This window comes from Streptomyces sp. NPDC048288, assembly GCF_043201555.1.
Taxonomy (GTDB): domain Bacteria; phylum Actinomycetota; class Actinomycetes; order Streptomycetales; family Streptomycetaceae; genus Streptomyces.
Genome location: NZ_JBICZD010000001.1, coordinates 1 through 114,041 on the forward strand (window position 1 = coordinate 1; position 114,041 = coordinate 114,041).

The 114,041-nt window shown below is 72.9% G+C and carries 98 protein-coding genes and 1 tRNA gene (1 of these 99 running past the window's edge); 52 read left to right on the forward strand and 47 right to left on the reverse strand.

Annotated features, from left to right (window positions below):
• From mmsA to ACGFZS_RS00030, 6 genes are all read left to right on the forward strand, one after another.
• The coding region (gene mmsA / locus ACGFZS_RS00005) for a CoA-acylating methylmalonate-semialdehyde dehydrogenase (protein WP_393793197.1) at window positions 1-1,029 on the forward strand (1,029 nt) is incomplete at its 5' end.
• Between the two features lie 330 nt (window positions 1,030-1,359).
• Complete coding sequence (locus ACGFZS_RS00010) at window positions 1,360-2,757, forward strand: APC family permease (protein ID WP_393793198.1); 1,398 nt, start codon at window positions 1,360-1,362, stop codon at window positions 2,755-2,757.
• A gap of 360 nt (window positions 2,758-3,117) precedes the next feature.
• Window positions 3,118-5,763, forward strand: a complete 2,646-nt coding sequence (locus ACGFZS_RS00015) for a CocE/NonD family hydrolase (RefSeq protein ID WP_393793199.1) — start codon at window positions 3,118-3,120, stop codon at window positions 5,761-5,763.
• Complete coding sequence (locus ACGFZS_RS00020; RefSeq protein ID WP_393793200.1) at window positions 5,760-6,623, forward strand: ABC transporter permease; 864 nt, start codon at window positions 5,760-5,762, stop codon at window positions 6,621-6,623. The genes ACGFZS_RS00015 and ACGFZS_RS00020 overlap by 4 nt, the downstream gene beginning before the upstream one ends.
• A 157-nt stretch (window positions 6,624-6,780) precedes the next feature.
• On the forward strand, window positions 6,781-8,292 hold the full coding sequence (locus tag ACGFZS_RS00025; RefSeq protein ID WP_393793201.1) for a von Willebrand factor type A domain-containing protein: 1,512 nt from the start codon (window positions 6,781-6,783) through the stop codon (window positions 8,290-8,292).
• Between the two features lie 48 nt (window positions 8,293-8,340).
• Window positions 8,341-10,251: an AMP-dependent synthetase/ligase gene (locus ACGFZS_RS00030; RefSeq protein WP_393793202.1), complete on the forward strand. Its 1,911-nt coding sequence runs from the start codon at window positions 8,341-8,343 to the stop codon at window positions 10,249-10,251.
• A gap of 65 nt (window positions 10,252-10,316) precedes the next feature.
• Here the strand turns inward: ACGFZS_RS00030 and ACGFZS_RS00035 are convergent, their stop codons facing one another.
• Window positions 10,317-10,727, reverse strand: a complete 411-nt coding sequence (locus tag ACGFZS_RS00035) for a rodlin (protein ID WP_393793203.1) — start codon at window positions 10,725-10,727, stop codon at window positions 10,317-10,319.
• 232 nt (window positions 10,728-10,959) lie between these two features.
• A complete protein-coding gene (locus ACGFZS_RS00040) occupies window positions 10,960-11,373 on the reverse strand; it encodes a rodlin (protein WP_393793204.1) in 414 nt (137 codons plus the stop codon).
• Window positions 11,374-11,642: 269 nt separating this feature from the next.
• Here ACGFZS_RS00040 and ACGFZS_RS00045 point away from each other — a divergent pair, with 269 nt between their 5' ends.
• From ACGFZS_RS00045 to ACGFZS_RS00055, 3 genes are all read left to right on the forward strand, one after another.
• The gene (locus ACGFZS_RS00045) at window positions 11,643-12,059 is read left to right on the forward strand and encodes a rodlin (protein ID WP_393793205.1); all 417 of its coding nucleotides are present in this window, start codon (window positions 11,643-11,645) and stop codon (window positions 12,057-12,059) included.
• Window positions 12,060-12,348: 289 nt separating this feature from the next.
• Window positions 12,349-12,576: a chaplin gene (locus ACGFZS_RS00050; protein ID WP_359222432.1), complete on the forward strand. Its 228-nt coding sequence runs from the start codon at window positions 12,349-12,351 to the stop codon at window positions 12,574-12,576.
• Window positions 12,577-12,721: 145 nt separating this feature from the next.
• Complete coding sequence (locus tag ACGFZS_RS00055) at window positions 12,722-13,423, forward strand: chaplin family protein (RefSeq protein ID WP_393794088.1); 702 nt, start codon at window positions 12,722-12,724, stop codon at window positions 13,421-13,423.
• A 58-nt stretch (window positions 13,424-13,481) separates the two neighbouring features.
• Here ACGFZS_RS00055 and ACGFZS_RS00060 read toward each other — a convergent pair whose 3' ends face one another.
• Both ACGFZS_RS00060 and ACGFZS_RS00065 read right to left on the reverse strand, forming a co-directional pair.
• Window positions 13,482-14,738, reverse strand: coding sequence for an NAD(P)-binding domain-containing protein (locus ACGFZS_RS00060; protein WP_393793206.1), 1,257 nt, complete (start codon window positions 14,736-14,738; stop codon window positions 13,482-13,484).
• Entirely contained in the window at window positions 14,738-16,093 is a 1,356-nt protein-coding gene (locus ACGFZS_RS00065; RefSeq protein ID WP_393793207.1) for an ATP-grasp domain-containing protein, read from the reverse strand. Before ACGFZS_RS00065 ends, ACGFZS_RS00060 begins: the two co-directional genes overlap by 1 nt.
• 139 nt (window positions 16,094-16,232) lie before the next feature.
• Here ACGFZS_RS00065 and ACGFZS_RS00070 point away from each other — a divergent pair, with 139 nt between their 5' ends.
• Window positions 16,233-17,651 carry a glycoside hydrolase family 26 protein gene (locus ACGFZS_RS00070; protein WP_393793208.1) on the forward strand — a complete coding sequence of 473 codons (1,419 nt, stop codon included), beginning with the start codon at window positions 16,233-16,235 and terminating at the stop codon, window positions 17,649-17,651.
• On the opposite strand, the gene ACGFZS_RS00075 is transcribed toward ACGFZS_RS00070, so the two are convergent.
• The 9 genes from ACGFZS_RS00075 to ACGFZS_RS00115 are packed head-to-tail and all read right to left on the reverse strand — an operon-like array spanning window position 17,648 to window position 27,984.
• The gene (locus ACGFZS_RS00075; RefSeq protein ID WP_393793209.1) at window positions 17,648-18,769 is read right to left on the reverse strand and encodes a GNAT family N-acetyltransferase; all 1,122 of its coding nucleotides are present in this window, start codon (window positions 18,767-18,769) and stop codon (window positions 17,648-17,650) included. The genes ACGFZS_RS00070 and ACGFZS_RS00075 overlap by 4 nt on opposite strands.
• The gene (locus tag ACGFZS_RS00080) at window positions 18,766-19,407 is read right to left on the reverse strand and encodes a lipopolysaccharide biosynthesis protein (protein ID WP_393793210.1); all 642 of its coding nucleotides are present in this window, start codon (window positions 19,405-19,407) and stop codon (window positions 18,766-18,768) included. Before ACGFZS_RS00080 ends, ACGFZS_RS00075 begins: the two co-directional genes overlap by 4 nt.
• Entirely contained in the window at window positions 19,404-20,543 is a 1,140-nt protein-coding gene (locus tag ACGFZS_RS00085) for a glycosyltransferase (RefSeq protein ID WP_393793211.1), read from the reverse strand. Before ACGFZS_RS00085 ends, ACGFZS_RS00080 begins: the two co-directional genes overlap by 4 nt.
• Window positions 20,544-21,308, reverse strand: coding sequence for a polysaccharide deacetylase family protein (locus tag ACGFZS_RS00090; protein WP_393793212.1), 765 nt, complete (start codon window positions 21,306-21,308; stop codon window positions 20,544-20,546).
• Window positions 21,292-22,983, reverse strand: coding sequence for a murein biosynthesis integral membrane protein MurJ (murJ, locus tag ACGFZS_RS00095; protein ID WP_393793213.1), 1,692 nt, complete (start codon window positions 22,981-22,983; stop codon window positions 21,292-21,294). Before murJ ends, ACGFZS_RS00090 begins: the two co-directional genes overlap by 17 nt.
• Window positions 22,983-24,275 carry an O-antigen ligase family protein gene (locus tag ACGFZS_RS00100; protein WP_393793214.1) on the reverse strand — a complete coding sequence of 431 codons (1,293 nt, stop codon included), beginning with the start codon at window positions 24,273-24,275 and terminating at the stop codon, window positions 22,983-22,985. Before ACGFZS_RS00100 ends, murJ begins: the two co-directional genes overlap by 1 nt.
• A 2-nt stretch (window positions 24,276-24,277) precedes the next feature.
• A complete protein-coding gene (locus tag ACGFZS_RS00105) occupies window positions 24,278-25,699 on the reverse strand; it encodes an exopolysaccharide biosynthesis polyprenyl glycosylphosphotransferase (RefSeq protein ID WP_393793215.1) in 1,422 nt (473 codons plus the stop codon).
• Window positions 25,696-26,835 (reverse strand): glycosyltransferase, encoded by a 1,140-nt coding sequence (locus ACGFZS_RS00110; RefSeq protein WP_393793216.1) that lies wholly within the window; start codon window positions 26,833-26,835, stop codon window positions 25,696-25,698. The genes ACGFZS_RS00105 and ACGFZS_RS00110 overlap by 4 nt, the downstream gene beginning before the upstream one ends.
• A gap of 57 nt (window positions 26,836-26,892) precedes the next feature.
• Complete coding sequence (locus ACGFZS_RS00115; RefSeq protein WP_393793217.1) at window positions 26,893-27,984, reverse strand: DUF3344 domain-containing protein; 1,092 nt, start codon at window positions 27,982-27,984, stop codon at window positions 26,893-26,895.
• A gap of 267 nt (window positions 27,985-28,251) precedes the next feature.
• Here ACGFZS_RS00115 and ACGFZS_RS00120 point away from each other — a divergent pair, with 267 nt between their 5' ends.
• The 7 genes from ACGFZS_RS00120 (at window position 28,252) to ACGFZS_RS00150 (ending at window position 32,400) form a co-directional block, all read left to right on the forward strand.
• Window positions 28,252-28,491 carry a chaplin gene (locus tag ACGFZS_RS00120; RefSeq protein WP_393660341.1) on the forward strand — a complete coding sequence of 80 codons (240 nt, stop codon included), beginning with the start codon at window positions 28,252-28,254 and terminating at the stop codon, window positions 28,489-28,491.
• Window positions 28,492-28,710: 219 nt separating this feature from the next.
• A complete protein-coding gene (locus ACGFZS_RS00125) occupies window positions 28,711-29,001 on the forward strand; it encodes a hypothetical protein (protein ID WP_355711819.1) in 291 nt (96 codons plus the stop codon).
• Window positions 29,002-29,156: 155 nt separating this feature from the next.
• Window positions 29,157-29,657 carry a DUF5949 family protein gene (locus ACGFZS_RS00130; RefSeq protein ID WP_393793218.1) on the forward strand — a complete coding sequence of 167 codons (501 nt, stop codon included), beginning with the start codon at window positions 29,157-29,159 and terminating at the stop codon, window positions 29,655-29,657.
• The gene (locus ACGFZS_RS00135) at window positions 29,657-30,241 is read left to right on the forward strand and encodes a vitamin K epoxide reductase family protein (protein ID WP_393793219.1); all 585 of its coding nucleotides are present in this window, start codon (window positions 29,657-29,659) and stop codon (window positions 30,239-30,241) included. Before ACGFZS_RS00130 ends, ACGFZS_RS00135 begins: the two co-directional genes overlap by 1 nt.
• Window positions 30,242-30,387: 146 nt before the next feature.
• Window positions 30,388-30,912, forward strand: a complete 525-nt coding sequence (locus ACGFZS_RS00140) for a hypothetical protein (protein ID WP_393793220.1) — start codon at window positions 30,388-30,390, stop codon at window positions 30,910-30,912.
• Window positions 30,913-31,055: 143 nt separating this feature from the next.
• Window positions 31,056-31,550 (forward strand): tyrosinase family oxidase copper chaperone, encoded by a 495-nt coding sequence (locus ACGFZS_RS00145; protein ID WP_393793221.1) that lies wholly within the window; start codon window positions 31,056-31,058, stop codon window positions 31,548-31,550.
• Window positions 31,534-32,400, forward strand: coding sequence for a tyrosinase family protein (locus ACGFZS_RS00150; protein WP_393793222.1), 867 nt, complete (start codon window positions 31,534-31,536; stop codon window positions 32,398-32,400). The genes ACGFZS_RS00145 and ACGFZS_RS00150 overlap by 17 nt, the downstream gene beginning before the upstream one ends.
• Before the next feature lie 64 nt (window positions 32,401-32,464).
• On the opposite strand, the gene ACGFZS_RS00155 is transcribed toward ACGFZS_RS00150, so the two are convergent.
• Window positions 32,465-32,752, reverse strand: a complete 288-nt coding sequence (locus tag ACGFZS_RS00155; RefSeq protein ID WP_355711807.1) for a chaplin — start codon at window positions 32,750-32,752, stop codon at window positions 32,465-32,467.
• A gap of 122 nt (window positions 32,753-32,874) precedes the next feature.
• Window positions 32,875-33,834 (reverse strand): D-2-hydroxyacid dehydrogenase family protein, encoded by a 960-nt coding sequence (locus ACGFZS_RS00160; RefSeq protein ID WP_393660334.1) that lies wholly within the window; start codon window positions 33,832-33,834, stop codon window positions 32,875-32,877.
• Between the two features lie 93 nt (window positions 33,835-33,927).
• On the opposite strand from ACGFZS_RS00160, the gene ACGFZS_RS00165 reads away from it, so the two are divergent.
• Together ACGFZS_RS00165 and ACGFZS_RS00170 are read left to right on the forward strand one after the other, a co-directional pair.
• Window positions 33,928-34,593: a TetR/AcrR family transcriptional regulator gene (locus tag ACGFZS_RS00165; protein WP_393793223.1), complete on the forward strand. Its 666-nt coding sequence runs from the start codon at window positions 33,928-33,930 to the stop codon at window positions 34,591-34,593.
• A 146-nt stretch (window positions 34,594-34,739) separates the two neighbouring features.
• Entirely contained in the window at window positions 34,740-36,410 is a 1,671-nt protein-coding gene (locus ACGFZS_RS00170) for a PASTA domain-containing protein (protein ID WP_393793224.1), read from the forward strand.
• 532 nt (window positions 36,411-36,942) lie between these two features.
• On the opposite strand, the gene ACGFZS_RS00175 is transcribed toward ACGFZS_RS00170, so the two are convergent.
• Complete coding sequence (locus ACGFZS_RS00175; RefSeq protein WP_393793225.1) at window positions 36,943-38,556, reverse strand: MFS transporter; 1,614 nt, start codon at window positions 38,554-38,556, stop codon at window positions 36,943-36,945.
• 225 nt (window positions 38,557-38,781) lie between these two features.
• Between ACGFZS_RS00175 and ACGFZS_RS00180 the strand changes: the two genes are divergently transcribed.
• Both ACGFZS_RS00180 and ACGFZS_RS00185 read left to right on the forward strand, forming a co-directional pair.
• Window positions 38,782-39,402 carry a TetR/AcrR family transcriptional regulator gene (locus ACGFZS_RS00180; protein WP_393793226.1) on the forward strand — a complete coding sequence of 207 codons (621 nt, stop codon included), beginning with the start codon at window positions 38,782-38,784 and terminating at the stop codon, window positions 39,400-39,402.
• A 95-nt stretch (window positions 39,403-39,497) separates the two neighbouring features.
• On the forward strand, window positions 39,498-40,259 hold the full coding sequence (locus ACGFZS_RS00185) for a DUF2993 domain-containing protein (protein WP_393793227.1): 762 nt from the start codon (window positions 39,498-39,500) through the stop codon (window positions 40,257-40,259).
• An 8-nt stretch (window positions 40,260-40,267) separates the two neighbouring features.
• Here the strand turns inward: ACGFZS_RS00185 and ACGFZS_RS00190 are convergent, their stop codons facing one another.
• Window positions 40,268-40,903: a TetR/AcrR family transcriptional regulator gene (locus ACGFZS_RS00190; RefSeq protein WP_393793228.1), complete on the reverse strand. Its 636-nt coding sequence runs from the start codon at window positions 40,901-40,903 to the stop codon at window positions 40,268-40,270.
• A 17-nt stretch (window positions 40,904-40,920) separates the two neighbouring features.
• Here ACGFZS_RS00190 and ACGFZS_RS00195 point away from each other — a divergent pair, with 17 nt between their 5' ends.
• From ACGFZS_RS00195 to ACGFZS_RS00220, 6 genes are all read left to right on the forward strand, one after another.
• Window positions 40,921-41,046, forward strand: coding sequence for a hypothetical protein (locus ACGFZS_RS00195; protein WP_393793229.1), 126 nt, complete (start codon window positions 40,921-40,923; stop codon window positions 41,044-41,046).
• Entirely contained in the window at window positions 41,039-42,208 is a 1,170-nt protein-coding gene (locus ACGFZS_RS00200) for a VOC family protein (RefSeq protein ID WP_393793230.1), read from the forward strand. The genes ACGFZS_RS00195 and ACGFZS_RS00200 overlap by 8 nt, the downstream gene beginning before the upstream one ends.
• Window positions 42,209-42,240: 32 nt before the next feature.
• Window positions 42,241-43,179, forward strand: coding sequence for a fumarylacetoacetate hydrolase family protein (locus ACGFZS_RS00205; RefSeq protein ID WP_393793231.1), 939 nt, complete (start codon window positions 42,241-42,243; stop codon window positions 43,177-43,179).
• A gap of 17 nt (window positions 43,180-43,196) precedes the next feature.
• Window positions 43,197-44,867 (forward strand): bifunctional 3-(3-hydroxy-phenyl)propionate/3-hydroxycinnamic acid hydroxylase, encoded by a 1,671-nt coding sequence (locus ACGFZS_RS00210; RefSeq protein ID WP_393793232.1) that lies wholly within the window; start codon window positions 43,197-43,199, stop codon window positions 44,865-44,867.
• Window positions 44,864-46,831 carry an acetoacetate--CoA ligase gene (locus ACGFZS_RS00215; RefSeq protein WP_393793233.1) on the forward strand — a complete coding sequence of 656 codons (1,968 nt, stop codon included), beginning with the start codon at window positions 44,864-44,866 and terminating at the stop codon, window positions 46,829-46,831. The genes ACGFZS_RS00210 and ACGFZS_RS00215 overlap by 4 nt, the downstream gene beginning before the upstream one ends.
• A 235-nt stretch (window positions 46,832-47,066) precedes the next feature.
• Window positions 47,067-49,262 (forward strand): SpoIIE family protein phosphatase, encoded by a 2,196-nt coding sequence (locus tag ACGFZS_RS00220; protein WP_393793234.1) that lies wholly within the window; start codon window positions 47,067-47,069, stop codon window positions 49,260-49,262.
• Window positions 49,263-49,398: 136 nt separating this feature from the next.
• Here the strand turns inward: ACGFZS_RS00220 and ACGFZS_RS00225 are convergent.
• Window positions 49,399-49,471, reverse strand: a tRNA-Arg gene (locus ACGFZS_RS00225).
• 321 nt (window positions 49,472-49,792) lie between these two features.
• On the opposite strand from ACGFZS_RS00225, the gene ACGFZS_RS00230 reads away from it, so the two are divergent.
• From ACGFZS_RS00230 to ACGFZS_RS00250, 5 genes are all read left to right on the forward strand, one after another.
• Window positions 49,793-51,400 carry a dynamin family protein gene (locus ACGFZS_RS00230; protein WP_393793235.1) on the forward strand — a complete coding sequence of 536 codons (1,608 nt, stop codon included), beginning with the start codon at window positions 49,793-49,795 and terminating at the stop codon, window positions 51,398-51,400.
• Window positions 51,401-51,403: 3 nt separating this feature from the next.
• Complete coding sequence (locus tag ACGFZS_RS00235) at window positions 51,404-53,518, forward strand: YfjP family GTPase (protein WP_393793236.1); 2,115 nt, start codon at window positions 51,404-51,406, stop codon at window positions 53,516-53,518.
• Between the two features lie 287 nt (window positions 53,519-53,805).
• Window positions 53,806-54,285, forward strand: a complete 480-nt coding sequence (locus ACGFZS_RS00240; RefSeq protein ID WP_393793237.1) for a single-stranded DNA-binding protein — start codon at window positions 53,806-53,808, stop codon at window positions 54,283-54,285.
• A gap of 417 nt (window positions 54,286-54,702) precedes the next feature.
• Window positions 54,703-56,103 carry a Cys-Gln thioester bond-forming surface protein gene (locus tag ACGFZS_RS00245; RefSeq protein WP_393793238.1) on the forward strand — a complete coding sequence of 467 codons (1,401 nt, stop codon included), beginning with the start codon at window positions 54,703-54,705 and terminating at the stop codon, window positions 56,101-56,103.
• 44 nt (window positions 56,104-56,147) lie between these two features.
• Window positions 56,148-56,525, forward strand: a complete 378-nt coding sequence (locus ACGFZS_RS00250; protein ID WP_393793239.1) for a hypothetical protein — start codon at window positions 56,148-56,150, stop codon at window positions 56,523-56,525.
• Window positions 56,526-56,552: 27 nt separating this feature from the next.
• On the opposite strand, the gene dacB is transcribed toward ACGFZS_RS00250, so the two are convergent.
• The 3 genes from dacB to ACGFZS_RS00265 form a co-directional block, all read right to left on the reverse strand.
• The gene (dacB, locus tag ACGFZS_RS00255; RefSeq protein ID WP_393793240.1) at window positions 56,553-57,833 is read right to left on the reverse strand and encodes a D-alanyl-D-alanine carboxypeptidase/D-alanyl-D-alanine-endopeptidase; all 1,281 of its coding nucleotides are present in this window, start codon (window positions 57,831-57,833) and stop codon (window positions 56,553-56,555) included.
• A gap of 63 nt (window positions 57,834-57,896) precedes the next feature.
• Complete coding sequence (locus ACGFZS_RS00260) at window positions 57,897-58,778, reverse strand: DUF2236 domain-containing protein (RefSeq protein WP_393793241.1); 882 nt, start codon at window positions 58,776-58,778, stop codon at window positions 57,897-57,899.
• 156 nt (window positions 58,779-58,934) lie between these two features.
• Entirely contained in the window at window positions 58,935-61,007 is a 2,073-nt protein-coding gene (locus ACGFZS_RS00265) for an ATP-binding protein (protein WP_393793242.1), read from the reverse strand.
• 377 nt (window positions 61,008-61,384) lie between these two features.
• Between ACGFZS_RS00265 and ettA the strand changes: the two genes are divergently transcribed.
• The 3 genes from ettA to ACGFZS_RS00280 are packed head-to-tail and all read left to right on the forward strand — an operon-like array spanning window position 61,385 to window position 64,134.
• Window positions 61,385-63,049 carry an energy-dependent translational throttle protein EttA gene (gene ettA / locus ACGFZS_RS00270; protein WP_393793243.1) on the forward strand — a complete coding sequence of 555 codons (1,665 nt, stop codon included), beginning with the start codon at window positions 61,385-61,387 and terminating at the stop codon, window positions 63,047-63,049.
• Between the two features lie 6 nt (window positions 63,050-63,055).
• On the forward strand, window positions 63,056-63,469 hold the full coding sequence (locus ACGFZS_RS00275; protein WP_393793244.1) for an acyl-CoA thioesterase: 414 nt from the start codon (window positions 63,056-63,058) through the stop codon (window positions 63,467-63,469).
• Window positions 63,466-64,134, forward strand: a complete 669-nt coding sequence (locus ACGFZS_RS00280; RefSeq protein WP_393793245.1) for a hypothetical protein — start codon at window positions 63,466-63,468, stop codon at window positions 64,132-64,134. Before ACGFZS_RS00275 ends, ACGFZS_RS00280 begins: the two co-directional genes overlap by 4 nt.
• 19 nt (window positions 64,135-64,153) lie before the next feature.
• Here ACGFZS_RS00280 and ACGFZS_RS00285 read toward each other — a convergent pair whose 3' ends face one another.
• Window positions 64,154-64,558, reverse strand: a complete 405-nt coding sequence (locus ACGFZS_RS00285) for a globin (RefSeq protein WP_355711757.1) — start codon at window positions 64,556-64,558, stop codon at window positions 64,154-64,156.
• A 90-nt stretch (window positions 64,559-64,648) separates the two neighbouring features.
• Between ACGFZS_RS00285 and ACGFZS_RS00290 the strand changes: the two genes are divergently transcribed.
• A complete protein-coding gene (locus ACGFZS_RS00290) occupies window positions 64,649-65,644 on the forward strand; it encodes a methyltransferase domain-containing protein (RefSeq protein ID WP_393793246.1) in 996 nt (331 codons plus the stop codon).
• Between the two features lie 90 nt (window positions 65,645-65,734).
• Here the strand turns inward: ACGFZS_RS00290 and ACGFZS_RS00295 are convergent, their stop codons facing one another.
• The 14 genes from ACGFZS_RS00295 to ACGFZS_RS00360 all read right to left on the reverse strand — a co-directional run bounded on the left by ACGFZS_RS00295 (window position 65,735) and on the right by ACGFZS_RS00360 (window position 84,613).
• Window positions 65,735-67,303 carry an FHA domain-containing protein gene (locus ACGFZS_RS00295; RefSeq protein WP_393793247.1) on the reverse strand — a complete coding sequence of 523 codons (1,569 nt, stop codon included), beginning with the start codon at window positions 67,301-67,303 and terminating at the stop codon, window positions 65,735-65,737.
• Window positions 67,304-67,356: 53 nt separating this feature from the next.
• On the reverse strand, window positions 67,357-68,697 hold the full coding sequence (locus tag ACGFZS_RS00300; protein ID WP_393793248.1) for a VWA domain-containing protein: 1,341 nt from the start codon (window positions 68,695-68,697) through the stop codon (window positions 67,357-67,359).
• A gap of 108 nt (window positions 68,698-68,805) precedes the next feature.
• Entirely contained in the window at window positions 68,806-70,167 is a 1,362-nt protein-coding gene (locus ACGFZS_RS00305; RefSeq protein WP_393793249.1) for a protein phosphatase 2C domain-containing protein, read from the reverse strand.
• 3 nt (window positions 70,168-70,170) lie between these two features.
• Window positions 70,171-72,636 (reverse strand): tetratricopeptide repeat protein, encoded by a 2,466-nt coding sequence (locus ACGFZS_RS00310; RefSeq protein ID WP_393794089.1) that lies wholly within the window; start codon window positions 72,634-72,636, stop codon window positions 70,171-70,173.
• 80 nt (window positions 72,637-72,716) lie between these two features.
• Complete coding sequence (locus ACGFZS_RS00315) at window positions 72,717-74,048, reverse strand: hypothetical protein (protein ID WP_393533219.1); 1,332 nt, start codon at window positions 74,046-74,048, stop codon at window positions 72,717-72,719.
• A 46-nt stretch (window positions 74,049-74,094) separates the two neighbouring features.
• On the reverse strand, window positions 74,095-75,132 hold the full coding sequence (locus tag ACGFZS_RS00320) for a glutamate ABC transporter substrate-binding protein (RefSeq protein ID WP_393793250.1): 1,038 nt from the start codon (window positions 75,130-75,132) through the stop codon (window positions 74,095-74,097).
• 14 nt (window positions 75,133-75,146) lie between these two features.
• Complete coding sequence (locus tag ACGFZS_RS00325; protein WP_393793251.1) at window positions 75,147-76,532, reverse strand: hypothetical protein; 1,386 nt, start codon at window positions 76,530-76,532, stop codon at window positions 75,147-75,149.
• Between the two features lie 287 nt (window positions 76,533-76,819).
• Window positions 76,820-77,791, reverse strand: a complete 972-nt coding sequence (locus tag ACGFZS_RS00330; protein ID WP_393793252.1) for an N-acetylglucosamine kinase — start codon at window positions 77,789-77,791, stop codon at window positions 76,820-76,822.
• Window positions 77,782-79,050: a 6-phospho-beta-glucosidase gene (locus tag ACGFZS_RS00335; protein ID WP_359223714.1), complete on the reverse strand. Its 1,269-nt coding sequence runs from the start codon at window positions 79,048-79,050 to the stop codon at window positions 77,782-77,784. Before ACGFZS_RS00335 ends, ACGFZS_RS00330 begins: the two co-directional genes overlap by 10 nt.
• A 7-nt stretch (window positions 79,051-79,057) precedes the next feature.
• On the reverse strand, window positions 79,058-79,951 hold the full coding sequence (locus ACGFZS_RS00340) for a carbohydrate ABC transporter permease (RefSeq protein ID WP_316772780.1): 894 nt from the start codon (window positions 79,949-79,951) through the stop codon (window positions 79,058-79,060).
• 2 nt (window positions 79,952-79,953) lie between these two features.
• Window positions 79,954-80,895, reverse strand: coding sequence for a carbohydrate ABC transporter permease (locus tag ACGFZS_RS00345; RefSeq protein WP_393793253.1), 942 nt, complete (start codon window positions 80,893-80,895; stop codon window positions 79,954-79,956).
• Window positions 80,896-80,897: 2 nt separating this feature from the next.
• A complete protein-coding gene (locus tag ACGFZS_RS00350) occupies window positions 80,898-82,250 on the reverse strand; it encodes an ABC transporter substrate-binding protein (protein WP_393793254.1) in 1,353 nt (450 codons plus the stop codon).
• 52 nt (window positions 82,251-82,302) lie between these two features.
• Window positions 82,303-83,514 carry an ROK family transcriptional regulator gene (locus ACGFZS_RS00355; RefSeq protein WP_393793255.1) on the reverse strand — a complete coding sequence of 404 codons (1,212 nt, stop codon included), beginning with the start codon at window positions 83,512-83,514 and terminating at the stop codon, window positions 82,303-82,305.
• A 253-nt stretch (window positions 83,515-83,767) separates the two neighbouring features.
• Entirely contained in the window at window positions 83,768-84,613 is an 846-nt protein-coding gene (locus ACGFZS_RS00360; RefSeq protein ID WP_393793256.1) for a hypothetical protein, read from the reverse strand.
• A gap of 250 nt (window positions 84,614-84,863) precedes the next feature.
• Here ACGFZS_RS00360 and ACGFZS_RS00365 point away from each other — a divergent pair, with 250 nt between their 5' ends.
• Together ACGFZS_RS00365 and ACGFZS_RS00370 are read left to right on the forward strand one after the other, a co-directional pair.
• Window positions 84,864-85,403 (forward strand): hypothetical protein, encoded by a 540-nt coding sequence (locus tag ACGFZS_RS00365; protein ID WP_393793257.1) that lies wholly within the window; start codon window positions 84,864-84,866, stop codon window positions 85,401-85,403.
• The gene (locus ACGFZS_RS00370; protein WP_393793258.1) at window positions 85,400-86,026 is read left to right on the forward strand and encodes a hypothetical protein; all 627 of its coding nucleotides are present in this window, start codon (window positions 85,400-85,402) and stop codon (window positions 86,024-86,026) included. Before ACGFZS_RS00365 ends, ACGFZS_RS00370 begins: the two co-directional genes overlap by 4 nt.
• Here ACGFZS_RS00370 and ACGFZS_RS00375 read toward each other — a convergent pair.
• A complete protein-coding gene (locus ACGFZS_RS00375) occupies window positions 86,019-87,113 on the reverse strand; it encodes a mechanosensitive ion channel family protein (RefSeq protein WP_393656857.1) in 1,095 nt (364 codons plus the stop codon). The genes ACGFZS_RS00370 and ACGFZS_RS00375 overlap by 8 nt on opposite strands.
• A 326-nt stretch (window positions 87,114-87,439) precedes the next feature.
• Here ACGFZS_RS00375 and ACGFZS_RS00380 point away from each other — a divergent pair, with 326 nt between their 5' ends.
• Window positions 87,440-87,976 (forward strand): HNH endonuclease, encoded by a 537-nt coding sequence (locus tag ACGFZS_RS00380; protein WP_355711725.1) that lies wholly within the window; start codon window positions 87,440-87,442, stop codon window positions 87,974-87,976.
• Between the two features lie 74 nt (window positions 87,977-88,050).
• On the opposite strand, the gene ACGFZS_RS00385 is transcribed toward ACGFZS_RS00380, so the two are convergent.
• From ACGFZS_RS00385 to ACGFZS_RS00395, 3 genes are read right to left on the reverse strand one after another with little or no spacing between them, the layout of a single operon-like run.
• The gene (locus tag ACGFZS_RS00385; protein WP_393793259.1) at window positions 88,051-89,421 is read right to left on the reverse strand and encodes an FtsX-like permease family protein; all 1,371 of its coding nucleotides are present in this window, start codon (window positions 89,419-89,421) and stop codon (window positions 88,051-88,053) included.
• A complete protein-coding gene (locus ACGFZS_RS00390) occupies window positions 89,418-90,116 on the reverse strand; it encodes an ABC transporter ATP-binding protein (RefSeq protein WP_393793260.1) in 699 nt (232 codons plus the stop codon). The genes ACGFZS_RS00385 and ACGFZS_RS00390 overlap by 4 nt, the downstream gene beginning before the upstream one ends.
• Window positions 90,113-90,646: a PadR family transcriptional regulator gene (locus ACGFZS_RS00395; RefSeq protein ID WP_393793261.1), complete on the reverse strand. Its 534-nt coding sequence runs from the start codon at window positions 90,644-90,646 to the stop codon at window positions 90,113-90,115. The genes ACGFZS_RS00390 and ACGFZS_RS00395 overlap by 4 nt, the downstream gene beginning before the upstream one ends.
• A gap of 140 nt (window positions 90,647-90,786) precedes the next feature.
• On the opposite strand from ACGFZS_RS00395, the gene ACGFZS_RS00400 reads away from it, so the two are divergent.
• From ACGFZS_RS00400 to ACGFZS_RS00410, 3 genes are read left to right on the forward strand one after another with little or no spacing between them, the layout of a single operon-like run.
• Window positions 90,787-90,996 carry a hypothetical protein gene (locus ACGFZS_RS00400; protein WP_393533179.1) on the forward strand — a complete coding sequence of 70 codons (210 nt, stop codon included), beginning with the start codon at window positions 90,787-90,789 and terminating at the stop codon, window positions 90,994-90,996.
• Window positions 90,997-93,057, forward strand: a complete 2,061-nt coding sequence (gene malQ / locus ACGFZS_RS00405) for a 4-alpha-glucanotransferase (protein ID WP_393793262.1) — start codon at window positions 90,997-90,999, stop codon at window positions 93,055-93,057.
• 59 nt (window positions 93,058-93,116) lie between these two features.
• Window positions 93,117-93,368 carry a hypothetical protein gene (locus ACGFZS_RS00410; protein WP_355711715.1) on the forward strand — a complete coding sequence of 84 codons (252 nt, stop codon included), beginning with the start codon at window positions 93,117-93,119 and terminating at the stop codon, window positions 93,366-93,368.
• Between the two features lie 130 nt (window positions 93,369-93,498).
• On the opposite strand, the gene ACGFZS_RS00415 is transcribed toward ACGFZS_RS00410, so the two are convergent.
• A complete protein-coding gene (locus ACGFZS_RS00415; protein WP_365682502.1) occupies window positions 93,499-94,098 on the reverse strand; it encodes a TetR family transcriptional regulator in 600 nt (199 codons plus the stop codon).
• A 115-nt stretch (window positions 94,099-94,213) separates the two neighbouring features.
• Here ACGFZS_RS00415 and ACGFZS_RS00420 point away from each other — a divergent pair, with 115 nt between their 5' ends.
• Window positions 94,214-95,656 (forward strand): FAD-dependent monooxygenase, encoded by a 1,443-nt coding sequence (locus ACGFZS_RS00420; protein ID WP_393793263.1) that lies wholly within the window; start codon window positions 94,214-94,216, stop codon window positions 95,654-95,656.
• Window positions 95,657-95,661: 5 nt separating this feature from the next.
• Here the strand turns inward: ACGFZS_RS00420 and ACGFZS_RS00425 are convergent, their stop codons facing one another.
• The 3 genes from ACGFZS_RS00425 to ACGFZS_RS00435 form a co-directional block, all read right to left on the reverse strand.
• Window positions 95,662-96,120 carry a DUF5707 domain-containing protein gene (locus tag ACGFZS_RS00425; protein WP_393793264.1) on the reverse strand — a complete coding sequence of 153 codons (459 nt, stop codon included), beginning with the start codon at window positions 96,118-96,120 and terminating at the stop codon, window positions 95,662-95,664.
• A 210-nt stretch (window positions 96,121-96,330) separates the two neighbouring features.
• Window positions 96,331-98,913, reverse strand: coding sequence for an aminopeptidase N (pepN, locus tag ACGFZS_RS00430; protein ID WP_393793265.1), 2,583 nt, complete (start codon window positions 98,911-98,913; stop codon window positions 96,331-96,333).
• Window positions 98,914-99,090: 177 nt separating this feature from the next.
• Window positions 99,091-100,122, reverse strand: coding sequence for an aspartate-semialdehyde dehydrogenase (locus tag ACGFZS_RS00435; protein WP_393793266.1), 1,032 nt, complete (start codon window positions 100,120-100,122; stop codon window positions 99,091-99,093).
• Between the two features lie 298 nt (window positions 100,123-100,420).
• On the opposite strand from ACGFZS_RS00435, the gene ACGFZS_RS00440 reads away from it, so the two are divergent.
• Together ACGFZS_RS00440 and ACGFZS_RS00445 are read left to right on the forward strand one after the other, a co-directional pair.
• Window positions 100,421-100,954: a sigma-70 family RNA polymerase sigma factor gene (locus ACGFZS_RS00440; protein ID WP_393793267.1), complete on the forward strand. Its 534-nt coding sequence runs from the start codon at window positions 100,421-100,423 to the stop codon at window positions 100,952-100,954.
• 2 nt (window positions 100,955-100,956) lie between these two features.
• Window positions 100,957-101,727: a hypothetical protein gene (locus tag ACGFZS_RS00445; RefSeq protein ID WP_393793268.1), complete on the forward strand. Its 771-nt coding sequence runs from the start codon at window positions 100,957-100,959 to the stop codon at window positions 101,725-101,727.
• A gap of 69 nt (window positions 101,728-101,796) precedes the next feature.
• Here the strand turns inward: ACGFZS_RS00445 and ACGFZS_RS00450 are convergent, their stop codons facing one another.
• On the reverse strand, window positions 101,797-105,105 hold the full coding sequence (locus tag ACGFZS_RS00450; RefSeq protein ID WP_393793269.1) for a S8 family serine peptidase: 3,309 nt from the start codon (window positions 105,103-105,105) through the stop codon (window positions 101,797-101,799).
• Between the two features lie 198 nt (window positions 105,106-105,303).
• On the opposite strand from ACGFZS_RS00450, the gene ACGFZS_RS00455 reads away from it, so the two are divergent.
• From ACGFZS_RS00455 to ACGFZS_RS00480, 6 genes are all read left to right on the forward strand, one after another.
• Window positions 105,304-105,768 (forward strand): NUDIX hydrolase, encoded by a 465-nt coding sequence (locus ACGFZS_RS00455; protein ID WP_393793270.1) that lies wholly within the window; start codon window positions 105,304-105,306, stop codon window positions 105,766-105,768.
• Window positions 105,769-106,041: 273 nt separating this feature from the next.
• The gene (locus tag ACGFZS_RS00460) at window positions 106,042-107,820 is read left to right on the forward strand and encodes a TIGR03767 family metallophosphoesterase (protein ID WP_393793271.1); all 1,779 of its coding nucleotides are present in this window, start codon (window positions 106,042-106,044) and stop codon (window positions 107,818-107,820) included.
• Between the two features lie 105 nt (window positions 107,821-107,925).
• On the forward strand, window positions 107,926-109,074 hold the full coding sequence (locus ACGFZS_RS00465) for a serine hydrolase domain-containing protein (protein WP_393793272.1): 1,149 nt from the start codon (window positions 107,926-107,928) through the stop codon (window positions 109,072-109,074).
• A gap of 119 nt (window positions 109,075-109,193) precedes the next feature.
• Entirely contained in the window at window positions 109,194-109,616 is a 423-nt protein-coding gene (locus ACGFZS_RS00470) for a YciI family protein (protein ID WP_355711863.1), read from the forward strand.
• Complete coding sequence (locus ACGFZS_RS00475; protein ID WP_393793273.1) at window positions 109,609-110,754, forward strand: RNA polymerase sigma factor; 1,146 nt, start codon at window positions 109,609-109,611, stop codon at window positions 110,752-110,754. Before ACGFZS_RS00470 ends, ACGFZS_RS00475 begins: the two co-directional genes overlap by 8 nt.
• Window positions 110,755-111,065: 311 nt before the next feature.
• Window positions 111,066-112,268: a glycosyltransferase gene (locus ACGFZS_RS00480; RefSeq protein WP_393793274.1), complete on the forward strand. Its 1,203-nt coding sequence runs from the start codon at window positions 111,066-111,068 to the stop codon at window positions 112,266-112,268.
• A gap of 54 nt (window positions 112,269-112,322) precedes the next feature.
• Here the strand turns inward: ACGFZS_RS00480 and ACGFZS_RS00485 are convergent, their stop codons facing one another.
• Window positions 112,323-112,859 carry a GNAT family N-acetyltransferase gene (locus ACGFZS_RS00485; RefSeq protein WP_393793275.1) on the reverse strand — a complete coding sequence of 179 codons (537 nt, stop codon included), beginning with the start codon at window positions 112,857-112,859 and terminating at the stop codon, window positions 112,323-112,325.
• Window positions 112,860-112,938: 79 nt separating this feature from the next.
• On the opposite strand from ACGFZS_RS00485, the gene ACGFZS_RS00490 reads away from it, so the two are divergent.
• Window positions 112,939-113,448 carry a DinB family protein gene (locus ACGFZS_RS00490; RefSeq protein WP_393793276.1) on the forward strand — a complete coding sequence of 170 codons (510 nt, stop codon included), beginning with the start codon at window positions 112,939-112,941 and terminating at the stop codon, window positions 113,446-113,448.
• 72 nt (window positions 113,449-113,520) lie between these two features.
• Here the strand turns inward: ACGFZS_RS00490 and ACGFZS_RS00495 are convergent, their stop codons facing one another.
• Window positions 113,521-114,041, reverse strand: the 3' portion of a protein-coding gene (locus ACGFZS_RS00495) for a hypothetical protein (protein ID WP_393793277.1). The gene runs 517 nt beyond the window's last position; only the last 521 of its 1,038 coding nucleotides appear in the window; the start codon falls outside the window, past its right edge; the stop codon is at window positions 113,521-113,523.

Here is a 114,041-nt window from a genome sequence, read left to right on the forward strand (position 1 = left end):
TGGATGTTCCCGATGGCCATCGCGTGCGGCAACACGTTCGTGCTGAAGCCCTCGGAGAAGGACCCCTCCGCCGCCATCAAGATCGCCGAGCTGCTCGCCGAGGCCGGTCTCCCGGACGGCGTCTTCAACGTCGTGCACGGCGACAAGGTGGCCGTCGACCGCCTCCTGGAGCACCCGGACGTCAAGGCGGTCTCCTTCGTCGGCTCCACCCCGATCGCCCGCTACATCCACACCACCGCCGCCGCGAACCACAAGCGCGTCCAGGCGCTCGGCGGCGCCAAGAACCACATGCTGGTCCTCCCGGACGCCGACCTGGACGCGGCGGCCGACGCGGCCGTCTCCGCCGCCTACGGCTCCGCGGGCGAGCGCTGCATGGCCATCTCCGCGGTCGTCGCGGTCGGCGCGATCGGCGACGAGCTGGTGGAGAAGATCCGCGAGCGCGCCGAGAAGATCAAGATCGGGCCCGGCAACGACCCGACGTCCGAGATGGGCCCCCTCATCACGGCCGTGCACCGCGACAAGGTCGCCTCCTACGTCGAGGGCGCGGCGGCCGAGGGCTGCGAGGTCGTCCTGGACGGCACCGGCTACACGGTGGAGGGCTTCGAGGACGGCCACTGGATCGGCATCTCGCTCCTGGACAAGGTCCCCACGTCCGCCAAGGCCTACACGGACGAGATCTTCGGCCCGGTCCTGTGCGTGCTGCGCGTGGACACCTACGAGGAGGGTGTCGCCCTCATCAACCGCTCGCCGTTCGGCAACGGCACCGCGATCTTCACCCGGGACGGCGGCGCCGCCCGCCGCTTCCAGCTGGAGATCGAGGCGGGCATGGTCGGCGTGAACGTGCCGATCCCGGTCCCCGTCGGCTACCACAGCTTCGGCGGCTGGAAGGACTCGCTCTTCGGCGACCACCACATCTACGGCAACGACGGCACCCACTTCTACACCCGCGGCAAGGTCGTCACCACGCGCTGGCCCGACCCCTCCGAGGCCCCGGAGGGCGTCGACCTGGGCTTCCCGCGCAACCACTGAGCGTCACCGCCCGACCCTGTTGAGGCCGTCCGGATATCGGACGGCCTCAACTTTTTTTGTCAGCGGTGCTGCGGTTCTCGTTCTGGGGGGATGAAACGGGTGGCTTAGGCCCCGCCACCGCATGACCTTCGAATGCAAGATCATGCACGCAGGGGGCTTGATGATTGCCCATCTCGACTTCCGACCCCTAAGAAAGTGATGTGACGTCGGTCGCTTTACGAGTACGGAATCCGAAGGTAAACAGCCATTGACGCAGCGGTTTTCGTCGCGGTTCCATGCAGCACAGCCCAACCGCCGGAGGCATCCGCACAAGCCGATCGGAACCGCCGCATGACCGACACACTCCGCCCTGTCGAGACCGCCGTCGCAGAGGCGTCCGACAGCCCCAAGACGCTCAAGCGCTCCATCGGAGTGGTAGGCGGCACCCTACTGACCCTCTCCTGCGTCACCCCGGCCTCCACGCTCTTCGTGGTCGTCCCCGACCTGTTCGGTTCCCTCGGCACCGCCACCGCCCTGACGATCGCCATCGGCTCCCTCCTCTGTATCGCCGTGGCGTTCTGCTACTCCGAGCTCGGCACCCTCATCCCGAGCGCGGGCGGCGAGTACGCGATGGTGTCGACGCTGGCGGGACGCCTGGCCGGCTGGCTGGTCTTCGTCCTCTCGCTGCTGGTCGTCATGATCGTGCCCCCGGTGATCGCCATGGGCACGGCCGACTACCTCGCCCCGATCGTCCATCTCGACCCGGCCATGACCGGCGCCGGCGTGATGCTCCTCGCGACCCTCGCGGGCCTGCTGGACCTGCGTGCGAACGCCTGGATCACCGGCATCTTCCTGGTCCTGGAAGTCATCGCGGCGGGCGTGGTGGCGGTCCTCGGCTTCTCCCACAGCCAGCGCGGCCTCGGCAGCCTCACCTCCATGCAGGTCGCGGACACGGGCGGCCACACCACCACGGTCACCGCCATGCTGGTCGTCTCCGGCCTCGCCATCGCCCTCTTCGTCACCCAGGGCTTCTCGACGGCCGTCTACCTCTCCGAGGAACTGGAGCACCCGCGCCGCAACGTCGCCCGCACGGTCCTCGCCACCCTCGCGATCTCCACGGTGATCATCCTCGTCCCGGTCGCCGCGATCACCATGGGCGCGACCGACCTCAAGTCCCTCACCGGCGGCGACATCAGCTCCATGGTCACCGCCTGGTCCAACTCGGCTGTCGGCACCTTCGTCAGCCTCTGCGTGGCCCTCGCCATCATCAACGCGGGCATCGTCATGGTCATCCAGAACTCCCGCGTCCTGTTCGCCTCGGCCCGCGACAAGGCCTGGCCCGCACCGGTCAACAGCGCCCTCTCCCGCCTCGGCCGCTTCGGCTCCCCCTGGGTCGCCACCCTCGCCGTCGGCGTCCCCGGCGCCCTGCTCTGCTTCGTCAACCTCGACACCCTCTACGGCGTGACGGGCGTCTCCGTGACCGGCATGTACCTCCTCGTCGCCGTCGCCGCGCTCCTCTCCCGCCGCGGCCACCACAAGCACACCCCCGCCTGGCGGATGCCCCTCTGGCCCGCCATGCCCGTCCTCCTCATCGCCGTCCTCGCCTACATCCTCACCCAGCAGGAAACCACCTACCTCCTCTGGACCGGCGGCATCACCGCCGCCGCCACCCTCTACTGGGCCCTCTACCTCCGCCCCCGCAAGGAAACCCACTGGGTCGTCTCGATCCCGGAGGACGTCCAGCCTTAACGGGGGGGCGACTGCAGCGCCCCGTCAGGGGCGCGGGCTGAACACCGGGCAGAGCAGCCGGCCCAGGGGCGCGGGGCTGTATCGATTTGCGGCTGCCGCCGCGCGGGCGCGACCAGCCCCCACCGGCCCGCGGGTGCTCACTGCCCGGTTCGGCACCGCCGAATTGCGCCGTCGTGGCTGATCGCCGTCGCGGCGGGAAACGGGACGGGCCGGCGAGGTGGGGTGGGGCGGCGGACGTCGGGGGGCAGGCGTCGTACCGCGCTCGAAGTACGTGGCGACACCCTCGTACTCCCGAGGGATGGCTCGGGGTTCACCCCACCGTCGGCCTCGTATGTCGGTGCCGCCCCGTACCGTTGAAGCATGGATCTTCGACCCCCCGGCCTACGAGCCCTGCTCCGGCGGCCGCGACGGCTCCTCGCCGCCGCGGCCGCCGTCGTCGTGCTCGTCGGCGCCGGTACGTGGACGGCCGTCGCCTCCGACGACCCGCCCCCGGTGCACAGCACGGACCAGGTGATGGCAGTGGACGGGGTCCGTCTGGACACCTCGTTCTTCACCACGTCCGGCACCGGCCGGCGCCCCGCGGTCCTCCTCGCCCACGGCTTCGGCGGCAGCAAGGACGACATGCGCGCCGAGGCCGAGCACCTCGCCCGCGACGGCTACGCGGTCCTCACCTGGTCCGCGCGCGGCTTCGGCAGGTCCACCGGCAAGATCGGCCTCAACGACCCGAAGGGCGAGGTCGCCGACGTCTCCCGGCTCATCGACTGGCTCGCCAAGCAGCCGCAGGTGGAGCTGGACAAGGCCGGCGACCCGCGGGTCGGCATGGCGGGCGGGTCGTACGGGGGCGCGATCTCGCTGCTCACCGCCGCCTACGACAGCCGCGTCGACGCGATCGCCCCGTCGATCACGTACTGGAACCTCGCCGAGGCCCTGTTCCCGAACGGCGTCTTCAAGAAGCTGTGGGCCGGGATCTTCTTCAACACCGGCGGCGGCTGCGCCAACTTCCAGCCGGCGCTGTGCCAGATGTACGACCGGGTCGCCGAGTCGGGCAAGCCGGACGCCGCCGCCGTCAAGCTCCTCGAGGAGCGGTCACCGTCGGCCGTCGGCAGCCGCGTCAAGGTGCCGACCCTCCTCTTCCAGGGCCAGACCGACTCCCTCTTCACGCTCTCCCAGTCCGACGCGGCGGCGAAGGCGATCAAGGCCAACGGCGCCCCCGTGGACGTCGACTGGATCGCCGGCGGCCACGACGGCGGCGACCTGGAGACCAGCCGCGTCGAGGGCCGGGTGACCTCGTGGTTCGACCGGTACCTGAAGGGGGAGAAGGCCACCGACACCGGGCCCGCCTTCCGGATCACCCGCACCGGCGGCGTCGACTCCACCGACGGCGCCGCCCAGTTGCGGGGCGCGACCGCCGACAGCTACCCGGGCCTGGAGAGCGACCGGAAGAACATCGCCCTCAAGGGCGGCACCCAGCGCGTCGATAACCCGGCCGGCGCCAGCCCGCCCGGCGTCTCCGCGCTGCCCGGCCTCGGCGGCGGCGGCCTCTCCCAGCTCTCCTCCCTCGGCGTCGGCGTCTCCCTGGACTTCCCCGGCCAGTACGCCCGCTTCGACTCGGCACCGATGACCGACAACGTGCAGATCACCGGCACCCCCACCGCCACCGTCCACCTCACCTCCACCGGCGACGACGCCGTGCTCTTCGGCAAGGTGTACGACGTCGGCCCGGACGGCAGCCAACAGGTGCTGCCCTCCCAGCTGGTCGCCCCGATCCGCGTCGAGGACGCCAAGGCCGGCCAGGACGTCACGATCACCCTCCCGGCGATCGACCACGAGGTGCAGAAGGGCCACCGGCTGCGCCTGGTCCTCGCCTCCACCGACCTCGGCTACGCCTCCCCGACCGCCCCGGCGACCTACACGGTCTCCCTCAAGGGCGCCCTGAGCGTGCCGACCGCGCCCCAGGTGGACACGGCCGCCGCACCGCTGCCCGCCTGGGTGTGGTGGCTGCCGCCGGCCGGCGCGCTCGCCGCCCTGGCGCTGCTGGTCACCGGCCGCCGCCGGGCCGCCGGCCCGGCCCCCGCCCCGGAGCTGGCCGAAGTCCCGCTCCAGATAACGGACCTGAGCAAGCGCTACAAGGGCTCGACGGACCGGTACGCCGTCCGCGAGCTGTCCTTCCGCGTGGAGAAGGGCCAGGTCCTCGGCCTCCTCGGCCCCAACGGCGCGGGCAAGACCACCACCCTGCGCATGCTGATGGGCCTGATCAAGCCCGACGACGGCGAGATCCGGGTCTTCGGCCACGCCATCCGCCCGGGCGCCCCCGTCCTCTCCCGTGTCGGCGCCTTCGTCGAGGGCGCGGGCTTCCTGCCCCACCTGTCCGGCCGGGAGAACCTGGAGCTCTACTGGCAGGCCACAGGCCGGCCGGCCGAGGACGCCCACCTCGCCGAGGCCCTGGAGATCGCCGGCCTCGGCGACGCGCTGGCCCGCGCGGTCCGCACGTACTCGCAGGGCATGCGCCAGCGCCTCGCCATCGCCCAGGCCATGCTCGGCCTGCCGGACCTGCTCATCCTCGACGAACCGACCAACGGCCTCGACCCGCCGCAGATCCGCGAGATGCGCGAGGTGATGATCCGCTACGCGGCCGCCGGCCGCACGGTGATCGTCTCCAGCCATCTCCTCGCCGAGGTCGAGCAGTCCTGCACCCACCTCGTGGTGATGGACCGGGGCCGGCTGATCCAGGCCGGCCCGGTCGCCCAGATCGTCGGCTCCGGCGACACCCTCCTCGTCGGCACCTCCGTACCCGTGGAGGAGCCGGTCGTGGAGAAGGTCGCAGCGCTGCCCGGCATCGCCTCGGTGACCCGCACCGACGACGGCCTCCTGGTCCGCATGGAGCCCGGCGGCAGCGCACCGCGCCTGGTCGCCGAACTCGTCCGGCTCGACGTGCCCGTGGCGTCGGTGGGCCCCCACCGCCGCCTGGAAGACGCCTTCCTGACCCTGATCGGAGGATCCGCATGAGCACGCTCACCGAGGGAGCCGCGGTCGCCTCCGGCTACCGGGCGGGCCGCACCCTGCCGCTGCGCGTCGAACTCGTCCGCCAGTTCAAGCGCCGCCGCACCCTGGCGATGGGCGGGATCCTCGCCGTCCTCCCGTTCGTGCTGCTGATCGCGTTCGCCATCGGCGGCCAGCCGGGCGAGCAGAACGGCCAGGTCACCCTCCTGGACACGGCCACCGCCTCCGGCGCCAACTTCGCCGCGGTCAACCTGTTCGTGTCGGCGGGCTTCCTGCTGGTCATCCCGGTCGCCCTGTTCTGCGGGGACACGGTCGCCTCGGAGGCCAGCTGGTCCTCCCTGCGCTATCTGCTGGCCGCACCCGTGCCGAGGGCCCGGCTGCTCTGGTCCAAGCTGGTCGTCGCGCTCGGCCTCAGCCTGGCCGCGATGATCCTGCTGCCGCTGGTCGCGCTGGCCGTCGGCACGGCCGCCTACGGCTGGGGACCCCTCCAGATCCCCACCGGCGGCGCACTCGACACCGGCACCGCCGCCCAGCGCCTGGCGATCGTCGTCGTGTACATCTTCCTGTCCCAACTGGTCACCGCCGGGCTGGCGTTCTGGCTCTCCACCAAGACCGACGCCCCCCTCGGCGCGGTCGGCGGCGCCGTCGGCCTGACCATCGTCGGCAACGTCCTCGACGCGGTCACCGCCCTCGGCCACTGGCGCGACTTCCTGCCCGCCCACTGGCAGTTCGCCTGGGCGGACGCCGTACAACCCCACCTGGAGTGGTCGGGCATGATCCAGGGCACGGCGGTCTCGATAACGTACGCCCTGGTGCTGTTCGCCCTGGCCTTCCGGGGTTTCGCCCGCAAGGACATCGTCTCCTAGGTCACCGGACCATCTCCCTCCGGCCTCGAAACCCCTGGTCCGTGGCCGGTTCGAGATTCATCCGCAACGCATCGGGGCGCACGTTCCGGCCCCCTGCGCCGTCACAGTCGACGACACGTCAGGACGTCGACTCCGACCGGCACAGGGGGCACAGACGATGGACCGACACCCGACCCGACGACAGACATACGGCGCACTGCTCGCCCTCACCACGGCAGGGGCCCTGCTCCTGACGGGCTGCGGCGCCGGCGACGAGAGCCACTACAACGGCCCGAACCACACCGGCCTCCCGGCCCCCGCCCCGTCCCGGGCCCAGGGCGCCGAAGCCACCCCGTCCGCCGGCTCCGACCCTTCCGACCGCTCCTCCGACCACCTCTCCACCTTCGCCCTCGACGTCGACACCGCCTCCTACGGCTACGCCCGCCGCACCCTCGCCGACGGCGGCCGCCCGGACCCCTCGACGATCCGCCCCGAGGAGTTCGTCAACAGCTTCCGCCAGGACTACCGGACCCCCGACCACAACGGCTTCACGGTCACCGTCGACGGCGCCCGCACCAGCAGCCCGGACTGGTCCCTGGTCCGCGTCGGCCTCACCACCCGCCCCAGCGAGTCCGCCGACGACCGCCCGCCGGCCGCCCTCACCTTCGTCATCGACGTCTCCGGCTCCATGGACGAACCGGGCCGCCTGGACCTCGCCAAGAAGTCCCTGGACACGATGACCGACCGGCTGCGCGACGACGACTCGGTCGCCCTCGTCACCTTCAGCGAACACGCCGAGACGGTCCTGCCGATGACCCGCCTCGGCGGCCACCGCGCCGAGATCCACGACGCCGTCGACGGCCTCCGGGCCCTCTCCTCCACCAACCTCGGCGAAGGCGTCGAGACCGGCTACGCCACCGCCGTCGAGGGCCTGCGCAAGGACGCCACCAACCGCGTCGTCCTGATCTCCGACGCCCTCGCCAACGACGGCCGGACCGACCCCGACGCCATCCTCGAACGCATCGACGGCGACCGCCGGGCCTACGGCATCACCCTGTTCGGCATAGGAGTCGGCAGCGACTACGGCGACGCCCTGATGGAACGCCTCGCCGACAAGGGCGACGGCCACACCACCTACGTCTCCGACACCGCGACCGCCACCGAGGTCTTCTGCCGCCAACTCCCGCAGAACATCGACCTGGTGGCCCGCGACGCCAAGGCCCAGGTCGCCTTCGACCCGCACACCGTCGCCGAGTTCCGCCTGATCGGCTACCAGGACCGCAAGGTCGCCGACCAGGACTTCCGCGATGACCGCGTCGACGGCGGCGAGGTCGGCCCCGGCCACACGGTCACCGCCCTCTACGCCGTCCGCACCCGGCCCGACACCGACGGCCACCTCGCCACGGCCACGGTCCGCTGGCTCGACCCCACCACCCGCACCCCGCACGAGAACACCGGCTCGATGGAGACGGACGCCCTGCACGACTCGGTCTGGACGGCCTCCCCCCGCTTCCAAGTAACAGCGGTGGCGGCCTACTTCGCGGACGCGCTGGCGGACGGGGAGTACGCCATCCCGGGAGCACCGAGTCTCAGGAGCCTCCAGTCGAGGGCGGCGACTCTGGCGAAGGCGACCGAGGACAAGGACGTCGCCGACCTTTCAACGGCGATCAGCGAGGCAGCGCCCCTCTAGGCGCGAAAACCATTGACCAACCCTTACTTCTGAGTAAGTTGACGCCCCATGAGCGTACGCAGCGACCTCAAACGAGCACGTCAACGAACCGATCTGGCCGACCGGGGCAAGGTCGAGGTCATCAAGGACGAGGCCGGGGTCGTGCGGGAGGTGCGCCGGGAGCACCTGGCCCCACCCCTCACCACCGGCTCCCTCGCGGACCTCCCCTACGCCAACGCCACCGAGAAACCCGACGCCACGGCTCTGCGGCGCCCCGACGGCCCGGTCACCGCAGCGGACTTCGCCGCCCAAGTCACCGCCGTCGCCCAGGGATTGATCGGCGCAGGCCTCGCCGCGGGCGACCGCGTCGCGGTGATGTCCCGCACCCGCTACGAGTGGACGGTCCTCGACTTCGCCGTCTGGGCGGCGGGCGGGGTGACCGTCCCGGTCTACCCCACCTCCTCCGCGGACCAGGTGGAGTGGATCGTCCGGGACTCCGGCGCCCGGCACGTCGTCACCGAGACCCCGGAGAACACGGCCACCGTCACCACCGGCACGGCCGCCCACGAACAGCCCCCGCGCATCTGGGAGCTGGCGGCCGGCGCGGTCACCGACCTGACCACCCTCGGCCGGGACGTCCCGGCCGAGGAGGTGGCCAAGCGCCGCGCCACGCTCACCCCCGACACGGTCGCCACCGTCTGCTACACCTCCGGCACCACCGGCCGCCCCAAGGGCTGCGTCCTCACCCACGCCAACCTGCACGCCGAGGCCGCCAACACGGTCGAGCTGCTGCACCCCGTCTTCCAGGCGGTCACCGGCCAGACCGCCTCCACCCTGCTGTTCCTGCCGCTCGCCCACATCCTGGGCCGCACGCTCCAGATCGCGTGCCTGATGGGCCGGATCGAGATGGGCCACTTCCCGAGCGTCAAGCCGGACGAACTGCGGCCCGCGCTGCGGGAGTTCAGGCCGACGTTCCTGGTCGGGGTGCCGTACCTCTTCGAGAAGATCCATGACACCGGGCGGGCGACGGCCGAGAAGATCGGGCGCGCCGCGTCCTTCGACCGCGCCGAGCGGATCGGCGTGCGCTTCGCCGAGGCCTACCTGCGGAAGTTCCTCGGCACGGGGAAGGGCCCCGGGCCCGGCCTGTACGCGGCCTGGGCGCTGTACGACCTGCTGGTCTACCGGCGCGTCCGCAAGGAACTCGGCGGCCGGATGCGGTACGCCATCAGCGGCGGCTCCCCGCTCGACCGCGACCTCAACCTGTTCTTCCACGCCGCAGGGATCGTCGTCTACGAGGGCTACGGCCTGACCGAGACCAGCGCCGCCGCCACCATCGTGCCGCCGCTGGCACCCCGCCCCGGCACGGTCGGGCAGCCCATCCCCGGGACGGCCGTCCGGATCGCCGACGACGGAGAGGTGCTGATCAAGGGGCCGGTGGTCTTCGGGTCGTACTGGAACAACCCGGCCGCGACCGCCGAAGTCCTCCCGGCCGACGGCTGGTTCGCGACCGGCGACCTCGGCTCGCTCGACGCGGACGGCTATCTCACCATCACCGGCCGCAAGAAGGACCTCCTGGTCACCTCCGGCGGCAAGAACGTCTCCCCGGCCGTCCTGGAGGACCGGCTGCGCAGCCGCTCGCCCGTCGGCCAGTGCCTGGTGGTCGGCGACAACCGGCCCTTCGTGGCCGCGCTGATCACCCTCGACCCGGAGGCCGTCGCCCACTGGCTGTCCGTACGGAAGCTGCCCCCGGACACCCCGCTGTCCGAGCTGGTGCGGGACGACCGGATGCGGGCCGAGGTGCAGAAGGCGGTCGACCACACCAACGAGGCCGTCTCCCGCGCCGAGTCGATCCGCGCCTTCGCCCTGGTCGAGGGCGAGTTCACCGAGGACAACGGCCTGCTCACCCCGTCCCTGAAGGTGAAGCGGCACGCGGTGACCACCCGTTACGCCGACGCGATCGAGGCGCTCTACCGCAAGTAGCCGCACGACGAAGGCGGCGGGCCACCGGAGGAACCGGTGACCCGCCGCCCGCGGAACGTCTGGGACTACCTGTTGCCGGCGCCGTTGGCCGCGAGCACCGAGATGTCGTCCAGGATGTGCGACAGCGGCTCGTCGCCCTTGGCCTGGGTGGAGTTCTCGACGCACTGCTGGTTCTGCGGCGCGGAGAGGATCGGCACGTCCTGCAGGACGCCGACGGCCGCGACGCCGACCAGGCTCTGGATGTTCGCCTTCACCGGGAGGCCGATGCACGGCTTGTTCAGCGTGCCCTGAACCAGCGAGAGCTGCGGGCTCATGTCGCCGAACGTGGCCGAGTTGCCGAACTCCGACTTGGCGCCGTTGCCGCTCGCGGACGTGGTGCCGTTGTCGTTGCCGACAGCCAGAGCCTGGGGGGCGGCCGTGGCGGCGAAACCGGCGACGGTGGCGGCGACGGCCGCGGTTGCCCACAGCTTCTTCATGTTGTTCCCTTTCGAAAGGCGGACTCCGGGGAGGAGCTGCGTGATCATCAACGGCCGGATCCCCGCCGGGGTTGCGTGCTTTGCCCCGTTTGGCGGAGCGCAGTCCGATGAAGCGACGAACTCCCCGCCGGAGGCGGACGCACCAGGCAGAACACAGGCCGGCGGGCCGCCGTGAAGTCGGCGGCCCGCCGGCCTAGGGGCCCCTCGGAAGGGACCCGGGAGACGTGCGGACTTACTTGTTCTTGACGCCGTTGGCGGAGAGCGCCGAGATGTCGTCCAGGATGTGCGACAGCGGCTCGTCGCCCTTGGCCTGGGTGGAGTTCTCGACGCACTGCTGGTTCTGCGGCGCGGAGAGGATCGGCACGTCCTGCAGGACGCCGACGGCCGCGACGCCGACCAGGCTCTGGAGGTTCAGCTTCGCCGGCAGGCCGATGCACGGCTTGTTGAACGAGCCCTGGATCAGCGCCATCTGGGGGCTCATGTTGCCGTACGTGGCGGAGTTGCCGAACGACTGGTACGCGCCGTTCCCGCTGGCGGAGGTCGTGCCGTGGTCGTTGCCGGTGGCCAGGGCCGGCGCGGCGGCCGCGGCCGAGACGCCGACGACGGAGGCGGCGACAGCGGCGGAGGCCAGAACCTTCTTGATCACTTGTCAATTCCCTTCTGAGGACACCCCGTCCACCGGAGCGCCCTGGTCAACTGCCCGCGTTCCGGTTGGTTGCTCCCCTTCACTCCAATGGCCCATGGCCCGGCAATACCCGAATCCGTCGACGGCCCAGTGTTCGCGGGGAATTCCGGGCGGTCCGTCGATCCGATCGGGTGACGTGCCGGGTCCCTGCCGCAACCATTCCGGACGCGGGCGGTTGATGCCGGGCAGGAACGTCCGTCTTGGCGTAAAGCCGGGAAAGGAAACAGGAAATGCTGAAGAAGGCAATGGCCGCGGCGGCGGTCGCCGCGTCCGTCGTAGGTGTGTCGGCGGCGGCAGCCCCCCAGGCGCTTGCCACCGGCAACGACCACGGCACCACCTCCGCCAGCGGGAACGGCGCCCACGAGGCGTTCGGCAACGCGGTGACCAAGGGCAACATGAGCCCCCAGGGCACCCTGGTCGGGGGCTCGCTGAACAAGCTCTGCGTCGGTCTGCCCGCGAAGGCGAACGTCCAGAGCGTGGTCGGTGTCATCGCCGCCGTCGGCGTCCTGCAGGACGTGCCGATCCTCTCCGCGGCGCAGAACCAGCAGTGTGCCGAGAACTCCACCCAGGCCAAGGGCGACGAGCCGCTGTCGCACATCCTGGACGACATCTCGGCCCTGTCGGCGAACGGCGTCGGCAACCAGTGACCCCGTTGTCGTAAGGTCCGCTCGGGCGGCGTGTGTTCACGCGTCGCCCGAGCGGTTTTCGTCGCAATCCTCGGAATTCCTGCGCGGAACCTTTCTGAAGAACCGTTTCCCCTCTTCGCGTCAATTCCCTGAAGGCGTTCGAGTGAATTGAACGACGGCGCATGTTCCGCAGTTTCTTCCGCCGTCCGTCCCTCGTTCTACAGCCTGCCGGTCATGGTGCGAGCCCTCCATGATGTGCTCGCTCGGTTTCGGCCGTCACACGGTCATGACCGCAGAGAAGGGATAGTTCATGAAGAAGACCGCAGCTGTCGTCGTCGGCGCGATCCTGGCCCTGGGCGGTGCCGCCCCGGCCTTCGCGGACGCCGGTGCCCACGGTGCCGCCGTCGGCTCCCCGGGTGTCCTCTCCGGGAACGTGATCCAGGTCCCGATCCACGTGCCGATCAACGTGTGCGGCAACAGCATCAACATCATCGCGCTGCTGAACCCCACGCTGGGCAACACCTGCGTCAACGACTGACGACACCTACGCAGCACACCAGCACCCCGGCTGCGTCACGGCCGGCCTCGGACCGTCGATCCTTCGCATCCGCGCTCCGAGGCCGGCTTTCCCACTTCTTCAAGCAGGAAGATCAACGAGATTGCGACAGAGCCTCAGCAGGGGGATGTTCGCGGCCGCCGCCGCGACGAGCATTCTGTCCCTGTACGCCAGTCCCGCTCTCGCCGACACGGAAGCGAACGGCGCCGCGAACGGCTCGCCGGGCGTCCTGTCCGGCAACAACGTGCAGGCCCCGGTGAACGTGCCGGTCAACGTCTGCGGCAACTCGGTCGACGCGGCCGCCGCGTTGAACCCGGCCTTCGGCAACTCCTGTGCCAACGTGTCGCACGAGCACGCCACCGGCCGCACCCACGAGCCACCCCACGACAGCTCGGGTTACGGCTCGGAGGGCCCCCGGGAGACCCCGCCTCCGTACGGTCACGAGACCCCGCCCCCGTACGGGGATGAGTCCTCTCCCCCCTGCGACGAGACGCCGCCGCCGTCGACCCCGCCGACCCCGCCGGGCCACTCGACCCCGCCCACCCCGCCGGGCCACTCGACCCCGCCCACCCCGCCGAGGCACTCGACCCCGCCCACCCCGCCCGGTCACTCGACCCCGCCGAGCCCTCCGGGTCACTCGACCCCGCCCGGTCCGTCGACGCCACCGCACCGGACGGCCCCGCCCGGCGGGAACCACCAGGCACCGCCGCCCACCCTGGCGCACACCGGCACCGAGGCCCTCCTCGCGTCCTCGGCGGCCGGCGCAGCGCTGATCGCGGGCGGCACGATCCTGTACCGCAGGGGCCGGACCGCGTCCCGCAGGCCGTAGCCCCGCCGCAGGGAGAGCCGGGTGCCGGACGCCCAGAACGCCCGGCACCCGTCGCCCGTCAGCTTCGCACCGTGTCCGGTGCCGACTCGGTGCGGCCCGCCGGGATGGTCCAGCCGGCCGGCCCCGAGCGCAGCCGCCGCCGTACCCCGCGCACCAGCGTGCCCGCGGTGAAGCCGGCGCCGTGCACGAAACGCATCGCCGGGCCGAAGCCCGCCGCCGTGATGAGACCGGCCAGGAACAGCCCGGGGTACGAGGACTCGAAGTCCCGGCCGACCTCCGGCGCCCCGTCGGCCCCCGTCACCAGCGTGCCGCGCACCTCCTCGGCCAGCAGCCCGAGCCGCTCCCGGGTGGCGGTGAACCCCGTGGCCGTGATGACGTGTTCGGTCTCCAGGGTGCCCACCCCGCCGCCGCGGCCGGCCGTGTCCAGCCGTACCCCGCCCGCCGTCGCGCGGGCTTGTGTGACCTCGCGGTCGAGCAGTACCTCCACCCCGTTCTCCACCCGCTCCCGCACCCACCAGGCGCCGGCCGGACCCAGGGCGGTGGCCGCGATCCGTGCCCGGGTCGGCTCCGCGAGCCGCCGGTACAGGCCCGGCCGCTCGGAGTAGAACCAGTTGCGCCAGCCGGGGCCCAGACCGCTGTGCGGGGAGCGGAGCGACTGCCACCAGGGGCGTTCCCAGGGCGGCGGCACGTCGTTCCAGCACAGCCGGTCCGCGCGTACCAGCACCCGGACCCGGCTGCCCTGTTCGGCCAGCAGCGCGGCCGTCTCCAGGGCCGCCTGGCCGCCGCCGATCACCGTGACGTCCCGGCCCTTGAAGCGGTCCAGGTCGGCGTGGTGGCTGCTGTGCGAGACCAGGTCGGGGGAGAGGCCGCGCAGGGCGGCCGGGATCTCGACGAACGGCAGCACACCGATGGCGAGCGCGACCGTCCGTCCCCGCACGGTCTCACCGTCCTCCGTCGTCACCTCGAAGCCGCCGGTGCGGGGCGCGACCCGGGTGACCATGCGCTCGTCGACGGGCGGGGCGGCGTTGCGGGCGAACCACAGGCCGTAGTCGGCGAACATCTCCAGCGGGATCGGCCGCCCGTGCCGGGCCTCCGTCCCCCGGCCCGCGCAGTACACGTCCAGTCGCCAGCGCGCCTCGGGGTCCGACAGGTTGGAGGCCCAGGGCTCGGACTTGAGGAACATCCCGCGGGGCATGTGGTCGCGCCAGGACGCCATCGGGCGGCCGAAGACCCGCACGTTCAGGCCCGCCGCAGCTCCATGGGAGGCGATGGACAGGCCGTACGGGCCCGCGCCCACCACCAGCAGGTCGTACATCAGCAGCTGCTCGCTTTCTCGTCGTCGGACCGGTCGGGCTGACCGGCGATGGGCAGGCCGGAGAGCGGCAGACCCGAGAGGCTGGACACACCGGAGAGTTCCTCGCCCGGTGCGCCGGTCATGGGGGGCTCCCCGGCCTGGCGGACCACGGGGGAGTGCGCCCCGGGCTCCGCGGGCGCGGGACGGCACAGCCGGGCCAGGAGCCGGCCCGCCACATGCCGGCACCACAGCGCCCACATCGCCAGGCCGGGCCCCCGGTCGTCCGGCGCGCTCCAGGCCAGCTCCCGCCCGCGCGGGGCCGGGCGCAGCGCGCTCAGCGGCGCGTAGTTCTCCACCACGAACGCCCGCCCCGCCAGCGGCGCCCCGGCGGCCGGCGGCCGATGGGTGAGGTCCAGGTGCAGGGCGCGTACGACGTCCAGGCCCGCGCTGTCGGCGAAGAGCCGGAACTGGGCGCCCGGACGGGGGTTGAAGTCGAGCAGGTGATAGCGGCCGGTGGTGCCGCAGCGGCGGAAGTCCAGGTCGAAGATGCCCCGGAAGCCCAGCTCGTCGGTGAGCCGCTCGGCCAGCGCCTCCACCTGCGGGTTGGGCGTCCACAGGCCGACCGCGGTCAGGCCAGCCCCGCGCGGCCAGGCCCGCTGCTTGCGGCCGGGGCCGCCCGCGCGCACCGTCCCGGTGCGGTCGGCGTAGCCGTGGAAGAACCAGTCGCGGTCCGGGCCCGGCGGCAGGAACTCCTGCAGCAGCAGCCGGCTGCCCGCCTCCTCGGTCCGCAGATACAGCTCCCGAGCCTCCCGCGCCGAGCGGACGACCACCGTGCTGCGCAGCCCGGACCCGGCCGGCACCAGCCAGGGCCGGCTCCACTTGGCGACCACCGGAAGCCCCAGCCGCCAGGCGGCGGCGGCGGCCTGCTCGGCGCTGTCCGGGACCAGCGTCCTCGGGTACGGGATCCCGGCCGCCGCGCACACCTCGGCCAACTCCGCCTTGTCGGCGACGCGTTCGGGCAGGGTGGCGGGCTGCTGCGGAAGCAGGTAGGCGGGCGTGAGGTCCTCGCGGTGCCGGCCGACCGCGATCGCGCTCGCGTCGTCCATCGGGATCAGCACCGCCGGACGCGCGACCCGCGCCGCCACCCGGCGCAGCACGGCGACGATCTCCGCGGGGGACGCGCCCGGCGCCGGCGGCGGATGCAGCTGCCGGACGAACCGGGACTTGCGGACCGGACTTCCGGTGGAATCGGCGACCACATGGACGTCCACACCGGCTCTGCCGAGCGAGCGGACGGCCCCCAGAGTGCCGTGGTGAAAGGGATTCCGGTCGATCCGCAGCAGAACCGCGGGAACCCGGATGTCTAGCAGCGACACAGGCCATTTCCTTTGCGTCGGTTCACCCGTGCGGACGTTCGGCGCACCCGAAAGCCGCAACCGCACTGGCGGAATTCATATTGATATGACTGAGTGTCAGTAACTGGCACTTCCTCAGCGAATGGAGAAAGGAGCAGGCATGGCTCCGCAGCAGCGAAAGCGGCCGAGGTCCCGGTCGTCCCGCCTGGCCGTGGTCGCGGCGGCGGTCGTCGTCGCCTCGGCGACCCTGACCACCGGTCCGGGATTCGCCGCGGGTGCGGGGGCGGCGCGGGTCGCGGACCCGACACCGGCTCCGACCCCCACGACGTCCGTCCCGGCGTCGGCGGCACCCCTGCCGGTGCCGGTGAGCCCCAAGCCCGTACCGGCGAGCCCCACGCCCGTACCGGCAAGTCCCACGCCCGTACCGGCAAGTCCCACGCCCGTGCCGTCGAGTCCCGCACCCGCACCGGCGAGTAGTCCCGCCCCCGTGCCCGGGAAGGCGAAGCCGCCGGCCTTCGGGGCCTTTCTCGACTCCGGTCCGCTGGGCGTGGCCCGGATGGCCCAGCTGAGCAGCTGGCTCGGCGGCACCGAGCTGAAGGTGGCGCACACGTATCTGCCCGGCAACCGGTGGAGCGACATCGAGGGCGCCCCCGGCTTCCTGGACGTGTGGGCGCACTGGCGGCGGGAGAAGGCCGACCGGACGTTCGTCCTCAACGTGCCCATGCAGGAGCGCAACGAGGAGGGCATCGGGGACTTCCAGGTCCGCTCGCTGCTGCGGCAGGGCGCCGCCGGGCAGTTCGACCACCACTTCCGGGCCCTGGCCGAACGGCTGGTGGAGCTGCGGGTCCCGGACACCGTGATCGTGCTCGGCTGGGAGATGAACGGCACTACCTACACCCATCGTTGCGGGCCGGACCCGGAGGCCTGGAAGAAATACTGGAACAGGATCGTCAGCACCATGCGCGCGGTGCCGGGCCAGAAATTCCGGTTCGACTTCACACCGAGCCGGGGCCGGGACGCCGTCCCGTGGACCCAGTGCTATCCCGGGGACGACACGGTCGACATCGTCGGCATGGATTCGTACGACCAGCCGACCGGTCTCTCCTTCGACGAACAGGTGCGGGAGCCTTATGGACTTCAGCAGCACGTCGATTTCGCGAAGGCGCACGGGAAGCCCATTTCCTATCCGGAATGGGGTCTCTTCCGCAACGGCGACAACGCCGAGTACATGCGGCGGATGCTCGCCTGGATGGACGAGCACAAGCCGCTCTACAACACGGTGACCGACTACTGCCCGCACGGTGTCTGGCAGTGCTCGGCGAACCCGCGCTCGTCGAAGATCTACCGCGCGGCCCTCTCCGGCCGCATCGACACCGCCACCCCGACACCGACCCCGACGCCGACCGCGACCCCCAAGCCGGCCCCGAGCACCACGCCCGACATCACGGCCCCGACCCCCACGCCGGCCGTCACGCCCCCGGCCAACTGCGCGCCGATGGATTTGGGCGCCTGGGTCGAGTACTGGATCGGCGGGAAGCTCTGCGTCCGGCTCGACTGGTGGTCGCGCACCGGGTCCTAGTCCGGCCGGCGTTCCTTCCATCGGTGCCGCACCTCCTTGACCCGCTGCCGGGCGGCGGCGTCGCACAGCGCCGCCGTCAGCAGCGGGGCGGTGCGCCGCCGGGCCAGCAGCAGCCGCTGGTTGACGACCGGCCGGGGCCGCCAGTGGTGCTTGTACGGCTCGTTCCCGCGCAGCAGGCTCAGCGCGCCCCGCTCGCTCGCCCCCGTGTGCTGGGCGCAGGCGTCGAGCAGCATCACCGCCACGTCCGCCTTGCGCTCCCGCAGCCGCGGATGCGCCCCGTACAGATAGCCGCCGGCCAGGCTGGGCGACAGCAGCGTCAGATCGACGGCCACCACCTCGTCGTCCAGCCGGAACTCGGTGACCACCGCGTCCCCGGAGCGCACCATCGGCCCCACCGAGCGCACCAGGTGCTCCTGGAACCGCGTCTGGAGGTGCTCGGTCGTCACCTTCCGCCCCTGCCACTGCAGCCGGTGCAGCTCCAGGAGGCGGTGCAGCGCCGCGTCGACGCCGTCGGGTGCCACGGTGTCCCGGCGCACCCCGAGCGTGCCGAGCTTGCGCAGCTTGGCACGCACCCGCTGGGCCTTGTTCGACGCCAGCCGGCCGACCAGCTCCTCCATCGACACGGCGGGCAGTTCCAGGCAGAGCGAGTCGGGCACCTTCCGGCACGGCCCGTGCCAGCGGTCGTAGACCCGCTCCACCGCGCCGCCCGGCCGCACCTCGCGGAAGTCGATCAGTGCCGTCCGGGCCGCCTGGGCCAGCTCACCGGTGAGGGCGCCCGCCGCCCGGCCGTCGTCGTCGGCGTCGGCGAGCAGCACGTCCGCGTAGTCCGAGATCGCCCCGCCGAGCGGCACCAGCGTGGGCAGCGGCCGGCGCACCAGCATCAGCGGAGCCGCGCCGACCAGATCACTGCCGTGTCTGACCAGGACCAGGCGGAGCCGGCCGGGGACTCCGTACGAGCGCCACCAGGAGTGCAGCCAGGCGTGGCTCTGGAACGGGGTGGCCGTGGAGCACCGCCGGTACAGGCGGCCCCAGGCGGGACCGAGTTCGGCGAAGGCGCGCTCGTCGGTGACGAGTTCGGTGCTGTACGCGGCGAGCGTCGGGTAGGCCGTCGTCGTCACAGCTGCCCGTGTACGTCGGCGGCGACGGCGGGACCGGGCACGGAGGCCTGCACGGTGGTCTCCTCCGCGCGGCGCCGGGGCCGCACCAGGAGCACCAGGCCGCCCAGCAGCCCGCCCGCGCTCGCGCCCACCAGACCGGTCACCTTCGGGGACGCCGAGGTGGGCGCGGTCGGCTTCAGCGCCCGGGAGAACTGCAGGAGTTCGACGTGGGTGTCGGCCTTGGTCTCGTTGGCGTGCCGGGTGAGCGAGCGGGCCACCGCGTTCGCCATGTCGGCGGCCTGCAGGGGGTGCGGCGAGGTGGCCGAGACGGCGACCATCGGCGCGTCCGGCGAGGTCTCCGCCTGCACGCTGGTGCGCAGCGTGTTCACCGGCACCCCGGCCCACATCTGCGCGTCCCCGAGCACCGCGAGCTGGGTGGCGACCCGGCCGTAGGCCTGCGCGAAGCCCTGCGCGGACGCGGTGTCGGTCCGGTCGACGGGGACGGCGATGACATAGCTGGTCGCCGTGTAGGTGCGGGGCTTGAGCACGCCGTAGGCGCCGCCCAGCAGGCCGCCGGCGACGACCCCGGCCGCCAGCAGCGACCAGGGCCGGACCGCGCGGGCGAAGGGGCGGGATGCTCGGACGGGGTTCTCGGTCATGGCGTACTGACTCCCTGGGGTGAGGTGGCGAGTGCGGCCGCGTAGACGTCCATGAGCTGGGCGGCGCTGCGGGTGATGCAGTAGTGGCGGGCGGCCTCCGGCGCGGTGCGCGGGCCGGGTCCCGCGGCGCGGACGGCGGCCAGCGCCTCGGCGTAGGCCGCGGCCCCGCCCTCGACCCGGCGGGCACCCGGGGCGGCGGCGGGCGGCAGGTCCTCGACGGCCGGACACGAGCTGTAGAGCACCGGCAGCCCGGCCGCCAGCGCCTCGACGACCGCGAGCCCGAACGCCTCCTGGGCCGACGGCGAGGCCAGCACGTCCATGGCGGCGACCAGGGAGGGCAGGTCGGGGTCGTGCGCGCGGTCGGAGACGTACGGCCGCTCACCGGCGAACAGCACCCGGCCGGCGACCCCGGCCGTGCGGGCGGCGCGGCGCAGCGCGCCCTCCTCCGGGCCCCCGCCCACCAGCAGCAGCCGGCAGTCGGCCGGGAGCCGGGCCAGGGCCCCGATCAGCACGTCGAACCGCTTGCCGGGCGCGAGCCGCCCGATGCCGCCGATGACATGGGCGTCCTGGGGCAGGCCGAGCCGGGCCCGGGTGCGCTGCCGGACGGCCGGGTCGAAACGGAACCGCTCCAGGTCGATGCCGTTCGGCACGACCTCGATCCGCGGCCCCGGCACCCCCCACCGGCGCAGCCGCTCGGCGACGGTCGGCGAGACGGCGACCGTGGACCGCCCGAGCCGCTCGCCCGCCAGATACAACGCCCGTACCCCGGCGGTCAGTTCACGCCCCTCCAGCTGGGTGTCGCCCAGCGAGTGCTCGGTGGCGACCACGGCCCGTACCCCCGCGAGGCGCGCGGCGATCCGCCCGTACAGACAGGCCCGGTAGAGGTGGGTGTGGACGAGGTCGTAGCGGCCCCGCCGGATCACCCGGACCAGCCGGGGCAGCGCGCCCAGGTCCCGGTTCCCGGCCATCCCGAGGTGGACCACCCGCACCCCGTCGGCGGTCAGCCCGCGCGCGACCGGCCCCGGGTTGGTGAGGGTGACGACGTCGCAGGAGACCGGCAGATGGCGCAGCAGCAGCCGGAGCTGCTGCTCCGCCCCGCCGACCCCGAGGCCCGTGATGACATGCAGCGCCTTCATTCACAGCCCCTCGACGGGACGGCGGCGCAGCCGGTGCAGCCGGTACTTCAGGAACAGGTGCGGGGCGCGGTCGTGCTGCCCGACGTGCACCCGGGGGAGGGCGTGGACGCCGTTCAGGTCGCCGGGGTCGATGGCGCAGGCGTAGCCGTATCCGGCGGCCCGCACGGCGTCCACGGCCCGCCCGTCGACCGTCCCGTAGGGGTAGCAGAAGCCGCCGACGGGCGCCTGGATCAGCTCCTCCAGCCGGGCCCGGCTCTGCACCGTCTCGGCGGCGAGCGTCGCCGGGTCGGCCTTCGTCAGATCGACATGGGTCAGGCCGTGGGAGCCGATCTCCACCCCGCCGGCCGCCGCCCGCCGGATCCCGTCGGCGGTGAGCAGCGGCTTGCGCGGGCCGAGCGGATCCCAGTCGTTGTGGCCGCCGAGCCGCCCCGGCAGCGCGAAGAGGGTGGCGCCGCAGCCCCAGCGGTCGAGCAGCGGCAGGGCGTGGTCGAGGAAGTCGGCGTACCCGTCGTCGAAGGTGAGCCCGACCAGCCGCCGCCCCTCGCCCCGGGCCCGGGCGGCGATCAGCTCACCGACCGACACCCCGCGCAGCCCGCGCCGGCGCAGCCAGCCCAGCTGTCTCTCCAGCCGTTCGGGGGCGACGGTGATGCGGTACGGATCGTCGGAGCAGTCGCCCACCGAGTGGTACATGGCGACCCAGGGGACCGGGCCCGTGACGGGCCGGACCTGCTCGGCGGAATCGGCGGACTCAATGGAAGACGGCATGCGCGAGCCTTCGGGTGACGGTGCCTACGGAACGGAGTGCGGGTGCGAAGCCCTGGGCGTCCAGGGCCCAGCCGAGCAGGACGAAGACGGCGGTCACGGTCGTGACCCCGGCGGCCAGACCGGTGAGCGGATCAGCCGGGCGCTGGGCGAAGAAGGTCCCGACCACGGTCGCGATCACGGCCGCCCGCACCGGCCGGCTCAGCTCCGCCAACACCCGCCGGACACCGACCGGGACACTGCGCGGGCCCATCCCGGCCAGCAGGAGGACGGCGGTGGCGGTGATGCCGGTGGCGTTGGCGGCGGCGATGCCCGTGACGCCGTACGACCCGACCGTCAGGGCGCCGATCCACGACGTGACCACGATCCCGGCGGCCATCGCGGCGACCGGGTACCAGGTGGCGCGGCCCGCCGAGAAGTAGGAGCGGACCAGCACCCCGACCAGGGTCTGTCCGAGCAGCCCGAGCGCGTACACGCGCATCACCCCGGCGGTGGCGGCGGTGTCCTGCGGAGTGAACGCCCCGCGCTGGAACAGCAGATGGATGAGCTGCGGCGCACACGCCACCACCACGGCGGTGCCCAGCAGCACGACACTCGCCGCCACCGACAGGTCCCGCTCCACCCGCCGCCGGGCCCGCTCGGTGTCGCCCTCGGCCAGCGCCCGGGCCACCACCGGGAAGGTGACCGTGCACAGCATCATCGACATCGTCATCGGGATCTGCGCGACCTTCTGCGCGTAGTTCAGGTGCGAGATCGCCCCGGAGTGCAGATGCGAGGCGAGGAACCGCTCGATCAGCACCTGCGACTGCCGGCACAGCGCGAACAGCAGCACGGTCGCCATCAGCACCAGGTTCAGCGGCTGCGCCTCGGCGCCGGCCGCGCTCTCCCGTGCCCCGGCCTTGGCCTTGGCCTTGACCCTCGCCTTCTGCCGCAACTGCCTCAGCAGCGCCGGAAGTTGTACGACGACCATCAGTGCGCCCCCGGCCGCGACCCCGAACGCCGCCGACCGCACGCCCCAGTGCCCGCCGAGGGCGAACATCGCCGCGATGATCCCGGCGTTGTAGGCGACGTAGATCGCGGCCGGGGCCAGGAACCGCCGGTGGGCGCGGAGGGCCGCACTGCAGTACCCGGCCAGCCCGAACGTCAGCACACAGGTCGCCGTCAGCCGGGTGCAGTCGACGGCGAGCCCGGGGTCGCGCAGTCCCGGCGCGAGCACCTCGACGAGCTGCGGGGCACCCCCGACGAGCAGCGCGCCCACCGCGGCGAACGCCAGCGCCAGCTTGGGCAGCGTCCCCGCGACCAGCGCCCGCACCGGATCACCCGCCGCCCCCTGCGCCCGCCGCGCGAGCGCCATGCTGAAGGCGGGGATCAGCGCGAAGGCCAGCCCGTCCTCGATGAGCAGCGTCGCGGCGAACTCGGGGATCGTCCACGCCACGAGAAACGCGTCGGTGTCCCGCCCGGCCCCGAAGAGCCGCGCGAGCGACTGATCCCGGATGAGCCCGAGCAACGCCCCGGCGACGGAGAAGACGGCGGTGACAAGGGCGGCCTTGGCGAGGAATCCACGAGTGGGCGGCGCGCCTTCAACTCCGGCGTCGGCAGCTTGCCCAGGGGCGCGGGGAACTGCGCGCTGAGCCCCCACCGACCCGCGGTCGACATCCGACCCCTGCACCCCTTGCATTACTCGGCCGCCCCCACCAACGCCCACCACGCCACCACCCCGAACACCACCGCCGTCAGCACGGTCGACGGCCCCCCGATGTCGGCGTACGCGAAGTCGACCAGCTGCCAGATCAGCAACCCGCACCCCACCAGCGCACAGTCGAGCCCGGTACCGCCCCGTACCCGCCGCAGCCCCCGCAGCCCGCACACCAGCAGGGCCAGCCAGCTGCCCGCCAGCGCCAGCAGCCCGAGCAGCCCCTGCTCGCTGAGGACCAGCAGATACATGTCGTGCGGCGACAGCAGCGGCTGCTTCCGGAACGCCGCCCCCGCCCCCTCCGTGTCGCTCCCGGAGGACAGCGCCAGCGACGCGTGCCCGTCCCGGTACGCGGGGAAGTTCTTCAGACCGACGCCGGTCACGGGGTGCTGGCGCCACATCCCGGTGGCCGCCGCCCACAACGTGTACCGGTCGACCACCGACTGGTCCGGCGCGTCGGTCACCTGCCCGATGCTGCTGAGCCGCTCCTGGAGCATCGCCGTACCGATCCCGAAGCCCCCGACCAGCACCACGCCCGCCGCGACCGCGACCGCGGCCACCTTCAGCGCCCGCCGCAGCCCGGCAAGGACCAGCTGGACCGCGCAGGTCAGCACGGTCGCGATCCAGGCCCCGCGGCTGAAGGACACGGCCAGCGGCAGCAGCAGCCCGAGCGCGCACGCGCCCGCCGCCACCCGCTGCCGTACCGGCGCACGGCCCAGCGCCAGGCCCAGCGCGCAGACGAGCCCGAAGGACACGACCGTCGCCATGCCCATCACGTCCTGCGGCCCGAACGTGCCGACCGCGCGGATCAGCTCGCCCTGGTACGACGCCCCGGTCCCGGTGACGTACTGGTGCACCCCGACCGCGCCCTGCCAGACCGCGAGCCCCACGAACGACCAGGCCAGCAGCCGGAAGTCGGCCCGGTCCCGGACCAGCAGCACGACCGCGGCCGGGACCAGCACGAACACCTGGAGATAGCGGCCGAGACCGGTCAGTCCCGCCCCCGGCGAGGCCGCGCCCATGGCCGCGACGGCCAGTCCCACCACCGGCATGCCCAGCACCACCGCGGCCGTCGCCGACAGCGGCCGCCGCCGCTCCCGCACCGCCCGCAGCGCTGCGTACAGCACCACCAGGGCGGACACCGCGTCCGCCGGTCCGGCCCCGCTCTCCCCGTCGCCGCCCGGTGCGAGCGGCAGCGCGAGGACCGCGAGCACCGCGACCGCGGCCAGCACCGGGGGCAGCCGCAGCGGCCGGGCCGGGGACAGTGCGAAGCTCATCGTCAGCTCCCCGTCGAGCGCACGAGCGCGGCCGCGGTGCGCAGCAGGATGCAGATGTCCTGCCACAGCGACCAGTTGTCGATGTAGGCGTTGTCGAAGCGCGCCCGGTCCTCGATGGAGGTGTCGCCGCGCAGCCCGTTGATCTGGGCGAGTCCGGTGATGCCGGTCTGCATCCGGTGGCGGGCCGCGTAACCGGGGTAGCTCTGGCTGAACTGGCCGACGAAGTAAGGCCGTTCGGGGCGCGGTCCGACCAGGCTCATGTCGCCCCAGAGCACGTTCCACAGCTGGAGCAGCTCGTCCAGGGAGGTCTGGCGCAGGAAGCGGCAGAAGCGGCTCATCTGGATCTCGCCGGCGACGCTCCACCGGGTGGCGGCCTCGTGCTCGTCGACCGGGCGGTGGGTGCGCAGCTTCAGCAGGGTGAAGGGGCGGCCGTCCTTGCCGATGCGCTCCTGCCGGAAGACGACGCCCGGCCCGTCGGTGAGCCGGAGCACCGCCGCGCACACCAGCAGCAGCGGGCTGACCAGGACCAGCGCCGACCCGGAGACGGCGATGTCGAGGACCCGCTTGCCGATGCTGCCGCGCCGCCGCGAGCCCATCTCCAGGCGGCGGCAGGAGAACCCGGCGAGCTGGTCGCGCATCTCGTACGCCGGTGAGTCCGCGTCGACCTCCCAGACCACGCAGCCCGACTCGGCCAGCGCCCGCAGCAGCGGGCCCTGTTCGGTACGGACGGCGGGGTGGACGGCGAGGACGGCCCGGACCCCGTTCTGGATGAGGGCCCGCTCGACCTCCTCGCCGGTGGTCAGCACGGGCAGCCCCTCGGGGCCCTCGGGGTGCTCGGCGACCACGCCGACCGGGCGTACCCCGCAGCCCGGGTGGCGCAGTACCGCGGCGGCGACCCGCTGGGCGGTGGCGGCGGGGCCGATGACCAGGGCGGCGCGCGGCCGGCGCAGCAGGGCCAGGCGGCGCCGCGAGTGCACCAGGCCGCGGCCCGCGCAGGCCGCCACCGTGTGCAGGGCGAAGCCCAGCAGCAGGGCGCGGGCGGACAGCGCGCGGTCCGGGTTCCAGGCGGCGACGACCGCGGCCAGGCCCAGCCAGACGACGGCGATCCGGCCGCAGACGGAGGGGAGTTCGTCGAGGACGCCGGCCACCCGCCGGGCCGAGGGCGGGCGCAGCAGTATCGCCCCGGACATCAGCAGTCCGACCAGGACGGGCCGGTGGGTGGCCTCGTCGAGCGCGGCTCCGCCGAGCAGCGCGGCACACAGGTCGGCGGCGAGCAGCGGCGCCGGGGAGGCGGGCCGCGCGGGCGGCCGCCGCAGCGGGAACCGGAAGCCGCCGGCGGCGCGCGGCGGGAGGACCGAGACGGGCGAGAGTCCGTGGTCCCGTGGCTGCGCGCCGGGGGAGGGGACGGTGCTTTCCGCGGTCACGAGTGGATGGACTCCCTGCACTCGAAGGACACCAGCGGCCGCCCGCCGAGGAGTTCGCGGTACAGCCCCGCGACCGCCTGCGCCGTGCGCCGCACATCGTGCGTGGACAGGACGTGCCGGCGCCCCCGCTCGCCGAGCGACGCGCGCAGCCCCGGGTCGAGCAGCAGCCCGGCGACGGCCCCGGCCAGCGCGCCCGGCCGCCCGGGCGGGACCAGGCAGTGCGCGGCGTGCGCGGGCGGCAGGCTCTCGCGGGCGCCGTCGACATCGGTGACCAGGACCGGCCGCCCGCAGGCCATCGCCTCCAGCGGGGCCAGCGCCATGCCCTCCCAGCGGGAGGGCAGCACCACCAGGTCGGCGGCCCGGTACCAGGGGACGACGTCGGTGACGGCGCCCGGGAACTCGACGGAGGCGGGGGCGATCCGGCGCAGCGCCTCCTGGTCCGGTCCGTCGCCGACCAGGGCCAGCCGGGCGTCGGGCACCCGGCGCAGCACCTCGGGCCAGGCCTGCAGCAGCAGGTCCTGGCCCTTCTGCCGGCACAGCCGCCCGACACAGACCACCAGGGGCCCCGGCCGGCCGTGCGGGGAGGCACCGGGGGTGAAGCGTTCGGTGTCGATGCCGTTCGGTACGACGGCATAGGGGGCGCGGACACGGGCGCGCACGCCGGTCGCCCGCTCGGCCTCGCTGACACACACCACCTGGTGCGCCCAGCGCGCGCCCCACCGTTCCCAGCGCAGCGCCAGCGCGGCGGTGGCCCCGCCGACCGCCTCGAAGGACCAGGCGTGCGGCTGGAACACGGTCGGGACGCGCCCGCGCACGGCCAGCCGGCCGGCGAGGCCCGCCTTGGCGCTGTGGGCGTGCAGCAGTTCGGGCCGTACCTCGTCGAGGAGGCGGGCGAGCCGTCGTACCTCGTCCCGCAGGCCGGTGCCCGGGGAGCGCTCGGCCTGCCAGGGGCGGACCTCGGCGCCCAGGTTCCGCGCGCTCGCGGCCAGTTCGCCGCCGGGGCAGGCCACCGTGACCCGCAGACCGGCCGTGAGCTGGGCCTTCGCCAGGTCCAGGACGACTCGGGCCACCCCGCCCTCGACGGGTTGCGTCAGGTGGAGGACCCGTGGCCGAGGGTCGGGTGCTGATCGGTGCATACGCGGGATTCCTCGCTCACGGGGGGCGCTCGGGACTGCGGGCGGGAACGCGCCGCACTACTGCACGTCCACGGCGGCGAAGAGCGCGCCCGCCCACGCCGCGTCGCGCTGGGAAACGAGACGGAAGGTCGGCTGGTCACCGCCCTGCGCGAGACCAGTACCTAGATCGAACACATCCGAGTCGTAGCCGAGCGTGTTGGCGTACGCCGGTTCACGCCGGGCGCTTACCGGGCCGGGGTCGTTGATCGTGGAGTTGAGTACGTCGTCGGCCGGGTCGGCGGGGTCGCCCAGGGGGAGAGGGGTCTGGTCGGCGGTGGCGTAGGTGAGCGAGTCGCCGGCGGTGCCCCGGTCGCCGTTGTAGGCCACCAGGCCCACCCGGCCGCCGGCGCCACGCGGGACATGTAGCCCGTTCAGCCGTACCTCGGCCGGGGTGCCGAGGGAGTCGAAGCCGTCCCAGAGGGAGAGCGCGCGCAGTGGTTCGGCCGGGTTCTCGTACGCCACGACCAGCGTCCAGCCGCCCCAGGCGCCGGGCCGGGACTTCCCCATGGCCGTGTTCACCTGACCGACCGTCCACAGGCCGGAGCCGCTCGACCGGACCAGGCGGGTGACGTCCGCGGAGGCCTGGAAGGCGTCGGCGCCGCCGCCCACCCGGTGGCCCACCACGGTGTCGGCGAGCAACTCCTTGTACTGGCCGCCGGGTTCGGCGATCAGCACCCGCCTGTCGTCCTTGGCCGGCTTCTGCTCGCCCGCCAGCAGATTGCCGCCCCAGTACAGCCGCGCGTACGTCACCCGGGAGCCCGCCGGCAGCAGCACCTCGGCGCGGGAGGAGTTGTAGGTGTTCGGGTCGTCGTCCACGTCGACGTAGAACATGTCGAAGTTCCCGTTCACCGCCGGGACCCGGCCCTCGCGCGCGGCCGCGCAGGGCGGCTCGGAGGGCGCGGCGTTCGTCGTACGGCAGCTGACGGTGGCGTTGGCCGCGCGGGCGAAACTGCCGTGCAGCACCGCGTGGTAGCGCTCGGCGAAGGGGATGCGCGGGGACTCGCCGGCGGGCGGGGCGGTCGCCCGGGCGGCGCCGGGGGCCCAGATCGCGGCGAGGGCGAGCGCGCTCACCGACGCACGGCACAGCAGCGGGCCCAGGGGATTGCGCATGGCCGGCTTCGCCCTTTCGGGAGAGGAGGGGGAGGCGGGGGAGGCGGGAAGAGTGCGACGGGATGCCCGTACGGGTAAGTCAGGAGACCCGCAACTCTAGTCGCTATCCGTATTAATCCATTGAAACCGGACAAGTGTGTCGGAATGGTGAAGGCGGCCTGTCGGGAGATCACTCCTTTGGCGGCACAACCCGGGCCGGTGCCGCGCGTTGACACAGCGCTGGGCATCCGCCCGGATGTTTGTTTCGATCCCAAGGAGTACCTCTCCATGTCGCGTATCGCGAAGGGCCTGGTCCTGTCCACCGCCGCCGTCGCGGCCGTCGCCGGCGGCGCCGGTGTGGCTGCCGCCGACAGCGGCGCGAACGGCGTCGCCGCCCACTCCCCGGGCGTGCTGTCCGGCAACGTGATCCAGGTTCCGGTCCACGTGCCGATCAACGTGTGCGGCAACACCATCAACGTGATCGGCCTGCTGAACCCCGCGTTCGGCAACACCTGCGTCAACGACTGACGCGACAGCAGTTCCCTTCGCCGGCCGTCCGCCCACGCATCCCGCGCGGGCGGACGGCCGGTTTTCTGCCCGAGGGCCGGTGGCCGCGCCGGACTCCCTCGGGGATCTCATATGTCTTCCGGGTGCGGGGTTTCCGGCCCGCGAGGGCGTCGTTAGGTACGGCGTCAGCATTTCCGCAGGTGGCTTGCGTTGCCGAAAGTCGCCGAAGAAAGGAACACGATGAAGTCCCTCAAGGCCGCCGCCGTCGTCGCCGGTTCCGTGGCTCTCGCCGGCGTCGCCGCGCCCGCGTTCGCGTACAGCACCGCCGACCTCACGCCCTCCAGCCTCAACGGCGCCGTGAACACGCTCACCAAGGGCCCCATCGACCTGAACCAGGCGATGCCCCTGCAGCACCAGTCCAACGCGCTCGACACCGAGAACAAGGACTCCGTGCTCAGCACCGTCAAGGGCGCGGCCGGCAGCCTGAACCAGCACAACCCGCTGCTCGGCGGCCTGCCCCTGCAGGGCTGAGACGAGACAGGCCGGGCCCGCCGCAGGGCCGTTCGAGGGACGCCGTTCGAGACGTCGGGAGGTGTCCCTCGTTCGGGTGGCGGGGGCCGCCCGGGGTCCGCCGGTCGGGTGAGCGGACGCCCGGCCGCCCGGCGGCCCGTCGATAGGGTCGCGCGGTGACCTCAACCCCAAGCGCGACCCGCCCCTTCCGCGCCGCCGACCTCGGCACGCTCGTCATGCTGGCCTGGAGCGGCGAGGCCCCCGACGGCACCGACATGCCCTATCTGCTGGCCTATCCCCTCGGTGACTCCGCCGCCGGCCCCGAGGCCGCGACGGCCGCCGTCGCGGCGCTGCTGGAGAACAACGGACTGCCGGTCGGCGGCGACCTCGTCGACGGCACCGCCCGGCCCAGCCTGCCCGTCACCCTGCTCGTCCAGTCCGGTCAGGCCGTCCTCAACCTGGCCCCGCTGAACGCCCAGTGCCCCGCGCCCGAGGAGTGGCTCGCCGCCGTCGGCGAACGCGGCTACGCCTACCTGGTGTTCACCACCCGCCCGTGGCCCGGGGCCCAGCCCGGCAGGCCCGTCACCCCCGAGGCGCTCAAGGAGTTCGCCGGAGCCGAGGAGACCCTGGCGGCCGCCGCGCACGTCGTGCTGCCGGCCCGCAGCCTGCGCGGCTGATGGCGCCGGTCGCGGGTGCCGGCCGGGGGTTCGCGCTGCTGACGGTGATCGCGGGCGCGGCCGGGCTGCTGGCCTCCTGGGTCATCACCCTCGACAAGTTCAAGCTGCTGGAGAACCCGCGCTTCGTCCCCGGCTGCAGCCTGAACCCGGTGGTGTCCTGCGGCAGCGTGATGAAGAGCGACCAGGCCTCGGCGTTCGGGTTCCCCAACCCGATGCTGGGCCTGGTGGCCTACGGCATGGTGATCTGCGTCGGCATGAGCCTGCTGGCCGGCGCCCGCTTCCCCGGCTGGTACTGGCTGACCTTCGACGCCGGCTGCCTGTTCGGCGTCGGCTTCGTCTCCTGGCTGCAGTTCGAGTCGCTGTACCGGATCGACGCGCTGTGCCTGTGGTGCTGCCTGGCCTGGGTCGCCACCATCGTGCTGTTCTGGTACGTCACCTCCTTCGCCGTACGCCACCGCTTCCTGCCCGCGCCGCAGTGGCTGCGCGCGTTCCTCGGCGAGTTCACCTGGGTGCTCCCGCTGCTGCACGTCGGTGTCGTCGGCATGCTGGTCCTGACCCGTTGGTGGGACTTCTGGACGAGCTGACGAATGGGATGAACGGGATGGGTGACCAGCCGACTAATGCTGCACCCGGGCGAATTGTGAACTGATGCCGTTTTCCGGCTCGTTACCCGGTACGGACGTCGCTCCCCCCTCGTTCTCCCTCGCTCCTGAAAGGGCCCGTACCTGACATGAAGCCGACCACCCGAGGAACCCTCGCCGCCGCCGTCACGGGAGTCGCGGCCGCCGTGGCAGCCGTGGGCGCCGCCGCCGTGCCCGCCGCCGCGGCCGGCACGGTCCCGATCCCCGTGCCCCTGGACGGCGTCGAGAAGTCCCTCAACATGGAGGTGCCCAAGCTCGGCATGGAGCTGCCGCTGCTGATGCCCGGCGCCCCCGAGGGCCCGCGCTACGTCGAGGGCCACCTCCTCCCGGACCGCGCGCTGCCCCAACTGCCGCTCAGCGGCGGACTGCCCGGCGTCGACCTGCGCGCCCCGCTCCCGCACGTCCTCGGCGACCGCTTCGACCACGTCGGCGTCTCCGCCCCCGCCGGCGACCTGCGCACCCTCGCCCCCGGCCTGTCGGTGGACGCCCCGCTCACCGCGCCGAACCCGAACAACTTCGGCCTGCCCGGCCTGAAGCAGCCCGAGGTGGGCCTGCTCGCCCCGGTCGTCCAGACCGTCGCCGGCGGCGACCTGGGCGCCGGACCCGGTCTGTAACCGCCGAAACCCCCGTAACTGCCTTCGCGCGTACGGCCGTTTCGGCCCCGCCGTGCACCGGATGGCGGCGCGGCGGTGACCGGGCGGCCCCTCGGACGGTTACCGGTACCGACAGTGGTCGGTGAACCGTACGAGGAGTGAGCATGGTCGTCGGAGTCGGTGGTGTGGCGGTGGGCGCGGAGCCCGGGGCCGGGCAGCCGGACAGAGCCGTGGCGGGCAGACCGACGCGGCGCGAGGTGGCCAGGGGGCTGTTCGCCTCCGCGGCGGCGCTGGCGCTCGCCCCGGTGATCGCCGCCTCCCGCCCGGTGCCCCCGGCGGACGGGCCGGCGGGCAGCTCCTTCGACGAGACCTACCGGGGCCGCCGGATCCGGGGCGTCCTGGTGCCTGCGGCCGGACGGGCCGCGGCCGGCGGCGAGTGGCAGGTCACCGTGGACGGCCGGCCGCTGCATCTGATGCGCCGGGCCGACGGCACCTGGCTGAGCATGGTCGACCACTACAGCTCGTACCCGACCCCGCTGGAGGCGGCCCGGGCGGCCGTCGACGAAATCGGGCCCGGGCAGCGGCTGCGCGACCTGGCTCCGGGACCGATGGGCGGTGGACACATGAACATGGGGGGCGACCATGGCGTACACGCGTAAGGACGTCAGCAGGCTGACGGCCGGCGAGCGCAAGCGGCTGGTGACGGCGTTCCTGGAGGTCAAACGCCGGGGCGAGTACGACGAGTTCGTGCGGACGCACATCGAGTACTACACCTCCGACGGCGAGGACGGGCTGCGCACCGCCCATATGGCGCCGTCCTTCCTGCCCTGGCACCGCCGCTTCCTGCTGGACCTGGAGCGTGCCCTGCGCCGGGTGGACTCCTCGGTGACCGTGCCGTACTGGGACTGGACCCGGGACCGCACCCGGACCTCCGTGCCGTGGACGAAGGACCTGCTCGGGGGGAACGGACGGGCCCGGGACCAGCAGGTGATGACCGGCCCGTTCGCCTACTCGGCCGGGCACTGGACCATCAAGGAGGGCATCACCGACGGCGAGTTCCTCGCCCGCGACCTCGGCCGCGCCCGTGATCCCCTCCAGCTGCCCACCCGGGCGGAGCTCGGCCGGGCGCTCGACGACCCCACCTACGACGTCGCGCCCTGGGACTCGACCGTCACCCGCGGCTTCCGCAACAAGCTGGAGGGCTGGGGGACCGGCAGCGGCAGCGCGTCCTGGCGCAACCACAACCGGGTGCACCGCTGGGTCGGCGGCGCGATGCTCGGCGGGGCCTCCGTCAACGACCCCGTCTTCTGGTTCCACCACGCCTTCATCGACCTGCAGTGGGAGCGCTGGAAGGCCCGGCACCGCGGGCCGCGCTACCTGCCGGCCGCCCCGCCGGGCGTCGCCGACCCGCAGCACGACCGGATCGTCGCCCGCCGCGAGAAGCTGCCGCCGTGGGACGTCACCCCGGAGTCGCTGGAGGACGTGAGCCGGATCTACCGGTACGGCTGAGGCGCTCCGGAGACGGGAAGAGCCCCGGTGCCATCGGCGCCGGGGCTCTTCCGTGTGCGGTGGCTCAGTGGCCGTAGCCGCCACCCTTGTTGTCGCCGCCCTTGTCGTGGTGGCCGTTGTTGACGCAGGTGTTGCCGAACGCCGGGTTCAGCAGGCCGACCACGTCGATGGTGTTGCCGCACAGGTTGACCGGGATGTTGACCGGGACCTGGATGACGTTCCCGGACAGCACGCCGGGCGAGCCGACGGCCTCGCCGTTGGCACCCGCGTCGGCCAGGGCCAGGCCGGCCCCGCCGATCACCACAGCGCCGGTGCCGAGGGCGACGGCGGCTGCCTTCGCGATGCGAGACATCACGTTCTCCTTCTTGTTGCTCGGGGAGTGCGGCGGCAGGACCAGCCGCCGCACTCCCCGTTCAACGCCGCGACCTGCGGCTGGTCACGCCGATCACGGGACGATCACCCCAAGGGCCGGGATCACGGCAGCTGTCGTAGCGGGGAGCCCGCCAGGAAGGCGCGGATGTTCTCCACCGCCTGGCCGTAGTACGTCGTGTAGTTGGCGTAGGAGACGTAGCCGAGGTGGGGGGTGGCCAGCAGGCGGGGGGCGGTGCGCATCGGGTGGCCGGCCGGGAGCGGTTCGAGGTCGAAGACGTCGACGCCGGCACCGGCGATCCGGCCCTCGTGCAGGGCGGCGAGCAGGGCGTCCTGGTCGACGATGGCCGCGCGGGAGGTGTTGACGAGGTAGGCGGTGGGCTTGAGGAGGGCGAACTCGGCGGGCCCGAGCAGTCCCCGCGTACGGTCGCCGAGCGCCAGGTGGACCGAGACGAAGTCGCTGGTGGCCAGCAGGTCCTCCTTGCTCGGCGCGGGTTCGACCCCGACCTCCTCCGCGCGCTCCTTGGTGAGGTTCTGGCTCCAGGCGCTCACCCGCATCCCGAAGGCGAGCCCGACCCGGGCGACCTGGCCGCCGATCTTCCCGAGGCCGAGCAGCCCGAGCCGGCGGCCGTGCAGATCGGCGCCGACGGTGGACTGCCAGGGGCCGCCGGAGCGCAGGTTCTGGTTCTCCCGGACCACCGAGCGGGCCAGCCCCAGCAGCAGCGCCCAGGTCAGTTCGACCGGCGGTGCCGAGGAACTGGCGGTACCGCAGACGGTGACCCCGTTCGCCTCGGCGGCCGCGTAGTCGATGACGGTGTTGCGCATGCCGGAGGCGACCAGGAGCCGGAGCCGCGGCAGCCGGTCCAGCAGGGAGGCGGGGAAGGGGACCCGCTCGCGGAGCGTGACGACGATGTCGAAGCCGGCCAGGGCGGCGGCGAGTTCGTCCTCGCCGGTGAGGTGCTCGCGCAGCGAGACGACCTCGACCTCGCCGGACAGGGCGGACCAGTCCCCGAAATCCCCGGCCACCCCTTGGAAGTCGTCCAGCACCGCACACCTAAGACGCATTGCTCCACCGTACCGGCCACCACGGAGCGTTCCGGGGGTGCGTGTCAGAATGAGGGCGCCCGTTGTCCGTCCGGTCTTCATCGAGGTCGTACCGTGTCCCAGCCCGTCGGCCGCGTGCCGCAGCGACGCAACGCACGGTCCAACCGGGCGCGCATTCTGGCCACCGCCCGCCAGGAACTCGGGCGCAACCCCGACATCACCCTGGAGGAACTCGCCCGCGCCTCCGGTGTCGTACGGCGCACCCTCTTCGGGCACTTCCCCGGGCGGGCCGCGCTCCTGGAGGCGCTGGCCGAGGAGGCCGCCGAGACGCTGCAGGCCGCCGTGGCCTCGGGGGCGGAGACGGCGGAGCCGGCCGAACGGGCGCTCGCGCGCTTCTCCCTGTCGATGTGGCCGGTGGGCGACCGCTACCGGATGCTGCTGGCCCTCGCCCAGCGGGACCTGGGCCCGGAGCGGGTCACCGAGGTCCTCGCACCCGCCCGGATCCGGGCCACCGCCATCGTGGAGCGGGGGCAGCGGGAGGGTGTCTTCCACCCCCATCTGCCGCCCGCGGTGCTCAGCGCGGCCCTGGAGGCGATGACGATCGCCCTGCTGGAAGAGGTCAACACCGGGGCGTTCGAGGACGACGGCACCCGGGTCGCCGCCGCCACGCTCATCGCGGCCGGTGTCCCGGAGCGGGACGCCCGCACGGTCGTCGCCGCCGTCGCCGCCGAGCTCACGCCGGAGGCCACGGCGGAGGACACGGCCGCCGACGGCGGCTGAGCGGCGCGGCCCGGCCGCGGACCCGAGGCAGAACAGACCCCGGTGCATCGGCACCGGGGTCTCGTCGTATGTGCCGCCCCTTCTTTAGTTACCCGTCAATGTGCAATTATCTTGCCGTACCTTCCCCCTCGTGACGGAGAAGCGCAGTGACCTTCGGCGGACCACACGACCCGACCTTCTCCCCGCCCGTGCCGGTGACCGTCCTCGGCGGCCGCTACGAGCTGCGCCGGCTGCTCGGTTCCGGGGGCATGACCCAGGTGTACCTCGCCCACGACCTCCGGCTGGACCGCCCGGTCGCCGTGAAGACACTGCGCACCGACCTCGTCCACGACCCGCTGCTCCAGGAACGGTTCCGCCGCGAGGCCCGGTCCACCGCCTCGCTCAACCACCCGGCCGTCGCCGCCGTGTACGACACCGGCGAACATCCGGTCCACGGCGTCGGGCTGCCGTACCTCGTGACGGAGTACGTCGACGGCACGACCCTGCGGGAAGCCCTGTACACGGGGCCGCCGCCGAGTGTCGGGCACGCGCTGGAGATCACGGCCGGCGTCCTGCGGGCCCTCGCCCACGCCCATCACTGCGGCATCGTGCACGGTGACATCCGTCCGGCCAACGTCATGCTGACCTCCGCCGGCCGGGTCAAGGTGCGGGACTTCGGGACCGCGCGGGACGACGCCGACGCCGGCTCCGACCTGTACGCCACCGGCTGTCTGCTGTACGAACTGCTCACCCTGTGCCCGCCGTTCACGGGCGGCCCCGCTACGGGGGACACGGACCGGTCCGAGGCGGACGCGATCGTGCTGCGCGCGCTGACGGAGGACCAGGAGTTCCGCTACCGGTCCGTGCCGGAGATGCTCGCCGACGTGGAGGCGTGTCTCGGGGCGCCGCCGACGGCGGCCGGCGGCCCGCACGAGGAAGGCGAGGAAGGCGAGGAGGGCGAGGAGGGCGAGGAGGGGGAGCGGGCGGCGGGCGGTCGGCGTGGTGGGACCGTCGCGCTGGCCGTCGCGGGTGCGGGAGTCGTCACCCTGGGGCTCGTGCTCGGCTGGTACATGTTCGGGCGCGGTACGGCCGCCGACGGCAGGGCTGACGTCCCCGACCTGGTCGGCCAGACCCTGGCGCAGGCCCGGAGCACGGCGGGCAACGTCGGTCTCACGGTCAGCGTCGCCGACCGGGAGCCCTGCGCGGATCAGCCGAAGGGCCGTGTCTGCGAGCAGAGTCCCGGCGACGGCGAACTCGCCAAGGGCGCGGCCGTCTCGGTCACGGTCTCGACCGGGGCCCCGAAGAAGCGGGCGTCCGAGTCCACGGCGACGGCGACGGCGAGGGCGAGGGCGGCCGAGGAGGCGGCGAAGGCCACCGTGCCGGATCTCACCGGGGCGACCCTGAGCGAGGCCCGGAGCCTGCTGGCCGGGGCGGGGCTGGAGCTGGGCCGGACGACCGAGGTGGAGAGCGGTGCCGTGGCCGGGACCGTGATCGGGCAGAGCGCCGCCTCCGGCACCGGGGTCGCGCCGGGCACCTCGGTCGACGTCGAGGTGGCCAAGGCCGCGCGGACCGTACGGATACCCGACGACCTCGGCGGCGCGACCCTCGCCGAGGCCCGCGACGAGTTGGGCGCGCTCGGCCTTCAACTCGCCGTCGCCACCGGGTACTCCCAGGACTCCGACGCCGTGGTGGCGTCGAGCAGCCCGGCGGCCGGGAGCGAGATCGCGGTCGGCGGCACCGTCGTCGTCACCACCGAGGAGCCGAGCGACGAGTCGTCGGCCGGCGCGACACCGGCCGACGCAACCGCGACGCCTTCGGCAACGACGGAGGCGGGCTAGGGCGGCAACGGTCGTGTGCCCTCCGGGGGTGCGTCCGGGAGTACGGCCGCAGGCGGAACCGTGACCCCGTCGGCGGCGACCGAGGCGGGCTGAGGTGGCGGCGGCCGAGGCGGCTAGGGCGGCGGCCGTGTGTCTTATGGGGGTGTGTGCGGGGGTGCGGTCGCAGGCGGAACCGTGACCCCGTCGGCGGCGACCGAGGCGGGCTGAGGTGGCGGCGGCCGAGGCGGCTAGGGCGGCGGCCGTGTGTCTTATGGGGGTGTGTGCGGGGGTGCGGTCGTCGGCCGGGCCGCGTCCCTGCCGGCGGCGGTCGGCGTTCGCCGGGGTCGCGGTCGGGTGGGGCCGGGTGTGCGGGTGCGGTGCGGGGGATCTGTGGGTGCGGGGTGGGCGGAGGGGCGGGAAAAGGAAAGGGGGACGGTGCCGGGGGGCGGGGGGTCCCCGTCCGGCACCGTCCCGGGGCCGTGCGCCGCTCAGGCACAGCCCGTTCCGGGGGAGTGCGGGCCGGAGCGGTGTCCGGCCCGTCTTGCGGTGGGGGTCAGTCGACGCCCACGGTCTCGGTCTCCTGCGGGGCGGGCGCCGGGTCCTCCCGGCGGTGCCGGTCCGCGCTCTTGCGGCCGGGCAGGACGGCGAAGACGATCATGGTCGCGGCGGCCATGATGATGCCGCCGATCAGGCTGGTGTGGGCGACGGCGTGGGCGAACGACTCGTGCACCGCCTCGACCAGGGCCTGGGCCTGCCGCGCCCCGCCGCCGGGGGTCTTCGCGACCTGCTCGGCGACGGCGAGCCCGCCGCCCACCGAGTCCTTCGCGGTGTCCAGCGCGGTCGCCGGGAGCTGACCGCCGACCAGGTCGCCCAGCCGGTCCTTGTAGGAGGTGGCGAGCAGCGAGCCCAGGATGGCGATGCCCAGCGAGCCGCCGAGTTCCAGCGCGGTGTCGTTGGCGCCGCCGCCGACGCCCAGTTCGGACTCGGGGAAGGAGCCCATGATGGTGTCGGTGGCGGGGGACAGGCTCAGGCCGATCGCGAAGCCGAGCACCAGCAGGGTCGGCAGGAAGTCGGTGTACGTCGAGCCGGAGCCGACCCGGGTGAGCAGGAGGACGCCCGTCGTGCCGATCGCCATGCCGATGCCCACCACCGCCTTCACCCCCAGCTTCGGGGCCACCCGGCCGGTCACCGCGGCGCCGGCGAACACGGCACCGGCCAGCGGCAGCAGTCGTACGCCGGTCTCCAGGGCGTCGTAGCCGAGCACGAACTGCAGGTACTGGGTGGAGTAGTAGATCGAGCCGAAGGTGCCGAAGAAGAAGAACAGCACGGCGAGCATGGAGCCGCCGAAGGGGCGCTCGGTGAACTTGCGGACGTTCAGCATGGGGTTGGGGTGGCGCAGCTCCCAGGCGGCGAAGGCGACCAGGCCGACCCCGGCGACCACGGCCGCGGCGATCGGGCCGGCGCCCCAGCCGAAGTGCGGGCCCTCGATGGTCGCGTAGACCAGGGAGCCGACCGAGACGATCGACAGCAGTCCGCCGACGTAGTCGATCCGGCCCATGCCCTCGGCCTTGGACGGCGGTACCAGGAGCAGCGCGCCGACCACGGCGAGGACGGCGACGGGGGCGTTCATGAGGAACGTCGAGCCCCAGGCGTGGTCCGCCAGCAGCCAGCCCGCGGCCAGCGGACCGACGGCGATGGCGAGACCCGAGGTGGCCGACCAGGCGGTGATGGCCCGGGCGCGTTCCCCCTTCGGGAACATCGCCACCAGCAGGGAGAGCGTGGCCGGCATCACGACGGCCGCCCCGACCCCCATCACCGCGCGGGCGGTGATGACCAGTTCCGTCCGGTCCACCAGGCTGCCCAGCACCGCGCCGCCGGCGAAGACCAGCAGACCCACGATCAGCGCCCCGCGCCGGCTGTACTTGTCGCCGATCGAGCCGAGGACGAGCATCAGCGCGGCGTAGGGGACGGTGTACCCGTCGATGACCCACTGCAGATCGCTGCTGCTCAGGCCCAGGTCCTTCGTCATGTCCGGCGCCGCCACGATCAGCGACGTGTTCGCCATGACGACGATCAGCAGGCTCAGGCAGAGCACCAGCAGCGCCCACCAGCGGCGCGGATAGGGCTCCGTCGTCTTGTCGACGGGTGTCTTCACGGAGAGCGGCATCGAAAGCTCCTCGACGGGAGGTGGACGGGAGGTAGGGCGAGGCAGGGGGAAGCAGGGGGAAGCAGGGGGAAGCAGGGGGAAGCAGGGAGGGCAGTTAATTGCCCATCGATGTGCAGACTAGTTTATTGCCCGTTGGTGTGCAACTATCGAGTCGTTCCCGGCCCTGGCCTGGTGTCAGCCCTGGCAGCGGCCCTGTTCTCCCGTCCGTCGATCGGAGGTCCCGTCATGACCGACGCACCCGTCGCGGACACCCCGTCGCGGGTCCGCGCCCGGCTCACCCGGGCCCGCATCCTGGAGGCGGCCCGGCGGGAACTCGGCCGCGATCCCGACAGCAGCCTCGGTGACATCGCCGAGGCGGCGGGTGTGGTGCGCCGTACGGTCTACGGCCACTTCGACGGGCGGGCCGCGCTCGTGGCGGGCCTGGTGGAGGACGCCGCGCAGGCGCTGCGGCGGGCGCTCGGTACGCGGGAGGGGCGGGAGGCCGACGCCGTCACCGCGCTGGCGCGGTTCGTGCTCGCGGTGTGGCCGGTCGGCGACCGCTACCGGATGCTGCTGCGGCTCGCGCCGCAGGACCTCGGGGCGGAGAAGGTCGCCGAGGTGCTCGCGCCCGCGCGGGAGACGGCGGCGGCGGTCATCGGGCGCGGGCAGCGGGCGGGGGTCTTCCAGGCGGCGGTGCCGGCGGGGCCGATGAGCCGGGCGCTGGAGGGGTATCTGCTGGGGCTCCTGGAGTGCGTGAACGGCGGCACGTGGGCCGACGACGGTGGGGGAGCGGCGGTCGCGGCGCTGGTCGCCGTGGGCGTGGACCGGGACCGGGCGGCTGCCTGTGTGCGGGGGCTGGGGCGGTAGGGCCGGTGCGGCGGAGCCGCATGTCGCACAGCCCCGCGCCCCTGACGGAGTGCGTCTGTCGCGACGTTTCTTGAACACCTCTCGGAAGGACATCCATGTACCTCGATCACGAACCCGTCGGTGACCCCTACTACGGCGACGCCTCCGTCTACGCGAGCCCCCCGCCCCCGAAGCGGCGACGGCAACTCGTCGGTGTGGCCTCGGTGGTCGTGCTGTTGCTCGGTGCCGTGGTCGTCGACCGGGTGGCCGCCGGGCACGCGGAGAGCCGTACGGCCAGGGCGTTCCAGGACGGCATGGGGACGCCGTTGCCGCCGGAGGTCCACGTGCGGGGGTTTCCCGTGCTGACGCAGCTCGCCGCGGGGCGGCTGGACCATGTCGATCTGGTCGCCCGGGACATACCGGCCGAGGGGGCGGACCGGCCGTTGCCGGTGACGCGGCTGACGGTCGGGCTGGACGGGCTGGAGACCTCGGGGAGTGCCGAGGAGGCACGCGCCCGTGCGGTGGACGCCACCGCGTTCCTGTCGTACGAGGACGTGTCGGACGCGCTCGGGGTGACCGTGGCCCAGGGGGACGCGCCGGGGCGGGTCGCGGCGACGGCCACGGTGCCGCTGGTCGGGGAGGTGACGGTGAGTGCGAAGGTCTCGGCGGCCGCCGGCAACCGGATCGCCTTCTCGGACGTCCGCGCGGTCGACGGGGAGCTGCTGCCGCCGCTGAAGGCGCTGCTCGACAGGGCCCTGTCGGTGCCGGTGCCGGTGCGCAACGTCCCGGACGGGCTGCGGCTGCGGTCGGTCAGTACCGCGCGGGACGGGATCGACGCCCGGTTCACCGGGCGGTCGGTCACCTTCCGGCCGGGCTGACGGGGTGGTCAGCCCGCGTCGGGCAGCGGGCGCCGGGCCACCTCGCGGGCGTCGTCCGGCGGTACGCCCAGCATGCGCAGCACCATCTCGGCGAGGTTCGCCGCGGCCTCGTCGCCGTCGATCTCGGGGCGGGCGAACCTCAGTTCCACCAGGGACAGCAGGGTGCCGCCGAGCGCGGACAGGGCGACGGCCGGGTCGACGACGGTGAACCGGCCGGAGTCCATGCCGACCTGGACGTCCCGCACGGCCCGGGTGGTCAGGCCGTTCTCGCTGTGGATGTGGCCGAGGCCGCGGCGGCGCAGGACCTGCATCAGCTCCGGGTGCGAGTCCGCCATCCGGGCGCTCAGCCGGAAGCCCGCCGCGACCAGCTCCGCCGGGTCGTCGATCCCGGCCAGCCGCTCGTCGAAGGTCCGGCCGAACTCCTCCAGGGCGTCCACCACGGCCGCCTCGAACAGCTCCGTCTTGGAGTCGAAGTGGTTGTAGAAGGAGCCGAAGCCGACGTCCGCGCGCTCGGCGATCGCCTGGATGCTGGCGCCGGTGTCCCCGGTCTCGGCGAGGATCCGCCGGGCCGCGCGCACCAGCGCCTGACGGGTCTCGGCGCGGCGCCGCTCGAAGCGGTTGCTGGGCGGGGCTGACGTAGGCATGCGCGGAGTCTAGTCGCGTGAGCGATGACAGTCACAGTCCTGATGAATTCATCATTTCCGGGCCGGAACATCTTGACGACGTAACTGTCACACTTGATGATTTCATCATTACGGCGATGTTGCTCGGAGGGCACCATGTCTGAAACCCGCGTCCCGGGAGCCGGCGTCAAGGCCGACGTCAAGGCCGACGTCAAGACGGCCCACCAGGACCTCCACAGCGAGCGGGGCGCCCTGCGCGGCGAGCACCCGGGCCGGTCCCGGAACCCCGTGATCAAGGTGGCGGACCTGGCCTGGCTGGAGTTCGAGAAGCCGGACCTGGACCGGGCCGAGGTCTTCGCCCGGGACTTCGGCTTCGGGGTCGCCGCCCGCACCGACACCGAGCTGTGGCTGCGCGGCACCTTCGCCGGCCCGCCCTGCACGGTGATCCGCCGGGGCCGCGCCTCCCGGTTCATCGGCCCCGCGTTCCGGGCCGCCGAGCGGGCCGACCTGGACCGGCTGTCCCGGGCGACGGGGGCGGCCGTACGGGACACGGACGTGCCCGGCGGCGGGAAGGCGGTCGACCTGCTCGACCCGTCCGGGTTCCCGGTACGGGTGGTGCACAGCGGTGAGCCGTTGCCGGCGCTCCCGGAACAGCGGCCGCTGCTGCTCAACTCCGGCACGGATCACCGTCGTACGAACGCCACCCAGCGGCCGCCCCGCGAACCGTCCCGGATCCAGCGCCTCGGCCATGTGGTGCTGGAGACCCGGGTGTTCGGGCGGGCCCTGGACTGGTACCTGGACACCCTCGGCATGATCGTGTCCGACTTCCTGTTCCTGGACGGGCAGCGCGACCGGGGCCCGACCATGGCGTTCCTCCGCTGCGACCTGGGCGGCGCACCGGCCGACCACCACACGCTGGCCATGCACCTGGGGCCGGGCACGGGCTATGTGCACTCCGCCTACCAGGTCACCGACCTGGACGCGATCGCCGCCGGCGGCGAGTACCTCAGGGAGCGCGGCTACCGGCGCAGCTGGGGCATCGGCCGGCACATCCAGGGCAGCCAGCTCTTCGACTACTGGCGCGACCCGGACCGCTTCATGCTGGAGCACTTCGCCGACGGCGACCTGTTCTCCCACGACGTCGAACCCGGCTGGGCGCCGATGTCGACCAGCGGCCTCGCCCAGTGGGGACCGCCCGCCACCCGGGACTTCCTCGGCGCGAGCCCCTCCCCGCAACGCATCCGCGAGGTCGTCCAGGCGCTGCGCGGCGACAACGAGATGGACCCCGCCCGGCTGCTCGGCCTCCTCAAGGCCGCCCGTTCCTGACCCCCTCCCGCAGACCTACGGAGAGCCACCCCATGAGCACCAACGTCCTGCGCACCGCCGACGGCTGGTGGGCCGTCCGCGGCGAGCGCGCCGTGCCCGTCCCCACCAAGGCCGTCACCACCGCCGAGCTGATCGCCGACCGGGCCGCCGTCCAGGAGGCGGCCCGCTCGGACGAGACCGGCACACCCGTCGCCGGCCTCGTCGCCCTCTCCCCGGTCACCACCCCCTGCCGGGTGGTCGCCCAGATGGTCAACTACCGCAGCCACGCCCGCGATTCGGGCTTCACCGGCGACATCCCGCCCGCCTTCTTCCGCAAGGCGTCCGGCTCGGTCAGCGGCCCGGCCGAGGCCGTCGTCCGGCCGCCGCACGTGCGCTTCCTCGACTACGAGGTCGAACTCGGCCTGGTCATGGGGGCGTCCCTGCCCGTCGGCACCGTCGTCGAGGAACGGGACCTGCCGTCGTACGTCGCCGGACTCGTCGTCACCAACGACGTCAGCGCCCGGGACGTACAGCTGACGAAGACCCAGTTCTACGAGAGCAAGTCGTACCCCACCTTCACGCCCACCGGCCCGTACCTGGCGCTGCTGGAGCCCGGCGACTTCGACCGGCTGCCCGATCTGCGGCTGCGGCTGAGCGTCAACGGCGAGCCGCGCCAGGACCGCACCCTCGCCGACATGATCGTCCGTCCGGCGCGGGCGCTGACCCTGCTGGCCCGTTTCCAGGCGCTCGACCCGGGTGACCTGCTGCTGACCGGCACCCCGGGCGGCACCGCCCTGAAGGCCCCGCCGAAGCCGGTCGAGAAGCTCGGCGCGCTGCTGCCGCCCGCCGTGAAGTGGAAGGCGTTCTTCAGGAGCCAGGCCCGCAACCCGCGCTACCTGCGCGCGGGCGACCTGGTCACCGCGACGATCTCGACCCCGGACGGCCTCATCGACCTCGGCGAGCAGCGCACCCCCGTCACGGACGCGCGCTAGGACCGAGGGAGCCGCAGATGACCGCCGTACCAGCCGTACCAGCCGTACCGCCCGTACCGCCCGTACCAGCCGTCGTAGTACCCGTAGTACCCGTAGTGCCCGAGCCGCCCGTGGTGATCGTCGGTGCCGGGCCGGTGGGCGTGACCGCCGCCCTGCTGCTCGCCCGGCGCGGAGTCCGCAGTGTCCTCCTGGAACGCCACCGGGACGTCTATCCCCTCCCGCGCGCCCTCGTCGTCGACGACGAGGTGCGCCGGATCCTCCAGGCCGCGGGCGTCGGGGAGGAGTTCGCCGCGATCGCCCGCCCGGGCAACGGGCTGCGGCTGCTCGACGCCCGGCACCGGGTGATGGCCGAGTTCCGCCGCGCCGGCCACGGACCGCACGGCTACCCGCAGACCAGCATGTTCGAGCAGCCCCGGCTGGAACGGCTGCTCCGTGCCGAGCTGGCCCGGCGCCCCGAGTGCGAGCTGCGCGGCGGCGCCGAGGTCACCGCGGTGGGCCCGGACACCGCCGGCCCGGTCCGGGTCGCCTACCGCGACGACGACGGCGAGCACGAGCTGTGGGCCGAGGCGGTGCTCGGCTGCGACGGCGCCAACAGCCTCACCCGCGCGGCCGTCGGGGCCGTCTGGGAGGACCTGCGCTTCGAGGAGAGCTGGACCGTCGTGGACGTCCGCACCCCCGCCGACGTCCGCTCCTGGGGCGGCGTCGACCAGGTCTGCGACCCGGAGCTGCCCGCCACCTTCATGCGGGTCGGCGAGGACCGCTACCGCTGGGAGTTCCGGCAGCGCGCCGGGGCGCAGCGGCCGCTGCGCGAGCTGATCGCGCCCTGGCTGCCGCTCTCCTACGACGGGGAGTTCGAGGTCGTCCGCGAGACGCCGTACACCTTCCGGGCGCGGATCGCCGACCGGTGGCGGGCCGGCCGGGTCTTCCTCCTCGGTGACGCCGCCCATCTCACCCCGCCGTTCGTCGGACAGGGGCTGTGCGCGGGACTGCGGGACGCCTACAACCTCAGCTGGAAGCTGGCCCGCGTGCTCCGGCAGGGCGGCGACGAGCGGCTCCTGGACACCTACGAGAGCGAACGCAGGCCGCACGCCCGGCATGTGATCCGGCTCGCCGTCGCCATGGGCTGGGCCATGACCGGCGGCCAGGACGGCGCCGCGCCCCTGCGCCGCCGGCTCCTGGCCGCCGCCTGCCGCATCCCCGGCCTCACCAACCTCGCCGGCCGCGACCTCAGCCCACCCCTCACCCCCGGCCCCCTCGTCCGCCGCACCCCCACCCGCCGGGGCCTCGCCGGCACCTACTGCCCACAGCCGTGGGTACACGCCGACGCGGGCGCGGGTGGTGGTCCCGAGGCTGGTCCCGCAGGGCTCGCCGACCGCCTTCGTACCCGGCTCGATGAGGTGCTCGGGGACTCGTTCGTCGTTCTGACCGCTGCTGACGGGCCCGCGCCTGCGCTTGACGCGCTCGCTCGGGGGCTCGGTGTGTGTGCGGTTTCGGTCGGCGCCGTCGGGGACGACGGCACGCTCGCCGCGTGGTTGCGGGCCGGCCGGGCGGATGCCGTGCTGCTGCGGCCGGACCGTGTCGTCCTGGACGTCGTGCCGGCCGGCGGCCGTGCCTTCACCGACACCGCCGCCTGGGCGGCCCTCCTGCACACCACCCGCTCACCTTCACCGAGGAGCGCCACACGATGACCCCGCCGGACCCCTTCACCACACCCGATCCGCAGGCCGTCGAGCGCAGCCGCGTCATGGACTTCGCCCGCCACGCGGGGCTCGACGGCACCGACTACGCCGGCCTCCACCACTGGTCCGTCACCGACCTGACGGGCTTCTGGGGCGCGGTCTGGGACTACTTCGGGATCGAGGCCGCCCTGCCCTACGAGCAGGTGCTCGCCGAGGACCGGATGCCCGGCGCCCGCTGGTTCACCGGCGCCACCCTCAACTACGCCCACCACGCCCTGCGGCACCTCACCGACGACCGGCCCGCGATCATCGCCCTCGACGAGACCGGCGCCGGGTACGAGGTGACCGGGAAGCAGCTGCGCGCGCAGGTCGCCTCCGTCGCCGCCACCCTGCGCGACCTGGGCGTGGAGCCGGGCGACCGGGTCGTCGGCCATCTGCCCAACACCCCGCACGCGATCGTCGCGTTCCTCGCCACCGCGAGCCTCGGCGCCGTGTGGTCGGTGTGCGGGCAGGACTACGCGCCGAAGGCCGCCGCCGACCGCTTCGGCCAGCTCGAACCCACCGTGCTGATCGCCGCCGACGGCTACCTCTTCAACGGCGTCGCGCACGACCGCCGCGACGCCGTCCTCGAACTCGCCCGCGCCCTGCCGACGTTGAAGGCGACCCTGCTGGTCGACCACGTGGGCCTGCCGTGGCCCGCGCGGCCGTACCCCACCCTGGTCGTCCCCTGGGAGGACGCGGCCACCCGCACCGAGGAACTCGTCTGCGCCCCGGTCCCGTTCGACCACCCGCTGTGGGTGGTCTTCTCCTCCGGTACGACGGGTCTGCCCAAGGGCATCGCGCACGGCCACGGCGGTGTCCTGCTCGAACACCTCAAGACCCTCGGCCTCCACTCCGACCTCGGCCCCGGCGACCGTCTGCTCTGGTACACCACCACCCACTGGATGATGTGGAACCTGGTCGCCTCCACCCTCCTGACCGGCGCCACGACCTGCACCTACGACGGCAGTCCGGCGCCGCTCGCCAAGCCCGACACCCTGTGGGAGCTGGCCGCCCGGCACCGGGTGACCGTCTTCGGCACCAGCCCCCAGTACCTGCTGGGCATGGCCAAGTTCGGCATCGACCCGTCCGCGTACGACCTGTCCGCGATCCGCGTGGTCGGCTGCACCGGCTCCGCCCTGCCCGCCTCCGCCTACCCCTGGGTCCGCGACCACGTGGGCGGGCACGTCCTGCTCGCCTCCATCAGCGGCGGCACGGACGTCGTCTCCGGCTTCGCGGGCAGCGCGCCCAACACCCCCGTGTGGGCAGGTGAGTTGTCCGCACCCCACCTGGGGGTGGCGCTGGCCGCGTACGACTCCGCGGGCCGGCCGGTGGTGGACCGGGTCGGCGAACTGGTCGTCACCCGCCCCATGCCCTCGATGCCGCTGTACTTCTGGAACGACCCGGACGGCACCCGCTACCGCGACGCCTACTTCTCGGTGTACGAGGGTGTGTGGCGGCACGGCGACTGGATCACCGTCACCGGGCACGGTTCGGTGATCGTCCACGGCCGCTCCGACTCCACGCTGAACAGGAACGGCGTCCGCCTCGGCAGCGCCGACATCCACGACGTCGTCGAACGCCTCCCGGAGATCGCCGAGGCCCTGGTCGTCGGCGCGGAGGAGCCGGACGGCGGCTACTGGATGCCGCTGTTCGTGGTCCTCGCCGCCGGGGCGACCCTCGACGACACCCTCCGCGACCGGATCCGCGACGCCATCCGCGGCGGTGCCTCGCCCCGCCATGTCCCCGACGAGATCCTCGAAGTGCCGGGCATCCCGCACACCCGCACCGGCAAGAAACTGGAGGTCCCCGTCAAGCGCCTCCTCCAGGGCACCCCCGTGGCGGAGGCCGTCGACCCGGCCACCGTGGACGCCCCCGACCTCATCGCCCACTACGCCCGCCTGGGAGCGGCCCGGCGGGAGCGGACCGGGTGAGGCGCGGGGGCGCTCGGCAGGAGGGGACTGCCCGTCGGCGGGGCTTCGCCCGGTGGGAGGGGATGCCCGGCGGGGCGGGCGATGTGAGGGGCGGGGGCGCTCGGCCGGAGGAGCGCCCGGTGGGAGGGGCACCCGCCGGGAGGGGCACCCGCCGGGAGGGTCCTGCCCGGCAGGGCGGTCCGGCCGGCTGTCGTCGCCGGGTGAGGGGTGGCCCGCGGGGCGTACCGTCGAGGGTGTGGACGGCACCGTCGACGGGCTTCTCTCCCGGGCCGCGCGTGCGCTCGCCCCGCGGGTGGACGAGCTGATCGCGGGTGTCACCCGGTGCCTGCGCGATGAGGTGCCCGAGCTGTTCGAGGACCCGGAGCTGGTGCGGCTGACGTCGGAGAACACCGCCGAGCATGTCCTCGGGGTGCTGACCGGCCTGGAACTCGGCCTCGACCCCAGCGCCCTGGACCCGCCGCCGGCCGACGTGGAACGCGCCCGCACGCTGGCCAGGACCGGCACCTCCGTCACCGTGATGCTGCGGGCCTACCGGCTCGGCGAGGGCGTCATCCTCGACCGGCTCCTCGCCGAACTGCCCCGGCTGTCGGACGACCCCGAACTGGTCGACACGGCCGCCCGCCGGCTCCTCGCCATCGCCACCCGGTACGTGGACCGGACCTCCGAACAGGGCGTCCTGGCCTTCCAGGCGGAACGGGACCGGCGGCTGCAGTGGCGGCTCTCCCTGGTCAACGCGGCCGGCCTGCGCGTCGGCACCGCCCTGGACATCGCCCGTACCACCCAGGAGCTGGCCGACCTCGCCGCCGAGGACTTCGCCGACCTGGTGACCGTGGACCTGCTCGACTCCGTGGTGCGCGGCCACGACACCCCGGCCACCGAGCCGTTCCTGCTGCGCCGGGCCGCCCAGCGGACGGGGCCCGAGGGCGGTCCGGAACCGGCGGTCAAGGTGCAGGAGCCGCACATCTGCCCGGACGGCTCACCGGCGGCCCGCGCCCTGGCCACCGGGGAGCCCGCCCGGCAGACCACGGCGGACCGCGCCACCCTCGTGGTGCCGCTGACCGCCCGCGGCACCACCCTCGGCGTCGCCCGCTTCTCCCGGCACCCCCGGCAGCACCGGCCCGGCCGCTTCGACGACGAGGACCTGCTGCTCGCCCAGGAACTCGCGGCCAGGACGGCGGTGGCCGTCGACAACGCCTGCCGCTACACCCACGCCCGTACCACCGCCCTCACCCTGCAGCGCAGCCTGTTGCCGCGGCGGACCGCCGAACAGTCCGCCGTCGAGGTCGCCTGCCGCTACCTGCCCGCCGGCGACCGGGCCGGGGTGGGCGGCGACTGGTACGACGTGATCCCGCTGTCCGGCGCCCGGGTCGCCCTGGTGGTCGGCGACGTCGTCGGCCACGGCATCCACGCCGCCGCCACGATGGGCCGGCTGCGCACGGCCGTCCGCACCCTCGCCGACATCGACCTGCCCCCCGACGAACTGCTGACCCACCTCGACGACGTCGTCATCCGGCTCTCCGCCGAGGCCGCCGCCGACCCGGACACCGACCCGGACACCGACCCGGACACCGACCCGGACCTGGACCCCGGCCAGGAGCCGGCCGGGGACATCGGCGCCACCTGCCTGTACGCGGTCTACGACCCCGTGGCCGGCCGCTGCAGCCTGGCCCGCGCCGGCCATGTGCCGCCGACCGTGGCGCACGGCGACGGAACCGCCGGCCTCCTCGAACTGCCGCCGGGGCCGCCGCTGGGCCTGGGCGGGCTGCCGTTCGAGGCGGTGGAGACCGAGCTGCCCGAGGGCACCCTGCTCGCCCTGTACACCGACGGCCTGATCGAGGCCCGCGACCGCGACGTGGAGGCGGGCCTCACCGCCCTGCGGGAGGCGCTCGCCCGGCCCGCGGCCTCCCTGGAGACCGCCTGCGACACGGTCCTGGACGCCCTGCTGCCCACCGACCGGCCGCACGACGACGTCGCCCTGCTGCTGGCCCGCACCCGCACCCTCGGGGACGACCGGGTCGCCGCCTGGGAGCTGGCACCCGACCCGGCGTCCGTCGCCCCGGCCCGGGCCGGGGTCGCACGGCAGCTCACCGCGTGGGGGCTGGACGAACTCGCCTTCTCCGCCGAGCTGGTGGTCAGCGAACTGGTCACCAACGCCATCCGGTACGGCAGGCCCCCGGTCCGGCTGCGCCTGATCCTTCCCCGGCCCGCCGAGGGGCGGGGCCTGAGCACCCTGCTCTGCGAGGTGTCCGACGCCGGCGGCACCACCCCCCACCTGCGCCGCGCCCGCACCTTCGACGAGGGCGGCCGCGGTCTGCTGCTCGTCGCCCAGCTCGCCGCCCGCTGGGGCACCCGCCACGCCCGCCAGGGCAAGACGGTCTGGGCCGAACTGAGCGAGACCGAACCCGCCGGGCTCCAGGCACTGTTCGCCTGACCGGTGGATCACTCATAACCAGCCCTTTTTGCGCGGGCATCCGCGGGCATCCGGGGAACGCGGAGCCGGGGCCGTGGAAGGCTCTGCGGAAGGCGGCTCGGACCGGCGAACACGCCCTGTGGAGAACCGCGCGAGGCGCCCCCGGCAGGACTCGAACCTGCGGCCAAGCGCTTAGAAGGCGCCTGCTCTATCCACTGAGCTACGGGGGCCGGCTGTGCTGGCCTCGTACGCACTGCCCTGGTGCGGGCCGGTCCGTGACGTTGCCGGGGACAAGGATAGAACTCCCCGATCCTTGTCCCGGTTGCTTCGCCTCCGTGGCTCAATGTGGAGGTTCGGTGAAGCGGTCCTGATAATCGCAGGCAGGTACGAATCGTGCATCGCTTTTGGCGCCTGACGCACCGGGTGTTGTGCACTCGTTATGCCTGGACTGTGCCTCCGTCCCAGTCGTCCCTTCCGCCCGTTGTGTTCTGTCGGCGCGCAGACATGTCTATATGCTTCAGAATTCCCCTAAAATTGGGCATTCTTCGCATGTGGTGACCTTGGACGTACGGCCCCAGCTGCTCGACACACTGTCCGCCCTGCGCGACCGTGTCGCCGCCGCACGCTTCCCGCTGCCCCTGGCGGGGGCCCCACGCGCGCGTGCCAACCGCGACGAACTGCTCGCACAGCTCGACGACTATCTGGTGCCCCGCCTCAGAGAGCCCGAAGCGCCCCTTCTGGCCGTCGTGGGCGGATCCACCGGCGCCGGAAAGTCGACCCTCGTCAACTCCCTGGTGGGGCGCCGGGTCAGTGAGGCGGGCGTACTGCGCCCGACGACCCGCACACCCGTGCTGGTCTGCCATCCCGAGGACCATCACTGGTTCAGCGGGATGCGCGTGCTGCCCGACCTCACGCGCGAGTGGGTACCGCATCAGGAGCCCGGCGACGACCTCCTGCTGCCCGGAGAGACCTCCGCGCGCGTGCTGCGCGTCGAGACCGCCGACAGCCTCCCGCGCGGTCTGGCCCTGCTTGACGCCCCCGACATCGACTCCCTGGTCGTGGACAACCGGGTCCTCGCCGGGGCACTCATCTGCGCCGCCGACATCTGGGTGATGGTGACGACGGCCGCGCGGTACGCGGACGCCGTCCCCTGGCATCTGCTGCGCACCGCCAAGGAGTACGACGCCACCCTGGTGACCGTCCTCGACCGGGTACCCCACCAGGTCGTCTCCGAGGTATCCCGGCAGTACGGCGCGCTCCTCACCAAGGCCGGGCTCGGCGACGTGCCCCGGTTCACCGTGCCCGAGCTGCCCGAGTCGGCCTGGGGCGGCGGACTGCTCCCGGCCACCGCCGTGGCCCCGCTGCGGGCCTGGCTGGTCCATCAGGCACAGGACCCCGGCGCCCGCCGGAACACCCTGGCCCGGACCACCCAGGGCCTCCTGGACTCCCTCAAGGCCCGCATGCCCGAGCTGGCCGGTGCCGCCGCCGCCCAGTACGCCGCCGCGCTGCGTCTGACCTCGGCCGTCGACTCGGCGTACGACAGCGAGCAGGCGCGCGTGCGAGGACGCCTGCAGAGCGGCTCCGTCCTCGCCGGGGACGCCCTCAAGCGCTGGCGCGCCTTCCCCCTCGACTGCGCGGCGGGGGAACTCCTCGACGCGCTGGTGGAGAGCCTCGCCGCCCTGCTGCTGTGCTCCGTCACCGCCGCCGACGAACGTGTCGACGACGCCTGGCGCCGCGAGCCCGCCTCCGCCGCCCCCGGGCTGACCGGCCGCGACCCCTCGCTGGAGAGCGCCGAGCACCGCATCGGCCTCGCCGTCCGGCGCTGGCGGCGCGAGCTGGAGGAGTACGCCGAGGACGAGGTGCGCGAGCTGGACCGCAGTGTCGCCCCGGACGCCGAGGGCGTCGCCGCCCTGGTGGCCACCGCGTTGCTGGGCGGCCGCCGTACCAAGGCGGCGGGGGAGCGGCTCGCCGAGCGCATCGGCGCCCATGGCGCGCTGCGGCTGCGCGACCGCGCGGGACGGCTGCTCACCGAGCACGTGGACCGCGTCATGCACACCGAGCGCGAACGCCGGCTCGCCCCGCTCGACGCCCTGGACGTCCACCCCGAACCCCAGGCCGAACTCATCGCCGCCCTGTCCGTCCTCCAGAAGGAGAGGTGACCGGTGACCGCCGTCACTGACCACGACCACACGGATCACATGGAACGCATGGATCACACCAGTGACTACACCGGTGCCGGTGACCTCGACAGCGGCCCGACCACGCCGGACGCCACCGCGCCCGCCGCGGCGCCGGACCCGGATAGGGACAATCGGGACAGGGGCCGGGATCGGGGCCCGGACTCCGTCGGGGGCTCTGGTCCGGTCCCGGGACCGGCTTCCGCGCCACCCGCCGCCGCTCACACCACCCACGCTGCCCGCGCCGCCCAGGATCCGGAGTCTGACCTGGACAGGCGCGAAGGGGAGCGGGCGGATCACGCGGCCCCCGCCGAGGCCGCCGCCGGCACCGAGAACGTCCCGCACGCGCGCGTGCGGGAGCGGCGGGAGGCGGCCGACGACGACCCGGACCCGTCCGCCGCCGAGGACGCCTGGGACGACGGACTCATCGCCCGCCGGGTCACCGAGACCGCCAAACCGCCCGTCCCCGTCCTGGAGACCCGCGGCCCGGGCGCCCCGCCCCCCGCCCCGCTGGCGTACGACGGCCCGCTGCGCTCCCGCCTCGACGCCCTGCGCGAACTCGTCGGCCTCTCCCGCACCCGCCTCGACAGCCGCACCCTCGCCGAGGCCGGCCGGGTCCTGGACGAGGCGGCCACCCGGCGCAGGCTCTCCGGCCAGCACACCGTCGTCGCCCTCGCCGGCGCCACCGGCAGCGGCAAGTCGCAGCTGTTCAACGCGCTCGCCGGAGTGGCCATCTCGGAGACCGGCGTACGCCGCCCCACCACCGCCGCGCCCATCGCGTGCACCTGGAGCGACGGCGGCGGGGCCCTCATCGACCGGCTGGGCATCCCGGGCCGGCTGCGGCGGCGCCCGGTGCACAACCCGGAGGCGGACGCCGAACTGCGCGGCCTGATCCTGATCGACCTGCCCGACCACGACTCGGCCGCCGTCCAGCACCGCGAACAGGTCGACCGGATCCTGAAGCTGGTCGACGCCGTGATCTGGGTCGTCGACCCCGAGAAGTACGCCGACGCCGTCCTCCACGAGCGCTATCTGCGGCCCATGGCCGGTCACGCGGAGGTCATGTTCGTCGTCCTCAACCAGACCGACCGGCTCCCCGGCGAGGCCACCGAACAGGTCCTGCACGATCTGCGCCGGCTCCTCGACGACGACGGCATCGCCCTCGGCGAGTACGGCGACCCGGGCGCCACCGTGCTCGGGCTGTCCGCGCTCACCGGCGACGGCGTCGGTGAACTGCGCGAACTGCTCGGCCAGTTCGTGTCCGAGCGGGGCGCGGCGGCCCGCCGGGTCGCCGCCGACGTGGACGCCGCCGCGGACCGGCTGCGGCCCGTCTACGCCACCGGGCGGCGCGCCGGGCTCACCGAGGAGGCGCGCGACGAGTTCGCCGCCCGGCTCGCCGACGCGGTGGGCGCCACCGCCGCCGGCGAGGCCGCCGAACGGGCCTGGCTGCGCAACGCCAACCGGGCCTGCGGCACGCCCTGGCTACGGCTGTGGCGCTGGCGCCAGGGACGCAGCGAACTGCCCACCAGCCGCCTGCGGCCGGCCCAGCCCGAGGAGGAGGCCACCGCACGGCAGCGCGTCGAGCAGGCGGTGCGCACGGTCTGCGACCGGGCCTCGGCCGGACTGCCGGGGCCCTGGGCGCAGGCGGTGCGCGAGGCGGCCGTACGCGGCTCGCAGGGCCTGTCCGAGGCGCTCGACGAACTGGCCACCCGGGCCGGACTGCCGCCGGGGCGGCCCCCGCGTCCGGGCTGGTGGCCGGTGGCGGTGTTCGCCCAGGCGGCCATGACGCTCCTGCAGATCGTCGGCGGGCTGTGGCTGGTGGGGCAGATCGCCGGGTTCCTGGCGCCCAACCTGGGCCTCCCGGTGCTGCTGATGGTCGGCGGGATCGTCGGCGGGCCGCTGGTCGAGTGGGGCTGCCGGATGGCGGCCCGCGGCCCGGCCCGGCGGTACGGCCTGGACGCGGAGCGCCGGCTGCGCGAGGCCGCCGCCGGCTGCGGGCGGGCCCGGGTGCTGGATCCGGTGGCGGCCGAACTGCTGCGGTACCAGGAGGTGCGCGAGCAGTACGCGAGGGTGACGCGGACCGGGGCCGGGGTGGGGTGATCCCGCGGCGGACGGGCGTCACTCGTCCGGGTGAGGGAGTTCTCCACAGCCCGGATGCCCGTCCACAGCCCACGACGGCCCCGGCCCGGCGGCGGCACTCTGGTCCCACGGCGATCACGGCGACCACGGCGAACGCGGCGAACACGGACACGCTCGACGCATACGGGTGCGGACGCGCTTCGCGCGGTCGGTCGCCGCGATGGACACAGCCGACACAGCCGTACGGGACGACGGGCCCGTACGCGGATCCGCCCGGCCACGGCGGCCGGGCGAGGGAGGGGTTCGTGATGAACGAGACGATGGTCTGCGCGGTGGGCAACGTGGCGACGCAGCCGGTCTACCGGGAGCTGGCGGCGGGGCCGTCGGCACGGTTCCGGCTGGCGGTGACCGCGCGCTACTGGGACCGCGAGAAGAACGCGTGGACGGACGGGCACACCAACTTCTTCACGGTGTGGGCCAACCGCCAGCTCGCCTCCAACGCGGCGACCTCGCTGGCGGTCGGCGACCCGGTCGTCGTGCAGGGGCGGCTGAAGGTGCGCACCGAGAACCGGGAGGGCCAGCAGTGGGCCTCCGCCGACATCGACGCGGTGGCGATCGGCCACGACCTCGCCCGCGGTACGACGGCCTTCCGACGGTCCGGGAAACCGGAGACGGCGGCACCGGCACCGCCCCGGCCGGAACCGGACTGGGAGACACCGACGGAGTCCCCCGGCACCGCCGTACCCCAGCAGCCGGAACCGGTGGCGGCCGCCGAGGCGCTGACCTGAGGCGACGCGAAGTCGCCACGCACCGGGCCACGTTCACCACGGCCCGGCCGAACCGCGGCCGATCGAGCACCCCCTGACGGCTCGACGGCTCGACGCGGCTTATCGGCGAATGCGCTCCGAAGTGCCCGCCATGGCGACCGGGTGGATTTGTCGATAAGCCCCGCTCATCCGAGCTTCCGCGATAACGATTGCGGATCGGATCGCTCATCGGACCATCTCACCGGGAAAGGCCGGTCCGGCTGATCCATAGGATGCCGGGCATGGCCCCTGGGGCCGCTGATTCTGCTGGTGGGACCACCCCCCCCCGCGTCCAACGGGTCCTGCTCGAAGGGGAATTCTGTGCTCGCTGCGTTCTCTGGTTCCTCGGCGCCCCGCGCGTCCGCCAGGCACTCCGGTACGCCCGGGTCCGCGAGAGGCGTGGCCCGCCTCGCCGCCGCGACCCTGGTGTCCGGGCTGGTGGCCGCCGTCGTGCTGACCGGCGCCGGCCGGGCCACGGCCGACGACGGGACCCCTCAGGACCAGAGCGGGGCGACGGCGACCATAAACGGCCTGAAGACCTACGGCGAGGCCGTGGTCCACGGCGACAGCGGCGACGAGCAGGTGGCCGCGGGACTGTTCGAGATGTCCGTGGACGGCGGCGGCACGCTCCAGACGTACTGCGTCGACCTGCACAACCCCACCCAGCGGGACGCCAGGTACCACGAGACGGCCTGGAGCGGCACCTCGCTCGGCGCCAACAAGAGCGCGGGCAAGATCCGCTGGATCCTGCAGAACTCCTACCCGCAGGTCAACGATCTCGCCGCGCTCGCCCGCAAGGCCGGGGTCGGCAGCCTCACCGAACAGGACGCGGCGGCCGGCACCCAGGTGGCGATCTGGCGGTACTCGGACGGCGCGGACGTCGACGCCGTCGACCCGCAGGCGGAGAAGCTCGCCGACTACCTGGAGAAGAGCGCCCGCGGCCAGAACGAGCCGCAGGCCTCGCTGACCCTCACCCCGCCGGCCGTCTCCGGCCGCCCGGGCGGCCTGCTCGGCCCGGTGACGGTCCACACCAACGCGCGCACGGTCACCGTGATCCCGCCGTCCGACGCGGCCCTCAGCGGCGTACGGATCACCGACAAGACCGGCAAGCCGGTCAGCACGGCCGAGGACGGCAGCCAGCTCTACTTCAAGGTCCCCGACGACGCGGCTGGGGGCACCTCCCACGCGTCCAGCAGTGGGGGAGGTTCCGCCGAGCTCACCGTGCAGGCGTCGACCACGGTCCCCGTCGGCCGCGCCTTCACCTCCGAGAGCCGCAGCCAGACGCAGATCCTGGCGGGCTCCAGCGAGTCCACGGTCGCCGCGACCGCGAACGCGACCTGGGCGGAGCAGGGCGCCGTACCGGCCCTGTCGGCCCAGACGGACTGCGCCAGGAGCGCGGTGGACCTCACCGCGGCCAACACCGGCGACAAGCCGTTCACCTTCGAGCTGATGAGCACCGAGTACACCATTCCCGCGCGCACCTCGCGGACGGTGACCATCCCGCTCCAGGAGGACCAGGCCTACGACTTCACGATCACCGGCCCCAACGGTTTCGAGCGCCGCTTCACCGGCGTCCTCGACTGCAAGACCCAGGGCAGCGACGCGGGCCTCACCACCCAGACGCTCGCCGAGCCCAGCCCCGCCTCGGTCGGCGGCACCACCGGCGGCACCGTCAACCTCGCGGCCACCGGTGGCGACTCGGCGACCGGCGTGATCACGGGCGTGGCCATCGGCCTGGTGGTGATCGGCGGCGCGGTCCTGGTGATCCTCCGTCAGCGCGAGAACCAGCAGACCGACTGAGTGACTCCAGGACGGGAGCCCGGCCCGGCGGGCAGTATGGCGTCATGACCAACTCAGCTGACGCGTCGTCGTCCTCGGGCTCCATCCTGTCCCTGTGGTCGCACGACTCGGTGCTGTCGATCGGCTCATCGGGCTCCGTGCTCTCCATCGGCTCGGTGGGCTCGGCCCTGTCCATCGGCTCGGTCGGCAGCACTCTCTCGGCCGGCTCGATCGGCTCGGCCCTCTCCCTGTTCTCGGCCGGCTCCTGGCTGAGCACCGGCTCGGTCCTCTCGGCCCAGTCCCGCTGGTCCGTCCTCTCCTGGCGCTCCTCCCGCGCCTTCCGCTCGGCCGGGGTCGTGGGGGCGGCGGCGGTGACCGCCCTGCTCCTGGCCCGCACCCTGCACGGACCGGGCCAGGACACGCACCGCCGCACCGCTCCGTAGGCTCGGTCCGTCAGGCTCGGCGGCCGGTCAGGCCCAGCAGCCGTTGACCGTGGCCGCGAGGCCGTCCAGGGCGTCCTTGATGTCGGCCGGGGCGGCGGTGGAGTCGTTCTCGATGAAGGAGAAGACCTTCCACTGCCCGTCCTGGGCCTTCGTCAGGCCGCTCAGGGCGATCGCGCCGGTGAGGGTGCCGGTCTTGGCCTTGACCTTGCCGACGGCGCACTGCGAGTCCGCGGTGTCGAACCGGCCCCACTCGGGGCCCAGCGTGGAGCCCGCCTCGCCCGCGACGGGCAGGCCGTCCACGATGTACTTCAGGGTCTCGGCGTGGCGCGGGTCGGCGGCCAGGTCGAGGATGTCGGCGATGGTCTGCGCCGGGATCCGGTTGGCACGGGACAGCCCGCTGCCGTCGTGGATCTCGTAGTTGGCCAGCGAGATGCCGTACTGCCCGAGCACCTCGCGCACGACCGCCGTGCCGTCCTCGAAGGTGGCCGGGCGCCCGGCCGAGAGCGCGGTCATCCGCAGCAGCGTCTCGGCGATGTCGTTGTCGCTCACCTTGAGCATGTGCTTCACGACGGCGGACAGCGCGGCGGACCGGTGCGAGGCGACGGGGACGTCGCCCGGAGCGGCCACCCCGCGGGTGACCTCCCCGGTGACGGTGACGCCCTGCTGGGCGAGGGCCGCGGCGAAGACCTGCCCCGCGTCCAGGGAGGTGTCCGTCACCTGGTGGCCGTCGACCACCAACGCCCGTACCGGCGCGACGGAGTCGGGGTAGTAGCCGTCGTTCCAGCCGGTCGCGAGGGTGGGCTCGGGGAAGAGGCTGTCGTCGACCCGGACCCGCACCGAGGTGAGGCCCGCCTGCTTCAGCCCGGTGAGGGCGGTACTGGCCAGCTCGGTGAGATCCGCGGTGGTCAGGGTGCGGTCGCCGCCGCCGACGAGGGTGAGCGTGCCGTCGCCGCGGACGACCTTCGTGGTGAAGCGGTGGGCGGGGCCGAGGACGGTCAACGCGGCGGTCGCGGTGCCGAGTTTGGTGTTGGAGGCGGGCATCAGCGCGGTCGTCGCGCCGTGGCCCCAGACGGGCTTGCGGGACCCGGCGTCGAGGACGACCCCGCCGAGCGTGCTGCCGAGGCGGACGTCCTGGCTGCGGGTGTCCAGGTTGTCGGCGATCCGCTGCTCGGCCGGGTCCAGCACGGCGGTGGCCCGGCCGGCGGCGAAGGCGGCCGGAGCGGACAGGGCGGACAGGAACGTACCGGCGACGGGGACGGCGACCGCCAGCACGGCGGCCCGGCGGAGGGTGGAGGAAGAAAGGAACACGGGGTCTCGTAACCAATGCTCGTGGGGGCGTGGGTAGAAGGGAAAATAACAGCGCAAGATCAGCTACTTGTCAGCTTCCTGTGAAGAAGCGGCCTGGCGCCGCAGGCGCTCGGGAAGCGGTGTGCGGTAGTCGGGCAGCAGACGCTGGGCGCGGAAGGCCGACTTCAGGAAGAGGCGGACGGCGCGCTCGCGCCCGGGGCTCATCCAGCCGATCCGGTGGAGCCGGCAGACCCGCTCACCGGCGAGCCAGCGGGTCACGTCCCTGCCGAACGCCCGGAAGGGGGCGGGGAACCAGCGCTCGGCGAAGAAGTCCATCATCGCGGTCGCCACGCGCCGGCCGGCCTCCGTCTGCTCGTAGGGCCGGGAGTCGAACTTCGCGGCGAACTCGGTCATCGCGTCCCAGTCCTCGGGGAACGCCTCGCCGGCCAGCGGCCCGGACTCGCGTTCCAGGAGCCGGAAGAGCGTCCGTGCCCAGTGGTGCCACGCGATCTTCATGGGCTCGCTCGTACCGGGCAGCCCCAGCGAGGTCTGCAGCCGGTCGCCGAACGTGGCCAGCAGGACCAGGGGATAGACGAAGTCGTCGACGCCGTCGAAGTTGCCGGGCAGGTGCGGGGTGCGGCGGTCGACTCCCCGGTGGAGGCGGTTCAGCCGCTCGGCGGCCCCGCGGCCTCGCGGACTGGACAGGCCGTCCACCATCCAGGCCGTCAGGAAGGCGTTCCCGTCCCGGAACCGCCGGTCGGGCCGCGTCTCCAGCTTCCCGGTGTGGGCCAGGGTGGCGGCGGTCGCGGGCGGCTGCATCATGCGCATCGTGCCCGGATAGATCGTCATCGCCAGGGCGAACTCCGGGACGCGATGGCCGATGTAGAGCGAGATCATCCGCTCCCAGTCCGTCTCGGGGTCCATACCGGCCAGCTCACGCTCCACCCACCTGTAGCGACGGCGCACGGCCGGCTCCCCCTGCCCTCGTCAAGGTCTTCGTCAAGTGCCGTATGAGTCAAGGCACTTGACCCCTCCGTGGCGAAGAGGAGGACGCCGGGCAGCCGTCCGTCGATGCGAGGACTCGCTATGACGTGCGTCACGTCCGCCGGCCGGCCGGGGCCGTCACCGGGGTGGCAGCGGGCCGCCGCGGGTGGCCCAGGACAGCAGGGCGCGCGGCTCGCGTTCGGCGGCGGCGTCCAGGAGACGGTCGTACTCCTGCCTGCCCAGGGTGTGGACGAGCCGTTCCTCGCACGCGTCGCGCAGCGCGGCCATCTCCGGTGTGCCGCGCTGCGGATGACCGACCGTCTCCCAGAAACGGAGCGCGGCGCCGAAGGCGTGGGCGGCGGACCGCTCCTCCCCGGCGTCGGACAGCGCGATGGCGAGCACGTCCAGCGCCATGGCGATGCCGAAGTCGTCCCCGATGTGGCGTTTGGCGTCGAGTACCGCGCGGGCGTGCCCGACGGCGTCCAGGGTCCGTCCCTCCAGTACGGCGATGAGCGCGAGCTGGTGGTCCAGGTAGGACCGGGTCCAGTGCTCGTCCGAGGCGGCGCAGACCTCGTGCAGGCCCAGCGCCTCCGAGCGGGCCTGGTCCAGCCGGCCGGTCCCGGTCAGGGCGAAGATCCGGACGAGCCGGCACAACGCCGTCGCCGCCTCCGGCCGTCCGGACACCGGGCTCTCGGCCTCCCGGCCGTCCGCCTCCCGGCCGTCCGCCTCCCGCAGCGGCCCCTCGACGACGGTCAGCGCGGCCAGCGGGCGGCCCTCCAGCAGGTGCAGCAGACCCTCCAGATAGGCGGCCCTGCCCAGCCCCTCGGCGTCGAGCGCGGCCGTGGCCGCCCGCCGGCAGGCGACCGCCGTCTCCCGGGCCGGGCCGTGGTCCCCCTGGAGCGTCCGGGTCAGCCCAAGACTCCACAGCGCCTGTACCCGGCTCTCGTCCGGGCCCGCGTCGGGCACCAGCCGGATCGCCAGCTCCAGGTACTGCCGTGTCTCGTACAGATACCCGGAGCAGACCCAGAAGAAGGTGACATGACCGATCAGCTCCAGGGCGGCGGCCGGGTCGGTGGCCAGCAGGTGGTCGGCCGCGAGCCGGAGGTCGGAGTGGAGGAAGGCGATCCGCCGGTACCAGCCGCGCTGGGCGGGGCCGAACCACTCGGCGTGGGCCCGGCGGGTCTCGGCGAGCACATGGCCCGCGTGCCGGTCCGCGACCGTCGCGGTCTCGCCCAGCGCGGCCAGCCACCGGCGGCCGTACTCGCGGATCGCGTCGAGCATCCGGTACGTGCCGTGCCGTTCCGTGACGACCGACTTGGCGCACAGCGCGGCCAGGTGCTGCCGGACCGCGCCGGGCGAGAGGGGCCCGCCGGCGGCCACCTGGCAGGCGGTGTGGGCGTCGAAACGGCCCGGCAGATGGGACAGCCTCGCCCACAGCAGCCGCTCCAGGGGGCCGCACAGCTCGTGGCTCCAGCCGATCGTGGTCCGCAGCGCCGCGTGCCGGGGCGGTGTCGCGTACGGCGGCGCCACGGGCAGGTCCACGGCCGCGCGCGGCCGGGCGCACAGCTCCGCCAGCGGCATGGCCCGCAGCTGCGCGGCGGCGAGTTCCAGCGCCAGGGGCAGCCGCTCCAGCCGTTCGCACAAGGCCGTGGCCAGCTCCCGGTCCTCCTCGTCCTTGAGCGGACTGCCGGCCGCCGCGGCGCGGTCGGCGAACAGGGCGAGCGCCTCGTGCACGGACGCCGGCGGCTCGACCGGCAGCACCGACTCGCCCCGGACCCGCAGCGGCTCCCGGCTGGTGGCCAGGACGCGCAGGTTCGGACAGGACGTCAGAAGGTCGCCCACCAGGTCACGGCACTCGGCCGGCAGATGCTCGCAGCAGTCGAGCACCAGCAGGATCCGACGGGCCCCCACCCATGAGCGGACCGCCTCCGCGGGCGGCCGCGCGGTGTGGTCGGAGAGCCCCAGGGCGCCCGCGACGGTGGCGGCGAGCAGCGCGGGGTTGTGCAGCGGCGACAGATCCGCCCAGGCGACGCCGTCCACACCGGCCGGCGTGCCCAGCGCCACGACGCGCCGCGCGAGCCGGGTCTTGCCGACCCCGCCCGGCCCGGTCAGCGTGACCAGCCGCCCCCTGAACAGCGCCGCCCCGATCCGACGCAGCTCCGCGGCCCGACCGACGAAGGAACTCTCGTCATCCGGCATCGTCCTCAGCACCGCGCCATCCTCCCGCACCCCCCGGCACCCGCCCCCCGCCTCCACTCTTCCCCCAGCCCCCACCACACCCCTGGCCTGTCACAACCCCCCCACCCACCCGCCCCCTCACCCACCCGCCCCGACGTTGACGCGCCCTCCCCGCGCCCCACCGCCGACCGGCGGGACGACCGGCGCAACCACGTCAGCCTCCCCAGCCTCCCCGGTGATCCGTCGCCGGCACGACGCCAGCCACCATCAGCCATGACCACCCCCGCTCCCTTGAGCGAAACCCCAGGTCACAGCCCCCTGACCTAACGAGTTTCCGCGCAGGGCTGGCCTTACGGCAAGATGGGGTGTATCTGCCCACTGCCAGATTTCAAACTGCCGGACGGTTTCTCTTGGCTGAGTACATCTACACCATGCGCAAGACGCGCAAGGCAATCGGCGACAAGGTCATCCTTGACGACGTCTCGCTGAACTTCCTGCCCGGCGCGAAGATCGGTGTGGTCGGGCCGAACGGTGCGGGTAAGTCGACCATTCTGAAGATCATGGCGGGGCTGGACCAGCCGTCGAACGGTGACGCCTTCCTGTCGCCCGGGTACAGCGTCGGCATCCTGATGCAGGAGCCGAAGCTCAACGAGGACAAGACCGTCCTGGAGAACGTCCAGGAGGGTGTCGCCGAGGTCAAGGGCAAGCTCGACCGGTTCAACGAGATCGCCGAGCTGATGGCGACCGACTACTCCGACGCGCTGCTCGACGAGATGGGCAAGCTGCAGGAGGAGCTCGACCACGCCAACGCCTGGGACCTGGACGCTCAGCTGGAGCAGGCCATGGATGCGCTCGGCTGCCCTCCCGGCGACTGGGAGGTCACCACCCTCTCCGGTGGTGAGAAGCGGCGTGTGGCGCTCTGCAAGCTGCTGCTGGAGGCCCCCGACCTGCTGCTCCTCGACGAGCCCACCAACCACCTCGACGCCGAGTCGGTGAACTGGCTGGAGCAGCACCTCGCCAAGTACGAGGGCACCATCGTGGCCGTGACCCACGACCGGTACTTCCTCGACAACGTGGCCGGCTGGATCTGCGAGGTCGACCGCGGCCGGCTGCACGGCTACGAGGGCAACTACTCCAAGTACCTGGAGACCAAGGCCACCCGTCTCAAGGTCGAGGGCCAGAAGGACGCCAAGCGGCAGAAGCGGCTCAAGGAAGAGCTGGAGTGGGTGCGGTCCAACGCCAAGGGGCGTCAGGCCAAGTCCAAGGCCCGCCTCGCCCGCTACGAGGAGATGGCCGCCGAGGCCGACAAGATGCGGAAGCTGGACTTCGAGGAGATCCAGATCCCGCCGGGCCCCCGGCTCGGCAGCATCGTCGTCGAGGTCACCAACCTCTCCAAGGGCTTCGGCGACAAGGTCCTCATCGACGACCTCAGCTTCACGCTGCCGCGCAACGGCATCGTCGGCGTCATCGGCCCGAACGGCGCCGGCAAGACCACCCTCTTCAAGATGATCCAGGGTCTGGAGACCCCGGACTCCGGCGACATCAAGGTCGGCGAGACCGTCAAGATCTCGTACGTCGACCAGAGCCGCGCCAACATCGACCCGAAGAAGACCCTGTGGGCGGTCGTCTCCGACGAGCTGGACTACATCAACGTGGGCCAGGTCGAGATGCCGAGCCGCGCCTACGTCTCCGCCTTCGGGTTCAAGGGCCCGGACCAGCAGAAGCCGGCCGGTGTGCTCTCCGGCGGTGAGCGCAACCGCCTCAACCTGGCGCTCACCCTCAAGCAGGGCGGCAACCTGCTGCTCCTCGACGAGCCGACGAACGACCTCGACGTCGAGACGCTCAGCAGCCTTGAGAACGCGCTCCTTGAGTTCCCGGGCGCGGCCGTGGTCGTCTCCCACGACCGCTGGTTCCTCGACCGGGTCGCCACCCACATCCTCGCCTACGAGGGCGAGTCCAAGTGGTTCTGGTTCGAGGGCAACTTCGAGTCGTACGAGAAGAACAAGATCGAGCGGCTCGGACCGGACGCCGCGCGTCCGCACCGTGCCACCTACAAGAAGCTGACCCGGGGCTGATCGGTCTTGCGCCACATCTACCGCTGCCCGCTGCGCTGGTCCGACATGGACGCGTACGGCCATGTCAACAACGCGGTCTTCGTCCGCTACCTGGAGGAGGCCCGGATCGACTGGCTGTTCCGGCCGGACAAGGAGTTCAAGCAGGGGTCGGTCGTGGCGCGCCACGAGATCGACTACAAGCGGCAGCTCGTCCACCGGCACCACCCGGTCGACATCGAGCTGTGGGTCACCGAGATCAGGGCCGCGTCCTTCACCGTCACCTACGAGGTGAAGGACGAGGACCTGGTCTACGTAACGGCCTCGACGGTCGTCGTGCCGTTCGACTTCGAGAGCGGGCGGCCGCGCCGGATCACGGCCGACGAGCGGGACTTCCTCGCGGAGTACCGCGACGACGACAAGGAGGAGGCCGTCGCCGCATGACGGTGCTCCATCTGGCCGACGAGGGGGAGACGGCGGACCTCGCCGCCTTCCTCTCCCGGCTGCTCCACTACGACCGCTCGGCCGCGGTACGGCTGCAGGCGGCCGGTACCGCGCTCGCCGTCTTCGGCCGGCCGCCGTCCTTCGAGGTGCTGGCGATCCGCGCGGTGCGGCTCGCGAAGCCGTACGAGGACGGGCTCGACGTCACCCTCGACGTGACCGTGTCGGCGGGGGAACTGCTGGAGTCGCTCGACGAGCCGGCCGCCACCGCCGCCGTGCCGGGGGCGGTGACCGGCCCGCCGTGGGCCGGGGTGCTGCCGCCCAGGGGCGGCTGGCAGCCGGAGCCCGGGCTCCCCGTGCCGCAGGCGCTGGGCGCCACGGTGGCCGCCGCGGTGCGCGAGTTCCGGTCCCGTACGCAGGAGTTGGCGCCGGACGGCCGTACCCGGGCCGAACTCGACCGGATCGGGCGGGACATCTGGTCCCGGACCGTCGGCGGCACTCCGCTCCCGGTACGGGCCGTGCACGCCGCCCAGTCACTGGGCTTCCTGCGGCCGGCCGACGAGGCCGTGCTGTTGTCCTCGGGAGCGTGGCTGCGGCTGCGCACGCCGTTCGGGTCGGTCGCCGTACGGCGGGCGGGCCTCGGGGCGCTCGGCGTCAGCGTCCGCTGAGCGCGAGCGCCGGGCGCGGTCAGTCGGGGGTGTTGACCATCGAGGCGGCCGCGTAGGTGAGGTAGTTCCAGAGCTGTTCCCGGTGCTCCTCGGAGAGGCCCAGCTCGTCCACCGCCACCCGCATGTGCCGCAGCCAGGCGTCGTGCGCCGCCCGGTCCACGGTGAACGGGGCGTGCCGCATCCGCAGCCGCGGATGGCCGCGGTTGTCGCTGTACGTCGTGGGGCCGCCCCAGTACTGGATCAGGAACAGGGTGAGCCGTTCCTCGGCCGGGCCCAGGTCCTCCTCGGGGTACATCGGCCGCAGGAGCTCGTCCTCGGCGACCCCCTCGTAGAACCGGTGGACCAGCCGGCGGAACGTCTCCTCCCCGCCGACCTGCTCGTAGAAGGTCTTCTCCTGAAGCGTGCCGCGCCGAATCTCTCTCACCCGTACATGGTCTCAGACGGGGTGACCGAGGACTCAAGGCTTAGGACCGGGAGCGCGGGCGGAGCGGGGGCGCGGATCTAGGGTGGACGCATGGGCGCCTACGACGCGCAGACCGACGCGCAGACCGAGGGGCAGGCCGCCGCGGCGCGGGCCGGGCTGGTGCGGGAGATCGACGCGGAGGGCGTCTGGGCCGGGGAACCGGTGTGGCGGGAGGCGTTCGCGGCGGTGCCCCGGCATCTGTTCGTGCCGTACTACTACGTCGCCGGGGAGTGCGGCTACGAGCGCCGGTGGGGCGAGAGCCCGGACCGCGGGGCCCGGGAACGGTGGCTGCGCGGGGCGTACGAGGACGTCCCGCTGGCCACCCGGCTGCGGGACGGTGAGCTGCTGTCGTCCAGCAGCCAGCCGTCGCTGATGGCGCGGATGCTGGTCGAGCTGCGGGTGTCCGAGGGGGACCGGGTGCTGGAGGTCGGGGCGGGGACCGGGTACAACGCGGCGCTGCTGGCGCACCGCCTTGGCGACGACGGTCTGGTCACGACCGTCGACGTGGATCCGGAGATCGCCGAGTCCGCGCGGCGCCATCTGGCGGCGGCGGGATACCGGCCCGCCGTGGTCACGGGGGACGGGGCGCGGGGGGTGCCGGAGCGGGCGCCGTTCGACCGGATCATCGCGACCTGCGCGCTGCCGGGTGTGCCGCGGGCGTGGGTCGGGCAGTGCGCGGAGGGGGCGCGGATCCTGGCGCCGGTGTCCACGGGGCTGCTGGCGCTGACCGTGCGGGGCGGGGGTGCCGAGGGGAGGTTTCTGCCGTCGGCGGCGTTCTTCGTGCCGTTGCGGGGGGTGGAGCGGGTCGCGGGCGTGGGGGACGCGGGCGGGGTGCCGGCCGGGGCGCTGGGGGACGAGTCGTTCCAGTTCCTGGCGGAGCTGACCCGGGGGGTGCTCAGTCCCCGGGAGGCCTACGAGGTGTGGGCGCGGGAGGGCATGCCCGGGCGGGAGCGGTACGGGGTGAGCGTGGAGGAGGGTGGGGAGGGCGGGGAGTGGGTGTGGCTGGATGACCGGGAGGGGCCGTGTGTGTGGCCGCTCCCGGTCTGACGTCGGCCGCGGGTTGTGGTGGGTTGCTCGCGCCCACGCGGCGGAGCCGCAGATTGATACGGCCTCGCGCCCCTTTCGGGGCGCTGCAGCTCAGCCCCGTCGAATAGTGATCGTCGTCCAGGCGCCCACGTGCACCCGGTCCCCGTCCTGCAGCGGTACCGGGACGAACGGCTGGATGGGTTCCTCGCAGCCGTTCACCGTGGTGCCGTTGGTGGAGTTCTGGTCGACGACCGCCCAGCTGCCGTCGGGCTGCTGGACCAGGACCGCGTGCTGGTGGGAGACGCCCGGGTCCTCCGGCGGTACCGCGAGGTCGATGTCGGGGGTGTCGCCGGTGGAGTGCCGGCGGCGGCCGATGGTGACCTGGTTGCCGCTGAGGGCGCGCTGCTGCTCGGGGGAGTACGCGGGCAGGTTGAGGCCGGCCGCCTCGGGGCCCGAGCGCTGCATCATCGCCATGAAGTACTCGCGGTCCGGGCCGATCGTGGCCGTCCAGGTCGCCGGAGCCTGCGGGGCCTGCGGGAAGCCGGGGCCGGGCGGGGCCTGGGTGGCGCCGGGCTGCGGGTAGCCGTAGCCGCCCGGACGAGCGGGAGCGCCGGGGCCGGCCGGGCCCGTGGCCGACGGCGGGGAGATCACCCAGTCGTCGTCGGCGCCGCCGAAGGGCGGACCGCCGGCCGGGGGCCGGGTGGTCTCCTGCGGGAAGCCGGGCGGCGCGGGCGGCGCGGACTGCTGGAAGGCGCCGGGAGCGCCACCGGCGGTCTGCGGCGGGACCGGCGGCCGGGACGGGTCCCCGCCGAAGGGACCGGCGGCCGGACCGCCGGAGGGGTCGCGGGTGAAGGGGCCGGCGGCCTGGCCGGTGCCGGGGGCGCCGCCGAAGGCGGACGGGCCGCCCTGGTTCTGGCCCGGAGCACCGCCGTACGGCGAGGGCGGCGCCGAGGGCCCGCGCTCGCCACCGAAGGGCGGGGGACCCTGCTGGCCGCGGTCGCCGCCGAAGGCCGGGGGGCCCTGCTGGCCGCGGTCGCCGCCGAACGGCGGGGGGCCCGACTGGCCGCGGTCGCCGCCGTACGCCGGGGGGCCCTGCTGGCCGCGGTCGCCGCCGAACGGCGGGGGACCGGACTGGCCGCGGTCGCCGCCGTACGCCGGGGAGCCCTGCTGGCCGCGCTCGCCGCCGAACGGCGTGGGGCCCGAGGGCTCGCTGCCGAAGGAGGGGATGGGCTCGGCGGGGCGGTTCATCTGCGAGGGGCGCGAGCCCTGGTACTCGTACGAGTCGGTGTTGCCGCCGTAGGACGGCGGGGCGGGCGGCCGGAAGGTCGGCGCGGCCGGGCCGCCGCCCGCAGACGGGCGCGGGGCGGCGGGGGTGTACGAGGTGGCCGTGTTGGTGAGGAAGTTCCAGCGGCACTCCTCGCAGAACGGCGCACCGCCCTCACGGGGCGTACGGCACTGCGGGCACAGCTCCGGCTCGGGCGAGTTCGGCACCGAGGAGAGATGACGGCCGCCGGCCGGGCCACCGGCCTGCGCGCCGGGCGCGGGCGGCGGGAAGCCGTAGCCGCCGCCGGAAGTCGGCGGGGGCGGGGGCGGCGGAGGCACGGCACCGGCCATGCGGTGACCGCACACCTCGCACCAGTCGTCGGAAACCGACTGGTGTCCGTTCGGGCAGGTCGGCATGTCGGTGCTTCCCTCTCTGTCCTGCGTGCACTGCTAGGCCATGTACTGCTGGTTCACTTCTTTACACGAACAGTCTTTGTGGACCTTGTCTCGAGAGTCATCTCGTCGGCCTCCGCAACCTTCGCTTTCAGTCGCACAGTACCCGTCGCGGCGTCGACCACGTCCACCACCTTCGCAAGCAGTTTCGCAGTATCCGCGTTCCCGGAAGCGCTTGCCAACTGAACGGCCCGACCCAGTTTGGCGGTTGCTCCGTCCATATCGCCCGCTTTGCGGAGATCCAGCCCCTGTTGGATGGCTTGTGCCAGTTCGGCCTGGCCGGTGTAGTGGGCGACCTGGGGGTTGATGGAGGTGGAGGCGGCCATGTCGTCCGTCCAGACCGCCCTGATCAGGCCCTGCGCGCCCAGGTTCTGGACGCTTCCGTCGGGCTGCGGGACGACCAACGAGACGCGGGCGGCGAGCATTTCCTGGCCGAGACCGGCCGAGGGGACCTCCACGCAGACGTGGTAGTCGCGGGACTCGTCGCCCCAGGAGCCGGTCGGGTAGTCGCCGGCGCGCGGCCCGGCCTCGGTGCGGCGGTCGGTCAACTGCTCCACGGTGGGCGCCACTTGCTTGACGAACTTGATGGCCGTGCCGACCGGCGTCCACAGCCGCAGCGCCACGTCCGCGACCTCCTTGCCCATCGCCGTCTCCATCATCTGCGTGAAGTCGGCGGCCAGACCGGTGGGATCGGCGACGATGTCGGCGGTGCCGAGCAGCGCGGAGGCTATCCCTGTGACTTCTTTCACTTCCCAGTCGGTGCCCACGCCCCGGGCGTCACAGGTGAAGCGTCCGGCGCAGGAGTCCAGGGCGGCCTTCAGGTCCTCGGGCGACTCGTGCTCGTTGCGGCCGTCGGTGAGCAGGATGCCGTGCCGGATGGCGACGTCCGCGGACGAGAGAAGCCGGTCGGCGAGGCGCAGCCAGGTGCCGATCGCCGTACCGCCGCCCGCGCTCAGCCTGCGCAGCGCCTGCTTGGCCTGCTCCCGGGTGGTGCGGTCGGCCACCGCGAGCGCGCCGCCGCCCGGGTAGACCTCCTTGGCGACATGGGTGCCGCCGATCACCGCGAAGTGGGTGCCGTCGCGCAGGGTGTCGATCGCGGCCGCCGTGGCGTCCCGGGCGTTGCGCATCTTGGTGGGCGGGTAGTCCATCGACCCCGAGCAGTCGACCATGACCGCCACCCCGGCGGAGGGCCCCTGCCCGGGTGCGTACGACGCCCCGACCGCGGTCCCGACGGTGCCTCCGCCGGTCGACGTCACCGTGACGATCGCGTTGACCTCACGGCCGCCGTCCGGCAGGTACTCGTTCTGGTACACGTCCACCGAGAACTGCGGCACGCTCGATTTCGAGAAATTGGCCATGACTGCTCCGGTCCCCCTCCACCCCACGCCTGATGGGTGCTGACGATGTGCGGACCGGTCCCCTCCGGTCCGCGGGTACTTCCCCGTTTGCGGCCGTTTTGCGCGGCCTCAGGCGGATCCTGCCCCCTGCGCGGTCGCCGGGAACGGCAGCAGCGCCACTGTTACGTTGTCGTGGCCCCCGCCGTCCAGGGCGTGACCGACCAGGACCCGGGCCGCGTGCAGCGGTCGTAGCGCGGCGTCGGCGGGGAGGACATCGGACATCTCCTCGGCCGTCTCCGCGTAGTTCCACAGACCGTCCGTGCACACCACCACCACACCAGGCCGGTCCGGCTTGAAGGAAGCGGTGTGCGGCTCCAGTTCGTAGGCGTCGGCGCCGAGCCAGCCGGTGATCGCGTGGGCGCGCTCGTCGGCGTACGCCTCCGCCTCGCTCATCAGCCCCGCGGCCACCATCTGCGCGGCCCAGGAGTCGTCCTCGGTGAGCCGGGCCGCCGGTGAGCTCCGGTCCACCGGCACCCAGTAGGCGCGGCTGTCGCCGACCCAGCCGACGACCAGCAGGCCAGGGGTGACGATCGAGCCGACGATCGTGCACGCCGGGGCGTTCTGGTGCGGGGTGTGCTCCCTGGCCGAGGGCGGCTCCTCGGCGAGGGCGTTCACCGCCTGGGAGGCGGCGACGATCGCCTCGTGCATCGCCTGCTGCGGATGCGTGCCCTGGCCCAGCGCGGCCAGCAGCGCCTCGCCCGCGGCCCGGGAGGCGGCCATGGAGGCCTCGTCGGGGCGGGTCGCCGAGGAGACGCCGTCGCAGACGACCGCCAGGGTGGCCGGGGTGCCGTCGGGCAGCGCGGTGTGCTCGACGGCGAACGCGTCCTCGTTGCGGTGGTGGCGCAGCCCGCGGTCGCTGACGGCGGCCACCGGACCGGACTCCTGCTCCATGTGGTCGCGCTCGCGCGGCTGGGCGTGCCCGCAGTTCTCGCAGTATCCGTCGTCGTCGACCCGGCCCGCGCGGCAGGCCACGCACACCTTCGGGGTCTCTATGGTGTCGGCGGACCCGGAGGTGTCGGCGGTGTCGGCGGTCTCCGCGGCGGAGGCGGCGATCCTCGGGTCGGGTGCCTGCAGCGGGTAGTCGTCCGGCTCCGGCGGCCGGTCGAAACGCACCCCGGAGGCAGGCGACACCGGCGAACCGTGCGCCGGAGTACCGGGCAGCGGCTTGCCGCCCGAGTCCGTGCCGGGCAGATCCGTCGGCAGATGCGGGGCCGCGGGCGTACCGGGACTCTCCGGTTCGGGCGGGGGCCAGTCCACACCCGAGGATCCCACACCGGAGGCGCCCATGGTGAGGGTCGGGTGGTCCTGCGGCGCGGCGGGCACGGCCGACAGGTCGTACCCGCACGCACCGCAGAAGAGATCACCCGATTCGAGGGGCTCGGCGCAGCTCGGGCACTTCGCCGGTGCGGCCTGCTGGGGCATCTGCGACATCAACTACACCCACGTCCGGGGGCGGTAACGGTTGGCCCGTTCCACCAGGTCGATCCTCTCCTCGCCGCCGGTCGCCAGTCTGGCCAGCGTGCGGTACGAGCGCTCCAGGCCGAAGCGGAGGCCCCGCTCGTCCAGACCACTGCCGAGCAGTACCCGGCTGCCGCCGGCGGCCTCGCCGCCCCGGCCCCCGGAGAGTATCCAGTCCAGCGCGCAGCCGAGGACTTCCGCCGACAACTGCTCGCGCCGGGCCGGATCCAGACCGTACGCGTCCAGCGCCTCGATCTGCCCCGCGGAGGCCGTCAGATCGTCCAGGAACGGCGTGTCGTCGGCCGCCGCGATCCGGTGCCGCAGCCGCGCCCGTACGGCCGCCACCCGGGCCGCCGTGAAGTGGATCGAGGCCTCCGGCACCGACTCCAGGGTCCGTACGGCAGAGCGCCGGTCCCCGGCCGCCAGCCGCACCCGGGCCAGCCCGAAGGCGGAGCTGACGAAGCTCGGGTCGGTCGCCCACACCAGCCGGTAGTACTCGGCCGCGTTGTCCAGCTGGCCCAGCACCTCCGCGCACAGGCCGAGCGCCAGCTTGGGCGCGCTCTCGCCCGGGAAGGCGTCGTAGATCGCGTCGAAGGACAGGGCCGCGCCCTCGAAGTCACCGGTGACCAGGGCGGTCACGCCCCGGTACCAGACCACCCGCCAGTCGTCCGGCTGCTCGTCCTCCAGCGCGCCCAGCGCGGTCAGGGCGGCCTCGTGGTCGCCGCTCTCCAGCCGGGCCCGGACCTGGCGCAGCCGGGTCTCCACGGTCTGCGCCGGCGCGGCGGCCAGCGCCCCGAGCAGCTCGCCCGGTGCCGAGGTCATCATCAGGCCCGCCAGGAAACCGGCGTTCGGGTCGTTCGGATCGACCAGCGGGACCGGCAGGGCGAGGCCGGCGACCGGCGTGGCGACGGTCTTCACCAGGGCGGGGTCGGCGGCGGCCGGCCCCGCTCCCACCGGCTCCAGCGCCAGCGTTCTGGAGGCCACCGCCCGCGCCCCCAGCCGGGACACGTCCCCGGCCAGCTTCGGGAACAGCTCGGTGTCCGTGACCTTCACCTCGGGTCCGAACAGCGTCGACAGCGCGGGCCGGGCCGTGCCGGTCTGCACCGACACCACCTCGCGCAACACACCGGTCAGCTGCTCGGCCATCTCCTGCGCGGAGGCGAACCGGCGGGCCGGGTCCGGGTCGGTGGCCCGGACCAGCAGCCGGTAGAAGGACTCGTACTGCCGGAACACCTCGATGTTGTCCGGGTCGGGCAGCGAGTCCACGAAGACGGTCGTGTAGCCCTGGAAGTCGAAGGTGAGGACCGCGAGGGTACGGCCGACCGTGTACAGGTCGGACGCGACCGACGGGCCGACCTCGGCGACCTCCGGGGCCTGGTAGCCGACCGTGCCGTAGATGGCCGACTCCTCGTCGTCCATCCTGCGCACCGCGCCCATGTCGATCAGCTTGAGCTGGTCCTCGGTCTGGATGGCGTTGTCGACCTTGAAGTCGCAGTAGAGGAGGTTGCGGCTGTGCAGGTGGCCGAGGGCTTCGAGCGCCTCGATGCCGTACGCGCAGGCCTGCTCCACCGGCAGCGGGTCCCGGCGGCCCTCCGGGGTGCGGCGGTCGTTGGCGATCTCCTTCAGGGACTTGCCGCCGACGTACTCCATGACGATGTAGCCGTCGAGGGAGCCGGTGCGCTGGTCGAGGTGCTCGACGAAGTTGTAGATCCGCACGATGTTGGCGTGCTCGATCTCCGCGAGGAACCGCCGCTCGGAGATCGCCGCCTCCATCGCGTCCTGGTCGCCGGTGTCCAGGAGGCCCTTGAGGACCACCCAGCGGTCGGCGACGGCCCGGTCCACGGCGAGGTAGATCCAGCCCAGGCCGCCGTGCGCCAGACAGCCCGCGACCTCGTACTGGCCGTGCACCACGTCCCCGCCCTTGAGCTTGGGCACGAACGAGTACGGGTTGCCGCACTTGGTGCAGAAGCCCTCGGTCCGCCCCGGCCGGTCACCGCGTCCGCGCCCGACCGGCGCCCCGCAGTCCGAGCGCGAGCAGAACCGCTTGCGCTCGGGCACCTCCGGGTTCTCCAGGACCATCTCGCGCGGGTCCGGCCGCGGCACCTGCGGGACCGTCACCAGACCGGCGCCCAGCCGGCTGCGCGCCGAGGCGCTCGCCGACGAACCGGAGCTGCGCACCGACACCGAGCGGCCCGTCGACTTGCCCGACAGGGACCGCGACAGCCGCCCGGAGACCGAGCGCCGCGACTTCGACGACTGCGACGACGTACGCGAGCTGCCACGGCTGCCGGAGCGCGAACTCCCGCTGCCCGCCGAGCCCTTGCCGCCGGCCGTGATCCCGGTGGCCGTCGCCCCGAGCATCCCGCCCTCGGCGGACGGATCCCCGGCCGGGACGACCGGGGCCAGACCGCAGGTGTCGCAGTACAGCTCACCGCCGCCCATGTCCTCGTACGACCCCTCGCAGCCGGGCCGCTGGCACGTCTGTCCCGCCAGGCTCACCGCGCCCCCATCTCCCTTGTCGCTCACGCTCCGGGCCCCCTGCGGTCCTCGGGCCCGCTCTGGTGCGGCACGCGCGGCGCGCGCAGCGCCTCGGCCGCCGCCTGCTGGTAGCGCAGCACCGCCTGCTCCGCGACCCGCAGATCGCAGGGCGCGCTCCACAGCATCCGCCGGGCCGCGTCGTACCGCTCGATCAGGAACGGGTCCTCCGCCAGCCCGTGCCGGGCCACCTTCGCCTTGTACGCGTCCAGCCGGCCGCGCAGCTCCGCGCGGACCGCGAGCGGCGCGGTGACCGCCGTCAACGACTCGCGGGCGCGCAGCAGTTCGTCCTCCGCCTTCTGCTCCAGCGACTCCAGCAGCGGCGACAGCCGGTGCCACTGGGCCTGCCGGCGGTACTCGGCGGCCGTCGCCAGCTGCTCCTGCAGCGCGGTCGGCGGGCCGCTGACCACCGGCACCTCGGTCGCCGCGATCTTCGCGAGCACCTCACCGCGCGCGGTGCGCGCCTCGGCGAGGGTGCGGTCCGCGCGGGAGAGCACGTCCCGCAGCTTGATCAGCCGGGCCTCGGCGTCCTGCCGTACCGTCAGCACGGCGTCGATCTCCCGCCGCACCTCCTCCAGGGCCCGCGCCTCCCGGTCGTACACCGCGGTGTCGGGACGGCCGCCGCCGGGCGCCGAACTCCCCTGGGCGGGGATCCAGAAGGTCAGCGGGTCGGAGACCACGTCCTCGCGGAGCCTGGTCAGGGTGCGGGTGATGCGCTCCAGGTCGTCGCCCGCCGGGTGCTCGCCCGGGCGTACCCCGACCGAGTGCGCCAGCGTGCGGGTGCGCTGCAGCTCGGCGGCGAGTAAATCGATCCGCGCGGGCAGCGCCGACCACACCGCGTCGGCGGTGACGACCATGTCCAGCGAGGTCGCGTACAGCTCGTTCATCCGGTCCACCAGGGCCGCCAGCGAGAAGCGCTCGCTGAGCCGGCCCGCCGCCGACAGCAGCGTCGGCGCGTTCGCCGTCGCCGTGGCGCTGCCCGCCACCGTCACGGACTCGCCGCGCAGCAGCTCGGTCAGCTCCACCAGGTCCTCACGGCTGGACCAGCGGCGCCGGGCCCGGATCTCCCGGGCGGAGCGCAGCGCGTCCGTGTACGCGTCGAAGTAGGCCCACAGCAGGCTGATCGAGGCATCGGCGGTCGTCCACCGCTCCCGGGTCGTCCCGGTCAGCTCGGCGCCTTCCAGGAGCCTGCGGCCCGCGTGGTCCTGCAGGGCGAGCAGCGAGGTCTCGATCGCCTCGTGCTCCGCGCCGAGCCGCGCCAGCGCACGGTCCACCTCGTCCCGGTCCATCACCGGCCCGGCGGGGTCCGTGACGCCCATCGATCACCTCTCACTTGCTTGTCGGGGCCTGGCCGGCGGATGCGGGTCAGCTCGTGCGCAGATACTGCTGCGGTGTGGGCGGTTCCGACCCCGTCGATTTCGTTCCCAGTGTCGCCGACAGCCACTTGCTGTACGACGCCTGCCAGCCGTCGGCCCGGTAGTCCACCAGGATCTGGTTGACCCGGCGTACCAGATCGTCCGCCTTGCTGTTCATCGCCACGCCGTAGTACTCGGTGGTGAACGGCGGGCCCTTCAGCTCGACCGTCGGGTCCTGGGCGGCCTGGCTGGCGGCGAGCGCGCCGTCGGTGATCACCGCGTCGACCTCGCCGAGCTGCAACCGCACCAGGCAGTCCAGCTGGTTGGGCACGACTTTGATCCTCACAGAGGAAGGCAGCCTGGTCCCCTTGTCGGCGGTCACCGCGTCGTAGGCCGTCGAACCGTCCGCGGTGCACACCGTCTTGTTCGCGAGCGTCGCGTCGTACCCCTTGATCGAGGACGACTTCGGCGCCAGTACCTGCTGGCCGGTCTTGAAGTACGGCGCGGAGAACGCGACATCGTCCAGCCGCTTGCAGGTGATGGTCATCGTGCGCACCACCATGTCGACGTCGCCGTGCTGCACCGCCGGTATCCGCTGGCTGGTCGGGATCGCCTTGAACGTCACGTCCTTGGCGTCGCCGAGGATGTCCTTGGCTATCCGGTGCACCAGGTCGATGTCGAAACCCTCCAGGTCCGCAACGGAGTTGTTCGGGTTGCGGTAGCCCCAGCGGTAACTGTTCTGGTCGACGCCGACGATCAGCTTCCGCGCGTCGCCCTTGCGGGCCTTGATGGCGTCGATCGTGGCGCCGTCGGCGCCCGACGGCGACAGGGTCTCGTTCTGTGCCTGGGAATCCTTGCAGTCGTCGGCCCGCACCTGGCTGCCGTTGGTCACTCCGCCCTGCCCGCCCGACCCCTCCTCGCCACCCTCGTCACGGGACTGGGTGAGGGGCAGCAGCAGGACGAACGCCAGCGCCAGAGCGCAGCCGACCGCCATCGCGCCCACGCCGCCCCAGCCGCGCAGGGAGACCCGCAACCTCCGTACGAACATCGCCACGCCCCCTCTCACCGGTACTCCGACAGCCTGCGCCCGATACCGAACAACGCGCCAGAGGCCGCCGCGACCCCCAGCATGGCGGCACCGATCGGCAGCCCGGTCATCGCGTCCCGCCCGTCGGTGGCCCGCTGCTGGAACTCGTGCTCCTCCTGGGCCAACGCGGCCTTCAGGTTGTTGTCGACGCTGTCGAAGCACTCGGCGGTCGCGTCCTTGGGGCCGATCACCTTGGCCAGCGCCGCCTCGTAGTCGCCGTTCTCGTCGTCCTTGCGGGCGTCGGCGTGGCGGTCCTTCCACACCTTCATGTTGCCCTGGGCCGCCACCACGGGCTTGCTGCCCGCCGTGTCGTCCGCGAGCCGCGCCGCCTGGGCGAGGCCCTTGCCGAGGGCGGTCATGTCCTTGTCGAAGTCGTAGTAGTACGCGTCGTAGGACTCGTTGCCGACCTTGATGGTCTCGGCGCCGCGCGCCACCAGGCTCAGGTTCTCGTTGCCCCGCGCGTTCAGGGAGGCGATCCGGGCGTCGTGCAGCACGTTCAGCGAGCGGACGCCGTGGTCGTACGAGCCGTCCAGGCCCGCGCGGGCCAGGGTGTGGCCGACGACCAGCCACAGCAGGGTGATGACGGTGGCCGCGGAGGCCGCCACCAGACCGTGGTTCAGCAGGCGGTTGGTGCGGCGGTAGTGGCGCAGCTGGGCCCAGGCGAGCGCGGCGAGCGCGAGCAGGCCGAGGACGATGGCCGCCCACGGGTACGGCGTCGCGCCCGAGTAGTCCGACGCGAGCCGCGTGTTCTCCTTCTCGTAGAGCTCCTTGGCCGCCGGGAGCATCTCGTCCTGCATCTTGTCGTTCGCGTACCGCAGGTAGGCGCCGCCGACCGGGTAGCCCTGCCGGTTGTAGACCCTGGCCCGCTCCACGAGCCCCTTGTACTCCGGCAGCAGCTTGTTCAGCTTCGATATGGCCGCCTCGGCGGGCGAGCCGGGCTCGGAGTTGGCGGCGGCGTTGACCAGCCCGGCGGCGGCGTTGCGGATGTCCGTCTCGTACGTGTCCTGGGATGCCTTGGTCTCCTGACCGCCCGCCAGGAAGCCGCTGGAGGCCGCCGTGTTGGCGTCCGCCAGCGAGCGGTAGATGTCCGCCGCGCCCGAACTGAGCGGCTGGCTGCGGTGCAGGACGTCGTCGGCGGCGGCCGCGCGGTCGGCCATCTGCCAGGCGGTGACGGCGCCGAACGCGACGATCAGGGCGGCCAGGACGGCGCCGATCAGGCGGAGCCGGCCGGGTTCCGTGGTCGCGGCGGCGCGCAGCCGCTCGATGCCCTCCGCGAACGCGGTACGGCGAGGGGGCGCCGGTGCGGGCAGGCCGGGGCCTGCTCCTGGCGGTGCCGCGCTGCTGATCGGCGGGTGTGTCACGTGACCTCCCCCATGGTCATCCGGTCGCCGCCCAGTATCGCCGCCCGGACCGACATTCGGCACCGGCCTTCACTGGATCTTGATCGGATCGCAGCGGAACCCCTGCCCATGAATACGCCGGGGGGATCGGTTCGGTTCCGGAGGGGTGGTGACGGTGCGTTCCGGGGCGCGGGCCGGTGGGGGCTGGTCGCGCAGTTCCCCGCGCCCCTGGTCCCCCCGGCCGAAGGCTGGGGGAGGCACCCGGCAAGCGCCGGTGAGCGTCCCCACCCCCCCGCCCTCACCCCGGGTCACCCCTCGAAGTACGTCCGCACCCTCTCCTGCACGGTCACCCCCGCCCCCGCCGCGTCCAGTCCCAGCAGGGCCGCTCCCAGCACCGGCCGCGCCGTCACCACCCTCGGTACTGCCTTCGGGGCCCGCGCGGCCAGCAATTCGCGGACGCCGTCGTCGAGTTGGGGGTGGCCGCCGGCCAGGACGCCGCCGCCCAGCAGCACGGGGGTCTCCTCGTCCAGCAGGTCGAGGCGGGTCAGAGCGACCATGGCCATGGACACCACTTCCTGGGCCAGCCGGTCCACGACCGCGCGGGCGACCGGGTCGCCGTCGGCGGCCGTCGCGAAGAGGACCGGGGTCAACTCGTGGCGGCGGGCGGGCTCGACCTCCTCCCGGTGCAGGGCCTCGATCAGCGCGAGCATGGTGTCGTAGCCGAAGTGCGCCGGGAGCGTGCGGGCCAGCGCCGTACCCTCCCCGCGTCCGTCCTCCGCGCGGGCCGCGTGCCACAGGGCCTCCTCGGCGAGGCCCCAGCCGCCGCCCCAGTCACCGGAGATGCGGCCGAGGGCGGGGAAGCGGGCGGTGCGGCCGTCGGGGCGCATGCCGACGCAGTTGATGCCCGCGCCGCAGACGACGGCGACACCGCGGGGCTCGGTCACGCCGGCCCGCAGGATCGCGAAGGTGTCGTTGCGGACCGCCACCGTCGCCCCCCACGCGCGCGTGGCCAGCGCGGCGGCCAACTGCTCCTCCTCGAAGGGGAAGTCGGCGTTGGCCAGGCACGCGGAGACGTGGGCGACGGAGGTGACACCGGCGGCGCCGTACGCCTCGGCGACCGCCTCCGCCACCTCGTCCACGGCCTGTTCCACGCCCACCACCGGCGGCCGGAAGCCGCCGCCGCGGGCCGTGGCGAGGACCTCGCCGTCCGCCGCCACCACCGCGACGTCGGTCTTGCTGTTGCCCGCGTCGATGGCGAGGACACTTGCGGTCAGGCCCACGCGAGGTGCTCCCGGTTGTGCGCGATCAGTCGGTCGGTCAGGGCGTCGGCGTACTCGTACTGGCCGATCAGGGGGTGGGACAGGAGGGCCCGGAAGACGCGGTCCCGGCCGCCGCGCAGGGCCGCCTCCAGGGCCAGCTCCTCGTAGGCGGTCACGTTCGCCACCAGTCCGGCGAACAGCGGGTCGACGTCCGGGACGGACATCGGTACCGGGCCGCTCGCGCCCACCGCCGCCTGGACCTCGATCACCGCGTCGTCGGGGAGGAAGGGCAGCGTGCCGCCGTTGTAGGTGTTCACCACCTGGTAGGGGTTGCCGGTGGTGCCGAGCAGGGCCGCGGCCAGGTCGACCGCCGCCTCCGAGTAGTAGGCGCCGCCCCGCTTGGCGAGCAGCTCCGGCTTCTCGTCCAGGGCCGGGTCGCCGTACATCTCCAGCAACTGCTTCTCCATCGCGGCCACTTCGGCGGCCCGGGACGGCTTGGTGCGCAGCTCGCGCACCACCTCGTCGTGGGCGTAGAAGTAGCGCAGGTAGTAGGACGGGATGACGCCGCCCAGGCGGTCGAGGAGCGCCGGGGGCAGCTTCAGGTCCGCGGCGATCGTGTCGCCGTGCTCCGCGAGCAGCTTGGGCAGGACGTTGTCGCCCTCGGGGCCGCCGAGGCGGACCGCCGTCTCCCAGGTGAGGTGGTTGAGGCCGACGTGGTCGAGGTGGACCTCGGCCGGGGTGACGCCGAGCAGGTTCGCGAACTTCCGCTGGAAGCCGATCGCCACGTTGCACAGCCCGACCGCCTTGTGGCCGGCCTGGAGCAGGGCACGGGTCACGATCCCCACCGGGTTGGTGAAGTCGATGATCCAGGCGTTCGGGTTGGTGCGGCGGACGCGTTCGGCGATGTCCAGGACGACCGGGACCGTGCGCAGGGCCTTGGCCAGGCCGCCGGCGCCGGTGGTCTCCTGGCCGATGCAGCCGCACTCCAGCGGCCAGGTCTCGTCCTGCTGCCTGGCGGCCTGGCCGCCGACGCGCAGCTGCAGCAGCACCGCGTCGGCGCCCTCGACGCCCGCGTCCAGGTCGGAGGTGGTGACGATACGGCCGCCGTGGCCCTGCTTGGCGAAGATGCGGCGGGCCAGTCCGCCCACCAGCTCCAGCCGTTCGGCCGCCGGGTCCACCAGGACCAGTTCCTCGACGGGCAGGGTGTCCCGCAGGCGGGCGAAGCCGTCGATGAGTTCAGGGGTGTAGGTCGAGCCTCCGCCGACCACAGTGAGTTTCATGTACGGGTTAACCCTTCACTCCGGTGAGCGTGACGCCCTCGACGAACGCCTTCTGGGCGAAGAAGAAGACGAGGATCACGGGGGCCATGACCAGCACGGTCGCGGCCATGGTCAGGTTCCAGTCGGTGTGGTGCATGCCCTTGAAGGACTCCAGGCCGTAGGAGAGGGTCCAGGCGCCCGGGTTCTCGGACGCGTAGATCTGGGGGCCGAAGTAGTCGTTCCAGGCGTAGAAGAACTGGAAGAGGGCGACGGCGGCGATGCCCGGCTTCGCCATGGGGATCACCACCCTGAGGAGGGTCCTGAGGTCGCCGCAGCCGTCCACCTTCGCCGCGTCCAGGTACTCGTTCGGGATCGTCGTCAGGAACTGGCGCAGCAGGAAGATGGAGAACGCGTCACCGAACGCCATCGGCACGATCAGCGGCCACAGGGTGCCGGACAGGTCCAGCTGCTTCGCCCAGAAGAGGTACATCGGGATGATGACCACCTGCGGCGGCAGCATCATCATCGAGATCACCAGCATCAGGGACAGGTTGCGGCCGCGGAAGCGGAACTTGGCGAGCGCGTACGCCACCGGGAGCGAGGAGACGACGGTCAGGACGGTGCCCAGGCCGGCGTAGATCAGGGTGTTCTTCCACCAGGTCAGGAAGCCGGGGGTGTCGAAGACCTTCTTGTAGTTGCCCCATTCCCACGTGTGCGGGATCAGGTCCCGGCTCAGTGCCTGGCTGTCGCTCATCAGCGAGGTCAGGAACACGAACACGAAGGGGAGGGTGAAGAACAGGGCGGCGGCGACGCCGAGGGAGTGGACCGCCACCCAGTTCAGCAGGGCCTTGCGGCGGGCCTCGCGTTCGGCGTCCGACGCCGGGGCCTTCAACTCCGTCGGCCGGTCCAGTACTTGGGTCATCGTCAGTCACCTGCCTGGATGAGACCGCCCCGGCGCCGCATCAGGAACGCGGTGAACACCATGGACAGGGCGAAGAGCACGAGGGCGACGACACACGCGGAGCCGTAGTCGAAGCGCTGGAAACCGAGGTTGTAGACGAGCTGGGGGAGGGTGAGCGTCGACTTCTCCGGATACCCGGGCTCGAACTGCGTGCCCGCGCCCTGGATGACGCCCGAGGCGACCTTTCCGGCGATGAGCGGCTGGGTGTAGTACTGCATCGTCTGGATGACACCCGTGACGACCGCGAACATCACGATGGGCGAGATGTTGGGGAGCGTGACGAACCGGAAGCGCTGCCACGCGGAGGCGCCGTCCAGTTCCGCCGCCTCGTACTGCTCCTTGGGCACGTCGAGCAGCGCCGCCATGAAGATGACCATCAGGTCGCCGACGCCCCACAGCGCGAGCAGGGTCAGGGCCGGCTTGGACCAGGTGGGGTCGTTGAACCAGCCGGGGGCCGGGATGCCGATCTTCTCCAGCATCGAGTTGACCGGCCCGGTGCCCGGGTTGAGGAGGAAGGCGAAGGCCATCGTCGCGGCGACCGGCGGGGCCAGGTACGGCAGATAGAAGAGGGTGCGGAAGATCCCGGTACCCGTCTTTATCTTCGTGATGAGCATGCCGATGCCGAGTCCGAAGACGACCCGCAGCGAGACCATCACGACCACGAGCCACAGGGTGTTGCGCATCGCGGGCCAGAAGTAGGGATAGTGCTCGAAGACGTACGTCCAGTTCTTCGTGCCGGTCCACGTCGGCGGTTTGAAGCCGTCGTAGTGCATGAAGGAGAAATAGACGGTGGAGAGCAGCGGGTACGCGAAGAAGACCGAGAACCCGATCAGCCAGGGCGACATGAAGGCGATCGTCCGAAGCGCCGACCTGCGGCGCTTCGACGCCAGCGTGATGGTGCTCATCGCTACTTCGCCTGCGCGATGTCCGTGTCGATCTGCTGGGCCGTGGCCGCCAGACCGGACTTGAGATCCTTGACCTTGCCGCTCTCGTAGTCGTATCCGAAGTTCTGGATCGTCGCCAGGTACACACCGCCGTTGATGGAGGCGGGAGATGTCGTGGAGTTCGGGTTGGCGGCGATGTCCAGGAAGGTCTTGAAGCGCGGGTCGTACTTCAGCTTCGGCGACTTCAGGGCGGCCAGCGTGGACGGCACGTTGTGGATGGCGTTGGAGAAGTTCACCACCGCGTCCGTGTCCGTGGTGATGTACTTGACGAACTCCCAGGCCGCGTTCTGCTTCTTGCTGGTGGCGGCGATACCGGCGATGGTGCCGGTGATGTAGCCCTTGCCGTACTGCGCGACCTGGTCGTCGGGCACGGGCAGCGGCGCGACGCCGATGTCGAACTTCGTCTTGGCGTCCACGGCCATGCCGAGCCGCCACTCGCCGTCGAGCTGCATGGCGACCTGGCCGGTCTGGAAGGGGTGCTTCTCGCCCCACTCGTCGCCGAGCGTCGCCCGGTACTTCTCCAGCTTCTGGAATCCGCCGAGGTCGTCGACGAGGTTCTTCTGCAGCGTGAACGCCTCGGTGAAAGCGGGGTCCTTGGCGATGTTCGACTTGCCGTCGGAGGTGAAGTACGTCGGCGAGAACTGCGCCGCGTAGTGCTCGGTCGTGGTCTCCCAGCCGTGGTAGTCCGGCATGAAACCGAGCTGCTTGTAGCTGTCGCCCTGGGTGATCGTCAGTTTCTTGGCGTCCGCGGTGAATTCGGTCCACGTCTTCGGCGGGCTGGTGATGCCGGCCTTCTTGAACGCCGTCTTGTTGTAGTAGAGGCCGTACGCGTCCCCGAGCAGCGGCGCCGTGCAGCGGTTGCCGTCGTACTGGGTGTACTCGTTCATCGCCTTCGGGAACGTCGTCTCCGGGTCGATGCCGGACTTCTTGAAGAACGGGTTGAGGTCGACCAGCGCGCCCGAGGAGCAGAACTTGCCCACGTTGTTGGTGGTGAACGACGAGATGACGTCCGGGGCCTTGTCGCCGCCGCTGCGCAGCGCCTGGTTGATCTTGTCGTCGGTCATGTTGGAGACGACGTTGACGTGAATGTTGGGGTGCGCCTTCTCGAAGCCGGCGATCAGCGCGTTGACCGCCTTCACCTCGTTCGGGGCGCTCCAGGCGTGCCAGAAGTTGATGGTGGTGTTCGCGGAGGCGTCGTCGGAGGCGCCGGAGGAGGACTGGCCGGTACAGGCGGTGGTGAGCAGGGCCAGCGAACTGGTCAGCACAGTCAGGGCAAAAGCCGTCTTTCGGGCGGCTGAGGGTGTGCGAGAGGGCATGACGGGATCTCCCAAGGGCGGGCGGGACGGGAAGAAGGGGGAGGAGCCGGGGTCAGCGCGAGGTGTCGAAGACCTCGTCGCGGGTGGTCGCGAGGGCGCTCTCCAGCGCGCCGCGCAGCACGGGGTGTTCCTGGACGTCGCCGACGACGAGCCGGGGCCGGGCGGCCGCCAGCTCCTCCAGCTCGGCCTGGACCAGGGCGCGCAGGACCTCGCCGCCGGCGGTCAGGACGGTGCCGCTGAGGACGACGAGTTCGGGGTCGAGGACGGAGACGAGGGAGGCGAGACCGGTGGCGAGCCGGGTCGCGTAGGTACGGAGGAGTTCGTGGTGCGGGCCGGTGCCGTGATCGGTGGCGCGGGTGACGAGTGCGGCGGCGACCTCGGAGTGCGAGCCGGTGGGCAGGTCCTCGATGCCGAGTTCGCGGGCGAGCCGGGGAAGGGCCTGCGAACCGGCGAGTTCCTGGTAACCACCGCTGTTGGCCTTGGTCACCTGGCGCACCAGCGGGGTGCCCGGCACCGGCAGGAAGCCGACCTCGCCGGCGCCGCCGGTCCAGCCGCGGTGCAGCCGCCCGCCGAGGACCAGGGCGGCGCCGAGGCCCTCCTCGTTCCACAGCAGCACGAAGTCGCCGTGGCCGCGGGCCGCGCCGAGCCGCTGTTCGGCGATGGCGACGAGGTTGACGTCGTTCTCGTACTCGACGGGCATCGGCAGCGCGGCGGCGAGGTCGTCGAGCAGCGCGGGGGAGTGCCAGCCGGGCAGGTGCGAGGCGTAGCGCAGCCGGCCGGTGCCCGGGTCGAAGGCGCCGGGGGTGCCGACGACGACCCGGTGGAGGTCGTCGCGGGCCAGCCCGGCCGCCTTCACCGCGCCGTCCAGGGCGTCGGTGACCTGCCGTACGACGGACTGCGCGGAGCGCCTGCCCGGGGTCGGCAGCTCGTACTCGCCGACCGTGCGGCCGGTGACGTCGGCGACGGCGGCCCGGATCCGGGCGGGGTTGACATCGAGCCCGGCGGCGTGGGCGGCGGCCGGATTCACCGAGTACAGCTGGGCGTTGGGGCCCGGCCGTCCCTCGCTCGTCCCGGTCGCCAGGACCAGTCCGGCCGCCTCCAGGCGGGCCAGCAGCTGGGAGGCGGTCGGCTTGGAGAGGCCGGTGAGCTTGCCGATCCGGGTGCGCGAGAGCGGGCCGTGCTGCAGCAGCAGGTCCAGTGCGGCGCGGTCGTTCATGGCGCGCAGCACACGCGGGGTGCCCGGCGTACCGGCGGTTCCTGCCATGGGGTTCGACACCTGCCTTTCCAGCCGCTCAGTTTCCCAGTGACCTGGGCGATCGGTCCAGCCGGGGAACCGGCCGGACCGCTCTCCTTGATCACTGTTAGGAAAGTTTCCTGTTGGCTGGAAAAAGTAGGCCGCCGGGAGAAGTGCGTCAATAGCCCGCAGGCGCGGCAACGTACTCGTTACCTGGACATGGACATACGGCAGGGCCCGCCCGGAAGATCCGGACGGGCCCTGCCGTAGGTCTGCGGCTCTGTCAGAGCTTGGTGGCCGGCGGGTCCACCTCGATGTGGTCGCCGGTGGCCTTCGCCGCGGCGGTGGTCGTCGTACCGGCGAAGACGAAGCGGTAGTAGCCGGTCTTCGACGCCTTCACGGTGGTGGACAGGGCGCCGCCGGTGCCGGAGGTGATGCCCTTGACGTTCTTGTACGTGCTGGTGCCCTCGGTGCGGAACTGGAGGACGACCTTCTGCCCCTTGTAGCCCGAGTACGTGCCGGTCTCCCAGTTGGCCCGGGTCAGCTTGCCCTTGACGGTGATCGTCTTGCCCGTGATCGCCGGTTCGGGGCTCGCGTCGACGGTCAGCTTGGCCGCGCGCTGCACCTTGGCGGTGGTCAGGTTGCCCCAGATGGCCACGTCGGACTCGGAGCTGAGGAAGTCGTCCGAGACGGTGGCGTCGAAGTGGGCGTACAGGCCCGCGGCCTTCCACGTGGTGGCGTCCGCGGAGTCGTACAGGTACTCGTCCGGGTCGACCGGGATGGTCTCGGAGCAGCTCTCGGTGACCGTGGTGTCCGTCGTGGAGGTCGTCGTGCAGGTGGGCATGACCTCCGGGTCCAGCTCGTTGTCGAGGGTCCGCAGCGTGCCGCGGTAGAGCATCACCGCGGCGAACGTCTTCTTGTTGTCGATGACCAGGTCGGCGGGCCGGGTCAGGGTGTACGTCACCGGCACGTTCACCGTCTTGGTGGTGCCGACGACGATCGCCTTGCCCTTGTTGACGGTCACGTCGGAGAAGACCAGGTTCGGAGTGGCCGCCGACGCGGCGGGCGCCGCGATGCCGGCCAGGGCCAGGGAGCCGGACAGGGCGGCGCCTATGGCGAGCTTTCTCATAAGTCCCCACAATCGAGACGGGTCCCCGGGCGACGTCGCGCTCCAGAACAAGGACCCGTGATGCGGCGACCATAGATCATCGCGAAGACGGGGAGAATACGGGGGACCTGTGAAGACCGTCTGAATCCGTCCGCAGCCGAGCCGGCGGTCACGGCTCCGTCACGATCTTCGTCCGGCCTGGTCAACGCCCCCCGTCTCATAGCTTCCTGTCCTTTGATCTCGACACCGACCAGGAGAACGGCGACCGACCATGACCCCTCGAAGACGGCTCTTCGTACGGCTGTTGCGCGGCGCCTGCGGTGATTCCGTGGGGCCGCTCCTTACCCTGTGCGTCCTCGAACTCGTCGACGAGGGTTTCTCCCCGACGACCCTGCGGCACCTGGCCGGGTACCCGGTGGTCTTCCTCGCGCTCGCGCTGCTCTGGGCCGGCTGCCGGACCGGTCTGCTGGTGCGCAGGGCGCGCGGGCTGGGCGTCGAGGCCGGTGATCGGCTCCTGGACGCCACCCAGAGCCACACCCTCACAGGTGTCCCGTTCGACCGGATCCGTGCCGAACTGGGCGCGGCCCGGCGGGCGTCCGACGTCGGCGACGGCAACCCGGTCGACTTCCGCTGGCGCCTGTACCGCACCCGGCTGTTCGCCCCGGCCTCGGTCACCTTCGACGACTCCTCGGGCGAGGCCCGCGTGGAGGTCCGCGCCTCCGAGCACCTTGGGAGCGGCATCCTGCGGGGCGCCGCGTTCACCGCGCTCTGCCAGATAGTGCGCACGCTGCGGCCCCGGGAGGCGAAGTGAGACGGCGTCACCTCGGGATCGTGCTCGGCGCCCTCCTCCTGGCGACGGCGGGCTGCACCACGACGACGGTGAAGAAGGCCGAGGACAAGCCCTCGGCGAAGGCGTCCGCCACCACCCCCGCCTGCCCGGGCGGGACCTTCCGGTGGGCCGGCGTGACGCGGGAGAAACGGCTCACCGAGATCTCCCCGGTCGTGACGGTGAAGGACGGTGACCGCGGCTGGATCACCTTCCGCACCCAGCTCGTCCGCGACATCGTCCCCCGGGTCGACACCAGCGACGGAAGCGTTTCCGCGCACCGCGTCCTGGCCGCGCTCGCCAAGCGCCTCAAGTGGTGGGACGCGGAGCAGTTCGCCGCGCCCGGGGAGGAATCCGCCGACCGCAGGCCTCCGCCGCTCAAGATGGGCACCCTCGGGCACGGCGGGCGCTACGTCGACGCCAAGGCGGTGTCGGTCGTGGAGGGCAGCTTCACCGTCGCCTGTCCCGGCCGCACCGTCTACGGCAGCGTCACCACCTGGCTCAACGGCAACACCGACTCCTCCCTGGAGTGCGGTGTCGACCCGCACACCGACGAAGCCTGGGTCAAGGAGGCCTACCGGCTCGCCTGCGGCGGCAAGGCTACTTAGCCGGCCGCTGCGAGGCGATCGGGGTCGTCGCCGCCACCTGCGGGGAGTCCGCGTTGGAGAAGACGGACGGCGCGGCCACGGCCGCCGTCGGATCCGGGATCTCGTCCTCGCTCAGCACGGTCGGCACGCCACCCACGATCCGGATGTCCGCCGCGTCGAAGGCCCGCTTGATCCGCCAGCGCAGCTCGCGCTCCACGGTCAGCGCCTTGCCGGGCATGGTCTTGGCGGAGAGCCGGACGACCATCGAGTCGATGAGGACGGAGTCCAGGCCGAGGATCTGGATCGGGCCCCACAGCAGCTCGTTCCAGGGCTCCTCCTTGGCCATCTTCTCGGCGACCTCGTCCAGGGTGGCCCGGACCTTGTCGAGGTCCTCGCTGGGCCGCACGGTGACGTCGACACCGGCGGTGGCCCAGCCCTGCGAGAGGTTGCCGATCCGCTTCACCTCGCCGTTGCGGACGTACCAGATCTCGCCGTTGTCGCCGCGCAGCTTGGTCACCCGCAGCCCGACCTCGATGACCTCGCCGGAGGCCACCCCCGCGTCGATCGAGTCGCCGACGCCGTACTGGTCCTCCAGGATCATGAAGACGCCGGACAGGAAGTCCGTGACCAGGTTCCGGGCGCCGAAACCGATCGCGACACCGGCGACACCGGCCGAGGCCAGCAGCGGCGCGAGGTTGATCTGGAAGGCGGACAGCACGGTCAGCGCGGCCGTGCCCAGGATCACGAAGCTCGCCATCGACCGCAGCACGGACCCGATCGCTTGCGAGCGCTGCCGCCGCCGCTCCGCGTTGACCAGCAGCCCGCCGAGGGTGGTGCCCTCCGCCGACTCGGCCGTGCGGTTCATCCGGTCGATGAGCTTGGTTATCGACCGCAGCACGACGTTTCTGAGCACCACCGCGATCACCAGGATCAGCAGCACCTTCAGGCCTATCGCCAGCCAGGTCGACCAGTTCTGCTCGACCCAGCTCGCGGCGTTGGTGGCGCTCTCCTGGGCGTCCTGGAGCGTGGGGACCGCCGGGGTCGACGAACCCGAGGGGCTCGGCGACGGCGACGAACCGGCGGCCAGTAGGACGGCGGGCAAGGACACGGCGGGTACCTCCAGGCGGTGCGGTACTGCCCTCCGGTACGGCGGTCACGGGTCGTACGGCTGGTTCAAGGTCACGAAAAGGTCACCGGACGGGCAGGATCACCACACTAACGGGGCATTGTGTGTGGGCCCGACCGATACGAGAAGGAGAGACCGTCCTCACGCCCGCTTGAACAGGGCGGCGAGCGGGGGATGAATGCGGTGTGGTCGAAAACACTCCCAGCCCGTTACGCGGACATGGTGGCGCGTCCACCAGGCAAGAGGGGAGACTGGCCACAGATCGTCCCGGCGCGAGCCACGCGCCGCCGACGCCCAAGGAGGCACCCGTGCCGCATGTCCTGGTCCTCAACGCGTCGTACGAGCCGCTCGGCGTCGTACCGCTCCGCCGCGCGCTCATCCTCGTCCTGGAGAACAAGGCTGTCGCCTTGGAGGAATCCGGCGCCTTTATGCACAGCGCAACCGTCACAGTCCCCGCACCCAGCGTGGTCCGGCTCAAGCGATTCGTACGGGTTCCCTACCGGGGGCCCGTTCCTCTCACCCGCAGGGCGCTCTTCGCCCGCGACGGGGGCCGGTGCATGTACTGCGGTGGCGTCGCAACCAGCGTCGACCACGTCATCCCGCGCAGTCGCGGGGGTCAGCACGTCTGGGACAACGTGGTGGCGTCCTGCCGCCGCTGCAACCACGTCAAGGCCGACCGCCATCTCTTCGAGATCGGCTGGCGGCTGCGGCACAAACCAGCCCCACCCACCGGCCTGGCCTGGCGCATCATCGGCACCGGCCATAGGGACCCGCGCTGGCTGCCGTACTTGCAGCCGTACGGCGCGGACGACGCCCTGGCCCGGATCGACGGCATCTCCGCCTGACGATCCGGGCCTTCGCATACCCCGTGGCCGCCGGCTCGGCCACGGGGCTCTTCGGGACGCGCCCGCCCCGGCTCTCACGCGTAGCGCAGCTCCGCCGGGCGCACCGAGCGGCGCAGCAGGGGCAGCGAGGTGGCCGCCGCGAGCAGACAGCACGCGTACACGCCCACCGGGACCAGCAGCGCCACGTACGGCACCCCCACGGCGGCGCGCTCCCCGGCGAGCGCCGAGTACCAGACCCCGATCCCCATGCCGCCCGCACCCGCCACCGTGACCGCGGGAAGCAGCGGCAGCGCGGTCTCCAGCAGCAGCGCCCGGGCCAGCACCCCGTGCGGCACCCCGGCGGCGGTCTGGACCGCCAGGCCCCGGCGCCGGGTGGCCAGGGACTCCGCGGTGCCCACGGCGAGCCCGGACAGCACGATCACCAGGGCGAGGAGGATCGCGACGGCCGTCAGATCGAGCCCGTCGGTGTAGTACGACAGGCCCATCCCGAGGTGGCCCTCGCGCTCGGCGGCGCGCAGGTCGGCGAGCAGCACCTGCCGGACCCCCACGAAGGCCGTGCCGACGACCGTCACCAGCAGCACGGCCGCGTGCGTCCGGGCCGCCGCCCACGGGTCGTCGCGCAGCCGTTCCGCCGCGATCAGCACCGCGGGGCTGTCCGTGCGCGCGGCGAGCGCCGTGCCCAGCCGCCGGGCGGACCAGCCCGCCAGCCCCACCGCCACGGCGCCGATCAGCAGGCTCAGGGCGAAGACCACGAGCGGGCCGACGGCGAGCCCGAACAGGGGGAGCGAGAAGGGGTCGCGCACGAACACGGCCACCACCACGAACAGCGCGGACACGCCCAGCAGGACGGTCGCCACCCGGAACAGCCGCCCCGGACCCGCGGGCGGCACCCGTCGTACGACACCCAGCGGCGACGCCACCACGCGGCGCAGCGACAGCGCGCCCACCGCCGCGCCGGCCGCCGGCACCAGCAGGACCATCGCGGCGAGGCCGGCCCAGGCCAGGGGGACGGGGTGGGACCACAGGCGGAGCAGGACCGGCACCGAGACCGCCGTGGCCGCGGCGGAGCCGGCCAGGCAGGCGAGCCCCGACTCCAGCGCCGCGGTCCGCCGCACCTGCGCGGGCCCGGCCCCGGCCAGCCGCAGCGCGGCCAGCCGCCGGTCGCGGTGCACGGCACCGATCCGCGCGCTCTGCCCGAGGAACCCGTACACCGGGATGAGCAGCATCGTCAGCGCGGCGACCACACCGCCCCGGGTCCCCTCCTCGTCCAGCAGGCCGCCGCCGACCCCGATGTGATGGTGGCCGTCCATCGGCACCAGCACGGCGACGACCGTACCGAGCCCGGTCGCGAGGGCGGCCCCGGCCGCCGTCAGCACGATCCGCCACCACTCCCGCCGGTCCGACCCCCGGGTCAGCAGCCAGGCGAGCGCCAGATCGGCCCTCACGCGGTCACCCCCGCCGGCCGCACGGCCCCGTCGCTCAGCCGCGCCTCGCGGTCCGCGTACGCCGCCACCTGGGCGTCGTGCGTGATCAGCAGGACGGCCGCGCCCGTCTCCCGGACCGTGTGCACCAGGCCGGTCATCACCTGCTCGCTCGCCAGCGAGTCCAGCGCCCCGGTCGGCTCGTCCGCGAAGACCACCTTCGGGCCGGTCACCAGCGCCCGGGCCAGCGCGGCCCGCTGGGCCTGCCCGCCGCTCATCGCGCCCGGCCGCAGCTCCTCCTGCCCGCGCACCCCGAACCGCTCCAGCCACTCGCCGGCCCGCGCCCGGGCGTCCGCACGGGCCGCCCCCGCGAGCATCAGCGGCAGCGCCACGTTGTCCAGCGCCGTGAGCTCCGGGATCAGCTGCCCGAACTGGAAGACCACCCCGAAGTCGGTCCGCCGCAGCTCGCTCAGCCGCTTCTCGGGCAGCCCGTCCAGCCGCTCCCCGGCGTACGTCACCGAGCCCGCGTCCGGGCGGACGATCCCGGCGAGGCAGTGCAGCAGCGTGGACTTCCCGCTGCCGCTGGCGCCGGTCACGGCGAGGATCTCGCCCGCGCGCAGCTCGACCGAGGCGCCGCGCAGGGCCTCGGTCCTGCCGTGTGCCTTGGCCAGGTCCCGGCCCGTCAGCAGCGGTATCGGGGTGCCCCCCTGGGTGCTCATGCTGAGTCGACCTCCGCGGTCAGAGTGGTGAGCCGGGCCGCCGTCGTGGTCATCCAACGGAGGTCGGCGTCGAGGTGGTTGAGGGCGAAGTCCGCCGAGAGCACGGTCGTCAGATCGGCCTTCCGCGCCGTCTTGACGGCGGTGAGTTCCCGCATCCGCTCCATGTGCGCGGCGCGCTGGTCGCGCAGGTAGGCGGCCGGGTCGCCGCCGGCCAGGATCGACACCACGACCTTGGCGAAGATCTCGTTCGCCACGAACGGCGCCGGCGGGGTGGTCGCCCCCGCCCAGCGGGCCAGTTCGTGCGCGCCCGCCTCCGTCGAGCGGTAGCGGGTCCGCTCCGGGCCGCCGTCCGTGTCGGTGCCGTCGAACTCCGCCAGGCCGTCGCGGACCAGGCGCTGCAGGGTCGTGTAGACCTGCCCGTAGGCCAGCGGGCGGGCCTGCGGGAACCGCTCGTCGTGGCGCCGCTTGAGGTCGTAGCCGTGACTCGGGCCGGACTCCAGCAGCCCCAGGAGGATGTGCCGGGTGCTCATGGAGATCAGTATGCACCGGCTACATGTACTGAGTGAATAGTCGCTCCGGTTTCCGTCGAGAGTGCCGTCCCGTTCACTGGGTAGGCCTGCCATGACCCGGCACCCGCCGCCGTACCCGACGAAACGACGAGGAGGCCACCGTGGCCGCAACGGTTCATCATCCGATCCCGGCCCAGTTCAAACCCTTGGCGCAGACCGAGGAGGAGTCCCACCTGTGCGTGTTCAGCGCCGAGAGCGCCTGCGCGGAGGCCCCGCTGACCAGTGAGCCGCCGCTGCCCGACGCCGAGCCCCTCACCAGCGAACCGCCGCTCGCCGACGCGGCCCCGCTGACCAGCGAGCCGGGGTTGTAGATGAGCGAAGCCGCTCCCTGCGACGGGGAGCTGTCCCGGCTGGCGGAGCTGCACGGCGTCGCCACCTCCTACAGCCCGTCCCCGGACCGTACGGTCGCCGCCTCGGCCTCCGCCGTGATCGCCGCCCTCGGCGCCCTGGGCGTCGACGCGAGCGGCCCGGAAGCCGTCCGCACCGCCCTCGCCGACCGCGAGCGGCACCTCGCCGAACGGCTGCTGCCGCCGACCGTCGTCCACTGGGCGGGCGCCGGCGGGATCGACCTCGGCCTGCCCGCCGGGACCCGCCTGGAGGTGCGTACGGAGGACGGAGAGACCCTCGACGCCGAGACCCTCGACCGCGTACGCGACCTGCCGCTCGGCGTCCATCGGCTGACCGCCACCGCCCCCGACGGCCGCGACGGCCACTGCCACCTCGTCGTCGCCCCCGACCGGCTGCCCACCCCGGCCACCCGCTCCTACGGCCTCCTCGTCCAGCTCTACTCGCTGCTCTCCCGGCGCTCCTGGGGCATGGGCGACCTCGGCGACCTCGCCGCCCTGGCCGACTGGGCCGGACGCACCGCCGGGGCCGGGTTCGTGCAGGTCAACCCGTTGCACGCGGCTGTCCCCGGGGCCCCCACCGACCCGTCCCCGTACCGCCCCTCCTCTCGCCGCTTCCCGGACCCGGTGCATCTGCGGCTGGAGTCCGTCCCCGAGTACACCGAGGACCCCGCGCTCGCCGAACGCGCCGGACGGCTGCGCGCCGCCGTCCTCGACCAGGGCGCCCTCATCGACCGGGACGCGGTGTGGGAGCTGAAGCGGGAGGCGCTGGAGGCGGTGGCCGGCGTACCGCTCGATCCGGCCCGGCAGGCCGCCTACGACGCCTTCCGCGCGGCGGAGGGGCAGGACCTGGAGGACCACGCCACCTGGTACGCGCTCGCCGAGAAGTACGGCTCCGAGTGGCGCCGGTGGCCCGAGGCGCTGCGCGACCCCCGCTCGGCGGAGACCGCCCGGGCCCGTGCCGGGCTGGCCGACCGCGTCGGCTTCCACACCCGGCTCGCCTGGCTCACCGTCACCCAGCTCACCGACGCCCAGCGCACCGCTCGCGAGGCCGGGATGCCGGTCGGGATCGTGCACGACCTCGCCGTCGGCGTGCATCCCCAGGGCGCCGACGCCTGGGCGCAGGGCGCGTTCTTCGCCGCCGGGATGTCCGTCGGCGCCCCGCCCGACGCCTTCAACGCCCGCGGCCAGGACTGGGGCCTGCCGCCCTGGCGCCCCGACCGCCTCGCCGCCTCCGGCCACGCCCCCTTCCGCGGCCTCCTGCGCGCCCTCTTCCGCTACGCCGGCGCCCTGCGCATCGACCATGTGATGGGCCTGTTCCGGCTCTGGTGGGTCCCGGAGGGCCGCCCGCCGACGGAGGGCACCTACGTCCGCTACGACGCCGAGGCCATGCTGGCCCTGCTCGCCCTGGAGGCGATCCGGGCGGGCGCGGTGGTGATCGGGGAGGACCTGGGCACCGTGGAGCCGGGGGTCCGCGAGACGCTCCAGCGGCACGGGGTCCTCGGCACCTCCGTCCTCTGGTTCGAACGGGACTGGGCGGGTGACGGCCGGCCGCTGCCCCCGCACCGCTGGCGCGCCGACTGCCTGGCCACCGCCACCACCCACGACCTGCCGTCCACCGCCGCCCGCCTCACCGGCGAACACGTCGAACTCCGCGACCGCCTCGGCCTGCTGACCCGCCCGGTGGCCCAGGAGCTGGCGGAGGCGAAGGCCGACACGGCGGAGTGGCTGGCCCTGCTGATCAGCCTGGGCCTGCTCGCCGGGACCGACGTCGGCGACGAGGAGGCCGAGATCCGGGCCGTCCACCGGTTCCTGCTGCGCACCCCCGCCCGCATGATCGGCGTCTGGCTCCCGGACACCGTCGGCGACCGCCGCCCGCAGAACCTCCCCGGCACCTGGGACCAGTACCCGAACTGGCGCCTGCCCGTCGCGGACCCGGCGGGCCGTCCGGTGACCCTGGAGGAGCTGACCGCGTCGCGGCGGGCGCGGGCCCTGCTGGAGACCCTCGACGCGGACCGGGCCCCATGATCCCGTTAACAGGTACCCCGGACGCGCGCCTGCCAGGTCGGCCCGCTAACTTGGGGATCGTGGACAAGAAGAACGCCCTGCGCGCCGGCGCCCTGGCTGCCGGTACGACGCTGATGATGCTGCTCATGTCGTCCCCCGCGCTCGCGCTCACGCGTGACGACGGTGACGACCCCGGCAAGGGCCTGAGCGTCGTCCAGACGCTGGGCCTCTACGTCCTGGCCCCGCTCGTGCTGTTCGCGGTCATCGCCGGTCTGGTGATGGTGCTGGACAAGTCGACGGTCCGGGTCACCAAGCCGAAGGCCAAGGCGTAGGTCCCGGCCTTCCCACAGCCTCTTCGTTCCACCGAGGGCGCCGGTCGCCTTCCGTACGTGTCGTGCGTACGGGAGCCGACCGGCGCCCTCGGCGCGTCCTCGGGCGGCGCGTTCTCCGGCGGTGCGTCGCTCAGGGACTCGGCGCGGTCAGGTACCGCTGCACGGTCGGCCCGAGCCATGCCACGACCTCCGCACGGGCCAGCGCCACGGCCGGCGGCAGCCGCAGCACGTACCGGGTGAGGGCGAGCCCCAGCAACTGCGTGGCACACAGCGCCGCCCGCGCCGGCACCTGCTCGGGGTCCGGGCACACCCGCTGGGCCACCGGCACCACCTGCTCCCGGAAGATGCCCTGCAGACGCTCGGCGCCCGCCTTGTTGGTGACCCCGACCCGCAGGACCGCGGTGAGCTCCTCGTTCTCCTCCCAGATGTTCAGGAAGTGCTCCACCAGGGCCCGCCCGACCTCGGCGCGCGGTGCCTGCGAGAGGTCGGGAATCCGCAGGTCGAGGGCGACGGCGGCCGCGAAGAGGCCGTCCTTGCTGCCGAAGTAGCGCATGACCATGGAGGGGTCGATGTGCGCGTCCTTGGCGATGGCGCGGATGGTGGCGCGCTCGTAGCCGTCGGTGGCGAAGCGCTCGCGGGCGGCGGCGAGGATCGCGGAGCGGCTGGCGTCGGAGCGGCGCGCCGCCGGGCCGTGCGCGGAATCTGTGCTTCTACTGGGGGTGCCGGTCATGCCAACGAGCGTAGGCCAACATCTGTGGGCCAACAAGTGTTGACGCCTAAGGCGGCACCGCTCTAAACTCGTCAACGAGCGTTGGCAAACAAGCGTTGACCTCCAGGAGGCCCTCATGAACGGCACGACTGGCACCTCGGGAACACCCCGCGTGATCGTCGTCGGCTCCGGTCCCACCGGCCTGCTCCTGGCCGGTGACCTCGCCGCCGCCGGCATCCCGGTCACCCTCCTCGAAAAGCGCCCCCACAAGATCAGCAACCTCTCCCGCGCCTTCGTCCTGCACGCCCGCGCCCTGGAGCAGCTGGACGCCCGGGGTGTCGCCGACGACCTGGAGGCCGTCGGCCGGCCCATCAGCCGGATGAACCTCTTCGACGGGCTCACGCTGGACCTCGGCGCCCTTCCCTCCCGCTTCAACCACGTCCTCGTCCTGCCGCAGTACGAGGTGGAGAAGGTGCTGGAGCGCCGGGCCGCCGAGGCGGGTGTCGACTTCCGGCACGACTGCGAGGTGACCGGCCTGACCCAGGACGCGGACGGCGTGACGGTCCACGTCAGGGGCGGGGAGGAGCTGCGCGCCGCGTACGTCGTCGGCACCGACGGCATGCGCAGTGTGGTGCGGGAGGCGGTCGGGCTGCCGTTCCCGGGCAGGTCGGCGATCCGGTCCGTGGTCCTCGCCGACGTGCTGCTCGCCGAGCAGCCCGAGACGCTGCTGACGGCCGCCGCGGTCGGCGACGCGTTCGCGTTCCTGGCGCCGTTCGGCGACGGCTATTACCGGGTGATCTGCTGGCACCGGGGCCGTGACGTCCCCGACCACGAGCCGGTGGGCCTCGACGAGGTCAAGGAGATCACCCGCCTCGCCCTGGGCCGGGACTACGGGATGCACGACGCCCGCTGGATGTCCCGCTTCCACAGCGACGAGCGCCAGGCGCCCAGCTACCGGGTCGGCCGGGTCTTCCTGGCCGGCGACGCGGCCCACGTGCACACCCCGGCCGGCGGCCAGGGCATGAACACCGGCCTCCAGGACGCGGCCAACCTGAGCTGGAAGCTCGCCGCCGTGCTGCACGGCCACGCCGCCCCGGACCTGCTCGACACCTACCAGAGCGAACGGCACCCCGTCGGCCGGACCGTGCTGCGCAGCAGCGGCGCGATCGTCCGGCTCGCGATGGCCAAGGGCTGGCAGCTGCCCGTGCGGGCCGCGCTCGCCACCGCGCTCAACCACCTCGCCCCGGCCCGCCGCAAGGCGGTCGGCCAGGTCACCGGCATCGGCTACCGGTACCCCGCCCCCAGGGGCGCGCACCGCCTCACCGGCACCCGCGTTCCCGACGTCGTGACGGCCGGCGGCGGCAGGCTCTACGAAGCGCTGCGCGGCGGCCGGTTCGTGCTGATCACCCAGGGCCCCTACGACCCGGGCACGGAACGTGCGGACCGCCTGACCGCGGCCCGCTGGGCGAGCGCCCGTCGTACGACTGTGCTGGTGCGCCCCGACGGCTACGTGGCCTGGGCGGCCGAGGACGCCCAGGCGCCGGACATCGAGAGGGCGCTGGCCACCCATGTCGGGTGACCGGCTCAGCCGATGGTGAAGTCCGCGGCCCTGGTATCGAAGGTGGTGTGCCCGTCCTTCGCCGTGGCGAGCACGGCGATGTGCCAGGTGCCGTGCGGGGACGAGGCGACGTCGGCAGCGGACACCGCGTCCTTGTACACGCACCGCACGGTGTGGGCGCCGGCCGGCGTGCAGGTCGCCGACTCCACCGGGGCCATCTCCTCGGCGGTCAGCTGCTTCTTCGCGAACACCGACTTGTCCGGCCAGGCCAGCACCTTCAGGCTCTTGACGCCGGAGGGCGCGCTGACCTCGGTGGTGAAGGAGACCGAGCCGTCCCGGCCGGCCTCCGGAGCGGTGTAGCGGGCGGTGCTGTGCGCCAGGGCGGGCGCGGGGTCCTGCTCACCGGCGTAGGCGAGGGCGAACGCCCCGGCACCGCCGAGCACGACGACACCGGCGACCACGGACAGGGCGATACGACGGGACATGGCGAGTTCTCCGTAACTGGCTCGGGCCGGCTCAGGCTGTCTGAGCCGAACGGGCCGGCGCGCTCTGCCGCGCCGTTGCGTCGATCCTCGCAACGCGCGGGCGCCCCCGGCGTGAGCACGGATACTCAACTCGTCCTGGGTGATGGGTACTTCGGGCATAGGGAGGGGCGCCCGGCGGAGATCCCACCGGGCGCCCCGACAAGGCACCGCCTACTGGGCGGCCGCGTCCGCCGCCTGGGCCCTCAGGGCGCGCTCGACGCCCGCGCGGGACTCCGAGACCAGCCGGGCCAGCGCCGCGTTCGGCTGGGCCGAGGCCAGCCAGGTGTCCGTCTTGGTGAGGGTCTCCTGGGACACCTGGAGGGCCGGGTAGAGGCCGATCGCGATCTGCTGGGCGATCTCGTGCGAGCGGGAGTCCCACACCGACTTCAGGATCTCGAAGTACTTGTCGGTGTAGGGCGCCAGCAGCTCACGCTGGTCGGTCTGGACGAAGCCGCCGATCACGGCCTCCTGCACGGCGTTCGGCAGCTTGTCGGAGTCGATGACCGACGCCCACGCCTCCGCCTTGGCCTCCTCGGTCGGCCGGGCCGCCCGGGCGGTGGCCGCGTGCCGCTCACCGGCGGCCGTCCGGTCCCGCTCGTACTCGCCCGCGATCTCCGTCTCGTCGAAGCGGCCGACCGCCGCCAGCCGCTCCACGAACGCCCAGCGCAGCTCGGTGTCGACGGCCAGGCCCTCGATGGTGTGGGTGCCGTCCAGCAGACCGTCGAGCAGGTCCAGCTGCTCCGGGGTGCGGGCGGTGGCCGCGAAGGCGCGGGCCCAGGCCAGCTGGTGGTCACTGGCCGGCGCGGCCGCCCGCAGGTGGGCCAGCGTGGCGTCGGTCCAGCGGGTGAGCAGGGCCTCACGGGCGCTCGGGTCGGCGTACAGCTCGACGGCGAGCTTCACCTGGCGGTGCAGCGACTGCACGACACCGATGTCGGACTCCTTGCCGATGCCGGACAGCACCAGCGACAGGTACTCACGGGTGGGGAGTTCCGCGTCCCGGGTCATGTCCCAGGCCGACGCCCAGCACAGGGCGCGCGGCAGCGAGGACTCGAAGTCGCCGAGGTGCTCGGTGACGAAGCGCAGGGACTCCTCGTCGAGGCGGACCTTGGCGTACGACAGGTCGTCGTCGTTGAGCAGGAACACCGCGGGGCGGGCGCGGCCGGTCAGCTGCGGTACGGCGGTCAGCTCGCCGTCCACGTCCAACTCGATGCGCTCGGTGCGCACCAGCTTGCCGCTCGCCTCGTCGAGGTCGTACAGGCCGATCGCGATCCGGTGCGGACGCAGCGTCGGCTCGCCCTTGGCGCCGGCCGGCAGCGCCGGGGCCTCCTGGCGGATGGCGAAGGAGGTGACGACACCGTCGGCGTCCGTCTCCACCTCCGGACGCAGGATGTTGATGCCCGCCGTCTGCAGCCACTTCTGCGACCAGGTGCTCAGGTCGCGCCCGGAGGTCTCCTCCAGGGCGCCCAGCAGGTCGGACAGGCGCGTGTTGCCGAACGCGTGCCGCTTGAAGTACGCCTGCACGCCCTTGAAGAACTCGTCCATCCCGACGTACGCGACGAGCTGCTTCAGCACACTCGCGCCCTTGGCGTACGTGATGCCGTCGAAGTTGACGAGCACATCGTCGAGATCCCGGATCTCGGCCATGATCGGGTGCGTGGAGGGCAGCTGGTCCTGCCGGTACGCCCACGTCTTCATGGAGTTGGCGAACGTCGTCCACGAGTGCGGCCAGCGCGACCCGGGCGCGTACGCCTGGCAGGCGATGGAGGTGTAGGTGGCGAACGACTCGTTCAGCCACAGGTCGTTCCACCACTCCATGGTGACCAGGTCGCCGAACCACATGTGGGCCAGCTCGTGCAGGATGGTCTCGGCCCGCGTCTCGTACGCCGCGTCCGTCACCTTGGACCGGAAGACGTACTGGTCGCGGATGGTCACCGCGCCCGCGTTCTCCATCGCGCCCGCGTTGAACTCGGGCACGAACAGCTGGTCGTACTTCTTGAACGGGTACGCGTAGTCGAACTTCTCCTGGAACCACTCGAAGCCCTGCCGGGTCACCTCGAAGATCGCGTCCGAGTCCAGGAACTCCGCGAGCGAGGGACGGCAGTAGATGCCCAGCGGCACGCTCTGGCCGTCCTTCTCGTACACGCTGTGCACGGAGTGGTACGGGCCGACGATCAGCGCGGTGATGTACGACGAGATGCGCGGCGTCGGCTCGAAGGTCCATACGTTGGGCAGCGAGTCCTTCGGCTCGGGCGTCGGCGAGTTCGAGATCACCGTCCAGCCGGTCGGCGCCTTCACGGTGAACTGGAAGGTCGCCTTCAGGTCGGGCTGCTCGAAGGAGGCGAAGACGCGGCGGGCGTCCGGCACCTCGAACTGGGTGTACAGGTACGCCTGCTCGTCGACCGGGTCGACGAACCGGTGCAGACCCTCACCCGTGTTGGTGTACGCGCAGTCCGCGACCACCCGGAGGACGTTGCGGCCCTCCAGCAGGCCGGGCAGCGCGATCCGGGAGTCCGCGAAGACCTCGGCCGGGTCCAGCGCGTCACCGTTGAGGGTGACCTCGTGGACCGCCGGGGCCACCAGGTCGATGAAGGAAGCGGCGCCGGATTCGGCGACGTCGAAGCGCACCGTGGTCACGGACCGGTAGGTACCGCCCTCCTGCGCGCCGGAGAGGTCGAGATCGATCTCGTACGAGTCAACGGTGAGCAGCGTCGCCCGCTGCTGCGCCTCTTCGCGAGTCAGGTTTGTGCCAGGCACGCGGTCATCTCCTCGTTATGTGTGGGTTGCGCCATCCTTCCACGGGAGGTGGGAGGAGGGCGACGAGGGAAAACCCCAGAGAATGCCTGTCAGCGCCCTCGACTGCAGCGCCCCGTCAGGGGCGCGGGGAACTGCGCGACCAGCCCCCACGCACCCGCACCGCTACGACGGCCGGTCCTACCGCGACAGCTCCGCGGCCACCAGCTCCGCGATCTGCACGGCGTTCAGCGCAGCCCCCTTGCGGAGGTTGTCGTTGGAGACGAACAGCGCGAGCCCGTTCTCCACCGTCTCGTCCCGCCGGATCCGCCCGACGTACGACGGGTCCTGCCCGGCCGCCTGCAGCGGCGTCGGGATGTCGGACAGCTCGACGCCGGGCGCGTCGGACAGCAGCTCGGTCGCCCGCTCGGGGCTGATCGGCCGGGCGAACCGCGCGTTGATCTGGAGCGAGTGACCGGAGAACACCGGAACCCGCACACAGGTGCCGGAGACCTTCAGCCCGGGCAGCTCCAGGATCTTGCGGGACTCGTTGCGCAGCTTCTGCTCCTCGTCGGTCTCGTTCAGACCGTCCTCGACGAGGTTGCCGGCGAAGGGCAGCACGTTGAAGGCGATGGGGCGCTTGTAGACCTGCGGCTCGGGGAAGTCGACCGCCGCGCCGTCGTGGGTGAGCTTCTCCGCGTCGGCGGCGACCTTCTGCACCTGGCCGTGCAGCTCCGCCACGCCCGCGAGACCGGAGCCGGACACCGCCTGGTAGGTGGTGGCGACCAGCGCCTCCAGGCCCGCCTCCGCGTCCAGCACCTTCAGGACCGGCATCGCGGCCATCGTGGTGCAGTTCGGGTTGGCGATGATGCCCTTGGGGCGGTCCGCGATCGCGTGCGGGTTCACCTCGGAGACGACCAGCGGGACCTCGGGGTCCTTGCGCCAGGCGGAGGAGTTGTCGATCACGACGGCACCCTGGGAGGCGACCTTCTCGGCCAGCGCCTTCGAGGTGGCCCCGCCCGCCGAGAACAGCACGATGTCCAGGCCCGAGTAGTCGGCGGTCGCCGCGTCCTCCACCGTCACACCGTCGAGCACGGACCCGGCCGAACGGGCCGAGGCGAACAGGCGCAGCTGCGTGACGGGGCCAAGAGAACTGGATGCAGCCCGTTCCGCGAGGATCCTGCGCATGACCGTGCCGACCTGACCGGTGGCTCCGACGATTCCGACCCTCACGGTGACTCCCTCTGCCTGTGTCGATATGTGCCTGCGGCCTTTCCATCATGCGGCCGACCCGGGTCAGCCTGTCCAATTCTTTGCGCGCCATACCCGCCGACCGGACCACCCGGCCCGTGGAACTCCCGCCCACACCTACGCTGAGCTGCAGAAATTACCTCCACTTGGCCGTCGTACCGCAAGCTGTGCTGCGCCGCGCGCCGGTGTGACGTACGCCTCGGAAAAGATGTCCGGGATCCGGCCGAACGTTTCCGGGGGCTGCGGCGTCGTAGGAGAAACGCGGTGAGGGGGGTGGGTTGTGCTGCGCAGAAAGGCCCGCCGCGCCCAGGGGGACGAGCACGGGGATCCTCTGGACGCGGACCAGGAGCGCCGGGTCAGGGCGGTGCTCGCGCTGGGCGGTGTACCGCAGGCGGACCTGCTGGACGGGGTACAGCAGGTACGTCTGCGGTTGCTGGAGCGGGCCGCGAGCGGCCAGGAGGCGCCGCGGGACGTCTCGGCGTGGGCGGCGGTCGTCGCCTCCCACCTCGCCATGGACTGGCACCGCGCCAAGCGCCGCCAGGAACGCCTCGGCGAACGGCTGGCGTCCCTGCGCCAGCCCGAGCACGCCTCCGGCTCCGGCGAGGACAGCAGGCTGCTCTCCGTCGCCGTCGCCCGCGGCCTGGACGAACTGCCGGACGCCCAGCGTCAGATCCTCGTCCTGCGCTTCTACGCCGACCTGCCGGTGCGCGGGATAGCCGAGGAACTCGGCATCCCCGAGGGCACCGTCAAGAGCCGGCTGCACACGGCGGTACGGGCCCTGCGCGCCCGCCTGCACGAGGACGAGGTGGTGTGAGCATGACCGCCGAACACGAGGCTCATGAGATGTACGACGGCCGGGACGACGACTTGGACGCCCTGTTCGCCGTTCTCGCCGAGGAGCCGCTCACCGACGGGCAGCGTGCCGATGCCGCCTTCATGGCCGAGCACCGGGCGGCCACCGCCGACGTGGCCCTCCTGCGCGAACAGCTCGGGATCATCGCGGACACCCTGGCCGAGCCACTCCCGCGGCCCCAGCCGCAGCGCCAGCCCCGGCCCCGTGTGCGCCCGGCCGGGCGCCGCGGGCCGTGGCAGCACCCGGGTGTCCGCGGACTCGGCCTCGCCGGCGCTCTCGCCGCCGCGTTCGCCTCGGCGGTGTTCGGCCTCGGCTGGCTCGTGTCGAACGGCGCGGACAGCAAGAGCGCGAGCAGCAGCGCCGACACCGCCTCCGGCAGCACGGCGGGCGGTGCCGAGGAGTCCCTCGACGGCGCGCGCTTCCTGGCCTGCGCCCGGCTCGTCGTCGAGGGCACGGTGACGGGTGTGCACGAGGTCCCGGACAGCGGCCGGGAACGCGTCACCCTGAAGGTGACCCGCGCCTACAAACCGGCGAAGGCCGCCGAGGAGGTCGACGTCCTCTTCGAGGCCGGCGCGGACAGCCGGATCCGGCAGGGGGCCCTCGTCCTGGTCGCCGTCCGGACCGGGCAGCAGGTGCCCGACCGGTACGCGGTCGGGGAGCGGGAGATCGCGTCGCAGCGGGCCTGGATCGTCCGCGACCTTCCTCGGTCACGGACCCTCACCTGCGAGGAGTGACAGCCGGCGGAGACGGCGAAGGGGCGGGCGCCCCGCAGGACGCCCGCCCCTCCCTGATGTCGCCAGGCCTTACGGCGTGACCTTCTCGATCTTCACGCTGCCGATGCCCGCGACCGTGCCGCGCGCGTTGACCAGCTGGACCTGTCCGAAGAACTCACGTCCCTCGGGGGCCGCCGCGGCCGCGGTGACCTGCCCGGTCACCGTGGTCGAGGCACCCGTGGCGAGCTGGACCGGCGTGGAACCGTCGACCGTGACGCTGCCGAGCGCGGCGGAGAAGAAGACGTCCCGGTAGTCGTAGTCGGTGGAGCCGGACGGCACCGAGTAGCCGACGACCTCGACCGTGTAGGTCCCGGCGGCCGGCGAGGCGATGGAGACCGCCTCCTCCGAGTCGCCGTCGGCGGACTGCGCGACCTGGTTGCCGGCCGCGTCGTACACGGTCAGGTCGAGGTCGGCCGCCGTGTCGGAGACGTTTCCGATCGCCACGTCCAGCGAGGTGGCGCCCTCGGGCACGGTCACCGTGGTGGTCTGGGCCTCGCCCTCCTTGATGGCGGGGCGGGCCGTCTTGGAGGAGCCGAGCGGGCCGCCCACCAGCTTGCCGTCGAGGGCGGCGAACTTGTTGGTCACCTTCCAGGACGCGGTGACCGGGGTGCCGACCTTGGCCTCGGGCACGGTCACGGTCTCCGGGTCGAAGGCCGCGCCGAGCACGGTGACGCCCAGCTTGTAGGGGTTGTCGAGCAGCGGCGAGGTGCGGCGCGCCTCGACCTCGATCTCCCAGACGCCGGCCTGCGGGTCGGCGTACGAACGCACGTCGGGCGCGCAGCCGTTGCCGTTCAGGTAGTTGTTGTAGCAGTACGGGGTGCCGGTGTTGTCGACCGGGACGCCGTACGGGTGGATGGCGATGAACCGGGTCTGGCTCTTGTCGGCCAGCCCGCTCATCGCGACCTCCAGGGAGGTGGCGCCCTCGGGCACGGTCACGAAGTACGAGGTGGAGCTGTTGCGCTGCACCGAACTCGACTTCGTGTACGTGTAGGCGACCGGGGTGGAGACCACGACCGTGGTCAGGATCTGCTTGTCGACGCCCTCGGTGCGCGGGTCGTCGACGTCCAGGATCGCCGACTTGATGCCCGCGCTCCGCGGCTGCGCCTGCACCTTGACCGTGACCGGCTGGTTCAGCGGCAGCTTCACCTCGTCGGATCCGAGGATCCGGAAGGTTCCCTCGGCGTTGTTCTCGAAGGACAGCTCGTGCCGGAGCGCCTTGGCCGAGCCGGAGGTCCGGGTGACGGTGACGTCGTACGTCTTCTTCTGCCCGGCCTTCAGGCCGCCTTCACGGTCGTAGAGGCCGGTGCCGTAGCCCGGGGTCTTCAGCGCGTAGTCGATCGCGGTGTCGACGGGCGCCTTGACGGTGTAGTCGTGCGCGGTGGCGTGGTCGCGGATGGCGTCCCAGGCGTCGACGATGTCGATCCGGCCCGCGCCCTCCTCGTAGGCCTGAACGCCCTTGATGTGGTGGGCGGTCGAGGTCAGCGCCGTGCGCAGGTCGGCGGGGGAGAGGGCGATGCCCTTCTGCTTGGCGGCCGACAGGAGCAGCGCGGAGGCGCCCGCCGCCTGCGGGGAGGCCATCGAGGTGCCCTGGAGCATCGAGTAGCCGGCCGGCAGCGAGTAGCCCGCCTCGGCGACCGGGGAGCCCGGCAGCCAGGTCTGGGTGCTGTTGATCGCGGCGCCGGGGGCGACCAGCGTCGGCGTGAAGCCGCCGTCCTCACGCGGGCCGCGCGAGGAGAAGGGCAGCAGCTGGTACTTCTTGGTCACCTGGGAGCCGTAGTTGGCGGCCCAGGTCTCCTTGGAGATGGCCGCGCCGACCGAGATGACCTTGTCGGCGAGACCGGGGTCGCCGATGGTGTTGGCGCCGGGGCCGGAGTTGCCGGCCGAGATGACCAGCTGCACGCCGTAGGTGTCGATGAGCCGCGTGTACAGCTCGGCGCGGGCGTTGTTGCCGTCGTTCAGCGCCGGGAGGCCGCCGATCGACATGTTCACGATGTTCACGCCCCGGTTGGCGACCAGGTCGATCATGCCCTCGGTGAGGGCGACGTTGGTGCAGCCGCCGGACCAGGTGCAGGCACGCGAGGAGACGATCTTCGCGCCCGGCGCCGCGCCGTTCATCCTGCCGCCGAACAGGCCGTTGGCGGCGGTGATGCCGGCGACGTGCGTGCCGTGCTCGGACTCGATGACGCCGATGTTGACGAAGTCGGCCTTCTTGCCGACCCAGTCCCCGCCGTACGGGTCCATCGGCACGTCCTTGCGGATCTGCACGACGAACGGCTGCCGCTCGACGACGTCGGTCGCCGGGTTGTCGGTGCCGAAGTAGCCGACCTGGTAGCCGTCCTTGTACGGCTTCATCGGCGTGTCGTCGGAGAAGTCGTTGTTGTTGTTCAGGTCGACCGTGACCGTGCCGGCCGCCGGGTCGTAGAGCACGCCCCAGCTGTCCGTGGTGTCGCCGTCGCGGTTGGCGTCACCGGCCGCGTCACCGCCCGTGGTGTACGACTCCCTGAAGGTGCTGATCTGGTACGACCCGGCGGGCGCCGTCCAGCTCTTGCCTCCGTAGGTGAAGCTCGGACCGGACACGGCCGTGACCATCGGCCGCCAGGTCTGGTCGCTGTCGACGATCGGGTCGGTCGACGTCACCCAGTCGACGATCTTCCGCTCGCCCGTGGTGGTCTTCTGCAGCGCCGGGTGGCCGAGGTCCACGCCGGAGTCCAGGATGCCGATGGTGACGCCCCGGCCGTCCGCCTTCGGGTGCTCCTTGACGAAGTCGACGGCGCCCGTCTCGAAGGAGGGGTTGTAGGGGTTCGCGGCGGGGGTGCTTTTGCTCGGCCCCGAGTAGGTGGCAGTGGCCTTGGTGGCCTTGGCTTTGCCGTCCGTCACCGTCGGGTCGTCGAGCGGGATCTCCTGGCGCAGGTCGATCGCGTGCACCGAGGACAGCTTCGCGGCCGCGGCGATCGCCGAGTCCGCCCGGCCGGTGGGGACGGTCGCCCGGACGTAGCCGAGCTTGTCGTACGTACGGCCCACCGAGCCGCCCTTGACCGCGTCCAGCTCCTCGGCGACCTGCTCGGTCTGCCCCGGCGCGGTCGCGATCATCATCGTGACGTTCTTGGCACCCGCGGACTTGGCCTCGGCGAGCAGTTCGGCGTCGTCCGAACCGAGCTTGTCGTGCGCCGACTTGGTGCCGGGGCCGGCGGCGGTGGCGGCGGAGGCGGACGGGACAGCGGCGGCGGCCAGGGGTATCGGTCCGGCGGCGGAGAGCGCGGCGACGACACCGACGGCGACGGCCATCCGGCCCAGGCGTCTGTGGCCCGGTATCGGGTCGTGCTGGGGGCTGAGGGTCATCTGCATCCCTTGTAGGTAAAGGAACGAGCGTGGAACGACCGGACATGTGCATGCCCGGCGGTTAGGCGCACAGCTTTCCCCAAGGGAACGATCTTTTGGGAACGTTGACCGAATCGATATGAACGTATGGGGAAAACCCCCGGTCCGAGCGCGGAAAACCCGGTGGCCGTCGCGGGGTTCGCGCCCTACCGTGCGCATGTGCGCGAGAAGCTGAGGGTGGCGGCCTACGCCGTGTGCGTCCGTGACGGACAGATCCTGCTGGCCCGGTCGCCCGCGGCCGACGGCACCCCCGAGTGGGTCCTGCCCGGCGGCGGCATGGAGCACGGCGAGGACCCCTACGACACGGTCCGCCGCGAGCTCATGGAGGAGACCGGCTACCGCATCGAGGTGACCGGCCTGCTCGGCATCGACTCCCGCCGGCACCGCTTCGTCCGCGAGAACCTGCTGACCCGCGTCACCGACCACCACAGCGTGCGGATCGTCTACAGCGGCGAGGTCGTCGGGGGAGAGCTGCGCAACGAGGTGAACGGCTCCACCGACCTGGCCGCCTGGCAGGACCTGGACGCCGTACCGGCCCTGAGGCGCGTCGGGCTGATCGACACGGCCCTGCGGCTGTGGCGGGAGCGGCCGGCCGCGGGGCGGTTCGCGGAGGAGCAGTCGTAAGCGCAACCGTCGTAAGCGCAGCCGTTGAGCGCCGGAGACCCTCCCCTACCCCGGCAGATGAACACGGAGTAACCGGGTCCCGGCCGCCCGCAATCCGCTCCATGACCGGTCCCCGTCACACCTGATCCACGTACGGTGATCGGCGCTGCGCGTTGCCGCCGCGTTCACGCGCAGGTCACCCCCGGTGCCAACGATCCAAAGTGAGCGGGAAGTTCGCGGAAGCGATCGCCCGTGACCACTGCCGGACGCGTTCGTACTCGGGGAGATCGCGCCATGTCGCGCATACGCTCTGTCGCCACTTCCGCCGCCCAGAAGGGCCGGGAGGCCCTGGAGATCAACCGCCGTACCGTGCTCGCCGCCGCCGGGGCCGTCTCGCTCTCCGCGGGCGTCGGCTACGCCCTGCGCCCCACCGGCAGCCAGGCCGCACCCGCGGTCACCGAGGAGCAGGAGCCGGTCGCCGAGGGCCGCAAGGCCGCCGCGGGCGCCCTCGTGCCGTACACCAAGGGCACCACGCTCGCCTCCGTCGCCGCGCCCCGGAACAGCTCCGGGTACCGCCGGCTCGGCGACGGCGCCGGCTGGTCGCGGGTGCTGCGCTCCGACCTGGCCGCCGCCAAGTCCGGCCGCGCCGGCCGCCGTACCGCGCTCGCCGCGTTCGTGCAGTTCACCGACCTGCACCTGATGGACGTCCAGCACCCGCTGCGCCTGGAGTTCCTGCGCGCCCACGACCCGCACGCCTGGCGCCCGCACGAGGCGCTCACCGTGCCCGGCGCGATCTCGCTCGTGGAGCGGGTCAACGCGCTGCGCGGCGCCCCGGTCACCGGCTCCCCGCTGCACTTCGTGATGACGACCGGCGACAACACCGACAACAACGCCCACTCCGAGCTGGAGTGGTTCATGAAGGTGATGAGCGGCGGCCGGATGACCCCCAACTCCGGGGACCCCAAGCATTACGAGGGCGTGCAGAACAGCGGGCTGAAGCTGTACTGGCAGGCCTCCTCCACCGTCCGCGACGGCGACAAGGCGCTCGGCTTCCCGCACCTCGCGGGCTATCTGGCCGCCGCGATCCGCGAGGTGAAGAGCCCCGGCCTCAACCTGCCCTGGTACTCCACCGTCGGCAACCACGACTCCCTGCCGCTCGGCTGCTTCGGCTCGCACGCCGACCCCTACCTGGCCGCGGCCGCGGTCGGCGGCAAGAAGCTGATGACGGTGACCGACGCGGAGGCGAAGAAGCTCCAGGACTCCATCCGCAAGGCCCAGGACCCCAAGGGCAGCGGCTACCGGGACTTCCTCAAGGCCCACGCCCGCTCCATGCGGTCGGTCACGGCCGACGAGAAGCGTGCCCCGTACACGGTGACGGACTACCTGAAGGCCCACCTGGACCCCGCCTACCAGGGCCTCGGCCCGGTCGGCCACGGCTACTCCTCGGCGAACCTCGCCGCGAAGACCCAGTACTACGCCTTCCGCATCTCCGACGACGTCATCGGCATCAGCCTCGACACGACGGACGCGGGCGGCCACTACGACGGATCGATCGGCTCCACCCAGCTGGCCTGGCTGGAGAAGACCCTGAAGGAGAACAAGGACTCCTACGCGGTCGTCTTCAGCCACCACACCAGCCAGACGATGACCAACACCCGCCCCGACCCGGCCCACCCGAGCGACCGCCGTCACACGGGCGGCGAGCTGGTCACCGCCCTCAACCGCCACGCCAACGTGCTGGCCTGGGTGAACGGCCACATCCACCGCAACCTCATCGCCCCGCACAAGGCCTCGAACGGCAACTCCTTCTGGGAGATCACCACGGCGTCCCACGTGGACTACCCGCAGCTCGCCCGCGTCGTCGAACTCACCGACAACAAGGACGGCACGATCTCCCTGTTCACCACCCTGATCGAGTCGGCGGCCCCGCACCGCACCGACTTCTCCGACCTCTCCCAGACCGGCCTCGCCGCCCTCTACCGCGAACTCGCCTTCAACGCCCCGGGCTCCAGCAAGGTCCTCGGCGGCAACACGGCGGACCGGAACACCGAGCTGGTCCTGAAGAAGGGCTGAATCCCGCTCAACCGGACCAGTCCGGGCAACCTCCCCGATCACGGCGGTGTCCCTCCCCCCGACCGCGTACGCCGACGCGTACGACGACTCGACTGGGGGAGAGACATGTCCGTACGGACGACACTGGTGGCGACCGGCGCGCTGGCCCTGACGGCGGCCCTGGCGGGACCGGCCCTGGCGGCTCCGGCGCAGGCGGCGCCCGGCGGCGGCCACGCCGCCACCCGCGCGGCGGTGAAGGCGGCGGTGGCGGCCGGCGTCCCCGGGGTGACGGCGACCGCCCGGGACCGCCGCGGCAGCTGGTCGACGACGGCCGGGGTGGGCGACCTGCGCACCGGCGCCCCGCGTTCGGCCGCCGACCACTACCGGGTCGGCAGCATCACCAAGACCTTCGTGGCCACCGTCCTGCTCCAGCTGGAGGCGGAGGGCCGGCTGTCCCTGGACGACACCGTCGACCGGTGGCTGCCGGGCGTGGTCACCGGCAACGGCAACGACGGCCGCCGTATCACCGTCCGCCAACTCCTCAACCACACCAGCGGCATCTTCAACTACACGTCCGACGACGACTTCGGCCGCACCTACTTCCTCGCGGACGGCTTCCTCCGGCACCGCTACGACACGCTGACGCCCGCCGCGCTGGTGGCGATCGCCATGAAGCACGAGCCGGCCTTCGCACCGGGCACCGACTGGGCCTACTCCAACACCAACTACGTCCTCGCCGGCATGGTCATCAAGGCCGTGACGGGCCACTCGTACGCCCGGGAGATCACCGACCGGGTCATCGAACCCCTCCACCTGACCGGCACCTCCCTCCCCGGCACCCGCACCACCGTCCCCCGGCCGAGCGGCCGCGCCTACTCGAAGCTGGCGGAGACGGCGACGGGCCCCACCTACGACGTCACCGCCCTCAACCCGTCCATGGCCTCCTCGGCCGGCGAGATGATCTCCACCTCCGCCGACCTGACCCGCTTCTACCAGGCCCTCCTGCGCGGCCGGCTGCTCCCCGCACACCAGCTCAAGGAGATGAAGACCACGATCCCGGTCCCCGGGAACCCCGGCAGCGCCTACGGACTCGGCCTGGCCGACCGCACCCTCTCCTGCGGTGTCCACGTCTGGGGCCACGACGGCGGGATCCACGGCTCCTCGTCCCTGGCGGCCACCACCGCCGACGGCCGCCACGCCCTGGCCGTGAACTACAACGGCGACTGGACGGAGGACCCGCAGGCGGTGCTGGAGGCGGAGTTCTGCGGGGGCTGAGCCCCCGCGCCGAGCACCCGGAAAAAAATCTCCGGCGGCGATGTCGAGAACCCGCGGCCGGCTCCGTCCCCGGGGTGAAGGCGGCCACAATGGGCCGTACCAGCACCGAGGAGAACACCATGGCCAAGTACCTGCTGCTGAAGCACTACCGCGGCGCCCCGGCCCCGGTCAACGACATCCCCATGGACCGGTGGACGCCGGAGGAGATCTCGGCGCACATCCAGTACATGAACGACTTCGCCGCCCGCCTGGAGAAGTCCGGCGAGTTCGTCGACGGCCAGGCGCTGGCCCCGGAGGGGCAGTGGGTCCGCTACGACGGCGAGGGGCGCCCCCCGGTCACCGACGGCCCGTTCGCCGAGACCAAGGACCTCATCGCCGGCTGGATGATCATCGACGTCGACAGCCACGAACGCGCCGTCGAACTGGCCGGGGAGCTGTCCGCGGCCCCCGGGGCGGGCGGCAGGCCGATCCACGAGTGGCTGGAGGTACGCCCCTTCCTGGCCGCGCCGCCCACCGTCCCGGAGTGCCTCGCCCATGGATGAGGCTCTGCTCAGGAGCCTCACGCCCAGCGTGCTCACCGTCCTCGTCCGCCGCGGAGCCGACTTCGCGGCGGCCGAGGACGCCGTGCAGGAGGCGCTCGTCGAGGCGCTCCGCGGCTGGCCGGCCGACCCGCCGCGCGATCCGAAGGGCTGGCTGGTCACCGTGGCCTGGCGCAAGTTCCTCGACGCGACCCGGGCCGACACCGCCCGGCGCCGCCGCGAGGACCGCGCCGACGAGGAGCCGCCCCCCGGTCCCGCGCCCGCCGCGGACGACACCCTCCAGCTCTACTTCCTCTGCGCCCACCCCTCCCTCACCCCCTCCTCCGCCGTCGCGCTCACCCTGCGCGCCGTCGGCGGCCTCACCACCCGGCAGATCGCCCGGGCCTACCTGGTGCCCGAGGCGACCATGGCGCAGCGCATCAGCCGCGCCAAGCGCACCGTCTCCGGGGTGCGGTTCGACCGGCCCGGGGACGTCGCCACCGTGCTGCGCGTCCTCTACCTGGTCTTCAACGAGGGCTACTCCGGCGATGTCGACCTCGCCGCCGAGGCGATCCGGCTCACCCGGCAGCTCGCGGCCTCGATCGACCACCCCGAGGCGGCCGGGCTGCTCGCCCTGATGCTGCTCCACCACGCCCGGCGCGCCGCCCGTACCGCGCCCGACGGCAGCCTGGTGCCGCTCGCCGAACAGGACCGCGGCCGCTGGGACACCCGCCTGATCGCCGAGGGCGTCGGGATCCTGCAGACGGCCCTGGCCCGCGACCGCCTCGGCGAGTTCCAGGCACAGGCCGCCATCGCCGCCCTGCACGCCGACGCGCCCACCGTCGAGGAGACCGACTGGGTGCAGATCGTCGAGTGGTACGACGAACTCGCCGAGCTGACCGACAGCCCCGTCGTCCGGCTCAACCGCGCGGTCGCCGTCGGCGAGGCCGACGGCCCCCGGGCCGGTCTGGCCGCCCTCGCCGAACTCGACGCGGCGCTGCCCCGTCACACCGCGGTGGCGGCCTATCTGCACGAACGCGACGGCGACCCGGAGACGGCGGCACGGCTGTACGCCGAGGCGGCCCACCAGGCGACCACCCTCGCCGAACGCGACCATCTGACCCGCAGGGCCGCCCGGCTCAACGCTCACCGGAACGGCTGACACCGTCGTACGTTCGAGGATTCCGCTTGCCGATTTTTTTGCCCTCGGCCCGGCCGGTCCGGCGTCCGCCGACGCCTCGGAGACGGCCGTGAAACCGCAGGTCAGAAGGGTGGCGGAGGCGCTGTGCCGATGATGTTGACAGTGGGTCGTCCGACGCTCACCGTGTAAATGAATCGGACTCCGACACGAGACGCGCCGTTCATCCCGATGAAACGTCCGTACCGCCTCATATCGGCTAACCCGAGGTTCCCGGGGATGGCTCGATATGGTGCAAGGCTGGTGATCGTGTGGGCGCTCGGCTCGGACTTCGTGTGCTCTCGGTCTACGAGGGTTTTTTCTCCGGGGGAGCCCGGATCGTGCACAGTGATGTGCTGCTGGGCCTGGTAGAGGGCGGACAGCAGTGGCATCGGGTGCTGAGTCTGCACGGTGAGGTCCACCGAGAAGCCACCACTCAGCGCATGGAGGACGACGCGTGCTACCGGGCGCTCACGGCCGGTGGCATCGACGTCACCTCGCTCGGCCGCAGCGCGGGCCTGGTGGACGGCACCGTCGCGGCGTCGGTTTTCAGCGGACCCGAGCTGGCCGATACGGCTCGGGCGATGGCCGGCGCGGACGTCATCCTGTCGCTGAAGGAACAGCCGCTGGCCCTGCTCAACCAGGGCGGCCTGCCGCGCCGGCCCGTGGTGGTGTGCCTGCACCGCTCGGACCCGGAGAACCAGGGGCAGGCCCTGGACGAGCTGAAGGCCGCCATCGCGGACGGCACCGTCGTGGCCTGCGTGTGCTGCGCCGAGTCCACCCGGGACGCGTACGAGGCCGCCGGGATCCCCGGTGAGCTGCTGCACGTGATCCCGAACGGGGTCGACCTGCTCCGCTTCCGCCCGGACGCGGCGGTCCGGCTCGCGTTCCGCGAGTCCCTCTCCGTCCCGGCCACCGCGCCGGTGGTGGTCTTCGCCGCCCGGTACGCCGGCATGAAGAACGTGCCGCTGTTCCTGCGCGCGGCCCGGGCGTGGCTGGCCCGCGAGGGCGGCGGGCACGTGGTCATGTGCGGGGCCGGCATGACCGAGGACAACCCCGCCCTCTGGGCCGACATCGAGGTCGCCTTCGGCGCGGACCGGGCCGCCCTCGGCGACCGCCTCCACCTGCTCGGCGTCCGGCACGACATGGAGTCCGTGTACGCCGGCTCCGACGTCGTCGCGCTCACCTCAGCCTCCGGCGAGGCGGCCCCGCTCTGCCTCATCGAGGGCATGATGTGCGGGGCCGTCCCGGTCACCACGGACGTCGGCGACAGCGCGTCGATCGTCGAGGGGCACGGTCTGGTGACGCCCTTCGACCCGGACGCGATCGCCTTCGCCTGGTCGGCCGCCGTGGCCGAGCGGGACGCCTTCGCACCGGCGCTGCTGGCGAGCCGCGAGCGGTTCAGCCGCACCCGGATGATCGCCGCCTACGCCGACCTGCTGGACCGGGTCGTCGGCGACGTGCGCGACGAACTCCGTCCGGGCGTCAGCGGCCAGTAGCAGGCGGCACCGCCCGCACGGCACCGTCCCCCCTCATTCCGGGAGGGGGGACGGTCAGTCGGGCAGCGGGTCCTCGCGCACGATGCCGTAGAGGACGCCGTCCCGCCACCGGCCGTCCCGGAACACGGCACCGCGCATCACGCCCTCGCGGGTGAACCCGGCCTTCTCCAGGGCGCGTTGCTCGCCGAAGTTCTCCGACTCGGTCTCCGCCTGGACGCGTTGCGCGGGGGAGTGCGCGAACAGGTAGCGGACCAGCAGGATCTGGGCGCGGGTGCCGACGCCCCGGCCGCGGGCCTCCGGGGCCAGGGCGATGCCGATGCTCCAGCAGGACGACGTGGGGCCCGTGTCCAGCCGGCGCCAGGCCACGAAGCCGTACGGGCCGTCGGACCCGGCGTCCGCGTCGACGATCAACTGGCCGCCGTCCGGGCCCAGCAGACCGTTCTCCGCCCAGCGGCGCCGGAACCGGCCGAGGTCCCGCCAGCCGAACCACTGGAAGGGGCCGGTCGCTTCGGGGTCGTAGAGGAACCGCTCCAGCAGGGGGAGGTCGTCCTCGCGGGCGGGGCGGAGTATCACGGAGGCGTCGTCGCTCATCGCCGACACAGTAGTCGCGGACCGGCGCGGGGCTTAATGGTTTGACGGTGGGGCGCGGTCTCGCGGATCGTTCCGCGCGATGACACAGACACGGACCGACACACCCCCCGCCTGGGACGAGCGCACCCAGCTGACCACCTTCCTCGACTACGCGCGGGCCACCGCCAGGGCCAAGTGCGAGGAGGTCTCGGCCGAGGACGCGCGCCGGGCCCCGCTGCCCGGCTCCCCGCTGATGACCCTCTCCGGGCTGGTCAACCACCTGCGCTGGGTGGAGTACTACTGGTTCCAGGTCGTCTTCCTCGGCGAGGAGGACCAGGGCCCCTGGACCGACGAGGACCCCGACCGCGAGATGCGGATCGCCGTCGACCTCCCGCTGGCGCGGCTGCTGGGGGAGTACGAGGAGCAGAGCGCCCGGTACCGGGAACTGGCCGCCGCCCACCCGCTCGACGCGAAGGCCGCGACCACCCTCCGCGACGGCCTCCGCCCCGACCTGCGCTGGATCCTCCTCCACCTGATCGAGGAGACGGCCCGGCACAACGGCCACCTCGACATCCTGCGGGAGCTGGCGGACGGCCGCACCGGGGTGTGAGCACGGGAAAGGGGCCGTCGGTTCCCCTCCGAACCGACGGCCCCTTCCGGCCCTTCTGGTGCCCGGCCCTGGTCAGCGGGGCAGCACCACGACATGGGCGGCCGGATCGCGGTCGCCGGCCGCCATCAGCGCCGTACGGACCACCGCCGCCTGCTGCTCCATCGCGTCCCGGAGCTTCTTCGGGGTGAGGTGGACGACCGTGATGCCGAGGCGCTCCAGGTGCTCGCGCTTGCGGGCGTACTCGGACCACATCGCGTCCTCGTCGTGGCGCGGCGCCCGGGTGTCCAGCTCGACGGCGACCGCCTGCTCCGGCCAGTAGGCGTCCAGGCCGCCCAGGTGCGGGCCGCCCGGCAGCCGCAGGTCCACGTTCCAGACCGGGTCGGGCAGGCCGTACTCGCGGACCATGCGGTAGAGGCGGTCCTCCGCGATGGCCCGGCCCTCGGCGACCAGCGAGTCCACCGCGTCCACCACATGGGGCCGGGACAGCAGCTTCGCCTGGTTCAACTCCCGTACCACCGCCGCCGGTTCGCAGTGGTGGCCGCGTACCGCCTCGGTCAGCAGCCGGCGTACCTCCTCCGCGTCCGTCAGGTCCG

What these genes read in the sequence shown, in the direction of transcription:
- ACGFZS_RS00010 (WP_393793198.1), top strand. Translation starts at nt 1,360, where the DNA reads ATGACCGACACACTCCGCCCTGTCGAGACCGCCGTCGCAGAGGCGTCC.
- ACGFZS_RS00015 (WP_393793199.1), top strand. Translation starts at nt 3,118, where the DNA reads ATGGATCTTCGACCCCCCGGCCTACGAGCCCTGCTCCGGCGGCCGCGA.
- ACGFZS_RS00020 (WP_393793200.1), top strand. Translation starts at nt 5,760, where the DNA reads ATGAGCACGCTCACCGAGGGAGCCGCGGTCGCCTCCGGCTACCGGGCG.
- ACGFZS_RS00025 (WP_393793201.1), top strand. Translation starts at nt 6,781, where the DNA reads ATGGACCGACACCCGACCCGACGACAGACATACGGCGCACTGCTCGCC.
- ACGFZS_RS00030 (WP_393793202.1), top strand. Translation starts at nt 8,341, where the DNA reads ATGAGCGTACGCAGCGACCTCAAACGAGCACGTCAACGAACCGATCTG.
- ACGFZS_RS00035 (WP_393793203.1), bottom strand. Translation starts at nt 10,727, where the DNA reads ATGAAGAAGCTGTGGGCAACCGCGGCCGTCGCCGCCACCGTCGCCGGT.
- ACGFZS_RS00045 (WP_393793205.1), top strand. Translation starts at nt 11,643, where the DNA reads ATGCTGAAGAAGGCAATGGCCGCGGCGGCGGTCGCCGCGTCCGTCGTA.
- ACGFZS_RS00050 (WP_359222432.1), top strand. Translation starts at nt 12,349, where the DNA reads ATGAAGAAGACCGCAGCTGTCGTCGTCGGCGCGATCCTGGCCCTGGGC.
- ACGFZS_RS00055 (WP_393794088.1), top strand. Translation starts at nt 12,722, where the DNA reads ATGTTCGCGGCCGCCGCCGCGACGAGCATTCTGTCCCTGTACGCCAGT.
- ACGFZS_RS00060 (WP_393793206.1), bottom strand. Translation starts at nt 14,738, where the DNA reads ATGTACGACCTGCTGGTGGTGGGCGCGGGCCCGTACGGCCTGTCCATC.
- ACGFZS_RS00070 (WP_393793208.1), top strand. Translation starts at nt 16,233, where the DNA reads ATGGCTCCGCAGCAGCGAAAGCGGCCGAGGTCCCGGTCGTCCCGCCTG.
- ACGFZS_RS00080 (WP_393793210.1), bottom strand. Translation starts at nt 19,407, where the DNA reads ATGACCGAGAACCCCGTCCGAGCATCCCGCCCCTTCGCCCGCGCGGTC.
- ACGFZS_RS00085 (WP_393793211.1), bottom strand. Translation starts at nt 20,543, where the DNA reads ATGAAGGCGCTGCATGTCATCACGGGCCTCGGGGTCGGCGGGGCGGAG.
- ACGFZS_RS00090 (WP_393793212.1), bottom strand. Translation starts at nt 21,308, where the DNA reads ATGCCGTCTTCCATTGAGTCCGCCGATTCCGCCGAGCAGGTCCGGCCC.
- murJ (WP_393793213.1), bottom strand. Translation starts at nt 22,983, where the DNA reads ATGCAAGGGGTGCAGGGGTCGGATGTCGACCGCGGGTCGGTGGGGGCT.
- ACGFZS_RS00100 (WP_393793214.1), bottom strand. Translation starts at nt 24,275, where the DNA reads ATGAGCTTCGCACTGTCCCCGGCCCGGCCGCTGCGGCTGCCCCCGGTG.
- ACGFZS_RS00110 (WP_393793216.1), bottom strand. Translation starts at nt 26,835, where the DNA reads ATGCACCGATCAGCACCCGACCCTCGGCCACGGGTCCTCCACCTGACG.
- ACGFZS_RS00115 (WP_393793217.1), bottom strand. Translation starts at nt 27,984, where the DNA reads ATGCGCAATCCCCTGGGCCCGCTGCTGTGCCGTGCGTCGGTGAGCGCG.
- ACGFZS_RS00120 (WP_393660341.1), top strand. Translation starts at nt 28,252, where the DNA reads ATGTCGCGTATCGCGAAGGGCCTGGTCCTGTCCACCGCCGCCGTCGCG.
- ACGFZS_RS00125 (WP_355711819.1), top strand. Translation starts at nt 28,711, where the DNA reads ATGAAGTCCCTCAAGGCCGCCGCCGTCGTCGCCGGTTCCGTGGCTCTC.
- ACGFZS_RS00135 (WP_393793219.1), top strand. Translation starts at nt 29,657, where the DNA reads ATGGCGCCGGTCGCGGGTGCCGGCCGGGGGTTCGCGCTGCTGACGGTG.
- ACGFZS_RS00140 (WP_393793220.1), top strand. Translation starts at nt 30,388, where the DNA reads ATGAAGCCGACCACCCGAGGAACCCTCGCCGCCGCCGTCACGGGAGTC.
- ACGFZS_RS00145 (WP_393793221.1), top strand. Translation starts at nt 31,056, where the DNA reads ATGGTCGTCGGAGTCGGTGGTGTGGCGGTGGGCGCGGAGCCCGGGGCC.
- ACGFZS_RS00150 (WP_393793222.1), top strand. Translation starts at nt 31,534, where the DNA reads ATGGCGTACACGCGTAAGGACGTCAGCAGGCTGACGGCCGGCGAGCGC.
- ACGFZS_RS00155 (WP_355711807.1), bottom strand. Translation starts at nt 32,752, where the DNA reads ATGTCTCGCATCGCGAAGGCAGCCGCCGTCGCCCTCGGCACCGGCGCT.
- ACGFZS_RS00160 (WP_393660334.1), bottom strand. Translation starts at nt 33,834, where the DNA reads ATGCGTCTTAGGTGTGCGGTGCTGGACGACTTCCAAGGGGTGGCCGGG.
- ACGFZS_RS00175 (WP_393793225.1), bottom strand. Translation starts at nt 38,556, where the DNA reads ATGCCGCTCTCCGTGAAGACACCCGTCGACAAGACGACGGAGCCCTAT.
- ACGFZS_RS00180 (WP_393793226.1), top strand. Translation starts at nt 38,782, where the DNA reads ATGACCGACGCACCCGTCGCGGACACCCCGTCGCGGGTCCGCGCCCGG.
- ACGFZS_RS00185 (WP_393793227.1), top strand. Translation starts at nt 39,498, where the DNA reads ATGTACCTCGATCACGAACCCGTCGGTGACCCCTACTACGGCGACGCC.
- ACGFZS_RS00190 (WP_393793228.1), bottom strand. Translation starts at nt 40,903, where the DNA reads ATGCCTACGTCAGCCCCGCCCAGCAACCGCTTCGAGCGGCGCCGCGCC.
- ACGFZS_RS00200 (WP_393793230.1), top strand. Translation starts at nt 41,039, where the DNA reads ATGTCTGAAACCCGCGTCCCGGGAGCCGGCGTCAAGGCCGACGTCAAG.
- ACGFZS_RS00205 (WP_393793231.1), top strand. Translation starts at nt 42,241, where the DNA reads ATGAGCACCAACGTCCTGCGCACCGCCGACGGCTGGTGGGCCGTCCGC.
- ACGFZS_RS00210 (WP_393793232.1), top strand. Translation starts at nt 43,197, where the DNA reads ATGACCGCCGTACCAGCCGTACCAGCCGTACCGCCCGTACCGCCCGTA.
- ACGFZS_RS00215 (WP_393793233.1), top strand. Translation starts at nt 44,864, where the DNA reads ATGACCCCGCCGGACCCCTTCACCACACCCGATCCGCAGGCCGTCGAG.
- ACGFZS_RS00240 (WP_393793237.1), top strand. Translation starts at nt 53,806, where the DNA reads ATGAACGAGACGATGGTCTGCGCGGTGGGCAACGTGGCGACGCAGCCG.
- ACGFZS_RS00250 (WP_393793239.1), top strand. Translation starts at nt 56,148, where the DNA reads ATGACCAACTCAGCTGACGCGTCGTCGTCCTCGGGCTCCATCCTGTCC.
- ACGFZS_RS00280 (WP_393793245.1), top strand. Translation starts at nt 63,466, where the DNA reads ATGACGGTGCTCCATCTGGCCGACGAGGGGGAGACGGCGGACCTCGCC.
- ACGFZS_RS00290 (WP_393793246.1), top strand. Translation starts at nt 64,649, where the DNA reads ATGGGCGCCTACGACGCGCAGACCGACGCGCAGACCGAGGGGCAGGCC.
- ACGFZS_RS00295 (WP_393793247.1), bottom strand. Translation starts at nt 67,303, where the DNA reads ATGCCGACCTGCCCGAACGGACACCAGTCGGTTTCCGACGACTGGTGC.
- ACGFZS_RS00300 (WP_393793248.1), bottom strand. Translation starts at nt 68,697, where the DNA reads ATGGCCAATTTCTCGAAATCGAGCGTGCCGCAGTTCTCGGTGGACGTG.
- ACGFZS_RS00305 (WP_393793249.1), bottom strand. Translation starts at nt 70,167, where the DNA reads ATGTCGCAGATGCCCCAGCAGGCCGCACCGGCGAAGTGCCCGAGCTGC.
- ACGFZS_RS00310 (WP_393794089.1), bottom strand. Translation starts at nt 72,636, where the DNA reads ATGGGCGGCGGTGAGCTGTACTGCGACACCTGCGGTCTGGCCCCGGTC.
- ACGFZS_RS00315 (WP_393533219.1), bottom strand. Translation starts at nt 74,048, where the DNA reads ATGGGCGTCACGGACCCCGCCGGGCCGGTGATGGACCGGGACGAGGTG.
- ACGFZS_RS00320 (WP_393793250.1), bottom strand. Translation starts at nt 75,132, where the DNA reads ATGTTCGTACGGAGGTTGCGGGTCTCCCTGCGCGGCTGGGGCGGCGTG.
- ACGFZS_RS00335 (WP_359223714.1), bottom strand. Translation starts at nt 79,050, where the DNA reads ATGAAACTCACTGTGGTCGGCGGAGGCTCGACCTACACCCCTGAACTC.
- ACGFZS_RS00340 (WP_316772780.1), bottom strand. Translation starts at nt 79,951, where the DNA reads ATGACCCAAGTACTGGACCGGCCGACGGAGTTGAAGGCCCCGGCGTCG.
- ACGFZS_RS00345 (WP_393793253.1), bottom strand. Translation starts at nt 80,895, where the DNA reads ATGAGCACCATCACGCTGGCGTCGAAGCGCCGCAGGTCGGCGCTTCGG.
- ACGFZS_RS00350 (WP_393793254.1), bottom strand. Translation starts at nt 82,250, where the DNA reads ATGCCCTCTCGCACACCCTCAGCCGCCCGAAAGACGGCTTTTGCCCTG.
- ACGFZS_RS00355 (WP_393793255.1), bottom strand. Translation starts at nt 83,514, where the DNA reads ATGGCAGGAACCGCCGGTACGCCGGGCACCCCGCGTGTGCTGCGCGCC.
- ACGFZS_RS00360 (WP_393793256.1), bottom strand. Translation starts at nt 84,613, where the DNA reads ATGAGAAAGCTCGCCATAGGCGCCGCCCTGTCCGGCTCCCTGGCCCTG.
- ACGFZS_RS00365 (WP_393793257.1), top strand. Translation starts at nt 84,864, where the DNA reads ATGACCCCTCGAAGACGGCTCTTCGTACGGCTGTTGCGCGGCGCCTGC.
- ACGFZS_RS00390 (WP_393793260.1), bottom strand. Translation starts at nt 90,116, where the DNA reads ATGAGCACCCAGGGGGGCACCCCGATACCGCTGCTGACGGGCCGGGAC.
- ACGFZS_RS00395 (WP_393793261.1), bottom strand. Translation starts at nt 90,646, where the DNA reads ATGAGCACCCGGCACATCCTCCTGGGGCTGCTGGAGTCCGGCCCGAGT.
- malQ (WP_393793262.1), top strand. Translation starts at nt 90,997, where the DNA reads ATGAGCGAAGCCGCTCCCTGCGACGGGGAGCTGTCCCGGCTGGCGGAG.
- ACGFZS_RS00415 (WP_365682502.1), bottom strand. Translation starts at nt 94,098, where the DNA reads ATGACCGGCACCCCCAGTAGAAGCACAGATTCCGCGCACGGCCCGGCG.
- ACGFZS_RS00420 (WP_393793263.1), top strand. Translation starts at nt 94,214, where the DNA reads ATGAACGGCACGACTGGCACCTCGGGAACACCCCGCGTGATCGTCGTC.
- ACGFZS_RS00425 (WP_393793264.1), bottom strand. Translation starts at nt 96,120, where the DNA reads ATGTCCCGTCGTATCGCCCTGTCCGTGGTCGCCGGTGTCGTCGTGCTC.
- ACGFZS_RS00445 (WP_393793268.1), top strand. Translation starts at nt 100,957, where the DNA reads ATGACCGCCGAACACGAGGCTCATGAGATGTACGACGGCCGGGACGAC.
- ACGFZS_RS00450 (WP_393793269.1), bottom strand. Translation starts at nt 105,105, where the DNA reads ATGACCCTCAGCCCCCAGCACGACCCGATACCGGGCCACAGACGCCTG.
- ACGFZS_RS00460 (WP_393793271.1), top strand. Translation starts at nt 106,042, where the DNA reads ATGTCGCGCATACGCTCTGTCGCCACTTCCGCCGCCCAGAAGGGCCGG.
- ACGFZS_RS00465 (WP_393793272.1), top strand. Translation starts at nt 107,926, where the DNA reads ATGTCCGTACGGACGACACTGGTGGCGACCGGCGCGCTGGCCCTGACG.
- ACGFZS_RS00470 (WP_355711863.1), top strand. Translation starts at nt 109,194, where the DNA reads ATGGCCAAGTACCTGCTGCTGAAGCACTACCGCGGCGCCCCGGCCCCG.
- ACGFZS_RS00475 (WP_393793273.1), top strand. Translation starts at nt 109,609, where the DNA reads ATGGATGAGGCTCTGCTCAGGAGCCTCACGCCCAGCGTGCTCACCGTC.
- ACGFZS_RS00485 (WP_393793275.1), bottom strand. Translation starts at nt 112,859, where the DNA reads ATGAGCGACGACGCCTCCGTGATACTCCGCCCCGCCCGCGAGGACGAC.
- ACGFZS_RS00490 (WP_393793276.1), top strand. Translation starts at nt 112,939, where the DNA reads ATGACACAGACACGGACCGACACACCCCCCGCCTGGGACGAGCGCACC.